Source organism: Cupriavidus sp. GW823-FHT07A04 (assembly GCF_058794615.1).
Map to the genome: position 1 here is coordinate 1 of NZ_JBXAHA010000028.1, position 106,030 is coordinate 106,030.

General features: G+C 64.4%; 118 protein-coding genes and 1 tRNA gene. 96 read left to right on the top strand and 23 right to left on the bottom strand.

Translation table 11 applies throughout. The annotated features are described in order from the left end of the window. Together AC1Q7Q_RS35520 and rpsJ are read left to right on the top strand one after the other, a co-directional pair. Positions 1 to 195, top strand: a 195-nt coding sequence (locus AC1Q7Q_RS35520) for an EF-Tu C-terminal domain-related protein (RefSeq protein WP_492376025.1), incomplete at its 5' end; no start/stop codon positions are given. Positions 196 to 289: 94 nt separating this feature from the next. Further along, positions 290 to 598: a 30S ribosomal protein S10 gene (gene rpsJ / locus AC1Q7Q_RS35525; protein ID WP_006160488.1), complete on the top strand. Its 309-nt coding sequence runs from the start codon at positions 290 to 292 to the stop codon at positions 596 to 598. Between the two features lie 102 nt (positions 599 to 700). On the opposite strand, the gene AC1Q7Q_RS35530 is transcribed toward rpsJ, so the two are convergent. Beyond that, positions 701 to 1,714, bottom strand: coding sequence for an AraC family transcriptional regulator (locus AC1Q7Q_RS35530; RefSeq protein ID WP_492376024.1), 1,014 nt, complete (start codon positions 1,712 to 1,714; stop codon positions 701 to 703). Between the two features lie 239 nt (positions 1,715 to 1,953). Between AC1Q7Q_RS35530 and AC1Q7Q_RS35535 the strand changes: the two genes are divergently transcribed. From AC1Q7Q_RS35535 to dsbD, 34 genes are all read left to right on the top strand, one after another. Beyond that, positions 1,954 to 3,183: a dienelactone hydrolase family protein gene (locus AC1Q7Q_RS35535; RefSeq protein WP_492376023.1), complete on the top strand. Its 1,230-nt coding sequence runs from the start codon at positions 1,954 to 1,956 to the stop codon at positions 3,181 to 3,183. A gap of 112 nt (positions 3,184 to 3,295) precedes the next feature. Beyond that, entirely contained in the window at positions 3,296 to 4,084 is a 789-nt protein-coding gene (locus tag AC1Q7Q_RS35540; RefSeq protein WP_458762293.1) for an SDR family oxidoreductase, read from the top strand. A 69-nt stretch (positions 4,085 to 4,153) separates the two neighbouring features. Next, positions 4,154 to 5,395, top strand: coding sequence for a styrene monooxygenase/indole monooxygenase family protein (locus AC1Q7Q_RS35545; RefSeq protein ID WP_492376022.1), 1,242 nt, complete (start codon positions 4,154 to 4,156; stop codon positions 5,393 to 5,395). Position 5,396: 1 nt separating this feature from the next. Continuing rightward, positions 5,397 to 5,888 carry a flavin reductase family protein gene (locus AC1Q7Q_RS35550; protein WP_492376021.1) on the top strand — a complete coding sequence of 164 codons (492 nt, stop codon included), beginning with the start codon at positions 5,397 to 5,399 and terminating at the stop codon, positions 5,886 to 5,888. Positions 5,889 to 6,124: 236 nt separating this feature from the next. Next, the gene (rplC, locus tag AC1Q7Q_RS35555; protein WP_035870770.1) at positions 6,125 to 6,775 is read left to right on the top strand and encodes a 50S ribosomal protein L3; all 651 of its coding nucleotides are present in this window, start codon (positions 6,125 to 6,127) and stop codon (positions 6,773 to 6,775) included. 11 nt (positions 6,776 to 6,786) lie between these two features. Beyond that, positions 6,787 to 7,407 (top strand): 50S ribosomal protein L4, encoded by a 621-nt coding sequence (gene rplD, locus AC1Q7Q_RS35560; protein ID WP_006160474.1) that lies wholly within the window; start codon positions 6,787 to 6,789, stop codon positions 7,405 to 7,407. Then, positions 7,404 to 7,718: a 50S ribosomal protein L23 gene (gene rplW / locus AC1Q7Q_RS35565; protein ID WP_006160473.1), complete on the top strand. Its 315-nt coding sequence runs from the start codon at positions 7,404 to 7,406 to the stop codon at positions 7,716 to 7,718. The genes rplD and rplW overlap by 4 nt, the downstream gene beginning before the upstream one ends. Before the next feature lie 2 nt (positions 7,719 to 7,720). Continuing rightward, the gene (gene rplB / locus AC1Q7Q_RS35570; protein WP_043350353.1) at positions 7,721 to 8,551 is read left to right on the top strand and encodes a 50S ribosomal protein L2; all 831 of its coding nucleotides are present in this window, start codon (positions 7,721 to 7,723) and stop codon (positions 8,549 to 8,551) included. 21 nt (positions 8,552 to 8,572) lie between these two features. After that, positions 8,573 to 8,848 (top strand): 30S ribosomal protein S19, encoded by a 276-nt coding sequence (gene rpsS / locus AC1Q7Q_RS35575; RefSeq protein ID WP_006160471.1) that lies wholly within the window; start codon positions 8,573 to 8,575, stop codon positions 8,846 to 8,848. A 9-nt stretch (positions 8,849 to 8,857) separates the two neighbouring features. Continuing rightward, the gene (gene rplV, locus AC1Q7Q_RS35580; RefSeq protein WP_006160469.1) at positions 8,858 to 9,187 is read left to right on the top strand and encodes a 50S ribosomal protein L22; all 330 of its coding nucleotides are present in this window, start codon (positions 8,858 to 8,860) and stop codon (positions 9,185 to 9,187) included. A gap of 9 nt (positions 9,188 to 9,196) precedes the next feature. Continuing rightward, entirely contained in the window at positions 9,197 to 10,003 is an 807-nt protein-coding gene (rpsC, locus tag AC1Q7Q_RS35585; protein WP_006160467.1) for a 30S ribosomal protein S3, read from the top strand. Between the two features lie 2 nt (positions 10,004 to 10,005). Continuing rightward, entirely contained in the window at positions 10,006 to 10,422 is a 417-nt protein-coding gene (gene rplP, locus AC1Q7Q_RS35590) for a 50S ribosomal protein L16 (RefSeq protein WP_006160465.1), read from the top strand. Positions 10,423 to 10,433: 11 nt separating this feature from the next. Next, positions 10,434 to 10,628: a 50S ribosomal protein L29 gene (gene rpmC, locus AC1Q7Q_RS35595; protein ID WP_006160464.1), complete on the top strand. Its 195-nt coding sequence runs from the start codon at positions 10,434 to 10,436 to the stop codon at positions 10,626 to 10,628. Beyond that, positions 10,625 to 10,903 (top strand): 30S ribosomal protein S17, encoded by a 279-nt coding sequence (gene rpsQ, locus AC1Q7Q_RS35600; RefSeq protein ID WP_006160462.1) that lies wholly within the window; start codon positions 10,625 to 10,627, stop codon positions 10,901 to 10,903. Before rpmC ends, rpsQ begins: the two co-directional genes overlap by 4 nt. 276 nt (positions 10,904 to 11,179) lie before the next feature. Then, entirely contained in the window at positions 11,180 to 11,548 is a 369-nt protein-coding gene (gene rplN, locus AC1Q7Q_RS35605) for a 50S ribosomal protein L14 (RefSeq protein ID WP_017225233.1), read from the top strand. A 9-nt stretch (positions 11,549 to 11,557) separates the two neighbouring features. After that, a complete protein-coding gene (gene rplX / locus AC1Q7Q_RS35610) occupies positions 11,558 to 11,866 on the top strand; it encodes a 50S ribosomal protein L24 (RefSeq protein WP_043350346.1) in 309 nt (102 codons plus the stop codon). A gap of 25 nt (positions 11,867 to 11,891) precedes the next feature. After that, positions 11,892 to 12,434 (top strand): 50S ribosomal protein L5, encoded by a 543-nt coding sequence (gene rplE, locus AC1Q7Q_RS35615; protein ID WP_006160458.1) that lies wholly within the window; start codon positions 11,892 to 11,894, stop codon positions 12,432 to 12,434. A gap of 9 nt (positions 12,435 to 12,443) precedes the next feature. Then, positions 12,444 to 12,749, top strand: a complete 306-nt coding sequence (rpsN, locus tag AC1Q7Q_RS35620) for a 30S ribosomal protein S14 (protein WP_006160456.1) — start codon at positions 12,444 to 12,446, stop codon at positions 12,747 to 12,749. Positions 12,750 to 12,776: 27 nt separating this feature from the next. After that, positions 12,777 to 13,172, top strand: coding sequence for a 30S ribosomal protein S8 (rpsH, locus tag AC1Q7Q_RS35625; RefSeq protein WP_006160454.1), 396 nt, complete (start codon positions 12,777 to 12,779; stop codon positions 13,170 to 13,172). Between the two features lie 10 nt (positions 13,173 to 13,182). Then, entirely contained in the window at positions 13,183 to 13,716 is a 534-nt protein-coding gene (rplF, locus tag AC1Q7Q_RS35630; protein ID WP_043350342.1) for a 50S ribosomal protein L6, read from the top strand. An 11-nt stretch (positions 13,717 to 13,727) separates the two neighbouring features. Beyond that, positions 13,728 to 14,084 carry a 50S ribosomal protein L18 gene (gene rplR / locus AC1Q7Q_RS35635; RefSeq protein WP_043350338.1) on the top strand — a complete coding sequence of 119 codons (357 nt, stop codon included), beginning with the start codon at positions 13,728 to 13,730 and terminating at the stop codon, positions 14,082 to 14,084. A gap of 21 nt (positions 14,085 to 14,105) precedes the next feature. Beyond that, positions 14,106 to 14,624, top strand: coding sequence for a 30S ribosomal protein S5 (gene rpsE, locus AC1Q7Q_RS35640; RefSeq protein ID WP_006160449.1), 519 nt, complete (start codon positions 14,106 to 14,108; stop codon positions 14,622 to 14,624). Positions 14,625 to 14,637: 13 nt separating this feature from the next. Continuing rightward, the gene (gene rpmD, locus AC1Q7Q_RS35645; RefSeq protein WP_006160440.1) at positions 14,638 to 14,820 is read left to right on the top strand and encodes a 50S ribosomal protein L30; all 183 of its coding nucleotides are present in this window, start codon (positions 14,638 to 14,640) and stop codon (positions 14,818 to 14,820) included. Between the two features lie 22 nt (positions 14,821 to 14,842). Then, on the top strand, positions 14,843 to 15,277 hold the full coding sequence (gene rplO, locus AC1Q7Q_RS35650; protein WP_006160439.1) for a 50S ribosomal protein L15: 435 nt from the start codon (positions 14,843 to 14,845) through the stop codon (positions 15,275 to 15,277). A 48-nt stretch (positions 15,278 to 15,325) separates the two neighbouring features. Next, complete coding sequence (gene secY / locus AC1Q7Q_RS35655; RefSeq protein WP_006160437.1) at positions 15,326 to 16,669, top strand: preprotein translocase subunit SecY; 1,344 nt, start codon at positions 15,326 to 15,328, stop codon at positions 16,667 to 16,669. A gap of 23 nt (positions 16,670 to 16,692) precedes the next feature. After that, positions 16,693 to 16,911, top strand: a complete 219-nt coding sequence (gene infA, locus AC1Q7Q_RS35660) for a translation initiation factor IF-1 (protein ID WP_006160436.1) — start codon at positions 16,693 to 16,695, stop codon at positions 16,909 to 16,911. Positions 16,912 to 16,942: 31 nt separating this feature from the next. Next, entirely contained in the window at positions 16,943 to 17,059 is a 117-nt protein-coding gene (gene rpmJ, locus AC1Q7Q_RS35665; protein WP_006160433.1) for a 50S ribosomal protein L36, read from the top strand. A gap of 19 nt (positions 17,060 to 17,078) precedes the next feature. Then, positions 17,079 to 17,444 (top strand): 30S ribosomal protein S13, encoded by a 366-nt coding sequence (gene rpsM, locus AC1Q7Q_RS35670; protein WP_006160431.1) that lies wholly within the window; start codon positions 17,079 to 17,081, stop codon positions 17,442 to 17,444. 24 nt (positions 17,445 to 17,468) lie between these two features. Then, positions 17,469 to 17,870 carry a 30S ribosomal protein S11 gene (rpsK, locus tag AC1Q7Q_RS35675; protein ID WP_006160430.1) on the top strand — a complete coding sequence of 134 codons (402 nt, stop codon included), beginning with the start codon at positions 17,469 to 17,471 and terminating at the stop codon, positions 17,868 to 17,870. 308 nt (positions 17,871 to 18,178) lie between these two features. Beyond that, a complete protein-coding gene (gene rpsD / locus AC1Q7Q_RS35680; RefSeq protein ID WP_492376020.1) occupies positions 18,179 to 18,802 on the top strand; it encodes a 30S ribosomal protein S4 in 624 nt (207 codons plus the stop codon). Between the two features lie 182 nt (positions 18,803 to 18,984). Beyond that, positions 18,985 to 19,965 carry a DNA-directed RNA polymerase subunit alpha gene (locus AC1Q7Q_RS35685; RefSeq protein WP_006160428.1) on the top strand — a complete coding sequence of 327 codons (981 nt, stop codon included), beginning with the start codon at positions 18,985 to 18,987 and terminating at the stop codon, positions 19,963 to 19,965. Positions 19,966 to 20,126: 161 nt separating this feature from the next. Continuing rightward, on the top strand, positions 20,127 to 20,522 hold the full coding sequence (gene rplQ, locus AC1Q7Q_RS35690) for a 50S ribosomal protein L17 (RefSeq protein WP_006160427.1): 396 nt from the start codon (positions 20,127 to 20,129) through the stop codon (positions 20,520 to 20,522). Positions 20,523 to 20,682: 160 nt separating this feature from the next. Beyond that, complete coding sequence (gene cutA, locus AC1Q7Q_RS35695; RefSeq protein ID WP_441637904.1) at positions 20,683 to 21,027, top strand: divalent-cation tolerance protein CutA; 345 nt, start codon at positions 20,683 to 20,685, stop codon at positions 21,025 to 21,027. A 118-nt stretch (positions 21,028 to 21,145) separates the two neighbouring features. Then, on the top strand, positions 21,146 to 23,089 hold the full coding sequence (dsbD, locus tag AC1Q7Q_RS35700) for a protein-disulfide reductase DsbD (protein WP_492376026.1): 1,944 nt from the start codon (positions 21,146 to 21,148) through the stop codon (positions 23,087 to 23,089). Between the two features lie 44 nt (positions 23,090 to 23,133). Here the strand turns inward: dsbD and AC1Q7Q_RS35705 are convergent, their stop codons facing one another. The 3 genes from AC1Q7Q_RS35705 to yihA form a co-directional block, all read right to left on the bottom strand. Next, positions 23,134 to 24,489, bottom strand: a complete 1,356-nt coding sequence (locus tag AC1Q7Q_RS35705) for a magnesium transporter CorA family protein (RefSeq protein WP_492376019.1) — start codon at positions 24,487 to 24,489, stop codon at positions 23,134 to 23,136. A gap of 10 nt (positions 24,490 to 24,499) precedes the next feature. Beyond that, a complete protein-coding gene (gene hemB, locus AC1Q7Q_RS35710; protein WP_492376018.1) occupies positions 24,500 to 25,492 on the bottom strand; it encodes a porphobilinogen synthase in 993 nt (330 codons plus the stop codon). Positions 25,493 to 25,817: 325 nt separating this feature from the next. Next, positions 25,818 to 26,546: a ribosome biogenesis GTP-binding protein YihA/YsxC gene (gene yihA, locus AC1Q7Q_RS35715; protein ID WP_492387272.1), complete on the bottom strand. Its 729-nt coding sequence runs from the start codon at positions 26,544 to 26,546 to the stop codon at positions 25,818 to 25,820. Between the two features lie 570 nt (positions 26,547 to 27,116). Between yihA and AC1Q7Q_RS35720 the strand changes: the two genes are divergently transcribed. The 8 genes from AC1Q7Q_RS35720 to msrQ all read left to right on the top strand — a co-directional run bounded on the left by AC1Q7Q_RS35720 (position 27,117) and on the right by msrQ (position 35,273). After that, complete coding sequence (locus AC1Q7Q_RS35720; protein ID WP_492373440.1) at positions 27,117 to 27,776, top strand: c-type cytochrome; 660 nt, start codon at positions 27,117 to 27,119, stop codon at positions 27,774 to 27,776. A gap of 158 nt (positions 27,777 to 27,934) precedes the next feature. After that, positions 27,935 to 30,130, top strand: coding sequence for a cytochrome c biogenesis protein ResB (locus AC1Q7Q_RS35725; protein ID WP_492373441.1), 2,196 nt, complete (start codon positions 27,935 to 27,937; stop codon positions 30,128 to 30,130). A gap of 45 nt (positions 30,131 to 30,175) precedes the next feature. Then, positions 30,176 to 31,348, top strand: coding sequence for a c-type cytochrome biogenesis protein CcsB (gene ccsB / locus AC1Q7Q_RS35730; protein ID WP_416050398.1), 1,173 nt, complete (start codon positions 30,176 to 30,178; stop codon positions 31,346 to 31,348). Between the two features lie 149 nt (positions 31,349 to 31,497). Continuing rightward, complete coding sequence (locus AC1Q7Q_RS35735; RefSeq protein ID WP_492373442.1) at positions 31,498 to 31,950, top strand: COG4315 family predicted lipoprotein; 453 nt, start codon at positions 31,498 to 31,500, stop codon at positions 31,948 to 31,950. 24 nt (positions 31,951 to 31,974) lie between these two features. Next, positions 31,975 to 32,532 carry an RNA polymerase sigma factor gene (locus AC1Q7Q_RS35740; protein ID WP_492387273.1) on the top strand — a complete coding sequence of 186 codons (558 nt, stop codon included), beginning with the start codon at positions 31,975 to 31,977 and terminating at the stop codon, positions 32,530 to 32,532. After that, positions 32,529 to 33,353 (top strand): anti-sigma factor family protein, encoded by an 825-nt coding sequence (locus AC1Q7Q_RS35745; protein WP_492387274.1) that lies wholly within the window; start codon positions 32,529 to 32,531, stop codon positions 33,351 to 33,353. The genes AC1Q7Q_RS35740 and AC1Q7Q_RS35745 overlap by 4 nt, the downstream gene beginning before the upstream one ends. 220 nt (positions 33,354 to 33,573) lie before the next feature. Next, on the top strand, positions 33,574 to 34,575 hold the full coding sequence (msrP, locus tag AC1Q7Q_RS35750) for a protein-methionine-sulfoxide reductase catalytic subunit MsrP (RefSeq protein ID WP_492373443.1): 1,002 nt from the start codon (positions 33,574 to 33,576) through the stop codon (positions 34,573 to 34,575). A 14-nt stretch (positions 34,576 to 34,589) separates the two neighbouring features. Continuing rightward, positions 34,590 to 35,273 (top strand): protein-methionine-sulfoxide reductase heme-binding subunit MsrQ, encoded by a 684-nt coding sequence (gene msrQ / locus AC1Q7Q_RS35755; protein ID WP_492373444.1) that lies wholly within the window; start codon positions 34,590 to 34,592, stop codon positions 35,271 to 35,273. Positions 35,274 to 35,276: 3 nt separating this feature from the next. Here the strand turns inward: msrQ and AC1Q7Q_RS35760 are convergent, their stop codons facing one another. From AC1Q7Q_RS35760 to lptM, 5 genes are read right to left on the bottom strand one after another with little or no spacing between them, the layout of a single operon-like run. Beyond that, entirely contained in the window at positions 35,277 to 36,332 is a 1,056-nt protein-coding gene (locus AC1Q7Q_RS35760; RefSeq protein WP_492373445.1) for a Rieske 2Fe-2S domain-containing protein, read from the bottom strand. Beyond that, the gene (locus AC1Q7Q_RS35765) at positions 36,329 to 37,471 is read right to left on the bottom strand and encodes a GNAT family protein (protein WP_492373446.1); all 1,143 of its coding nucleotides are present in this window, start codon (positions 37,469 to 37,471) and stop codon (positions 36,329 to 36,331) included. Before AC1Q7Q_RS35765 ends, AC1Q7Q_RS35760 begins: the two co-directional genes overlap by 4 nt. Further along, positions 37,468 to 38,631 carry an ATP-grasp domain-containing protein gene (locus tag AC1Q7Q_RS35770; RefSeq protein WP_492373447.1) on the bottom strand — a complete coding sequence of 388 codons (1,164 nt, stop codon included), beginning with the start codon at positions 38,629 to 38,631 and terminating at the stop codon, positions 37,468 to 37,470. The genes AC1Q7Q_RS35765 and AC1Q7Q_RS35770 overlap by 4 nt, the downstream gene beginning before the upstream one ends. A gap of 37 nt (positions 38,632 to 38,668) precedes the next feature. Next, positions 38,669 to 39,937 carry a diaminopimelate decarboxylase gene (lysA, locus tag AC1Q7Q_RS35775; RefSeq protein WP_492373448.1) on the bottom strand — a complete coding sequence of 423 codons (1,269 nt, stop codon included), beginning with the start codon at positions 39,935 to 39,937 and terminating at the stop codon, positions 38,669 to 38,671. A gap of 2 nt (positions 39,938 to 39,939) precedes the next feature. Further along, entirely contained in the window at positions 39,940 to 40,191 is a 252-nt protein-coding gene (gene lptM, locus AC1Q7Q_RS35780; RefSeq protein WP_492373449.1) for an LPS translocon maturation chaperone LptM, read from the bottom strand. A 165-nt stretch (positions 40,192 to 40,356) separates the two neighbouring features. On the opposite strand from lptM, the gene cyaY reads away from it, so the two are divergent. Next, positions 40,357 to 40,692, top strand: coding sequence for an iron donor protein CyaY (gene cyaY, locus AC1Q7Q_RS35785; protein ID WP_043350301.1), 336 nt, complete (start codon positions 40,357 to 40,359; stop codon positions 40,690 to 40,692). A 77-nt stretch (positions 40,693 to 40,769) separates the two neighbouring features. Here cyaY and AC1Q7Q_RS35790 read toward each other — a convergent pair whose 3' ends face one another. Further along, on the bottom strand, positions 40,770 to 43,142 hold the full coding sequence (locus AC1Q7Q_RS35790) for a penicillin-binding protein 1A (protein ID WP_492373450.1): 2,373 nt from the start codon (positions 43,140 to 43,142) through the stop codon (positions 40,770 to 40,772). A gap of 371 nt (positions 43,143 to 43,513) precedes the next feature. Between AC1Q7Q_RS35790 and pilM the strand changes: the two genes are divergently transcribed. The 11 genes from pilM (at position 43,514) to AC1Q7Q_RS35845 (ending at position 59,394) form a co-directional block, all read left to right on the top strand. Next, positions 43,514 to 44,584 carry a type IV pilus assembly protein PilM gene (pilM, locus tag AC1Q7Q_RS35795; RefSeq protein ID WP_492373451.1) on the top strand — a complete coding sequence of 357 codons (1,071 nt, stop codon included), beginning with the start codon at positions 43,514 to 43,516 and terminating at the stop codon, positions 44,582 to 44,584. A gap of 18 nt (positions 44,585 to 44,602) precedes the next feature. Continuing rightward, positions 44,603 to 45,247 (top strand): PilN domain-containing protein, encoded by a 645-nt coding sequence (locus AC1Q7Q_RS35800; protein WP_492373452.1) that lies wholly within the window; start codon positions 44,603 to 44,605, stop codon positions 45,245 to 45,247. Between the two features lie 2 nt (positions 45,248 to 45,249). Then, positions 45,250 to 45,930 carry a type IV pilus inner membrane component PilO gene (locus AC1Q7Q_RS35805; protein ID WP_492373453.1) on the top strand — a complete coding sequence of 227 codons (681 nt, stop codon included), beginning with the start codon at positions 45,250 to 45,252 and terminating at the stop codon, positions 45,928 to 45,930. Further along, entirely contained in the window at positions 45,930 to 46,460 is a 531-nt protein-coding gene (locus AC1Q7Q_RS35810; protein WP_236702062.1) for a pilus assembly protein PilP, read from the top strand. The genes AC1Q7Q_RS35805 and AC1Q7Q_RS35810 overlap by 1 nt, the downstream gene beginning before the upstream one ends. Then, positions 46,457 to 48,625 (top strand): type IV pilus secretin PilQ, encoded by a 2,169-nt coding sequence (locus AC1Q7Q_RS35815; RefSeq protein ID WP_492373454.1) that lies wholly within the window; start codon positions 46,457 to 46,459, stop codon positions 48,623 to 48,625. Before AC1Q7Q_RS35810 ends, AC1Q7Q_RS35815 begins: the two co-directional genes overlap by 4 nt. Before the next feature lie 247 nt (positions 48,626 to 48,872). Then, on the top strand, positions 48,873 to 49,487 hold the full coding sequence (locus AC1Q7Q_RS35820) for a shikimate kinase (protein ID WP_043350282.1): 615 nt from the start codon (positions 48,873 to 48,875) through the stop codon (positions 49,485 to 49,487). Further along, positions 49,474 to 50,580, top strand: coding sequence for a 3-dehydroquinate synthase (gene aroB, locus AC1Q7Q_RS35825; RefSeq protein WP_150985724.1), 1,107 nt, complete (start codon positions 49,474 to 49,476; stop codon positions 50,578 to 50,580). The genes AC1Q7Q_RS35820 and aroB overlap by 14 nt, the downstream gene beginning before the upstream one ends. Before the next feature lie 75 nt (positions 50,581 to 50,655). Then, positions 50,656 to 51,792 carry a deoxyguanosinetriphosphate triphosphohydrolase gene (locus AC1Q7Q_RS35830; RefSeq protein ID WP_492373455.1) on the top strand — a complete coding sequence of 379 codons (1,137 nt, stop codon included), beginning with the start codon at positions 50,656 to 50,658 and terminating at the stop codon, positions 51,790 to 51,792. A 121-nt stretch (positions 51,793 to 51,913) separates the two neighbouring features. Continuing rightward, positions 51,914 to 52,636, top strand: a complete 723-nt coding sequence (locus AC1Q7Q_RS35835; RefSeq protein WP_492373456.1) for a transposase — start codon at positions 51,914 to 51,916, stop codon at positions 52,634 to 52,636. Between the two features lie 379 nt (positions 52,637 to 53,015). Continuing rightward, a complete protein-coding gene (locus AC1Q7Q_RS35840) occupies positions 53,016 to 57,797 on the top strand; it encodes a glutamate synthase-related protein (protein ID WP_492373457.1) in 4,782 nt (1,593 codons plus the stop codon). Positions 57,798 to 57,930: 133 nt separating this feature from the next. Next, positions 57,931 to 59,394, top strand: coding sequence for a glutamate synthase subunit beta (locus tag AC1Q7Q_RS35845; protein ID WP_441637855.1), 1,464 nt, complete (start codon positions 57,931 to 57,933; stop codon positions 59,392 to 59,394). 91 nt (positions 59,395 to 59,485) lie between these two features. Here the strand turns inward: AC1Q7Q_RS35845 and AC1Q7Q_RS35850 are convergent, their stop codons facing one another. Next, the gene (locus AC1Q7Q_RS35850) at positions 59,486 to 60,022 is read right to left on the bottom strand and encodes a GNAT family N-acetyltransferase (RefSeq protein ID WP_492373458.1); all 537 of its coding nucleotides are present in this window, start codon (positions 60,020 to 60,022) and stop codon (positions 59,486 to 59,488) included. Between the two features lie 295 nt (positions 60,023 to 60,317). Between AC1Q7Q_RS35850 and AC1Q7Q_RS35855 the strand changes: the two genes are divergently transcribed. From AC1Q7Q_RS35855 to AC1Q7Q_RS35985, 27 genes are all read left to right on the top strand, one after another. Continuing rightward, on the top strand, positions 60,318 to 61,358 hold the full coding sequence (locus AC1Q7Q_RS35855) for a tripartite tricarboxylate transporter substrate binding protein (RefSeq protein ID WP_492373485.1): 1,041 nt from the start codon (positions 60,318 to 60,320) through the stop codon (positions 61,356 to 61,358). Between the two features lie 151 nt (positions 61,359 to 61,509). Further along, a complete protein-coding gene (locus AC1Q7Q_RS35860) occupies positions 61,510 to 62,331 on the top strand; it encodes an ABC transporter ATP-binding protein (RefSeq protein WP_492373459.1) in 822 nt (273 codons plus the stop codon). Then, positions 62,328 to 63,104 carry a lipid asymmetry maintenance ABC transporter permease subunit MlaE gene (gene mlaE, locus AC1Q7Q_RS35865; protein ID WP_492373460.1) on the top strand — a complete coding sequence of 259 codons (777 nt, stop codon included), beginning with the start codon at positions 62,328 to 62,330 and terminating at the stop codon, positions 63,102 to 63,104. The genes AC1Q7Q_RS35860 and mlaE overlap by 4 nt, the downstream gene beginning before the upstream one ends. A gap of 49 nt (positions 63,105 to 63,153) precedes the next feature. Beyond that, on the top strand, positions 63,154 to 63,681 hold the full coding sequence (gene mlaD, locus AC1Q7Q_RS35870) for an outer membrane lipid asymmetry maintenance protein MlaD (RefSeq protein ID WP_043352390.1): 528 nt from the start codon (positions 63,154 to 63,156) through the stop codon (positions 63,679 to 63,681). Next, positions 63,678 to 64,508 carry an MlaA family lipoprotein gene (locus AC1Q7Q_RS35875; RefSeq protein WP_492373461.1) on the top strand — a complete coding sequence of 277 codons (831 nt, stop codon included), beginning with the start codon at positions 63,678 to 63,680 and terminating at the stop codon, positions 64,506 to 64,508. The genes mlaD and AC1Q7Q_RS35875 overlap by 4 nt, the downstream gene beginning before the upstream one ends. 203 nt (positions 64,509 to 64,711) lie before the next feature. Continuing rightward, positions 64,712 to 65,335: an MlaC/ttg2D family ABC transporter substrate-binding protein gene (locus AC1Q7Q_RS35880; protein WP_150985713.1), complete on the top strand. Its 624-nt coding sequence runs from the start codon at positions 64,712 to 64,714 to the stop codon at positions 65,333 to 65,335. Between the two features lie 55 nt (positions 65,336 to 65,390). Further along, complete coding sequence (locus tag AC1Q7Q_RS35885) at positions 65,391 to 65,771, top strand: STAS domain-containing protein (RefSeq protein ID WP_492373462.1); 381 nt, start codon at positions 65,391 to 65,393, stop codon at positions 65,769 to 65,771. A gap of 247 nt (positions 65,772 to 66,018) precedes the next feature. After that, a complete protein-coding gene (locus AC1Q7Q_RS35890; RefSeq protein WP_150985711.1) occupies positions 66,019 to 66,972 on the top strand; it encodes an ABC transporter ATP-binding protein in 954 nt (317 codons plus the stop codon). Between the two features lie 56 nt (positions 66,973 to 67,028). Further along, on the top strand, positions 67,029 to 67,799 hold the full coding sequence (locus AC1Q7Q_RS35895) for an ABC transporter permease (RefSeq protein WP_416050396.1): 771 nt from the start codon (positions 67,029 to 67,031) through the stop codon (positions 67,797 to 67,799). 81 nt (positions 67,800 to 67,880) lie between these two features. After that, positions 67,881 to 68,138, top strand: a complete 258-nt coding sequence (locus tag AC1Q7Q_RS35900; protein ID WP_043352389.1) for a BolA family protein — start codon at positions 67,881 to 67,883, stop codon at positions 68,136 to 68,138. Between the two features lie 210 nt (positions 68,139 to 68,348). Further along, the gene (gene murA, locus AC1Q7Q_RS35905) at positions 68,349 to 69,599 is read left to right on the top strand and encodes a UDP-N-acetylglucosamine 1-carboxyvinyltransferase (protein WP_492373463.1); all 1,251 of its coding nucleotides are present in this window, start codon (positions 68,349 to 68,351) and stop codon (positions 69,597 to 69,599) included. A 26-nt stretch (positions 69,600 to 69,625) separates the two neighbouring features. Next, positions 69,626 to 70,288 carry an ATP phosphoribosyltransferase gene (gene hisG / locus AC1Q7Q_RS35910; RefSeq protein ID WP_150985708.1) on the top strand — a complete coding sequence of 221 codons (663 nt, stop codon included), beginning with the start codon at positions 69,626 to 69,628 and terminating at the stop codon, positions 70,286 to 70,288. Between the two features lie 33 nt (positions 70,289 to 70,321). After that, positions 70,322 to 71,659 carry a histidinol dehydrogenase gene (hisD, locus tag AC1Q7Q_RS35915; protein WP_174424915.1) on the top strand — a complete coding sequence of 446 codons (1,338 nt, stop codon included), beginning with the start codon at positions 70,322 to 70,324 and terminating at the stop codon, positions 71,657 to 71,659. Positions 71,660 to 71,746: 87 nt separating this feature from the next. Next, positions 71,747 to 72,847 (top strand): histidinol-phosphate transaminase, encoded by a 1,101-nt coding sequence (hisC, locus tag AC1Q7Q_RS35920; RefSeq protein WP_492373464.1) that lies wholly within the window; start codon positions 71,747 to 71,749, stop codon positions 72,845 to 72,847. A gap of 4 nt (positions 72,848 to 72,851) precedes the next feature. Continuing rightward, entirely contained in the window at positions 72,852 to 73,445 is a 594-nt protein-coding gene (gene hisB / locus AC1Q7Q_RS35925) for an imidazoleglycerol-phosphate dehydratase HisB (protein WP_006159655.1), read from the top strand. Positions 73,446 to 73,567: 122 nt separating this feature from the next. Beyond that, entirely contained in the window at positions 73,568 to 74,191 is a 624-nt protein-coding gene (locus AC1Q7Q_RS35930) for a YchE family NAAT transporter (protein ID WP_043350221.1), read from the top strand. Further along, positions 74,188 to 74,841: an imidazole glycerol phosphate synthase subunit HisH gene (gene hisH, locus AC1Q7Q_RS35935; RefSeq protein WP_492373465.1), complete on the top strand. Its 654-nt coding sequence runs from the start codon at positions 74,188 to 74,190 to the stop codon at positions 74,839 to 74,841. Before AC1Q7Q_RS35930 ends, hisH begins: the two co-directional genes overlap by 4 nt. Before the next feature lie 89 nt (positions 74,842 to 74,930). Further along, the gene (gene hisA / locus AC1Q7Q_RS35940) at positions 74,931 to 75,677 is read left to right on the top strand and encodes a 1-(5-phosphoribosyl)-5-[(5-phosphoribosylamino)methylideneamino]imidazole-4-carboxamide isomerase (protein WP_006159658.1); all 747 of its coding nucleotides are present in this window, start codon (positions 74,931 to 74,933) and stop codon (positions 75,675 to 75,677) included. A 78-nt stretch (positions 75,678 to 75,755) separates the two neighbouring features. Next, positions 75,756 to 76,526: an imidazole glycerol phosphate synthase subunit HisF gene (gene hisF, locus AC1Q7Q_RS35945; RefSeq protein WP_174424913.1), complete on the top strand. Its 771-nt coding sequence runs from the start codon at positions 75,756 to 75,758 to the stop codon at positions 76,524 to 76,526. Between the two features lie 15 nt (positions 76,527 to 76,541). After that, positions 76,542 to 76,949: a phosphoribosyl-AMP cyclohydrolase gene (gene hisI / locus AC1Q7Q_RS35950; RefSeq protein WP_043350207.1), complete on the top strand. Its 408-nt coding sequence runs from the start codon at positions 76,542 to 76,544 to the stop codon at positions 76,947 to 76,949. Beyond that, positions 76,946 to 77,326: a phosphoribosyl-ATP diphosphatase gene (locus AC1Q7Q_RS35955; RefSeq protein ID WP_492373466.1), complete on the top strand. Its 381-nt coding sequence runs from the start codon at positions 76,946 to 76,948 to the stop codon at positions 77,324 to 77,326. The genes hisI and AC1Q7Q_RS35955 overlap by 4 nt, the downstream gene beginning before the upstream one ends. Positions 77,327 to 77,385: 59 nt before the next feature. Beyond that, the gene (locus tag AC1Q7Q_RS35960; protein WP_174424912.1) at positions 77,386 to 77,760 is read left to right on the top strand and encodes a DUF4870 family protein; all 375 of its coding nucleotides are present in this window, start codon (positions 77,386 to 77,388) and stop codon (positions 77,758 to 77,760) included. 71 nt (positions 77,761 to 77,831) lie between these two features. After that, the gene (locus tag AC1Q7Q_RS35965; protein WP_492373467.1) at positions 77,832 to 78,188 is read left to right on the top strand and encodes a histidine triad nucleotide-binding protein; all 357 of its coding nucleotides are present in this window, start codon (positions 77,832 to 77,834) and stop codon (positions 78,186 to 78,188) included. Positions 78,189 to 78,352: 164 nt separating this feature from the next. Next, entirely contained in the window at positions 78,353 to 78,589 is a 237-nt protein-coding gene (gene tatA, locus AC1Q7Q_RS35970; protein WP_043350196.1) for a Sec-independent protein translocase subunit TatA, read from the top strand. Positions 78,590 to 78,740: 151 nt separating this feature from the next. Next, the gene (gene tatB, locus AC1Q7Q_RS35975) at positions 78,741 to 79,250 is read left to right on the top strand and encodes a Sec-independent protein translocase protein TatB (protein ID WP_253931150.1); all 510 of its coding nucleotides are present in this window, start codon (positions 78,741 to 78,743) and stop codon (positions 79,248 to 79,250) included. Positions 79,251 to 79,380: 130 nt separating this feature from the next. Continuing rightward, positions 79,381 to 80,178 (top strand): twin-arginine translocase subunit TatC, encoded by a 798-nt coding sequence (gene tatC / locus AC1Q7Q_RS35980; RefSeq protein ID WP_492373468.1) that lies wholly within the window; start codon positions 79,381 to 79,383, stop codon positions 80,176 to 80,178. A gap of 246 nt (positions 80,179 to 80,424) precedes the next feature. Beyond that, entirely contained in the window at positions 80,425 to 81,516 is a 1,092-nt protein-coding gene (locus AC1Q7Q_RS35985) for a porin (protein ID WP_492373469.1), read from the top strand. A gap of 495 nt (positions 81,517 to 82,011) precedes the next feature. Here AC1Q7Q_RS35985 and AC1Q7Q_RS35990 read toward each other — a convergent pair whose 3' ends face one another. After that, positions 82,012 to 83,205, bottom strand: a complete 1,194-nt coding sequence (locus AC1Q7Q_RS35990) for a Do family serine endopeptidase (RefSeq protein ID WP_492373470.1) — start codon at positions 83,203 to 83,205, stop codon at positions 82,012 to 82,014. Between the two features lie 19 nt (positions 83,206 to 83,224). On the opposite strand from AC1Q7Q_RS35990, the gene AC1Q7Q_RS35995 reads away from it, so the two are divergent. Next, positions 83,225 to 83,971, top strand: coding sequence for a Nif3-like dinuclear metal center hexameric protein (locus AC1Q7Q_RS35995; RefSeq protein WP_492373471.1), 747 nt, complete (start codon positions 83,225 to 83,227; stop codon positions 83,969 to 83,971). A 54-nt stretch (positions 83,972 to 84,025) separates the two neighbouring features. Here the strand turns inward: AC1Q7Q_RS35995 and mscL are convergent, their stop codons facing one another. Further along, on the bottom strand, positions 84,026 to 84,457 hold the full coding sequence (mscL, locus tag AC1Q7Q_RS36000; protein ID WP_441637936.1) for a large conductance mechanosensitive channel protein MscL: 432 nt from the start codon (positions 84,455 to 84,457) through the stop codon (positions 84,026 to 84,028). A gap of 212 nt (positions 84,458 to 84,669) precedes the next feature. Here mscL and petA point away from each other — a divergent pair, with 212 nt between their 5' ends. From petA to AC1Q7Q_RS36040, 8 genes are all read left to right on the top strand, one after another. Next, a complete protein-coding gene (petA, locus tag AC1Q7Q_RS36005) occupies positions 84,670 to 85,287 on the top strand; it encodes a ubiquinol-cytochrome c reductase iron-sulfur subunit (RefSeq protein WP_267604528.1) in 618 nt (205 codons plus the stop codon). A 2-nt stretch (positions 85,288 to 85,289) separates the two neighbouring features. Next, positions 85,290 to 86,693: a cytochrome b gene (locus tag AC1Q7Q_RS36010; protein WP_441637817.1), complete on the top strand. Its 1,404-nt coding sequence runs from the start codon at positions 85,290 to 85,292 to the stop codon at positions 86,691 to 86,693. Between the two features lie 37 nt (positions 86,694 to 86,730). Beyond that, the gene (locus tag AC1Q7Q_RS36015) at positions 86,731 to 87,474 is read left to right on the top strand and encodes a cytochrome c1 (RefSeq protein WP_492373472.1); all 744 of its coding nucleotides are present in this window, start codon (positions 86,731 to 86,733) and stop codon (positions 87,472 to 87,474) included. 258 nt (positions 87,475 to 87,732) lie between these two features. Further along, the gene (locus AC1Q7Q_RS36020) at positions 87,733 to 88,344 is read left to right on the top strand and encodes a glutathione S-transferase N-terminal domain-containing protein (RefSeq protein WP_006159674.1); all 612 of its coding nucleotides are present in this window, start codon (positions 87,733 to 87,735) and stop codon (positions 88,342 to 88,344) included. Between the two features lie 63 nt (positions 88,345 to 88,407). Next, entirely contained in the window at positions 88,408 to 88,905 is a 498-nt protein-coding gene (locus tag AC1Q7Q_RS36025; RefSeq protein ID WP_150985693.1) for a ClpXP protease specificity-enhancing factor, read from the top strand. A gap of 61 nt (positions 88,906 to 88,966) precedes the next feature. Then, positions 88,967 to 89,042: transfer RNA gene (locus AC1Q7Q_RS36030), tRNA-Thr, on the top strand. 274 nt (positions 89,043 to 89,316) lie between these two features. Beyond that, positions 89,317 to 90,183, top strand: coding sequence for an endo alpha-1,4 polygalactosaminidase (locus AC1Q7Q_RS36035; protein ID WP_492373473.1), 867 nt, complete (start codon positions 89,317 to 89,319; stop codon positions 90,181 to 90,183). 247 nt (positions 90,184 to 90,430) lie between these two features. Beyond that, positions 90,431 to 91,753 carry a PQQ-dependent sugar dehydrogenase gene (locus AC1Q7Q_RS36040; RefSeq protein WP_492373474.1) on the top strand — a complete coding sequence of 441 codons (1,323 nt, stop codon included), beginning with the start codon at positions 90,431 to 90,433 and terminating at the stop codon, positions 91,751 to 91,753. A 35-nt stretch (positions 91,754 to 91,788) separates the two neighbouring features. On the opposite strand, the gene AC1Q7Q_RS36045 is transcribed toward AC1Q7Q_RS36040, so the two are convergent. The 3 genes from AC1Q7Q_RS36045 to AC1Q7Q_RS36055 all read right to left on the bottom strand — a co-directional run bounded on the left by AC1Q7Q_RS36045 (position 91,789) and on the right by AC1Q7Q_RS36055 (position 94,496). Next, the gene (locus tag AC1Q7Q_RS36045) at positions 91,789 to 92,337 is read right to left on the bottom strand and encodes an ester cyclase (RefSeq protein WP_492373475.1); all 549 of its coding nucleotides are present in this window, start codon (positions 92,335 to 92,337) and stop codon (positions 91,789 to 91,791) included. Positions 92,338 to 92,381: 44 nt separating this feature from the next. Beyond that, entirely contained in the window at positions 92,382 to 93,386 is a 1,005-nt protein-coding gene (locus AC1Q7Q_RS36050; RefSeq protein ID WP_492373476.1) for a polysaccharide deacetylase family protein, read from the bottom strand. A gap of 150 nt (positions 93,387 to 93,536) precedes the next feature. Further along, positions 93,537 to 94,496, bottom strand: coding sequence for a LysR substrate-binding domain-containing protein (locus AC1Q7Q_RS36055; RefSeq protein WP_492373477.1), 960 nt, complete (start codon positions 94,494 to 94,496; stop codon positions 93,537 to 93,539). 98 nt (positions 94,497 to 94,594) lie between these two features. On the opposite strand from AC1Q7Q_RS36055, the gene AC1Q7Q_RS36060 reads away from it, so the two are divergent. Then, a complete protein-coding gene (locus AC1Q7Q_RS36060; RefSeq protein WP_492373478.1) occupies positions 94,595 to 95,608 on the top strand; it encodes a tripartite tricarboxylate transporter substrate binding protein in 1,014 nt (337 codons plus the stop codon). 2 nt (positions 95,609 to 95,610) lie between these two features. Continuing rightward, the gene (locus AC1Q7Q_RS36065; protein WP_492373479.1) at positions 95,611 to 95,988 is read left to right on the top strand and encodes a hypothetical protein; all 378 of its coding nucleotides are present in this window, start codon (positions 95,611 to 95,613) and stop codon (positions 95,986 to 95,988) included. 19 nt (positions 95,989 to 96,007) lie between these two features. Here AC1Q7Q_RS36065 and AC1Q7Q_RS36070 read toward each other — a convergent pair whose 3' ends face one another. The 7 genes from AC1Q7Q_RS36070 to AC1Q7Q_RS36100 form a co-directional block, all read right to left on the bottom strand. Then, positions 96,008 to 96,502 carry a M48 metallopeptidase family protein gene (locus AC1Q7Q_RS36070; protein ID WP_150985760.1) on the bottom strand — a complete coding sequence of 165 codons (495 nt, stop codon included), beginning with the start codon at positions 96,500 to 96,502 and terminating at the stop codon, positions 96,008 to 96,010. A 59-nt stretch (positions 96,503 to 96,561) separates the two neighbouring features. Then, positions 96,562 to 96,786 (bottom strand): hypothetical protein, encoded by a 225-nt coding sequence (locus AC1Q7Q_RS36075; RefSeq protein WP_043350086.1) that lies wholly within the window; start codon positions 96,784 to 96,786, stop codon positions 96,562 to 96,564. Positions 96,787 to 96,905: 119 nt separating this feature from the next. After that, positions 96,906 to 97,793 (bottom strand): carbohydrate ABC transporter permease, encoded by an 888-nt coding sequence (locus tag AC1Q7Q_RS36080; RefSeq protein WP_492373480.1) that lies wholly within the window; start codon positions 97,791 to 97,793, stop codon positions 96,906 to 96,908. After that, positions 97,790 to 98,689 (bottom strand): carbohydrate ABC transporter permease, encoded by a 900-nt coding sequence (locus tag AC1Q7Q_RS36085; protein ID WP_043350082.1) that lies wholly within the window; start codon positions 98,687 to 98,689, stop codon positions 97,790 to 97,792. Before AC1Q7Q_RS36085 ends, AC1Q7Q_RS36080 begins: the two co-directional genes overlap by 4 nt. 77 nt (positions 98,690 to 98,766) lie before the next feature. Then, complete coding sequence (locus AC1Q7Q_RS36090) at positions 98,767 to 100,089, bottom strand: ABC transporter substrate-binding protein (protein ID WP_492373481.1); 1,323 nt, start codon at positions 100,087 to 100,089, stop codon at positions 98,767 to 98,769. Beyond that, positions 100,086 to 101,258 (bottom strand): ABC transporter ATP-binding protein, encoded by a 1,173-nt coding sequence (locus AC1Q7Q_RS36095; protein ID WP_492373482.1) that lies wholly within the window; start codon positions 101,256 to 101,258, stop codon positions 100,086 to 100,088. The genes AC1Q7Q_RS36090 and AC1Q7Q_RS36095 overlap by 4 nt, the downstream gene beginning before the upstream one ends. A gap of 98 nt (positions 101,259 to 101,356) precedes the next feature. Continuing rightward, entirely contained in the window at positions 101,357 to 103,090 is a 1,734-nt protein-coding gene (locus AC1Q7Q_RS36100) for an IlvD/Edd family dehydratase (protein WP_492373483.1), read from the bottom strand. Positions 103,091 to 103,414: 324 nt separating this feature from the next. On the opposite strand from AC1Q7Q_RS36100, the gene AC1Q7Q_RS36105 reads away from it, so the two are divergent. Then, positions 103,415 to 104,182, top strand: coding sequence for a FadR/GntR family transcriptional regulator (locus tag AC1Q7Q_RS36105; protein WP_492373484.1), 768 nt, complete (start codon positions 103,415 to 103,417; stop codon positions 104,180 to 104,182). 64 nt (positions 104,183 to 104,246) lie between these two features. After that, positions 104,247 to 105,914, top strand: a complete 1,668-nt coding sequence (ettA, locus tag AC1Q7Q_RS36110) for an energy-dependent translational throttle protein EttA (protein ID WP_006159698.1) — start codon at positions 104,247 to 104,249, stop codon at positions 105,912 to 105,914. The last annotated feature ends 116 nt before the right edge of the window (positions 105,915 to 106,030 follow it).

The window sequence follows — 106,030 nt, forward strand, 5'->3', positions numbered from 1 at the left end:
TTCTACTTCCGTACGACCGACGTGACTGGCTCGATCGAGCTGCCGAAGGACAAGGAAATGGTCATGCCGGGTGACAACGTGTCGATCACGGTCAAGCTGATTGCCCCGATCGCCATGGAAGAAGGCCTGCGTTTCGCCATCCGTGAAGGCGGTCGTACCGTCGGCGCCGGCGTCGTGGCAAAGATCCTCGACTAAGCAAACTTCCTGGAGCAGGCTGGCGGTACAATACCGTCGGCTTGTTCCCATGTTCCAGGGCGCACGCCGCCCATCGCTCTTTTAAGGAAATATCATGCAGAACCAGAAGATCCGTATCCGCCTGAAGGCTTTCGACTATCGCCTGATCGACCAGTCGGCAGCCGAAATCGTGGATACCGCCAAGCGCACCGGCGCGATCGTCAAGGGCCCGGTGCCCCTGCCGACCCGTATCCAGCGCTTCGACATCCTGCGTTCGCCGCACGTCAACAAGACGAGCCGTGATCAGTTCGAGATCCGTACTCACCAGCGCCTGATGGACATCGTCGATCCTACCGACAAGACCGTTGACGCACTGATGAAGCTCGACCTGCCGGCCGGCGTCGACGTCGAAATCAAGGTGTAAGGTATTCGGCGCAAGACCGCCCCAAGCGGTTTTGCGCAAACAAAAACGGCGAACTTCGGTTCGCCGTTTTTGTTTTTGTGTTCCCACCTGAATGAATGCGGCCTAAGCGGGTCCGCGTCGGCGCAGTGTTTGCCCCGGCGGTTCGCCAAAACTTTTGCGGTATTCCACGCTGAAGCGCCCCAGATGGCTGAAGCCCCAGCGCAGGGCCGCAGCCGTGACCGAGTCGATCGCCGGGTCGTTCAGCAGGTCATGGCGAACACGCTCCAGTCGCACCGCGCGCAGGTAGGCCATCGGGCTGATGCCGCGGTGCTCCCGAAAGCCAGCATAGAGCCCGCGCAGGCTCACACCGGCGATTTCCGCCAGCAGGGCGGGGGTCAGCGGCGCCTGCGCGTGGGCATGGATGTACTCCTCAACCTGCTTCACGTGGCGCGGCGCCAGCGGTTTGCCCCGTGCCCGCATTGCCTCCGCCAGGCTGTGGGGCTGCACTGTCAACAACGTGCCGATCACCAACTGCTCCAGCTGGCAGGCGGTCAGCGGATGCCGCGCCGCGTCCGGCGCCAGCGCCAGCAGGTCGGCCACGTAGTGCATCAGCTGGTACCAGGCCGCCAGGCGGCGCCAACCCATCCCAAGCTCAAAGCGCAGCGGTGCCTGTGGCCGATGGCCGAGGTGCGCCGCACATACCCGCTCCAGCGCACCGCGCTCCACGCGCACGATCAACTGGTCGCTGTCGTGGCTCCAGCGCATCCGCACGGGGTCGCTCGGCGTGAGCACCGAGGCCATGTCGCGGTCGGAGAGGATCTGCTGCGGGCCGCAATGGATCTGGGCATGGCCCGCCAGCGGCATCTGCACCAGCAGGAAATCATCGAGCGGTCCCGGCTCGATCTGGGCCTCCGCGCCATAGGCCAGCCGGTTGAAGGACACGGCGCCAAGCGGCGCATGATGCATGCGGGCAGCCAGCGTCGTGCCACCGATGGTGAGCTTGTGCGGCTTGAAAACCGTACCCACCGCTGCGCGCGTCTGGGCCTGGTCGGTCGAGGCGAAGACCAGCCGGGTGGGGTCGGATAGCAGGGTGCGTGCCAGCGGCTCGGTGGCCGTGGCCGCGGGGGGCTGAGGCATTGTCTCGCTCCTCGGCGTCATTGGCGCGCCGCTTAGTACATTGGGCCCGGCCAGCCTGCGGGCGGATTCCTTCACACCACTATAGTGGATCGCTTCCCGGCGCCCCTTGCCCATGCCGGCATTTTCCTGCACTAATCGGATAGCCGCTGCAGCCCGCGGCTAGTTTGCTGCGGTGCGGATCGCCCATGATGGAATCCAGCACGGCAGCCCCAACCCCCAAAGACAAAGGAGCGCAGCCCATGGGCCAGACTATCCAGATCCACGCCGCCGACGGCGCATTCAACGCCTACCTTGCCACGCCCCCATCGGGCAAGGGACCCGGCATCGTGTTGTGCCAGGAAATCTTCGGCGTCAATGCCACCATGCGCGCGGTGGCGGACTACTACGCCGAGGAAGGCTACACGGTGCTGGTGCCGGACTTGTTCTGGCGTATCGCCCCCGGCATCGAACTGGGCGATCGCGGTGAGGACTTTCAGCGCGCCCTGGGCTTGTATCAGCGCTTCGATGAGGCACTCGGCGTCAAGGATGTCGGTGCGGCGCTGGATGCGCTGCGGGCCCGTCCTGAATGCGTGGGCCAGACCGGGGTGCTCGGTTTTTGCCTGGGCGGGAAGCTCGCCTATCTGGCTGCTTGCCGCCTGGATGGCGTGGCCTGCGCCGTGGCGTACTACGGCGTCGGCATCGAGCGCGCGCTGGACGAGGCGGTCAATATCCAGGGGCGGCTGGTGCTGCATGTGGCCGAGCATGACGGCTTCTGCCCACCGGAGGCGCAGGCGAAGATCCGCGCAGGCTTGGGCGGCAAGGACGGCATCGAGTTGTACGTTTATCCAGGTGTGGACCACGCGTTCGCGCGCACCGGCGGCGAGCATTTCGACCACCCATCGGCGCTGATGGCGCATCAGCGCTCGATAGCCGCGCTGCGCGCAGAGATGGGTCCGCACTACGATTTCTCAGCCCTGTGGGACAAGCACTGCGAATACGAGTTCGCCACCCGCGATGTCGACGCCACGATGGCGACGATGGTGTCGGAACCCTACGTGAACCATATCCCGACCATGACAGGCGGCGTCGGCCACCGGCAGCTCAAACGCTTCTACCAGAACCATTTCGTCAACAGCAATCCGCCCGATACCAGCCTGATTCCGCTGTCGCGCACCGTGGGTGCCAGCCAGATCGTCGACGAGATGCTGTTCTGCTTTACGCATACCTGCGAGGTCGACTGGATGCTGCCTGGCGTGGCGCCCACTGGCAAGCGGGTGGAGATTCCCCTCATCGCCATCGTCAAGTTCCGCGGCGATAAGCTCTACCACGAGCATATCTACTGGGACCAGGCGAGCGTGCTGGTGCAGATCGGCATGCTCGATCCGGCCGGCCTGCCCGTGGCAGGTGTGGAGACCGCGCGCAAGCTGCTCGACGAAACGCTGCCCTCCAACACGCTGATGGCGCGCTGGCAGGAGAGCGAAGGCAAGTAAGAGCCCATAAGGGCAAGTACCACGCATCACAGAAAAGCAAAAGGCCGCACCCGGCACGTGCTGTCGCAAGGCGGCAGCCGGGCAGCGTCCAAGACAACCAGGAGACAGCGTCATGAAAGGACTGCGGGACAAAGTGGCCATCATCAGCGGTGGTGCTACGTTGATCGGCGCGGGCGTGGCCAGCGCCTTCGTCGAGGCCGGCACGCGAGTGGCCATTCTCGACATCGATGCCAGCGGCGGCGAGCGGGCAGCTGCCGCGTTGGGCGAGCGGGCGTTGTTCGTCCACACGGACATCACCGACGATGCCCAGGTGGCCGCGGCGGTTGCCCGGGTGAGCCAGCACTTCGGTGGCGTTGACTACCTGGTCAACCTGGCGTGCACCTATCTGGACGACGGCTTCAAATCAGGACGGCGCGACTGGCTTGCGGCGCTGGACGTCAACGTGGTTTCCGGGGTGATGCTGGCGCAGGCCGTGCACCCGGCCATGCGGGCACGCGGCGGTGGCGCCATCGTCAACTTCACCAGTATTTCCGCCAATGTGGGGCAGACGGGCCGCTGGCTCTATCCGGCCTCCAAGGCTGCCATCCGGCAACTTACCCGCAGCATGGCGATGGATCTCGCGCCCGATGGCATCCGGGTCAACGCCGTATCTCCCGGCTGGACCTGGTGCCGGCTGATGGACGAGGTCAGCGGTGGCAACCGCGAGCGCACCGATCGCGTGGCGGCGGACTTCCACCTCCTTGGCCGCGTTGGCGAGCCCGACGAAGTGGCGCAGGTCGTGTTGTTCCTCTGTTCCGACCACGCCAGCTTTGTGACCGGCGCGGACTATGCGGTGGACGGCGGCTACTCGGCGATGGGGCCCGAGCAGAACGTGCCCGCCATTCCCAGGCTGGCCGATTGACGCCGGCATCGAGCATCCCCCAAATCCGGGGCTTCGATTTTCATCCTGAACATCCAGTAGGAGATTGCCATGAGCCAACGCATTGCCATCATCGGGGCAGGCCAGTCAGGCCTGCAGATGGCCCTCGGGCTGCAAGCCAAAGGCTATCAGGTCACACTGCTGACCAATCGAACGCCGGACCAGGTCAGGGCGGGCAAGGTCATGTCCAGCCAATGCATGTTCGATCGCGCGTTGCAGGCCGAGCGCGAGCTTGGGCTGAACTGGTGGGACGATAGCTGCCCCCCCGTAGAAGGCATTGGCCTGGCGATTCCGCATCCGGAGCAGGTTGGTGCCAGGCTGATCGACTGGGCCGCCCGGCTCGAGCGGCCGGCGCAGGCCGTGGACCAACGCGTCAAGATGCCAGCCTGGATGGAGGCCTTCGCAGAGCGTGGCGGCGACCTGCGCATCGCCGATGCCGGCATCGATGAGCTCGAGGCGCTGACACTTGAGCACGATCTGGTCCTGCTCGCCGCCGGCAAGGGCGAAATCGTCAGCCGCTTCGAGCGCGACGCCGCGCGCAGTCCCTTTAGCGCGCCGCAACGCGCGCTGGCCTTGACCTATGTGAACGGCATGACGCCGCGCACGCCGTATTCGCGGGTTTGCTTCAACCTGATTCCCGGCATCGGCGAGTACTTTGTGTTCCCCGCGCTGACCTTGAGCGGACCTTGCGAGATCATGGTGTTCGAGGGCATACCGGGCGGACCCATGGACCAATGGGCTGAGGCGCGTACGCCCGAGCAGCACCTTGCCGAAAGCCTGCGCATCCTTCGCACCTGGTTGCCATGGGAAGCGCAACGCTGTGAAAATGTCACGCTGACCGATGAGCAGGGCATCCTCGCCGGCCGGTTCACGCCAACCGTGCGCCACCCGGTCATGACGCTGCCGTCCGGCCGGCTGGTGTTCGGCATGGCGGACGCAGTGGTAGTCAACGACCCCATCACCGGACAGGGCTCGAACAACGCCGCCAAATGCTGCAAGGTGTATCTGGAGGCGATCGTCGCGCGCGGCGATCGTGCCTTCGACGCCGCCTGGATGACGCAGACCTTCGCCAGCTACTGGCATTACGCCGGTGACGTCGTGAACTGGACCAACTCGCTGCTCACGCCGCCGCCGCCGCACATCCTGGCATTGCTGGGCGCGGCCGGGCAGGCGCCGGCGCTGGCCGCACGCATCGCCAACGGCTTCGACAACCCGCCGGACTTCTTCCCCTGGTGGGCTGACCCTACCGCCTGCCAGCAACTGATCGACCGGCATTTGCCGCAGGCAGCCTGAGATGGACGCCGCCTGTGCTGTGCTCGACCCCAAGGCACTGCGTCAAGCTTGTGGCCGGTACGCCACCGGCGTGGCGGTCATCGGGGCCTGCGGTGCTGATGACCGCCCGATCGGCCTGACCATTAACTCTTTTGCCTCGCTGTCGCTGGCGCCGCCGCTGATCCTGTGGAGCCTCGCCTTGCATTCGCCGAACGCGGCGCGTTTCACGCCGGGGAACCCCTTCGGCGTCAGCATCCTGCGGGCGGGGCACGGCGAGCTCGCCCGGCGCTTTGCCAAGCCCGCAGACGACAAGTTTGCCGGAGTCGCCCATCGGCGATGCCAGCGTGGCGTGCCTTATCTCAATGATGCCCTGGCCACCCTGGCGTGCCGGGTGGAGCGCGCCGATGCCGTCGGGGATCACTTGCTGATCGTGGGCCAGGTGGAGGGGTTTGAGATAGGGGAGGGCGAGCCGCTGGTGTTCTTCGGCGGGGAATTTGTGCAGCTGGGGCGATAGGAGCACGCGAAAACGCTACAAAACAACACCGCCCCGTACGCTCCCGCATACTTGTCAATCCACGCTTGCTCTTTCCAAATCTACGCGATATAGTGTAAGGCTACCCGTTTGTCTATGGGTAGTGGGCTGGCCAGTTTGGCCGCGCGCAGTCTTCTTCAGCGCAAGCCCCGCACTGCAAACACTGTTTTCGTGTATTAATCAGCCCCGGCCAATCGCAGCTGGGAATGGAGCAAACCATGAGCCTTGGCCTTGTAGGTCGCAAGGTTGGCATGACCCGTATTTTCACGGACGACGGCGATTCAATTCCCGTTACCGTGGTCGAGGTCGGCGACAACCGCGTGACACAAATCAAGACGGACGAGACCGACGGTTATACCTCGGTTCAAGTCACTTTCGGCGCACGCCGCGCTAGCCGCGTCACCAAGCCCCTGGCAGGTCACCTTGCCAAAGCTGGTGTTGAAGCTGGTGAAATCATCCGCGAATTCCGCATCGATGCCGCTAAGGCTGGCGAACTGCAACCCGGCGGCACGCTGTCGGTTGACCTGTTCGAAGTCGGTCAAAAGATCGACGTCCAGGGCGTGACCATCGGTAAGGGCTACGCCGGTACCATCAAGCGTCACCATTTCGCATCGGGTCGTGCCACCCACGGTAACTCGCGTTCGCACAACGTGCCGGGTTCCATCGGTATGGCGCAGGATCCGGGCCGTGTGTTCCCCGGCAAGCGCATGACTGGCCATCTGGGTGACGTCACCCGCACCGTCCAGAACCTGGAAATCGCCAAGATCGACGCAGAGCGCAAGCTGCTGCTGGTCAAGGGCGCCATTCCCGGCTCCAAGGGCGGCAAGGTTATCGTTACCCCGGCCGTCAAGGCCAAAGCCAAAGCTTAAGGAGCGAATCAATGGAACTCAAGCTCCTCCAGGACAATGGCCAGATCGGCGCAGGCGTTGACGCCTCGCCCGAAGTCTTCGGCCGTGACTACAACGAAGCCCTCGTTCACCAGGTCGTCGTCGCTTACCAGGCTAACGCTCGCAGCGGTAACCGTAAGCAGAAGGACCGTGAAGAGGTCAAGCACACGACCAAGAAGCCTTGGCGCCAGAAGGGTACGGGTCGCGCCCGTGCCGGTATGTCTTCCTCGCCGCTGTGGCGCGGGGGCGGCCGTATCTTCCCGAATTCGCCGGAAGAGAACTTCACGCAGAAGGTCAACAAGAAGATGTTCCGTGCCGGCATGCGCTCGATTTACTCGCAGCTCGCACGTGAAGGTCGTATCAACGTGGTGGACGGTTTCACCGTCGATGCGCCCAAGACCAAGCTCTTGGCCGACAAGTTCAAGGCCATGGGCCTGGACTCGGTGCTGATCATCACCGACAGCCTCGACGAAAACCTCTACCTGGCTTCGCGCAATCTGCCGCACGTGGCGGTTGTCGAGCCGCGCCAGGCTGACCCGCTGTCGCTCGTGCACTACAAGAAGGTGCTGGTGACCAAGGCAGCCGTCGCGCAGATCGAGGAGTTGCTGAAATGACGCAAGTAGCCAAGAACGATCATCGTTTGATGCAGGTGCTGCTCGCGCCGGTGGTTTCCGAAAAGGCAACCCTGGTCGCCGACAAGAACGAACAAGTCGTGTTCGAAGTCGCTCGCGATGCCAACAAGGCAGACGTGAAGGCGGCAGTCGAACTGCTGTTCAAGGTCGAGGTGCAGTCCGTTCAGATCCTGAACCAAAAGGGCAAGCAAAAGCGTTTTGGCCGTTTCATGGGGCGTCGCAACCACGTGAAGAAGGCTTACGTTTCGCTCAAGCCGGGTCAGGAAATCAATTTTGAAGCGGAGGCCAAGTAATCATGGCACTCGTCAAGACCAAGCCGACGTCCCCGGGCCGTCGCTCCATGGTAAAGGTTGTTAACCACAACCTGCACAAGGGCGCGCCCCACGCTCCGCTGCTGGAAAAGCAATTCCAGAAGTCGGGCCGTAACAACAACGGTCACATCACCACCCGCCACAAGGGCGGTGGTCATAAGCACCATTACCGCGTGGTCGACTTCAAGCGCAACGACAAGGACGGCATCGCCGCCAAGGTCGAGCGCCTGGAATACGATCCGAACCGCAGCGCCAATATCGCGCTGGTGCTGTTCGCCGACGGCGAGCGCCGCTACATCATTGCCACCAAGGGCATGGTAGTTGGCCAAGCGTTGATGAACGGCTCGGAAGCTGCGATCAAGTCGGGTAACAACCTGCCGATCCGCAACATTCCGGTTGGTACCACCATCCACTGCGTGGAAATGCTGCCGGGCAAGGGCGCTCAGATCGCTCGCGCCGCTGGCGGCTCCGCTGTGCTGCTGGCTCGTGAAGGCATCTACGCTCAGGTTCGCCTGCGCTCCGGTGAAGTGCGTCGCGTTCACATCGAATGCCGCGCCACCATCGGTGAAGTCGGTAACGAAGAGCATAGCCTGCGCGTCATCGGCAAGGCCGGTGCAAATCGTTGGCGCGGTATCCGCCCGACGGTTCGCGGCGTTGTGATGAACCCGGTGGACCACCCGCACGGTGGTGGTGAAGGCAAGACCGCTGCTGGTCGTGACCCCGTTTCGCCGTGGGGTACCCCGGCTAAGGGTTACCGTACCCGCAGCAACAAGCGCACTGCCAGCATGATCGTGCAGCGCCGCCACAAGCGTTAATCGGTAGGTAGGAGCCTAGACATGACACGTTCCGCAAAAAAGGGTCCGTTCTGTGACGCCCACCTGCTGAAAAAGGTGGAAGCGGCCTCAGCCGGCAAGGACAAGAAGCCCATCAAGACTTGGTCGCGTCGCTCGACCATTCTGCCGGACTTCATCGGCCTGACGATCGCCGTACATAACGGCCGTCAACACGTGCCGGTGTATGTTTCGGAAAACATGGTTGGCCACAAGCTCGGTGAATTTGCGCTCACGCGTACGTTCAAGGGCCACGCGGCTGACAAGAAAGCGAAGAGGTAAGGTGCCATCATGGAAGTGAAAGCGATTCATCGCGGTGCCCGCATCTCCGCCCAGAAAACGCGCCTGGTCGCTGACCAGATCCGCGGTCTGCCGATTGAACGCGCGCTCAACGTCCTGACGTTCAGCCCGAAAAAGGCGGCCGTCATCGTGAAGAAGGTGGTCGAATCGGCCATCGCCAACGCCGAGCACAACGAAGGCGCCGACATCGACGAACTGAAGGTCAAGACCATCTTCGTCGACAAGGCAACCTCGCTCAAGCGTTTCACGGCACGAGCAAAGGGCCGCGGCAACCGCATCGAGAAACAAACTTGTCACATCACTGTGACGCTCGGCAACTAAGGAGTCACGATGGGACAGAAGATTCATCCGACTGGCTTCCGTCTGGCCGTCAGCCGTAACTGGGCTTCGCGTTGGTACGCCAACAACACGAAGTTCGCCGGCATGCTGAAGGAAGACATCGAAGTTCGCGAGTTTCTGAAGAAGAAGCTCAAGAACGCTTCGGTTGGCCGCGTCGTGATCGAGCGCCCCGCCCGTAATGCACGTCTCACCATTTATAGCTCGCGTCCGGGCGTGGTGATCGGCAAGAAGGGTGAGGACATCGAACTGCTCAAGGCCGAGCTGCAACGCCGCATGGGTGTGCCCGTGCACGTGAACATCGAGGAAATCCGCAAGCCGGAAACCGATGCGCAGCTGATCGCCGACTCGATCACCCAGCAGCTCGAGCGCCGTATCATGTTCCGCCGCGCAATGAAGCGCGCGATGCAGAACGCGATGCGCCTCGGTGCCCAGGGCATCAAGATCATGAGCGCCGGTCGTCTGAACGGCATCGAAATCGCTCGTACCGAGTGGTATCGCGAAGGTCGTGTGCCCCTGCACACCCTGCGCGCCGACATCGACTACGGCTTCTCCGAAGCAGAAACCACCTACGGCATCATCGGTGTCAAGGTGTGGGTCTACAAGGGTGATCACCTCGGCCGCAACGATGCGCCGGTGGTGGAAGAGCCGCAAGACGATCGTCGTCGTCGCCCGGGTGGTCGTCCTGATGGTCGTCGCCGTGAAGGCGAAGGCGGCCGTCCGGGTGGCAACCGCCGCGGTGGCGCGGGTGCCGGTGCAGGTCGCCGCGCTCCTGGCGCAGATGCGAAGAGTGGAGAATAACGATGCTGCAACCTAAGCGCAGAAAATACCGCAAGGAGCAGAAAGGCCGCAACACGGGTAAGGCTACCCGTGGCAACGCCGTGTCTTTCGGCGAATTCGGCCTGAAGGCGATGGGCCGTGGTCGTCTGACGGCTCGTCAGATCGAGTCGGCACGTCGTGCGATGACCCGTCACATCAAGCGTGGCGGCCGCATCTGGATCCGGATTTTCCCGGACAAGCCGATCTCGAAGAAGCCCGCCGAAGTCCGTATGGGTAACGGTAAGGGTAATCCGGAATACTACGTGGCAGAAATCCAGCCGGGCAAGATGCTGTACGAAATGGATGGCGTGACGGAAGAGCTGGCTCGTGAGGCGTTCCGCCTCGCCGCCGCCAAGCTGCCGATCGCTACCAATTTCGTGGTGCGCCAGGTCGGGACGTAAGGAGAGCAGGGATGAAAGCATCCGAACTTCGCGGCAAAGATGCCGCAGGGCTGAACCAGGAGCTCTCCGAGCTGCTGAAGGCCCAATTTAGCCTGCGCATGCAAAAGGCCACCCAACAGCTGCAGAACACCAGCCAGCTGAAGAAGGTGCGCAAGGACATCGCGCGGGTGCAAACCGTGCTGAACGAAAAGGCGACCTCGAAATGACTGAAACTGCACAAACGGAATCGTCGCTTCGCCGCACGCTGGTCGGTCGGGTAGTTAGCGACAAGATGGACAAGACCGTCACGGTCTTGATCGAAAACCGCGTCAAGCATCCTCTGTACGGCAAGTACGTGCTGCGTTCCAAGAAGTACCACGCACACGACGAAGCCAACCAGTACAAGGAAGGCGACAAGGTCGAGATCCAGGAAACGCGTCCGCTGTCGCGGACCAAGTCCTGGGTGGTTTCCCGTCTGGTCGAAGCTGCGCGCGTCATCTAAAAAACCACACGGTTTTCGGTTGACTTGCGAGTCCAGGGTTATGTGCTATAATCCTGGACTTCCGCTTTGTTGCATTCGCCTTAGTTGTATCACCCCGGCGAATCGGTGAAGCGAACCTAGCCGAGCGGCTCCTGATTAACCATGTTCAGGCCGCCTGGTAACTACCGACTTCAAAGTTGATCAACCCAAACGGTTGCTGGCGCAAAGCCAGGGGCTGACGGGACCAAGACTGACCGGCGGGCGTTGCCCGGTGGATTAAGTTGGGAAGATAACACCATGATTCAGACAGAAAGCCGGCTCGAAGTAGCCGATAACACTGGTGCGCGCGAAGTTCTGTGCATCAAAGTGCTGGGTGGGTCCAAGCGCCGCTATGCGAGCGTGGGCGACATCATCAAGGTGACCGTTAAGGACGCAGCGCCGCGCGGTCGCGTGAAGAAGGGCGATATTTACAACGCCGTCGTCGTGCGCACCGCCAAGGGCGTGCGTCGCGCTGATGGTTCGCTCGTCAAGTTCGACAGCAATGCCGCTGTCTTGCTGAACACCAAGCTCGAGCCGATCGGCACCCGTATTTTCGGGCCGGTGACTCGTGAACTCCGTACCGAGCGCTTCATGAAGATTGTGTCGCTCGCGCCGGAAGTGCTGTAAGGAGCCGCCATGAACAAGATTCGTAAAGGCGACGAAGTCATCGTCCTGACCGGAAAAGACAAGGGCAAGCGCGGCACCGTGCAAGCCATGCTCGGCGAGAAGGTTGTGGTGGAAGGCGTCAACGTTGCTAAGAAGCACGCACGTCCGAACCCCATGCTGGGCACCACCGGTGGCGTGGTCGACAAGGTCATGCCGCTGCATATTTCTAACGTTGCGCTCGTGGATGCCAATGGCAAGCCGTCGCGCGTCGGTATCAAGGTGGAAGACGGCAAGCGTGTACGCGTGCTGAAGACCACCGGTGCCGTCGTGGCAGCTTGATTCTGGGCACAGATAGGAGTTGAGCATGACTGCACGTCTGCAAGAGTTTTACAAAGAACAAGTAGTACCGAAGCTGATCGAGCAATTCGGCTTCAAGTCGGTCATGGAAGTGCCGCGCATCACCAAGATCACCCTGAACATGGGCCTTGGCGAAGCCATCAATGACAAGAAGGTCATTGAGCTGGCCGTGGGCGACCTGACCAAGATCGCCGGCCAAAAGCCGGTGGTGACCAAGGCCAAGAAGGCAATCGCCGGCTTCAAGATCCGCCAGGGTTATCCCATCGGCGCGATGGTGACGCTGCGCGGCGAACGCATGTTCGAATTCCTGGATCGTCTCGTGACCGTGGCCCTGCCGCGCGTGCGTGACTTCCGTGGTGTTTCGGGCCGCTCGTTCGATGGTCGTGGCAACTACAACATCGGTGTGAAAGAGCAGATCATTTTCCCCGAAATTGAGTACGACAAGATCGACGCACTGCGTGGTCTGAACATCAGCATCACGACGACGGCGAAGAATGACGAGGAAGCCAAGGCACTCCTCGCAGCATTCAAGTTCCCGTTCCGTAATTAAGGGGTAACCGTGGCTAAATTGGCTCTGATTGAACGTGAGAAGAAGCGCGCTAGGCTCGTGGCAAAGTATGCCGACAAGCGTGCGACCCTCAAGGCCATTATCGACGACCAAGAGAAGTCGGAAGAAGAGCGTTATAGCGCGCGTCTCGAGCTGCAGCAGCTCCCGCGCAACGCGAACCCGACTCGCCAGCGTAACCGCTGCGCGATCACCGGTCGTCCCCGCGGTACCTTCCGCAAGTTTGGCCTGGCGCGTAATAAGATCCGTGAAATCGCCTTCCGTGGCGAAATCCCGGGTCTGACGAAAGCCAGCTGGTAATTACGCACAGGCTACAGGAGAAACAGTATGAGCATGAGCGATCCTATCGCCGATATGCTGACGCGCATCCGCAACGCCCAAGGCGTGCAGAAAGTGTCGGTTGTCATGCCGTCGTCGAAGCTGAAAGTGGCAATCGCCAAGGTCCTTAAGGACGAAGGCTACATCGACGACTACGCCGTGAAAGAAGAAGGCGGCAAGGCACAACTGAGCATCGGTCTGAAGTACTACGCTGGCCGTCCGGTCATCGAGCGCATTGAACGCGTCTCGAAGCCTGGTCTGCGTGTGTACAAGGGCCGCAGCGACATCCCCCAAGTGATGAACGGCCTCGGCGTCGCAATCATCTCGACCCCCCAGGGTCTGATGACCGATCGCAAGGCACGTGCCACTGGCGTGGGCGGCGAAGTTCTTTGCTACGTCGCGTAAGGAGTAGACCATGTCCCGTGTAGGTAAGGCTCCCATCGCGCTGCCCAAAGGCGCAGAAGTCAATGTGGCGGCTGGCGTGCTCTCCGTTAAGGGCCCGCTCGGCACGCTGACGCAGCCGATTCACAGCCTGGTCAAGGTCAATGTCGAAAACGACACGCTGACCTTCGCTCCGGTTGATGAATCGCGCGAAGCAAACGCACTGCAGGGCACCATGCGCGCCCTGGTGGCCAATATGGTCAAGGGTGTAACCGCCGGTTTCGAGCGCAAGCTTAACCTGGTCGGCGTGGGCTATCGTGCCCAGCTGCAAGGTACTGCGCTGAAGCTCCAGCTTGGTTTCTCGCACGACGTGATCCATGCGATGCCGGAAGGCGTGACGGCGGCAACGCCCACGCAGACCGAGATCATCATCAAGGGTGCGGACAAGCAGAAAGTCGGTCAGGTGGCTGCGGAAGTCCGCGCGTACCGTCCGCCTGAGCCCTATAAGGGCAAGGGCGTTCGCTACTCGGACGAGCGCGTCATCCTGAAGGAAACCAAGAAGAAGTAAGGGGTGCAATCATGAACAAGAAAGACGCTCGTTTGCGCCGTGCACGTCAGACCCGCGCCAAAATCGCGGAGTTGAAGATCAACCGTCTGACCGTGTTCCGTACGAATTCGCATATTTACGCCCAGGTCTACTCGCCGTGCGGCACGCAAGTGCTGGCATCGGCTTCGACCGCCGAGGCAGAAGTGCGCAAGGAACTGACCGGCAGCGGTGCTACCGCAGCCGCCGCGACCCTGATTGGCAAGCGCATCGCCGAAAAGGCGAAGGCAGCTGGCGTGGAAACCGTTGCGTTCGATCGCGGCGGCTTCCGCTTCCATGGTCGCGTGAAGGCACTGGCTGACGCAGCACGCGAAGCCGGCCTTAAGTTCTAAGCGCACATAGAGAGATACGTCATGGCAAAAATGCAAGCAAAAGTCCAGCAGGACGAACGCGACGACGGCCTCCGCGAGAAGATGATCTCGGTCAACCGTGTCACCAAGGTGGTGAAGGGTGGCCGGATTCTCGGTTTCGCTGCGCTGACCGTGGTTGGTGACGGCGATGGCCGCATCGGCATGGGCAAGGGCAAGGCTAAGGAAGTGCCGGTTGCAGTTCAGAAGGCAATGGACGAAGCCCGTCGCAAGATGGTCAAGGTCTCGCTGAAGAACGGCACGCTGCAACACGAAGTCGTTGGCAAGCACGGCGCCGCCAAGGTGCTGATGATGCCGGCCAAGGAAGGTACCGGCGTGATCGCTGGTGGCCCGATGCGCGCGATTTTCGAGGTGATGGGCGTGACCAACGTCGTGACCAAGTCGCACGGCTCGACCAATCCGTACAACATGGTTCGCGCCACGCTGGACGGTCTTCAAAAGATGAGCACGCCGGGCGAGATCGCCGCAAAGCGTGGCAAGTCTGTTGAAGACATCCTCGGTTAAGGAGTCGGACGAAATGTCGCAACAAACCGTAAAAGTGCAACTCGTGCGCAGCCTGATCGGCACGCGTGAGGATCATCGCGCCACCGTCCGTGGCCTGGGCCTGCGCCGTATCAATTCGGTGTCGGAGCTGCAGGACACGCCCGCCGTGCGCGGCATGATCAACAAGGTCTCGTACCTGGTCAAGGTTCTGGCCTGAGTCCCGGGACACGGAGAGCAAGATGCAACTCAACAACCTGAAACCGGCTGACGGTTCGAAGCACGCCAAGCGTCGCGTCGGCCGCGGTATCGGCTCCGGCCTGGGCAAGACTGCCGGCCGTGGTCACAAGGGTCAGAAGTCGCGTTCGGGCGGCTTCCACAAGGTCGGCTTCGAAGGCGGTCAAATGCCGCTGTATCGTCGCCTGCCGAAGCGTGGCTTCACGTCGCTGACGAAGGCCTTCAACGCCGAAGTGACCCTGCGTGATATCGAGCGCCTGGAAGCCACCGAGGTGGACCTGCTGGTTCTGAAGCAAGCTGGCCTGGTGGCTGAGCTGGCCAAGAGCGCCAAGGTCATCAAGGCTGGTGAGCTGACCCGCAAGGTTACGATCAAGGGTCTGGGCGCCACCGCTGGTGCCAAGGCTGCGATCGAAGCCGCCGGCGGTCAGATCGCGGCGTAATTTAGCAGCAGATTTCGCAGCATAGGCGAGTCACAGTCGGAGCATCGTTTGGCCACGGCGAAACCCAATGCAAGCACGCAAGCCAAGAACACGGCGAAGTACGGCGACCTAAAGCGCCGGCTGATGTTCCTGGTGCTGGCCTTGATCGTGTACCGCATCGGAGCGCATATTCCGGTGCCGGGAATCGATCCGGAACAGCTTGCGAAGCTTTTCCAGAGTCAGTCAGGTGGCATCCTCGGGATGTTCAACCTGTTCTCGGGCGGTGCGCTGTCGCGCTTTACCGTCTTCGCGCTCGGCATCATGCCGTACATCTCGGCGTCGATCATCATGCAATTGCTGACGATCGTGCTGCCGCAGCTGGAGTCGTTGAAGAAGGAAGGGCAGGCGGGTCAACGCAAGATCACGCAGTACACGCGCTACGGCACGGTGGTTCTGGCCACTTTCCAGGCGCTGTCGATTGCGGTCGCGCTGGAATCTCAGCCTGGTCTGGTGATCGATCCGGGCCTGATGTTCCGGGCTACGGCAGTGATCACGCTGGTGACCGGTACGATGTTCCTGATGTGGCTGGGTGAGCAGATCACCGAGCGGGGTCTGGGCAACGGTATCTCGATCATCATCTTCGGCGGTATCGCAGCGGGCTTGCCCAACGCGATCGGCGGGCTCTTCGAACTGGTTCGCACTGGTTCCATGAGCATCATTGCTTCGATCCTGATCGTGGCAATCATCGCCGGTGTTACCTTCGCCGTGGTGTTTGTCGAGCGTGGCCAGCGCAAGATCCTGGTGAACTATGCCAAGCGTCAGGTCGGCAACAAGGTGTATGGCGGTCAATCGTCGCACCTGCCGCTGAAGCTGAACATGGCAGGGGTGATTCCGCCGATCTTCGCATCGTCGATCATCTTGTTCCCGGCGACCATCGCGGGCTGGTTCACGTCTGACTCGACGAGCGCTGCCGGCCGGTTCATCAAGGACCTGGCTGCGACGCTTTCGCCGGGACAGCCGGTCTACATCCTGCTGTACGCTGCTGCAATTATATTTTTCTGCTTCTTCTATACGGCTCTTGTGTACAACAGCCGGGAAGTCGCGGACAACCTGAAGAAAAGCGGTGCCTTCATTCCGGGCATTCGTCCGGGCGAGCAGACGACGCGCTACATCGACAAGATTCTTGTCCGTCTGACGCTGGCTGGTGCGATCTACATCACACTGGTCTGCCTGTTGCCGGAATTCCTGGTACTGCGCTGGAACGTTCCGTTCTATTTTGGCGGAACCTCGTTGCTGATCATCGTGGTCGTCACGATGGACTTCATGGCCCAGGTCCAGTCCTATGTCATGTCGCAGCAATATGAGTCCCTGCTGAAGAAAGCGAATTTCAAGGGTAATCTGACCTTGCGCTGAAGCCGGGTCGGTACAGGCTAGGTATGGCAAAAGACGACGTCATCCAGATGCAGGGGGAGGTCCTTGAAAACCTCCCCAACGCGACGTTCCGCGTCAAACTGGAAAACGGCCATGTGGTGCTGGGCCATATCTCCGGCAAGATGCGAATGAACTACATCCGGATTCTTCCGGGTGATCGGGTGACGGTTGAACTGACCCCATATGATCTGTCACGCGCGCGCATCGTCTTTCGGACGAAGTGAAGCGAACAGGAATTGAAGGAAGAGGAAAATCATGAAAGTGCTGGCTTCTGTTAAGCGCATTTGCCGCAACTGCAAAGTTATCAAGCGCAACGGTGTCGTGCGCGTGATCTGCTCGTCGGATCCCCGCCACAAGCAACGCCAAGGCTAATCGGAAAGAGGATTGACGAATGGCACGTATCGCAGGGGTTAACATCCCGAACCATAAGCATACCGAGATTGGCCTGACGGCTATTTACGGTATCGGCCGCTCGCGCGCCCGCAAGATTTGCGTGGCCACCGGCGTTCCCTTTGACAAGAAGGTCAAGGACCTGACCGACGGCGACCTGGAAAAGCTTCGTGACGAAGTAGCCAAGGCCACGGTTGAGGGTGACCTGCGTCGTGAAACCACGATGAACATCAAGCGTCTCATGGACCTTGGTTGCTATCGTGGCGTCCGTCACCGCAGGGGTCTCCCGATGCGCGGTCAGCGCACCCGCACCAACGCCCGTACCCGCAAGGGTCCGCGTAAGGCCGGCGTGGCTCTGAAGAAGTAAAGCCGAAGGCAGAGGAAGAAACTAATGGCAAAAGGTCCGAATAACGCCGCCCAGCGCGCGCGTAAGAAGGTCAAGAAGAACGTTGCCGACGGCATTGCGCACGTCCACGCTTCGTTCAACAACACCATCATCACGATCACCGACCGTCAGGGCAATGCCCTGGCATGGGCAACCTCGGGTGGCCAGGGCTTCAAGGGTTCGCGTAAGTCGACGCCCTTCGCAGCTCAGGTTGCTGCAGAGAACGCCGGCCGCGTGGCGCAAGACCAGGGTATCAAGAACCTGGACGTGCGCATCAAGGGCCCCGGCCCTGGCCGTGAATCGGCTGTGCGCGCGTTGAACGCGCTCGGCATCAAGATCTCGATTATCGAAGATGTGACGCCAGTGCCGCACAACGGCTGCCGTCCGCCCAAGCGTCGTCGGATCTAAGCGCCGGTGTGATACCCGGGCTGCGGGTGAGGTCTTCCTCGCCCTCTGCCCGGTGTGGTAGCATCGCACGTTGACCTGCTGCATATGCTTTGCGGCAGGTTTTCGTTTTGCGTTTTTGTGTCTGGTGATTGGCCTGCTGGTCTGTCGCCTGGTGCAAATAGCCAGTCATATGCTTTTGCGCGTGTCCTTTAGGGGAATGCGCTGGATAAGCCCACCGTCTGCCACTCACGCGTCCCTCAAACGGGCGGAGAAGGCGGACTCGCGGCGCGTCAAACAAGGCGCCGCGATCGATCAGGAAGGAAGATAAAGTGGCACGTTATATCGGCCCGAAGGCCAAACTCTCCCGCCGTGAAGGTACCGACCTGTTCCTGAAGAGCGCACGCCGCTCGCTTGCAGACAAGTGCAAGCTGGACAGCAAGCCGGGCCAGCATGGCCGCACCTCGGGTGCACGCACCTCCGACTACGGCAACCAACTGCGCGAAAAGCAGAAGGTCAAGCGTATCTATGGCGTGCTCGAGCGCCAGTTCCGCCGCTACTTCGCTGAAGCCGACCGCCGCAAGGGCAACACCGGCGAGAAGCTGCTGCAACTGCTGGAATCGCGCCTGGACAACGTCGTGTACCGCATGGGCTTTGGCTCGACCCGCGCTGAAGCGCGCCAGCTGGTGTCGCACAAGGCGATCCTGCTGAACGGTCAAGCCCTGAACGTGCCGTCGGCACAAGTCAAGGCTGGTGACATCATCACCATCCGCGAGCAGTCGAAGAAGCAAGTCCGTATCGCCGAAGCGCTGTCGCTGGCTGAGCAATCGGGTTTCCCGGCATGGGTTGCCGTGGACGCGAAGAAGTTCGAAGGCACATTCAAGCAAGTGCCGGATCGCGCCGATATCTCGGGTGACATCAACGAAAGCCTGATCGTCGAGTTGTATTCGCGTTAATCACTCGAATTCTGACCGACACCATCGAACGGCCAGGGGCTTGCGTTTCCCGCCAAGCTTCACATTCAGCCCGACGCGCTGCCGCGCGTCGGGCTTATTGCCCATCGTGCGATGGGATTTTCAGGTTCCAAACGTCAGCCTTATCGGTGTAACGAGCCGAGGGTATTGAAAAGGACAACCTAATGCAAACAGCACTACTCAAGCCTAAAATTATTGCCGTGGAGCCGCTCGGCGACCATCACGCGAAGGTCGTGATGGAGCCGTTCGAGCGTGGCTATGGCCATACGCTCGGTAACGCCCTGCGTCGCGTGCTGCTGTCGTCGATGGTCGGTTATGCCCCGACCGAAGTCACGATCGCTGGGGTGGTCCATGAGTACTCCACCATCGATGGCGTGCAGGAAGACGTAGTCAACCTGCTGCTGAATCTGAAGGGTGTGGTCTTCAAGCTGCACAACCGCGACGAAGTCACGGTCTCGCTGCGCAAGGAAGGCGAAGGCGTTGTGACGGCTGCCGATATCGAGCTGCCCCACGATGTCGAGATCATCAACCCCGGCCACGTGATCGCTCACCTGTCGGCCGGCGGCAAGCTCGATATGCAGATCAAGGTCGAACAAGGCCGTGGTTATGTGCCGGGCAACGTGCGCAAGTTCGGCGACGAAGCGGGCAAGGTCATTGGCCGCATCGTGCTGGACGCTTCGTTCTCGCCGGTGCGCCGCGTTTCGTACGCAGTCGAATCGGCTCGTGTGGAACAGCGTACCGACCTCGACAAGCTGGTGATGAACATCGAAACCGACGGCGTGATTTCGCCCGAAGAAGCGATTCGTCAATCGGCGCGCATCCTGGTCGACCAGTTGTCGGTGTTCGCCGCGCTGGAAGGCACCGAGTCGTCGGCGGAAGCCGCTTCGAGCCGCACGCCGCAGATCGATCCGATCCTGCTGCGCCCGGTCGATGACCTGGAGCTGACCGTGCGTTCGGCCAACTGCCTGAAGGCCGAAAACATCTACTACATCGGCGACCTGATCCAGCGCACCGAGAATGAGCTGCTCAAGACCCCGAACCTGGGTCGCAAGTCGCTCAACGAAATCAAGGAAGTGCTGGCTTCGCGCGGTCTGACCCTCGGCATGAAGCTCGAGAACTGGCCGCCCGCAGGGCTGGAGAAGTAATAGCCAGGCGCGGTGGCGGGCTTGCCCAGCCGCCGCGCCAGGTCATCGCGGCGACCGGCATGTGCCGGCTGCCTTAATAGACTACCGGCCCGCGCCGAACCGGAGATTGCTCCGGCCAAGCGATAGAAGAGCTGGTCAAACATTGCAATAAAGGAATCATCATGCGTCACCGTCATGGTTTGCGGAAACTGAACCGCACCTCGTCGCACCGCCTCGCGATGCTGCGCAACATGTCCAACTCGCTGTTCCAGCACGAGCTGATCAAGACCACCCTGCCCAAGGCCAAGGAACTGCGCAAGGTTGTCGAGCCCCTGATCACGCTGGCCAAGAAGGACACCGTTGCCAACCGCCGCCTGGCTTTCGCCCGTCTGCGCGACCGCGACATGGTCACCAAGCTGTTCAACGAACTCGGCCCGCGTTACAACGCGCGTCCGGGTGGCTACACCCGTATCCTGAAGTTCGGTTTCCGCCAGGGCGACAATGCGCCGATGGCGCTGGTCGAGCTGGTTGACCGCCCGGAAATCACCGAAGCGCCGGCTGAAGAAGCAGGCGAATAAGGTTGATTCCGTCCCGGCCCGCTTGCGACCGTTGGTCGCGGCGAGCCGCGCGGACACCGCTTACAATCGAGCCAGGCTACATGCCTGGCTCTTTTGTTTTCCGGGGCTGGCGCGCCAGGGTCTGGCCGCCGGGCCGGCTGTGGCCTGGGAGGACGATCTGATGAGCGAAGCAATCTTGGTGATGACATCGCTGCCGGACGCCGAGTCCGCGGGGCGTGTTGCAAGGGCCGTGCTGGAGTCGAGGTTGGCGGCATGCGTGAACCGGCTGGCGCCGTGCGAGTCCGAGTACTGGTGGCAAGGTGAGATCGAAAGCGCACGCGAGTGGCCGCTGATGATCAAAACCACCCAGGAGCGTTATGCCGCGCTGGAGGCAGCGATTCGGCTCGCGCACCCCTACGAGGTGCCTGAGATCGTGGCAATGCCGCTGGTCGCGGGATTCGCGCCTTATCTGGCCTGGGTGGCGCACGAGACCCGAACGGCCACAGACGAAGGCGACAGTGCGTAAGGATGGCGGTCGCTGCGCCGACTCACACTGATGCTGGCAATAAAGCACTGCGGCCGGTGACCGGCGCTATGATGCGAGCGCAATGCGGATACGACGAATGACATTTCAAAGGCAGGGCATGAGTTTCGGTGTGAGCGCGAACGCCTCGGGTGGTTCGGGGGCTGGGCAAGCCGTGCGGCATTGTGCCGCAGTGCGGCTGCTGATCATGCTGCTGGCCTCACTCTGGCTGTGCCTCGCCGGCGTGGCGCATGCCGCCGATGACGACTTCTTGCCGCCGGAACAGGCCTTCCGGTTTGCTGCCCATCAGGTCGATGCGAAGACGATCGAGGTTCGCTTCGACGTAGCGGATGGCTATTACCTCTACCGCGATCGCTTTGCCTTTGCGGCGCAGCCTGCATCCGTCAAGCTCGGTGCGCCGGTGTTCCCGCCCGGCAAGGTCAAGTTCGACGAGACATTTGGCAAAGAGATGGAAACCTATCACGGCGGGCTGACCATCCGCGTGCCGGTGGAGTCTGCACCGGCCGACGGCAAATGGTCGCTGGTGGTGACTTCCCAGGGCTGTGCCGACAAAGGCCTGTGCTATCCGCCGCAGGAAAGTGTGTTCAAGGTCGGCGGTGGTGTGCTTGACGGATTGTTCGGCAAACGGGCACCGGCGGATTCCAGCAGCATCGGCAACAACCCGGCCGCCGCAAGCGGCGACGCGGCCGGCCCCTCCCCCGCCCTGCTGGCCCCGACGGCCGACGAGAACGACCGCATCGCCGGCGCCCTGGCCAGCCGCAACCTCGGCGTGATCGCAGCGCTGTTCTTCGGCCTGGGCCTGCTGCTGACCTTCACGCCGTGCGTGTTGCCGATGGTGCCCATCCTGTCGTCGATCGTGGTGGGCGAGCACGTTACGCGCAAGCGTGCCTTGCTGGTATCGCTGTCCTATGTGCTCGGCATGGCAGTGGTCTACACGGGGATCGGCGTGGCGGCGGGCCTGCTGGGTGAGGGCCTCTCCGCGGCGCTGCAGGCGCCGTGGGTGCTGGCTGCCTTTGCGCTGCTGATGGTGGCGCTGTCGCTGTCCATGTTCGGTCTCTATGAGCTGCAGCTGCCGCAGCACTGGCAGACCCGGCTGACGGCATCGTCCAACCGCCGCCAGGGCGGGCAGCTTGCCGGTGCCGCAGCCATGGGCGCAATCTCCGCGCTGATCGTCGGGCCGTGCGTGACGGCGCCACTGGCCGGCGCGCTGGCCTATATCGCGCGCACTGGCGATGCTGTGGTCGGCGGCGGTGCGTTGTTTGCCATGGCGCTCGGCATGGGCGTGCCGCTGGTGCTGGTGGGCGTGGGAGCGGGCAACCTGCTGCCGCGCGCCGGACGCTGGATGGAGACGACCAAGCGCTTCTTTGGCTTCCTGCTGCTGGGTGTGGCGCTCTGGATGGTGAGCCCGGTGCTGCCCGCGTGGGCGCTGATGGCGGGCTGGGCTGCGCTGCTGCTGGTTGGTGCGGTCTTCCTGAGCGCCTTCGATTCACTCGGCCCAGATGCGCATGGCCTGGCCAGGGTAGGCAAGGGCCTGGGCCTGCTGGCGGCGCTGGCAGGCGCCATCCTCCTGGTCGGGCTGGCCTCCGGCGGCCGGGACCCCCTGCAGCCGCTGGCGCACCTGAGCGCCGCGCGCTCGGCGCCGGAAGCGGCGGCCGGCGGCGCGTCCGACGTACGGTTCGAGCGCGTCCGCTCAGTTGCGGAGCTCGATGCACGCGTGGCGCAGGCCGCTGCCGCCGGCAAGCCGGTGCTGCTCGATTTCTATGCGGACTGGTGCGTGAGCTGCAAGGAGATGGAACGCTTCACATTTACCGATGAGCGCGTGCGGGCGCGGCTGTCCGAGGTTGTGATGCTGCAGGCGGATGTCACCCGGAACAACGCCGATGACCGCGCGCTGCTCAAGCGCTTCGGCCTGTTTGGCCCCCCGGGCATCATCCTGTACGGCGCCGACGGGCGCGAGCGGCCGGTCCGCGCGATCGGCTACCAGCCGGCCACACGGTTTCTCGACACGTTGTCGCGCGCGCTCGATACCAAGGCTAGTACCTGAGACATACCTGAAATACCCGAAGCGCCAGCTTCGGCTGGCGTCGGCTAGCTTTGCTCCAGCCGGCGCCCTAGCGCCCATACCGCGGCCAGCACCACCACCACCGCCCCCATCAGCCCCAGCGACCACCAGAAGCCCTGGGGCTCGCGCAGCCACGGCATGCGGTCGAAGTTCATGCCGAAGATGCCGGTGATCAGCGTGAGCGGCATGAACAGCGCGGTGATCAGCGTCAGCGTGCGCATGGTGCGATTGGTGCGGTGCGCCACCGAAGAGAAGTGAATCTGCACCGCGGACTCGATCGAGTCCTCCAGCCGCCGCGCATGGGCGAGCACGCGCGAGACGTGCTCCATCACGTCGTTGATCCGCACCAGCAGCGCATCGTCGCGGCGCGCCGTGCTTGGCGTACCTGGAGTGCCTGTGGCGGGCCCTTCACTCGCGATGCTATAGCTGTTGTCGAGCAGGCTGTCGCGGAACTCTTGCAGCGCGTCGTGCTGCTCCTCGCACAGGTGCTCCAGCCGCCGCAGCTCGATGCGGGCATCGAGCAAGCCTTCCCAGCTGGAAAAGCTGCGCCGCGCGTTAAGCAGCGCGCGCTGCCACCGGTCGAGCTGGCGCGTCAGCGGCGCACGCAGGTCCAGGTAGCGGTCGACCATGGCGTTGAGCAGCCGCAGCATCAGGTCTTCCGGGCGCGTTGGCGGGCGGATGCCATGCACCAGCGCGGCGTGGCCGTTGGCCCGTGTCTTTGACGCCGCTTGCGGCCGCGGCGCCTGGCACAGTTCAAGCAGGCGCTGGCGCACCTGGTCCAGCGTGCGCGATTGCGCGGGCCGTACCGTCAGCAGCACGTTGTCAAAGACGAAGAACGTGACCGGCTGGGTATCGATCTTGGCTAGCGCGGGCAGGAAGCCCGGCGGGTAGCGGCGCGGCTTGGCTGAGGTACTGGGTCTTGCCGCGGATTGCGGGCCGGCTGTCGCGCAGGCCGTGGCCGAAGCCACGGGCTGGCCCGGCATCGTCGGCATGTCCATCGCGGCGGTGGCCGAGGCCGCCGCCGTTGCCGTCGTGCTCGTACTCGTTCCGGATGCCGCCGCCCCCTCTGCGCCAGCCTCGGCGATCAGCCGGCTGGTCTCGAAGGTAAGCTTGCGGAAGATCACCATGTCGTAGGCATGCGTCGTATCGAAATACGACGGATGCGACGGGTTGGTGGCATCGATGAGATGCAGGTCCAGCACCGGGGCGCCCGTCAGCGCCTGGACGCTGTCGCGCCAGGCCGTCGGCGCGGCGCTGATTTCCTCGATCGGCGTGTCGACCCAGACGAAACGGGCCGCTGCATTGCCGGCGAGGAAGTCGCGCGCCGCGTCGAGCGAGGCGAGCGGATGGACCTGGCTGGCGGAAAAGCCTAGCAGCTGCATCCGGGCCGGTTCAGCGCGTGAGCAGGCGAGCGGCGTCGCGTGCGAAATAGGTCAGGATGCCATCGGCGCCGGCGCGCCGGAAGGCCAGCAGCGATTCCATCATGACCTTGTCGTGATCCAGCCAGCCATTCTGGGCTGCGGCCTTGAGCATCGCGTACTCGCCGCTGACCTGGTAGACGTAGGTGGGGAAACGGAACTCGTCCTTCACGCGCCGCAGGATGTCGAGGTAAGGCATGCCGGGCTTGACCATCACCATGTCAGCGCCTTCCATGATGTCCTGCGCCACTTCGCGCAGGGCTTCGTCGGAGTTGGCCGGGTCCATCTGGTAGGTCATCTTGTTGCCCTTGCCCAGGTTGGCCGCCGAGCCCACCGCATCGCGGAACGGGCCGTAGAAGGCCGAGGCGAACTTGGCCGAGTACGCCATGATCCGGGTATGGATATACCCGCCGTCTTCCAGCGCCGCGCGCACGGCGCCGATGCGCCCATCCATCATGTCCGAGGGCGCCACGATATCCACGCCGGCCGCAGCCTGCGTCAGCGCCTGCTTGACCAGGATCTCCACGGTGACGTCGTTGATCACGTAGCCGTCGTCATCCAGCACGCCGTCCTGGCCGTGGCTGGTGTACGGATCCAGCGCCACGTCGGTCAGCACGCCCAGTTCCGGGAATCGGTCCTTGAGCGCGCGCACGGCGCGCGGGATCAGGCCTTCGGCGTTGGTCGCCTCGATGCCGTCGGGCGTTTTCAAGACCGGATCGATCACCGGGAACAGCGCGATGACCGGGATGCCGAGTTTCACGCAGTCTTCCGCCACCGGCAGCAACAGGTCAATCGACAGACGCTCCACGCCGGGCATGGACGCCACGCTCTCACGCTGGTTTTGGCCGTCGACGATGAATACCGGATAGATCAGGTTATCTGGCGACAAGCGGTTCTCGCGCATCAGCCTGCGTGAGAAATCATCACGGCGCATGCGGCGCGGACGGTACTCGGGAAAAGTGGACATGGCTTGAGAGGAGTCGGAAAAGAAGTGCGGGAGTCTGCCGGGCGGCTGGCGCGATGTGGCTGGCGAGTGCCTGACCAGGCCGCTTGCGAAAGAAAAACTAAACTTTTGATCTCGCCCGCTATCATACTCGCGGACACTCTGCGTTGCGCTTGCGTGATGCAGCGTCCCCCGCTACTCCTCCCTGAGCGGGTACCCGCCCTTAACCGGTGGGAAAGTTCGCCCCCGTTGCTTGCAACGGGGTTTTTTTTGCCCGCTCGTGTACCGGTGCAATTGCCGGTTCGGCAGGGGGCAGCGCAGGAGTGGGTACGCGCAGGGGGGCGGAGGATCAGTTCGCGGGCGCTTCGGGGGGGATATCGCCAGCATCCGGTTCGGCTTGCGGCGCTGCCGCGGCCTTGCTGTCCGTGGCCACCGGGGGCAGGGCCTCGGGCAGGGACAGCCAGCCCGCCACCACGCGCTGGGCTTCCTCGATGCCGCGGCGCTTCAGGCTGGAGAACAGCTGCGCGGTCAGGGGGACGGGCGTGTCGAGCTGTTCCGCGTAGCCGGCCAGCACCTTGCGGGTTTCGCGCAGGGCCAGGGCGTTCTCGCTGTTGGTCAGCTTGTCAGCCTTGGTCAGCAACACGTGAATGGGCCGGCCCGTGGGCAGGAACCACTCGACCATCTGGCAATCCAGGTCGGTAAAGGGGCGGCGCGCGTCCATCATCAGCACCAGGCCGGACAGTTGCGAGCGGGTCTGCACGTAGTCGCTTAGCAACGCTTGCCAATGGAACTTGGCCGACCCCGAGACCTGCGCATAGCCGTAGCCGGGCAAGTCGACGAGGAAGGCGAGCGGGTCCGGCGCCTTGACCGGGGCCACGCCGAAGAAGTTGATGTGCTGGGTGCGGCCTGGCGTGCGCGACGAAAAAGCCAGCCGCTTCTGGTTGCACAAGATGTTGATGGCGGTGGATTTGCCGGCGTTGGAGCGGCCGGCGAACGCCACTTCCGGCACAGCCGTGGCAGGCAGGTCGCGCAGATGATTGACGGTAACGAAAAAGCGGGCCTGATGTAGGAGGGACATGCGCTTGGGCGATGGGGCGGGTGGGGGCGGGCTGCCGCCTGGATTCAGGCGGGTTCGCCGGCGTCACCGCGCCGATGTGAGTGAGGTGGGCGGCACATGCGGCCGCCTGGATGGCCGGGGCTGGCGTCTGGCCGCGTCGCGGCGCGCACATCCTCTATCCGGCACACGATTTATTGTACAATAACGCGGTTAACGGCCTCTCGATTAGGTGACGCGCGGCATCCTTGGTCGCGCATTTATCTGGCAGGGAAGTCTTGCGTGTCCGTTCCATCGTGGTAGCAAGCCTGTTGGTCTAGTCCCTGTTATGGCGCCGAAGCCTGGCGCCAGCGCAAGAGGGCCAACCGGGGGTCTGGGCCTGCTACCGGGATATTCGCACGGTCTGCCGCTCTCGTTCGCATGGGGGCGGTGCCATCCGGCTTTCGCCAGGGCGTTTTCTGGCTTCAGGCGAGCCGGCGGTCCGTCGTGATGAATTTCCGATGTCAAAGTGCCTGTCCATCGCGTCCTCACCGCGGGCAGTGTGCTGAACGGCGTGCCCCATGGAATTCAAAACAATTCAGACAAGGTGTGCGAATGAACCGCATTGCGAAACTTCTGGCTGTTGTGGCGCTGGCTCTGCCGGCAACTGCCATGACCGGTCTGGCATCTGCCGCAGAGCAGGCCGCCGCAAAGGCTGATCCGGCCAAGGGCGAAACCCTCTACACGCAAGGTGCCCCTGATCGCAATGTCCCGGCTTGCCTGAGCTGCCATGGCGCCAACGGCAACAGCGGCGGCGCCGCCAACCCGAAGCTGGCCGCCCAGCATCCGGAATACGTGCACAAGCAGCTCGACGACTTCAAAGCCAAGGCTCGCAACAACGCCATCATGTCGCCGTACGCGGCCGCCTTGTCCGAGCAGGAAATGAAGGACGTCGGCGCCTACCTGGCCAAGCAGACCCAGAAGCCTGCCACCGCCAAGAACAAGGACACCATCGAAGCCGGCCAGAAGATCTACCGCGGTGGCATCGCGGCCAAGGGCGTGCCGGCCTGCGCGGCTTGCCACGGCCCCACCGGCGCCGGCATTCCGGCCCAGTACCCGCGCATCGGCGGGCAATGGTCCGAGTACACTGAAGCGCAACTGGTTGCGTTCCGCCAGGGCACCCGCAAGAACAATCCCGTGATGACCACCATCGCCGCCAAGATGTCGGACGCCGAGATCAAGGCTGTGGCCGATTACGTCGCAGGGATTCGCTAAGTCGTTCCGCGCCGGGTAGCCGGAGCACCGCAGCGGGCCTCGTCACTCGCGAGGCACCACGCCCAGGTGCAACCAAGCAGCCCGGCAACAATCGAAGAGGGTGGCCTGCGCGAGCAAGTCCACCCTTTTTCATTTCAAGGCCGAGGGCCCCACTGCACATGTCCACCGCTTCCACGTCAGGACTGCACCTGAAGACTTCTCACCGCCTGCTACGCGACGCGGTTGAGCTGCTGTCCTCGATGCGTTTCGCTATCGCGCTGCTGACGGTGATTGCGATTGCCAGTGTGGTCGGCACCGTCCTCAAGCAGAACGAGCCCTATCCCAACTACGTGAACCAGTTCGGTCCTTTCTGGGCTGACCTGTTCCACGCGCTGTCGTTGCAAAAGGTTTACAGCTCCTGGTGGTTCCTGCTGATCCTGACCTTCCTGGTGATTTCCACCTCGCTGTGCCTGACCCGCAACGCGCCCAAGATGATCAAGGATATGCGCTCGTGGAAGGACCACGTGCGTGAGCGCAGCCTGCGGTCCTTCCACCATCATGCCGAGTTCGATTCGGGCCGCCCCCGCGCCGATGCGGTGACGCGCCTCACCGCGCTGCTGGCCAATCGCGGCTACCGCATCAAGAGCGTTGCGCATGAAGGCGCCACCTTGCTGGCCGCCAAGGCGGGCGCGGCCAACAAGCTCGGCTACATCCTCGCGCACACCGCTATCGTGGTGATCTGCGTCGGCGGCCTGCTCGATGGCGACATGCTGATCCGCGCGCAGATGTGGTTTGGCGGCAAGAGCCCGATCAGCGGCAACGCAGTGATCAACGACATCCCGCCTGAGCACCGTTTGTCGGTCAACAATCCGGGCTTTCGCGGCAACGCCTTCGTGCCGGAAGGCTCGACGGTGTCCACCGCTATCCTGAATATCTCGGACGGCGCGCTGGTGCAGGACCTGCCGTTCAATATCACGCTGAAGAAGTTCACCGTCGAACATTACTCGACCGGCATGCCCAAGCTGTTCGCCTCCGACGTGGTCATCACGGACCGCGCCACCGGCCGCAAGACCGAGGCCACCATCAAGGTCAACGAGCCGCTGGTGGTGGATGGCGTGGCCATCTACCAGTCCAGCTTCGAGGATGGTGGCTCCAAGCTGAAGTTCGTTGGCTACCCGATGCAGGGTATTGGCGACAAGACCTTTGCCTTTGCCGGCACCGTGGGCGCCAACGCGCCACTGACCGGCACGGGCAACGCGGCCGACGCCGAGGGGTTGACGGTCGAGTTCAGCGATTTCCGCCTGATGAATATCGAGAACGTCACCGATGCATCGGGCAAGCCGGACGCGCGTGGCGTTGCGCGCAAGTCGCTCAACGAGAAGCTCGAGTCTCACCTGGGCTCGGCGGTCAATCCTGACCGTGCGAAAGAGTTGCGCAACGTTGGCCCTTCGGTGCAGTACAAGTTGCGCGACCGCAACGGCCAGGCCCGCGAATTCAACAACTACATGGTGCCGGTGCAACTCGACGGCCAGTCGGTCTTCCTTGCCGGCATGCGGGATACGCCTAGCGAGCCGTTCCGCTACCTGCGCATCCCGGCCGACGAGCAAAACAGCGTGGCGGACTGGATGCGCCTGCGTGCCGCGCTCCAGGACCGCGCGATGCGCAGCGAAGCCGCACGCCGCTTCGCACTTGCCTCGATGCCGGGCGATGGCCGCGAAGTTTTGCGCGGCCAGCTGGCCGAGAGCGCCCTGCGTGCGCTCGACCTGTTTGCAGGTGCCTCGCGCAGCAACCCGCAAGCCCCGCCGGGCGGCTTCACCGCGATTGCCGCCTTTCTGGAAAAGTCCGTGCCGCCGGCCGAGCAGCAGAAAGCCGCGGATGTGCTGCTGAAGATCCTCAATGGCTCGATGTGGGAACTCTGGCAGTTGGCGCGCGCGCAAGACAAGCTGCCGGTGGTGCCAAATAGTGCCCAGAGCGGCGCTTTCATGCAGCAAGCCATCAATGCGCTGTCCGACAGTTTCTTCTACACCGCGCCGGTTTTCCTGCAGCTCGACGACTTCACGGAAGTGAAGGCCAGCGTGTTCCAGATGACCCGTGCACCAGGGAAGAACATCGTGTATCTTGGCTGTCTGCTGTTGGTGCTGGGCGTGTTCTCGATGTTCTACATCCGCGAGCGCCGCGTCTGGCTCTGGGTGAAGGATCCCGCGGATCCCGCGGACCCCGCGGGAACCGCCGGCGGGCAGGGCGCCGCCAGCCATGTGCTGATGGCCATGTCCACGCAGCGCCGTACACTGGATTTCGAGAAAGAGTTTGTCGCGCTGCGCGACGATGTAGGCCGCGCCGCCGGCAGCATCGACACGGCCGGCGCCCGCAATTAAGCAGGAACCACTATGTCTTCGAATGTGAATCGGGCCCGGCCGGGCATGCACGAGAGTCCGGCGGGCGTTGCCGCGAGTGACGCCGAGCAGGCCTACCTGGAGCCGTCGTTCCTGCGCCGGCTGGGCTGGGTCGACTGGCTCTTTGCCTTGATGCTGGCAGTGGGCGCGGGCTTCGCGCTGGCGCGCTACGGCGAGTGGATGAATGTCTACGACAAGGGCGTGCTGATCGCCGCGGTGCCTACCTTCGCGCTGCTGGGATGGCACTGGAAGCCGGTGCGGCTGCTGATGGTGACGCTGACCGTGTTGTCGCTGTTCGCGATCCAGCTCTACCAGGGCCAGTTGCCGCGCGCCGAGCAGGCCTTCTTCCTCAAGTACTTCCTGTCGAGCCAGTCCGCCATCTTGTGGATGAGCGCCCTGGTGTTCCTGTCCACCCTGTTCTATTGGGGCGGCTTGCTGGCGCGCTCGGAGACCGGGCTGCAGATCGGCAGCAAGATGGTCTGGGCAGCGGTGGTGCTGGGCTTTACCGGCATGCTGGTGCGCTGGTACGAGTCCTACCTGATCGGCGCCGACATCGGCCACATCCCCATCTCCAATCTGTACGAAGTGTTCGTGCTGTTCACGCTGATCACCTCGTTGTTCCACCTGTATTACGAAGGCCGTTACAAGACCCGTGCGCTGGGGCCGTTCGTGATGCTGGTGGTATCGGCGGCGGTGGGTTTCCTGCTGTGGTATACGGTCAGCCGCGACGCGAGCGAAATCCAGCCGCTGGTGCCAGCGCTGCAGAGCTGGTGGATGAAGATCCACGTGCCGGCCAATTTCATCGGCTACGGCACCTTCGCCCTGGCCGCCATGGTGTCGGTGGCCTACCTGCTCAAGCAGCACGGCATTCTCGCCGAGCGTCTGCCCTCGCTCGAAGTGCTCGACGATGTGATGTACAAGTCGATCGCTGTGGGCTTTGCCTTCTTCACCATCGCCACCATCCTGGGCGCGCTGTGGGCGGCGGAGGCCTGGGGCGGCTACTGGAGCTGGGACCCCAAGGAAACCTGGGCGTTGATCGTCTGGTTGAACTACGCGGCCTGGCTGCATATGCGGCTGATGAAGGGCTTGCGCGGCACCATGGCGGCCTGGTGGGCGCTGGTGGGTTTGCTGGTCACGACCTTCGCCTTCCTGGGCGTCAACATGTTCCTTTCCGGCTTGCATAGCTACGGCGAACTCTGATCTGGGTGTTGCGCCGCAACGAGAAAACCTGCCCATCGCCCCGATGCGGCAGGTTTTTTTTCGCCCGAATGGAATAAAGCCGTCACATCCGGTGTTTACTGAAGGGACGGCGCCGGCTGGCGGTGCCGCATCGCATGGAGATCGACATCATGGCCCTTTCCCGTCCCAACGCAGTAGTCGCTTCCCTCGCATCGTTGTCCCGTCCCGCCGTGCTCGCGCTCGCTTCCGCCGCGGTCCTGCTGTCCGCCTGTTCGGGCATGGGCAGCATGGGTGGCATGGGTAGCAGCGCCGGCAATATGCCGCCCACGGTGAAAGTTGCCGGTGGCACGTTGACCGATCCCCAGGGCCTGACGCTCTACACGTTCGATCGTGACACGGCTGGCAAGAGCGCTTGCAATGGCGGCTGCGCCACCAACTGGCCACCCCTGATGGCCGCGCCCGGCACCAGCGCCACGGGCGACTACAGCGTGATCACGCGCGACGATGGCGGCAAGCAATGGGCCTATCGCGGTAAGCCGCTCTACCGTTTCTCCAAGGATGCCAAGCCGGGCGACCGCGCGGGCGACAACTTCAACAACGCCTGGCACGCGGCAACGCCTTGATACGGGTGAGGGCGGCCTGACGGCATGGACGGCTTCGACCGCCAACTGGTGGCGCTGGGGCCGCGCTTGCGGCGCCACGCCCGGGGCCTGACCGGTGACGCGGCGTCCGCCGACGACCTGGTGCAGGACACGCTCGAGCGCGCGCTGCGCTACCGCTGGCGCTTTCGCCTGCGCGCGGGCGCCTGGTGGGGCGATGGCGCGGATGGACTGCTGTCTTGGCTGCTGACCATGATGCACCGGCTGCGTGTGAACGCGTACCGTCGCGCCGACCTGGTGACTTATACCGATACGCTGCCCGACGTACCCAGTGCTGCGCCTGAGCCCGGCCTGCGGCTGGACTTGGCGCGGGCGCTGGCCCGCTTGCCCGAGGCGCAGCGCGCGGTGATGCTGCTGGTCGGCCTGGAGCAGCTTAGCTACGCCGAGGCGGCGCAGGTGCTGGCGGTGCCGGTGGGCACCGTGATGTCGCGGCTGTCGCGGGCTCGGGAGCAGATGCGCATGCTGATGGACGGCGCGCCAGCCAAGGCGGCCGAGGCGAACCCGCAGGCCGCCGGCCGCGCGGCCGGACTGCAGCGAGTCAAATGATGTCCCCAGTCAACGAAGCCGATCTCCACGCCTATGCCGATGGCCAGCTCGATCCCGCCCGACGCGCCGAGGTGGAGGCGTACCTGGCCGCCCATCCCGAGGCCGGGGAGCGCGTGGGAGGCTGGCGGCGGCAGACGGAAGAATTGCACGCGGCATTCGACGGCGTGCTCAATGAATCCGTGCCGCTGGCGGCACTTCCATCAAGGCTGCGCGGCAGTCGCCGCGATGCGGCGCGGCGACCCAGTGGCTGGAGCATGGCGCTGGCCGGCAGCCTTGCCTCGCTGGCGGTAGGCGGCGCAATCGGGTGGATTGCGCACGATCGCGCGGACACGCTGGCGGCCGGGGCGCCGTCGGTGGAGCGCTTCGCGCGCGAAGCGCTGGCCAGCCATGTCGTCTATGCGCCGGAGGTGCGCCATCCGGTCGAGGTGGCGGCCACCGATGAAGCCCATCTTGTTGCCTGGCTGTCCAAGCGCCTGGGGGCACCGCTGCGGGTGCCGGACCTGCGCGCCCAGGGATTCCACCTGATCGGGGGCCGTCTCGGGGTGGCCGAGGGCGGCCCGTCGGCCATCCTGATGTACGAGGCCGACGACGGCACCCGGCTGTCGCTGCAACTGCGGCACATGGCGCGCGACACGCCCGATACGGGCTTCCGGCTGGAGCGCATGGGCCCGGGGCCAAGCGAGCGTCCCGCCGCTGCGGCGCGTACCATGGCCTTTTACTGGGTAGACCGGGATCTTGGCTTCGCGCTGGCCGGGCCGCTGGAACGTGCACCCTTGCTGGCACTGGCGGAGGCTGTTTACCGGCAGTATCAGGGCGGTTGAGCCTCACACATGCATTGCGCGGGGCACCCTGCATCCGTTTGCCGGCCACAATGCATACGAAGGCCGGGCGAGGCGACGACGACGGGCCTTAAAGAAAGATGTCAGGATTCCCTCGCTCCAACCGACTCAAGCGCAAGTCCAATCGTGCAGGCGGGCCCCGCCCGGGCCAGGCACGAACGGTGAACCGCATTTTGCATATGGCACGCAACGAGGAACAACGATGCTGATCCCCTCTCCGAAATGGCTACGCGGCGACGACATTGCCGCCAGCGAGATCACGCCCCGCGGTGTTTTCGACGCGCGGCGCCGCCTGCTGGCGCTGGCTGCCGCGGGCGCAACGGGGAGCACGCTGGCGCCATGGTTCGCACGTGATGCGCATGCCCAGGCGCCGCGCGGGCAGAGGCTGCCGGCCACGCCCAACAATGCCTACGTGGTGCCCGAGAAGCGCACGCCTTACGAGGATGTCACCACGTACAACAACTACTACGAATTCGGTACCGACAAAGCGGACCCGGCGCACAATGCCGGCACGCTGCGGACCCGGCCGTGGCAGGTCGCGGTCGAAGGCCTGGTGAAGAAGCCCAAGGTCTACGACATCGACGAACTCGTGCGCCTGATGCCGATGGAAGAGCGGGTCTACCGGCTGCGCTGCGTCGAGGGCTGGTCGATGGTGATTCCGTGGAGCGGCTACGCGCTGGCCGAGCTGGTCCGCCGCGTCGAGCCGCAGCCGGGCGCGAAGTACGTGGAGTTCGTCACGCTCAACGACAAGAAGCAGATGCCGGGCGTCAGCGCTCGCGTGCTGGACTGGCCCTACACCGAAGGCCTGCGCATGGATGAGGCGATGCACCCGCTGACCTTGCTGGCCTTTGGCCTGTACGGAGAGGTGCTGCCCAACCAGAACGGCGCGCCCGTGCGTGTGGTGGTGCCTTGGAAGTACGGCTTCAAGAGTGCCAAGTCCATCGTCAAGATCCGCTTCGTCGACAAGCAGCCCGCCACTAGCTGGAACCTGGCCGCGGCGCAGGAGTACGGTTTTTACTCCAACGTGAACCCGGACGTGGATCACCCGCGCTGGAGTCAGGCCACGGAGCGCCGCATCGGCGAGGACAAAGGCAGCGGCTTTGGCGCGCTGTTCGCGCCCAAGCGCAAGACGCTGCCATTCAACGGCTACGCGCAGCAGGTGGCATCGCTGTACCAGGGCATGGACCTGCGGAAGTTCTTCTGATGGCGCCACCGGATATGTCCCCATCGCGCCTGGCAGTGCGCCCGTCGCGGGCGGCCGGGCAGCGCGGGCTCGCGACGCTTGCGCCGGAACGCGTGCGCACGGTGAAGGTGGCGGTGTGGCTGCTTGCCGTGCTGCCTTTCTTGCGGCTGCTTTATCTCGGCTTTGCCGATCAGTTCGGCGCCAATCCGCTGGAGTTCGTCACGCGCTCGACCGGCACCTGGACGCTGGTCATGCTGTGCGTCACGCTGGCGGTGACGCCGCTGCGCCGGCTCACGGGTTGGAACTGGCTGATCCGGCTGCGCCGCATGCTCGGGCTCTTTGCCTTCTTCTACGCGCTGCAGCATTTCCTGTTGTGGCTTGCCGTGGACCGGGGCTTCGATGTGGCCTACATGATCAAGGACATCGCCAAGCGCCCCTTCATCACGGTGGGGTTTGCCGCCTTCGTGCTGATGGTGCCGCTGGCGGCCACCTCGGCCAATGCCATGGTCAAGTGGCTGGGTGGCAAGCGCTGGCAAGGGCTGCACCGGGCGGTGTACGCCATCGCCGTGCTGGCGATCCTGCACTACTGGTGGCATAAGGCAGGCAAGCACGACTTTGGCACGGTATCGATCTATGCCGCCGTGGTGTTCGGCTTGTTGGCGATGCGGGTCTGGTGGTGGTGGCGCAAGCCCGCAACGGGCCTCAACGCACAGCGGTAGAGCTCAAAGGTAGAGCGTGATTTCGCGCTCGGCAGGGCGGGGCGGCTGCCCAGCTTGGGGGAGCCATAGGGATTCAAGATGGCCCCGGACCAGGTCCAGCTCCGTCGAGCAGTGGCGCCGCCCCGGAAAGCGCCGCAGGTTGTCGGATTGCAGCGCCAGCATTGCTTGGTCCTGACGCGCCACGCGCCTCAAGAGGGGCCATGCCAGCAACCGCACCGCCCATGCCGGCGCCCATCGCCCGGCCACGTGCAGGGTGGCAAATACGTGGGTTTGCGTCGTGCTTTCCGGTGTGAAATTCAGCGTGATCCAGAGCCGGCTGCCGTTGGCGTAGCGATAGTCGATCTGGGCCGTGCCCGCGCCGCTGAAATGCGCGCTCTCGCCGGTCCGTGGCGACTCGAACAAGCGATACAGCAGCCCGGACTGCATCGGCTGGTCGAGGTAGTCGACCGTGAACCCCCGTGGCGTATTCGACAAGCGGGCCCGCACCGGCGCGCGTTCGCCATCCTTGCGCACCAGCCCAGGATGCACCGTGTGCGTGTGCAACGGATCCAGGAAGTTCTCGATCGCGTCCAGCACATGGGCTTGCCAGCGGCTTTGCCACAGGAAGCGCCGGGAGCCGGCGGGCAGGGTGGCGACCGGCGCCGGCAGTGAGCGCGAGTCCTGCGCGGCTTGGCTGTCGGCCGCGGGCATCTCCGGGCCCGGCCGCAGCCAGACCAGCCCGTCATGCTCCAGGACCGGCAGGCGGCGCACGCCAACCTGCGGCAGGCAGGCTTCGGGCGCCAATCCGGGCACCGCGCTGCAGCGCCCGTCCGCGCCGAAGGTCCAGCCGTGGTACGGGCAGCTCACGCCAAGCGGGCCGATGCGCCCATGCGACAGCGGCGCTTGCCGGTGCAGGCAGCGGTCCTCGCAGGCCAGGATCTCGCCGGAGGGCAGGCGTGCCAGCATCAGTGGGCGATCCAGCACCGTGACCGCCAGCGGGCGGGTATGCAGCGCACTGCTGCGCGCCACGGCGAACCATTGCGAGAAGACGGATTCTGGCCAGGGTGTGGATAACGTCATAGCTGGAACCGTTGCATGACAGGCACCCCGACGTGCGTGGCCAGCGAGCGCAGCAGCCCGATGCCGGCGCGCAGCGGCAGCGCCAGGTGCGCCGCATACACCGCGCTGTATTCGATTGCCGCCTGGCCGCCGCGCAGGCGCTTGAAGTGGCCCGCGCCAGCGCTCAGGTTGATGCCACAGCCGGTCTCGATGGCGCGCGCGAACACCGTTGCCATCAGCAGCCGGTACAGCCCCAGCGGGGCCGGCAGGGCCGTGTTGTAGCCGACCACCGGCGCGGTGATGATGCCGCCCTGCACGAACAGGCCCACCACGGCCTGCAGTTGCCCTTGCCTGTCGCGCCAGCCATGCAACTCCAGCAGCCCCGCCTCATGCCAGTGGCGCATGAAGGCGGCGGTGTAGTGCGGGTTGAGGCGGGAGTATTTGTCGAGGTACAGCAGCCCGTAGAGGGCGGCGATCCGCTCGTAGTCATCCTCCCGGCCGGCGGCTGCCCCGATGCTTTCGTTGCCGGCTCGTGCCAGCTCGGAGCGCTGCATCTCGCGCAGGTCGCGCTTGAGGTTGGCATGGCGTCCCTTGGCCAGGTCCGCGGCCTCGAAGCACCACACTTGGCGGCTCGGTACCAGGCTGAAACCCTCGGCCGCCAGTGCCGCCAGCCAGTCGGGGTGCTGGCGCGTATTGAGCGAGCGAAACCACAGCGCGTGGCGCGGCCAGCGGGCGCGGGCCTGGGCGATGGTGTGTTGCAGCGCGCTGGTGTCGAGCGCGGGATACAGGTTGGTCGACAGCAGCCAATTGTTGATGGCCACCGCGCGGTCGACGCCGGCAGCGCCCAGCCAGCGACCGTAGCCGCGGCACAGCAGGCGCAGCGGCAACGCCAGCGCGCCGTGCAGATGGCGGTCGATTTCCTCGCCCGCGTAGCGGCAATATGTGGTCAGCGGAGAGCAGACCCAGGCCGCGGTGGCATCGGCTTTGCCACTGTCAACCGTGACCGGCATGGCCCAATCGCCGGCACGGAGCAGGCCGACCTGGCTTTGCAGGTTGCGTACGAGTTGCGGGGTGGGCACCCGGGCATGCAGCGCCGACAGGCTTTGCGCGCAGCGATTGAATCGCGATGCTGCGCCGTTGTCGCCCGAGAGCATCGTCAAGGCGAGAGCTCCTCGCCATCCCATTCGATATCCCGCGTGGTGGCGGCCCGCAGGCTGCAGCGCCGGCTGAGGGCAAGCCGCCCGTAGGCGGCAAGATCGCGCAGGGCGCCCAGCAGCGGCGCGCGGTCGCCGGGCCGGGTGATCACGTCGTCGGCGCCGGCAAAGGCCCGGCGCCATTCTCCCAGCCTGCCGCGCCTCGCCATGTCGTAGAGCCCGGCACTCGCCATGACCGCGGTGATCATGCGCGGGCGCTGCGCCGATGGCGTGATGCAGTCACGCACGGCCGCGTCCCCGGCCAGCGCCGCCGGCACGGCGTCGTCCAGGCCGAACAAGTGCAGGCCGCTGGTAGCGCGCGGGTTGCATTCGAGCACGGTGGGGTGGGCCGGATCGGCCTCGATCCAGTCGAAGGCGATCTGCCCGGTGAAGCCGATCCTGGCCACCAGCGTTTCGACGCAACGCTGGATAGCGGCGGATTCATGGTGCGCAAAGTAGAAGCTGGCGCTTTGGCTGAGCCGGTGGGCGGGGCGGTAGGCAGCGTGCGCGAGCAGCCGGCCTTGATGCGCGATGCTGTAGGAGCAGATTTCCGGCCCAGCCACAAAGTGCTGGGCCACCCAGCGGCCGTGTGCGGGCAGCGGCGGCGCAGCGGTGGGTACGCCTTGCGGGTACAGCCGCAGGTGTGCGCCGAAGCGGGAATACTCGGGTTTGAGCACCAGCGGCGTGGCGCCGGCCCAGGCGCGTGCCTGGCCGAGGCAGTCCACCAGCGCGCTGTCGGCGACGCGAAATCCGCACTCACGCGCCAGCGCCAAGAACTGCCACTTGCTGTGCAGGCCGCGCAGCTTGTCGAAGTCGTCGACGGCCACGGTGAGTGTTGCCGGCAGCTTGGCGCGGTGGCGGGAGAGAAAGAAGACTTCTTCGCAGGTTGGCACCACCAGGTCGATGCGATGCTGGTGCACGGCCTGGCGCAGGTCCTCGACAAAACGGGCCGGCTCGGTCCGCGGCGGCGCGAGCCGCACGGTGGCGCAGACGGCGCGCGATGCGCCGGCCGTATGGCAGGGGATGCTGTCCGCCACCACCGAGCGCCACCCCTGGCAGGCAAAGCGGCGCGCGTGATCGAGCGCCACGGGCGCGCGCCCGCCCAGGATCAGGACGCTGGGGGCCATTGGGGGGGGCGCGAGTGGTGGCGCAGAGGGCGGGAGCTTAGCCTTGCAGCAGGCGTTCGTCGCGGAACAGGTCGGCCACGTGCTCGCGGCCGCGCACCAGGTGCACGTCGTCGCCGTCGACCATGACTTCGGCCGCGCGCGGGCGGGTATTGTAGTTGGAGCTCATGACAAAGCCATAGGCACCGGCCGACATCACGGCCAGCAGGTCGCCCGGCTGCACCGCCAGGGCGCGGTCGCGGCCGAGCCAGTCGCCGGATTCGCACACCGGGCCGACCACGTCGTAGGTCAGGGCGGTGGCCTGCGCAGCCTCGCGCAGCTGCACGGGCTCGATGCGGTGGTAGGCCTCGTACATGGCAGGGCGGGCCAGGTCGTTCATGGCCGCGTCGACGATGCAGAAGTTCTTGGCTGCGCCCGGCTTGAGGAACTCGACCTGGGTCAGCAGCACGCCGGCGTTGCCCACCAGCGAGCGGCCCGGCTCGAACAGCACCTCGCGATGGCCATGGCCGCGCTCGGCCACGCGGTCCAGCAGCGTGCGGGCAAAGCCGGTGATGTCCGGCGGGGTTTCGTCGTCGTAAGTGATGCCGAGCCCACCACCTACGTCGATGTGTTCAAGGTTGATGCCTTCGCGTTCCAGCGCTTCCACCACGTCCAGCACCTTGTCCAGTGCTTCCAGGTAAGGGGCGACCTCGGTGATCTGCGAGCCGATATGGCAGTCGATGCCCGCGATATCCAGGTGCGGCAGCGCGGCGGCGGCGCGGTAGGTCGGCAGCACGTCCTCGAAGGCGACGCCGAACTTGTTGCCCTTCAGGCCAGTGGAGATATACGGGTGGGTCTTGGCGTCCACATCCGGGTTAATGCGCAGCGACACGCGCGCGCGCTTGCCCAGGCGGCCGGCCACGGCATTGAGGCGGTCCAGCTCGGGGATTGACTCCACGTTGAACGACAGCACATCGTGCTGGAGCGCCAGTTCCATCTCGGCGGTGGTCTTGCCCACGCCCGAGAACACTACCTTGCGCGGATCTGCGCCCACCGCCAGCACGCGCTGCAGCTCGCCGCCCGACACGATGTCGAAGCCCGCGCCGAGCCTGGCAAAGACCTGCAGGATCGCCAGGTTCGAATTGGCCTTCATGGCGTACTGCACGCGCGCGCGGCGCCCCTGGCACGCAGCGGCGTAGGCCTGGTAGGCGGCGGTCAGCGCGGCGCGCGAGTAGACGTAGGTAGGGGTGCCGTATTCGGCGGCAATACGCGCGAGCGGCACGTGCTCGACGCTCAGGGCGCCGTCGTGGCGATGGAAGAAGGCGGTCATGGTTATTTGGCGGTGGGAGTGGCGGCCGGCACTGCGTCCGGAGCCGTGGCGGGTGCCGCTGTGGCGGCGGAGCCCTTGGGGGCCGCCGGATTTGGCACGGCCGGGTTGCCCAGGCCTGGATCCGGTACGCCCGGCTGCGCCGGTGCGGGAGGCTGCTTGGGCATCGTCAGCGGGCCGCGGATGCCACATCCCGACAGCAGGGGCATCGCAAGGCTGGCGGCAAACGCCGATACAATCGCAACACGACGCAACATCGGGTCGTCCTTAAAATGTCGTTCAGGGTCGTCCCCGATCGTCCCGGAGTGTCCCTCAAGCGGAGCGCGGCGGGACCACCGGAAATACGAAGTACTTTTCAATACGCTGCCGGCTACGGCGCTACATCGCTATAGCGGCGCTGGCCGGCGGTCTTGGAGTTTAGCATGCCCCCCATGAGTGAAAGTGAGTTCCTGGCGCTGGCCCAGCAAGAGCTGGACCGGCTGGAAAGCGCGGTGGAAACCGCCGCCGACGCGGCCGACGCCGACATCGAAATCAACCGTGCCGGCAATCTCATGGAGCTCGAATTCGAAGACGGCTCCAAGATCATCGTCAACAGCCAGGCGCCCATGCAGGAACTGTGGGTGGCCGCGCGCTCGGGCGGTTTCCATTTTCGCCATGATGGCCAGCGCTGGGTCGATACGCGCGGCGGCGGTGAGCTGTATGCGGCGCTATCGGGCTACGTGAGCCAGCAGGCGGGGGTGACGCTGAAACTGGCCTGAGCGCTCTCGCCCAGGCACGAAAAAGCCGGCGCGAAGCCGGCTTTTTCATTGGCGGGAAGCTGTCCCGGCGGGGCCCCTCAGCCGCCGCCGAACATTTCCAGGATGCGCTTCTTCTCTGCCTCGACGTCGGCGGGCGATTGCGTGCTTTCGTCCGGCTTGCCAGGCCACGGATCGCCCAGGCCAACCGAAGCCACGCCGGCGCCGCCCGCGTTTTCCTCGAAGGTCCAGTCGCCGCCCACCATGACCACGCCTTCCGGAGCCTGGCGTTCGGGGAGCTCTGGTACGCCCTTGAGCATCTTGCCCATGTAGCCCACCCAGATCGGCAGCGCGAGGCCACCGCCGGTCTCACGCACACCCAGGCTCTTGGGCTGGTCGTAGCCCATCCAGGCGATGGCCACCAGCTTGGGCGTGTAGCCGGCGAACCAGGCGTCGACGGCGTCGTTGGTGGTGCCGGTCTTGCCGGCCAGGTCGTTGCGGCCCAGGCGTTGCTTGGCGCTGTTGGCCGTGCCGCTGCGCACTACCTCACGCAGCATGGTGTCGGCGATAAAGGCGGTGCGGGCATCCAGCACGCGTACCGCATCCGCGCCGGCGCGCTGGGGCTTGGTTTCGGAGATCACGTTGCCGCGCGCATCGACCACCTTCTGGATCAGGTAGGGATTGACGCGGTAGCCGCCGTTGGCAAAGACCGAGTAGGCGCCAGCCATCTGCAGCGGCGTGACGCTGCCAGCGCCCAGCGCCATCGGCAGGTAAGCCGGGTGCTTGTCGGCGTCAAAGCCAAAGCGCGTGATGTAGTCCTGGGCGTACTGGGTGCCGATGGCGCGCAGGATGCGCACCGACACCAGGTTCTTGGACTTGGCCAGCGCGCGGCGCATGGTCATCGGGCCTTCGAACTTGCCGTCGTAGTTCTTCGGCTCCCAGACCTGGCCACCGTTATCGCTGATCGACAGCGGCGCGTCATTGATCACCGTGGCAGGGGAGAATCCCTTTTCCAGTGCCGCGGAGTAGATGAACGGCTTGAAGCTGGAGCCGGGCTGGCGCCAGGCCTGCGTCACGTGGTTGAACTTGTTGCGGTTGAAATCGAAACCGCCAACCATCGAGCGGATCTCGCCGTCTTCCGGATTGAGCGAGATAAATGCGGCGGATACTTCCGGCAACTGCGTGACCGTCCACGCGCCTTTCTCGTCCTGTGTCACGCGAATGATCGCGCCCGGCCGGATCTTGGCCTTGGGTTGCGCATTGGCCGCCAGCGACGGCGCGATGAAGCGCAGCGCCTGGCCTTCGATGGTGGCGACTTCGCCGGACAGCAGCGTGGCGGTGACCTGCTTGGCCGTCACGCTGGTGACCACGGCCGAGCGCAGGTCGTCGCTGCCCGGGTGCTCCAGCAGTGCGTCGTCGATGGCCTGCTCGCGCTCGTCCGCGCCGGCGGGCAGGTCGATAAAGGCCTCGGGGCCGCGGTAGCCGTGGCGGCGCTCGTAATTCATGATGCCAGAGCGCACCGCCTCATAGGCGGCGTCCTGGTCGGGCTTGTTCAGCGTGGTGTAGACGGTCAGGCCGCGGGTGTAGGTTTCCTCGCGGTATTGCGCGTACATCAACTGGCGCACGATCTCGGCCACGTACTCGGCGTGGGTGGAGAACTCATTGCCCTCGCCGCGCACCTTCAGTTCCTCGTGGATGGCCTGGTCGTATTGCTCGGGCGTGAGGTAGCGCAGGTCGCGCATGCGCTGCAGGATGTACTCTTGGCGCACCTTGGCGCGCTTGGGGTTGACCACCGGGTTGTAGGCCGACGGCGCTTTGGGCAGGCCGGCCAGCATGGCGGCCTCGGCCGGCGTCACGTCCTTGATCGACTTGCCGAAATACACCCGGGCCGCGCTGGCAAAGCCATAGGCGCGCTGCCCCAGGTAGATCTGGTTCATGTACAGCTCGAGGATCTGGTCCTTGGACAGGTTGGCCTCGATCTTGTACGCCAGCAGCATTTCATACAGCTTGCGGGTGTACGTCTTTTCGCTGGAGAGGAAGAAGTTGCGCGCCACCTGCATGGTGATGGTGGAGGCGCCCTGCGACAGGCCGCCGCGCAGGTTGGCCAGCCCAGCGCGCAGCACGCCGACGAAGTCGACGCCGCCGTGTTCGTAGAAGCGATCGTCCTCGATGGCCAGCACGGCCTTCTTCATCACGTCCGGTATTTCCGTAATCGGCACGAAATTGCGCCGTTCCTCGCCGAACTCACCAATGAGCACGTTATCGGCCGTGTAGATCCGCAATGGGATCTTCGGGCGGTAATCCGTGATGGTGTCGAGCGATGGCAGGTTGGGCGCGGCCACCAGCAGCGCGTATCCCACCAGCAGTGCCACCGCCACGATCCCGGCCACCAGCAGGCCCAGGGCCCAAAAGGTTAGCCGCATCCAGATCGGACGTCGGGCAGGTAGGGACGGCTTCTGTTGTGCTGTGGCCATAAGGGAAATACCTAGTTAGAGGTGCCGGGATTATATCTCCCGGGATACTCCGCTCCCGGCGCGTTGTGGCGCGCAAGCCGCTATCGCGCTGTTACAAGATGTAATGGGATTGAGATCTGCATGAAACGAAAAGATGGGCGAAGTGGGTAGGGCGAGGGGCACCGTGGGATTTTGGCAACGCTTTGTGAGGGGTGTTGATGAAAAGCAATCGTGGTCAAACCGGCACATTGCCAGCGCCCCGTTTTTTGGTGAGAATCCACCAACTAAAAGAGCAAAACGTTTCATCCAAGAAACAATACAGACTCGCCAAATTAGAGCAACCAAGCCAAGGCGAGTTCAACGGTCAGGGGGTCACCTTGCGGCGAGGTATCTTGTCGGGGTTGTTGCGCCGTACGACGGTCGGCGTTGACATCGGGTCGTCCAGCGTTAAGGTAGTCGAGCTGTCCGTGGGCAGTGGCAAGAACGACTATCGGCTGGAAAAATGTGCCAGCGAACTGCTGGACCGTAATGCCGTTGCCGATGGCAACGTGGTCAATATCGAAGCCGTTGGCATCGCTCTCAAGCGCGCCCTCGGCAAAGCCGGCATCCGCACCAAGGAGGTGGTGCTCGGCGTGCCTTCGATGCTGACCGAATCGCAGACCGTCAGCCTGCCGGACAACCTGTCCGAGGACGAGCTTTACGTCCAGGTGGAATCCGAGGCGCATCGCCTCTATCCGCCATCGCAGGCCGTCAATTTCGACTTTGCCGTGATCGGCCCCAGCGAAACCGAGGGCGGCATCGGCGTGCGCGTTACCGCGGCAAACAGCGACCGTGTGCAGGAGCGCGTGACCGCTGCCGAAATGGCCGGACTCAAGCCGCTTGTGATGGACGTTGAGGAATACGCGGTGCAGCGCTCCGTGGTGCAGATGCTGGGCGTGTCCGCCGACATCAGCGCCACCGACGCCAAGGAACTGCCCGTGGTGGCCGTGATCCACCTTGGCGGCAGCCGCTCCAAGGCGATCTTCTACCAAGGCTGGAAAGAGCTCTACGAGCAGCCGCTCAACAGCTACGGCGACCAGCTCACCCAGAGCGCGGCGCGCATGTTTACGCTGGACGCGCTCAAGGCCGAGATCAAGAAGCGCAAGAATACGCTGCCCGAAGCCTGGCGCACCCAGTTGCTCAAGCCCTCCCTGGAGGCGCTGGCGGTGGAGGTGCAAGGCGCCGTGCGCAACTTCCTGTCAGCTTCGAGCATCGGCCGGGTCGACGAGATCCTGCTCTCCGGCGGCCATGCTTCGCTGGTCGGCGTGCAAGCCGCGATCGAGCAGCAAACCGAGATCACCACCACGCTGGCCAACCCCTTTGCCAACATGATGACAGCCGTCAAGGTCAACGAGCGCTATCTGCAGCGCGACCTGCCGGCCTACATCGTGAGCGCCGGGCTTGCGCTGCGCGGCCTGCAGTAAGCCAGCGAGGGAAGCCGCATGTCTATCAATTCGATCCCGACAGTCAATCTGCTGCCTTACCACGAGGCCCGCAGGGCCTCGCGGCGCAAGAAGGTCTACGCCCTGCTGGGCGGCGCGGCCGGCGCCGGCGCGCTGGTGGTGCTGCTGGGCGGCATGTACATCGATCACCGGGTCGATGCCGTGTCCAGCCTGAACCAGGTGCTCCTCGCAGAGAACAACCGCATGGACGGGCAGATCCGCGAGGTCAATACGCTGCGCAAGGATATCGAAGGGCTGCTGCAGCGGCAGAAAGCCATCGAGGGCCTGCAGAACGAGCGCAACCGTCCCGTGCAGCTGCTGGAGGAACTGGTGCGCCAGGTGCCCGAAGGCGTGTACCTGACCACCCTCAAGCAGACCGGCGACGCCTTTACCGTGACCGGCATCGCGCAGTCGAACGAGCGTGTGTCGGAGTTGCTGCGCAACCTTAGCCAGGTGCAGTGGCTGGACAAGGCCGAGCTGGGCGAATCCAAGGCCGTGATGATGACCAACAACCTGCGCGAGCAGCGGCGCCTGTTCGATTTCTCCATGCGCTTCGCCTACCGTGCGCCGGAAGCGCCGGAGGACGGCAAGAAGGGCAAGGCCGGCCTCGCCGGCGCGAGTGCGCCAGCAGGCGGAGGGGGCTGACCATGGCACTCAATAGCGAAATCTCGCTCGCCACGCTGAACGATCTCACCGCGCAGTTCCGTGGCCTGAACCTCAATGAGCCGGAAACCTGGCCGGGGGCCCCGCGCGTGCTGTTCGCGGTGCTGGCTGCGGTGCTGGTGCTGTTGCTGGGCTGGCAGTTCTACTGGAGCGGCAAGCTCGAGGATCTCGATCGCCGGCATGCCCAGCAGGACACCCTGAAGCAGTCCTACCTGAGCAAGGTGGCGCAGGTGGCCAACCTGGATGCGCTGCGCAAGCAAAAGGCGGAAGTGGAGCAGCGCGTGGCGCTTGTCGAGCGCCAGTTGCCCAACAAGACCGAGATGGACGCGCTGCTGGCCGATGTCAATCACGCTGGCGTGGCGCGCGGCCTGCAGTTCGAGTTGTTCAAGCCGCAAGCCGCCGTGATCAAGCCTTACTTTGCCGAGATCCCGGTCAACCTGAAGGTTACCGGCCGCTACCACGACGTGGCCCAGTTCAACGCCGATGTTGCTGCGCTCTCGCGCATCGTCTCGATGCAGGGGCTGCAGTTCACCACCGGCAAGGATGGCGGGCTGACGATGGAAGCCACGGCCATGGCCTACCGCGCGCTGGACCCTGACGAACAGGCGGCGCAGCGCAAGGCGGAAGCCGCGGCGGCCAAGACGGCCGCGGGAGCAAAGAAATGATGCCAGCGATCCAGGCTTCGCGCCTGCGTGCCTGCGCTTGCGCGCTGATCGGCGCCGCGCTGTTGGCAGCCTGCGGGGGCAGCGAGGAAGACGGCCTGCGCCAGTGGATGGCGCAAGCCCAGGCTGCCAAGGCGCCGCCGCCGGCGCCGCTGCCCGAGCCCAAGCCCTACGTGCCGCGCGACTACGCGGGCCGCAGCGCGCCCGAGCCCTTTGCCCAGAACAAGATCGGCGACCTGAACCGGGTCCTGTCCGAGTCGCCGGAATCCGGCCGCCGGCGCGAGCCGCTGGAGGATTTCCCACTGGAGAACTTCAAGATGCTGGGCGCCATGAAGAAGAGCGGCGAGACCTACGGCGTCGTGCAGGTAGATAACAAGATCCACCACGTCAAGGTGGGGCAGTATCTCGGCCAGAACTACGGCCGGGTGGTCCGCATCAACGATCAGGAGATCGTGTTGCGCGAATTGGTCCGGGAAGGGGTAGCCGAGTGGAAAGAGAAAATGACCAGCCTGAAGCTGGAGGGGTCGGCATGATCATGGGTCGCTGGTACCGGGCGCTTGCGGGCGCCGCAATGATAACGCTGGTATTGGCCGCGCCGGCGGCACTGGCGCAACCGACGCCGGGCAACGCCATCAAGCGCGTCGATGCCACCACGGTGGGCGAGCAGACCGTATTCACGGTCGAGATGCAGGGGCCGCCGGCGCAAAAGCCGGCCGACTTCACCACGCAGAATCCGCCCAAGCTCGCCATCGACTTTCTCGATACCGGCTTCGCGGCCGGGCGGGCGCAATATGACTTCGGCGGCAAGCTGCTCAAGAGCGCCAATGTGGTCCAGATCGGCGATCGCACCCGTGTGATCCTCGACCTGACCCGCGTGGCCAGCTACCGCACCGAGGTGCGTGGCAACCTGTTCGTGGTGCTGCTCGACAATGTCGCCCCGACTGCCCGTGCGGCTGTGCCGACGTTCGCCCCCAGCTCGGCGCAGGCGCCGGCAGTGCCCGCGATGCGGCCGACCGTGCGCAATATCGATTTCCGCCGTGGCCAGGATGGCGCTGGCCGCATCGTGGTGGATCTTTCCTCGCGCGACTCCGGCATCAATATTGCGCAGCAGGGCCAGAACGTGGTGGTCGATTTCCTCAATACATCGCTGCCCGACGGCATGCGCAGGCGCTTTGACGTGACGGATTTCGGCACGCCGGTGCAGGGCATGCGCGCGAGCGACAACAACGGCAGCACCCGCCTGACCATCGAGCCGCGCGGCAACTGGGAGTACAGCTCCTACCAGACCGATACGCAGTTCGTGGTGGAGGTGCGCCCGGTCAAGGAAGATCCGGCCAAGCTGATCAGCGGGGCAGGCTTCCGTGGCGAGCGGCTCTCGCTGAACTTCCAGAACATCGACATCCGCTCGCTGCTGCAGGTGTTTGCCGATTTCACCAACCTCAACATCATCACCAGCGAAAGCGTGCAGGGCAACCTGACGCTGCGCCTGAAGGATGTGCCCTGGGACCAGGCGCTGCAGATCGTGCTCGATGCCAAGGGACTGGCCTCGCGCCGCAACGGCAATGTGCTGTGGGTGGCGCCCAAGGCCGAGCTGGCCACCAAGGAAAAGCTCGAGCTCGAATCACAGCAGCAGATCAATGACCTTGAGCCGATCCGCAGCCAGGTGTTCCAGCTCAACTACCAGCGTGCCGAAGACGTGCGGCGCATGCTGCTCGGGCTGGCCGCGGCGGGTACCACCGGCGGCGCGGGCGCGCTGGGCAGTGTCGCTCCGATTGGCGCGGTGGGCGGCCTGGCCGGCACGACGGGCAGCACCCGCATGCTGTCCAAGCGCGGTTCGCTGACGGCCGATCCCCGTACCAACCAGCTGTTCGTGTCCGATATCGCGACCAAGCTGGAAGAGGTGCAGGGCTTCCTCGGCAAGATCGACATCCCGGTGCGCCAGGTCATCATCGAGGCGCGCATCGTCGAGGCCAACGATACCTTCAGCCGCAACCTCGGCGTGAAGCTGGGCTTTGCCTCCAAGACGGCCGGCGCCGGCTACGGCAACACCTACACCAATGTGGTAAGCCCGGTGACTCAGAACGCCACCTGGGACAACGGCCCGGCGCTTAGCCTGCCGGCGGCGGCGATCAACGGGGTCAACCCGGGCTCGGTCGCGGTCAGCCTGTTCAACAACGCGGCCGGCCGTTTCCTGGCGCTCGAACTGTCCGCGCTGGAAGCGGACGGGCGGGGCAAGATCATCTCCAGCCCGCGCGTGGTCACCGCCAACAATATCAAGGCGCTGATCGAGCAAGGCACGGAGTTGCCCTACCAGGCCGCCACCTCCAGTGGCGCCACCTCGGTGCAGTTCCGCAAGGCCAACCTGAAGCTGGAAGTCACGCCGCAGATCACGCCGGAAGGCAATGTGCTGCTGGATGTCGATGTCAACAAGGACAGCGTGGGCATCCAGACTACCTCGGGTTTCGCCATCGACACCAAGCACGTGCAGACGCAGGTGCTGGTGGAGAACGGTGGCACGGTGGTGATTGGCGGCATCTATAGCCAGACCGAGTCCACCAATGTGAACAAGGTGCCACTGCTGGGGGATATCCCGATCCTCGGCAACCTGTTCAAGGACAACGCCAAGGTCAACAACCGGACCGAGCTGCTGGTGTTCCTGACACCGCGCGTGCTCAACGACAGCGTGTCACTGAAATAGCGCCCGCTCGGGCCGGATGCAGTAGACTGACAGGCCGCATCGTTCCGATGCGGCTTTTTTTATTGTCCAGGCGGGCTAGAGAGATTGGGCGAGGGTGCATGTGGCAGGCGCGCAAGGCGTGTCGCGAGGCGGGTTGCCTTGTGCCGATTGCGCCTCGCCACTTGCCCGGATCGTCCCAACATAAGAAGATGATGCAGTTTTCCACCGCGAGGGCCGGCCAGAGACCCGGCTCCCGCCCGACACGCCAGTGACAGTCACCCGCCCGAACCTTTTCTTTGTCGGCCTGATGGGTGCCGGCAAGACCACCGTCGGCCGCACCGTGGCCCGGCGCCTGAATTACCCGTTCTTCGATTCGGATCATGAACTCGAGGCGCGTTGCGGCGTGCGTATCCCGATCATCTTCGAGCACGAGGGCGAAGCGGGCTTTCGCGACCGCGAGGCGCAGGCGATCGACGAGCTGACCCAGCGCCGCGGCATCGTGCTGGCCACCGGCGGCGGCGCCGTGCTGCGCCCGGAGAATCGCGCGCACCTGAAGGCGCGCGGCACCGTGGTCTACCTGCGCGCCAGCCCGCACGACCTGTGGCTGCGCACCCGCCACGACCGCAATCGCCCGCTGCTGCAGACCGAAGACCCCAAGGGACGGCTGGAAACGCTCTATGGCGAGCGTGACCCGCTTTACCGCGAGGTGGCGGATTTCATCATCGAAACCGGCAAGCCTTCGGTAGCGCAGCTTGCTAATATGGTGTTGATGCAACTTGAAATGGCCGGTTTCACCGTTGCCGCCGAAGAGCCCGAAGGGGCCGACGGCGAGTGCGCGGACAACCTCCCGGCGCAGGACCAGAATCACAATGATCACCCTTGAAGTCAGCCTTGGGGAGCGCAGCTACCCCATCCATATCGGCACCGGCCTGCTCGACCAGACTGAGTTGTTCCGCCCCCATGTGCGTGGCCAGCATGCCGTCATCGTCACCAATGAGACCGTAGGGCCGCTGTACGCCGCCCGCGTCCAGGCTAGCCTGGCGGCGCTCGGCAAGACCGTGCGCACCGTGACCTTGCCCGACGGCGAAGCCTTCAAGCAGTGGGAAACACTCAACCTGATCTTCGACGCGCTGCTCAGCGCGGGCGCCGACCGCAAGACCACGCTGATCGCCCTGGGCGGCGGCGTGGTGGGCGACATGACCGGGTTCGCCGCTGCCTGCTACATGCGCGGCGTGCCGTTCGTGCAGGTGCCCACGACCCTGCTCTCGCAGGTGGATTCGTCGGTGGGCGGCAAGACCGGCATCAATCACCCGCTCGGCAAGAACATGATCGGCGCCTTCCACCAGCCCAATGCGGTGATTGCCGACATCGACACCCTGCGCACGCTGCCGGAGCGCGAACTCGCGGCGGGCCTGGCCGAGGTGATCAAGCACGGCGCCATGGCCGACGCCGGGTATTTCGGCTGGATCGAGCGCAATATCCGCGCGCTCAACGCCTGCGACCCGGACATCATGGCGCTGGCGGTCAAGCGCTCCTGCGAGATCAAGGCCGCGGTGGTGGCCCAGGACGAGCGCGAGGGCGGCCTGCGCGCCATGCTTAATTTTGGCCACACCTTCGGCCACGCGATCGAGGCAGGCATGGGCTACGGCGAGTGGCTGCACGGCGAGGCCGTAGGTTGCGGGATGGTGATGGCGGCGGACCTGTCGCACCGGCTCGGCTTCATCGACACCGAAACGCGCGCGCGCGTGGTGCACCTTATCCGCGCCGCCATGCTGCCGGTGGTCGCGCCGGAACTGGGCACCGACCGCTACATTGAACTGATGAAAGTGGACAAGAAGGCAGAAGCCGGCAGCATCAAGTTCATCCTGCTCAGGAAGCTGGGCGAAGCCTTCATCACCACTGTGCCAGACCCTGACCTGCGCGCTACCTTGCAGCACGCGGTGCTCAGGCCGCCTACCGAGGCGCCGGTCGCCTGACGTGATCGGTTGTGCCTTGCAACGCCAGCCGGGCGGCGCACCGCCACCCGGCCGCACGCCTGACCGGATTGCCGCATGACCGACCTCGAAAGCCATCTCGCTCCCTATGCCGCCCGCTCCGCGCAGACACTTGGGCGGGTGCATGCCGAACCGCCCTCGTCCTCGCGCACGGAATTCCAGCGCGACCGCGACCGCGTCATCCACAGCACGGCCTTCCGGCGGCTCGAGTACAAGACCCAGGTCTTCGTCAATCATGAAGGTGACCTGTTCCGCACCCGGCTCACCCATAGCCTGGAAGTGGCGCAGATCGCCCGCTCCATCGCCCGCAACCTGCGCCTGAACGAGGACCTGGTCGAAGCCATTTCGCTGGCGCACGATCTTGGCCACACGCCCTTCGGCCATGCCGGCCAGGATGCGCTGAACAACTGCATGAAGAACCACGGCGGCTTCGAGCACAACCTGCAGAGCCTGCTGGTGGTGGATGAGCTGGAGGAGCGCTATGGCGGCTTCAACGGGCTCAACCTGACGTTCGAGACCCGTGAGGGCGTGCTCAAGCATTGCTCGCGCGTCAATGCCTCTGCGCTTGGCGAACTGGGCCGGCGTTTTCTGGAGGGAACGCAGCCCTCGCTGGAGGCCCAGCTGGCCAACCTGGCCGACGAGATCGCCTACAACAACCACGATATCGACGACGGCCTGCGCTCGGGGCTGCTCACGCTTGAGCAGATGGACGAAGTGCCGATGTGGGGGCGCCACCGCGCCGAGGCGATGGCGGCATTTCCCGGTATCAACGGGCGGCGCGTGATCAACGAAACCGTGCGCCGGATGATCAACACGCTGATCGTCGACCTGATCGAAACCACCAGCCAGAACATTGCCGCCGCCAATCCGCGCAACATCGAGGCCGTGCGGGCTGCAGGCCCGCTGGTGGCCTTCAGCGCGCCGGTGCGCGAGGAAGCGGCGGCGCTCAAGCGTTTCCTGTTCCGCCATCTCTATCGCCATTACCTGGTGATGCGTATGTCCTCCAAGGCCCAGCGCATCATCACCGACCTGTTCGATGTCTTCATGGCGGATCCGCGCCTGCTGCCGCCGCAGTATCAGGCGGGGCAAGGCCGTGACCCGTCCCGGCTGATCTCGCACTACATCGCCGGCATGACCGACCGCTATGCGATCCGGGAGCACCGCCGCATTTTTGCTGTCGACGAAGGCAGTTAGGCCAGCGCGGCCAGCGGGAAAATTGGGGACGGATCAGGCTGCGGCTACGCTATCATCGGGCATCGCTTCCGTTTAAGCCATCCGAGCGGCAAGCACCTATCGCCGATTCCCTTCGCCCATCATGGCCCGACTTCCTCGTTTCTCTCCGGCTTCGCTGCCGGCACTGGTGTTGCAACGCGGCAACAATCGTCAGCCCGTCTTCCTTGGCACCGACGACTACCTCCACTACCTGGACTGCCTGCGCATGGCCGCGCGGGAGCACGACCTGGCGATCCACGCCTACGCCTTGCGGCCGAATCATGTCCACCTCGTGGCAACCCCCAGGCATGCCGATTCGCTCAGCCTCACCATGCAAGCGGTAGGGCGCCGCTACGCGCGCTATTTCAACCGGGTGGCGGACCGTACCGGCACGCTTTGGGATGGCCGCTTTCGCTCGGCGGTGTTCGATCCCGCTGCCTGGATGCTGCCAGCCATGCAGTACGTGGAGGGCAACGCCGTGCGTGCCGGCGAGGTGATTTCGGCTGAAGGGGATCGCTGGAGCAGCTATCGCCATCACGCCGGCATTGAGGCCAGCCCCTTTGTGAGCGATCACTCTGCGTACTGGGCGCTGGGCAATACGCCGTTCGAGCGCCAATCCAATTACCGTGCCGTCACCGCCGAGGGGCTGTCGTCGATGACCCTGGCCACGCTTCGCAGCCACGCGCATAGCGGCTGGCCTCTGGGTGACGCGGCCTTCCTTGCACAGCTGGAGCGACAGGGCGGGCGGCGCGTGCAGCCGTTGCCCAAGGGCCGCCCGGCGGGCCGGTCCGCAATGGACAGGGAGTCCGAGCCGGACGCGGTCTAGCCTCGGGGCGGGCCTGTGAAGCGCTGCGCCCTCGATCGCGGCGAGATCAATAATGCACATCCCGCGATGCACCATTCTTTATCTGTCCCCAAATAAAGACCATCCCCGTTGTGGTGCGAGGCTTATTATGATCTGACCCCATTTAAAAATTTTGCGGGACGCGTACGATTCTTTTATAGTTCCTCCACCCACATTCATTGTGCGGCGCGTCACGCCTGTGTACGCCGCTGCGGCCCCGCTGTCTCTCTGGTTCCCCGTCCCCGGTTTTCAACCGGCCCCGGTGGAAGAGTGCGGTCCCCGTTCCGGTCTGCCTTGCTGGCTCGCAGCCCTCACCGGAATCAAGCCCGTGGACCAATCGCAATCCCAATCAAAGCAAACGATGGCCCAAGCGCAGGCCGCAGAGTCTGCCGCCGCCGCGCACGCGCCTGCCTCGCGTCCGCAAGCCCAGGGCATGTACGACCCCGCCAATGAAAAAGACGCCTGCGGCGTCGGCATGGTTGCTCATATCAAGGGCAAGAAGAGCCACGAGATCGTCCAGCAAGGCCTGAAGATCCTGGAAAACCTGGATCACCGCGGCGCGGTCGGCGCCGATGCGCTGATGGGCGACGGTGCCGGTATCCTGATCCAGATCCCGGACCAGTTCTATCGCGAAGACATGGCCAAGCAGGGCGTGACCCTGCCGCCGTCCGGCGAGTACGGCGTGGGCATGATCTTCCTGCCGAAGGAGCACGCCTCCCGCCTGGCCTGCGAGCAAGAGCTCGAGCGCACCGTGCGCCTGGAAGGCCAGGTCGTGCTGGGCTGGCGCGATGTGCCGGTGGACGCCGCCATGCCGATGTCGCCGACGGTGCGCACCACCGAGCCGGTGATCCGCCAGATCTTCATTGGTCGCGGCCGCGACATCATGACCACGGACGCGCTGGAACGTAAGCTCTACGTGATCCGCAAGACCGCCAGCCACGCCATCCAGGCGCTCAAGCTCAAGCACGGCAAGGAATACTTCGTGCCGTCGATGTCGGCGCGCACGGTCGTGTACAAGGGCCTGCTGCTGGCAACGCAAGTCGGCGAGTACTACCTGGACCTGCAGGACCCGCGCGCCGTCTCGGCCCTGGCCCTGGTGCACCAGCGCTTCTCCACCAACACCTTCCCGGCCTGGGAACTGGCCCACCCGTACCGCATGGTCGCCCACAACGGCGAAATCAACACGGTCAAGGGCAACGTGAACTGGGTCAACGCACGGACCGGCGCGATCTCGTCGCCGGTGCTGGGCGACGACCTGCCCAAGCTGTGGCCGCTGATCTACCCCGGCCAGTCGGATACCGCATCGTTCGACAACTGCCTCGAACTGTTGACGATGGCGGGCTACCCGCTCGTCCACGCGATGATGATGATGATCCCGGAAGCCTGGGAACAGCACACCATGATGGACGACAACCGCCGTGCCTTCTACGAATACCACGCCGCCATGATGGAGCCGTGGGACGGCCCCGCCGCGATCTGCTTCACCGATGGCCGCCAGATCGGCGCCACGCTGGACCGTAACGGCCTGCGCCCGGCACGTTTCTACGTGACCGAGGACGACATCGTGGTGCTGGCTTCGGAAGCCGGCGTGCTGCCGTTCCCCGAGTCGCGCATCGTGCAGAAATGGCGCCTCCAGCCGGGCAAGATGTTCCTGATCGACATGGAGCAAGGCCGCATCATCGACGACAAGGAACTCAAGGACAACCTGGCCAACGCCAAGCCCTACAAGAGCTGGATCGACGCCGTGCGCATCAAGCTCGACGAGCTGGATGCCAAGCCCGAGGACGTGGCTGCCGAGAAGAAGCCGGACGCACGCCTGCTGGATCGCCAGCAAGCCTTCGGCTATACGCAGGAAGACGTCAAGTTCCTGATGGCACCGATGGCGCTGGCCGGCGAGGAAGCCACCGGCTCGATGGGCAATGACAGCCCGCTGGCCGTGCTGTCGTCCAAGAACAAGACGCTGTACCACTACTTCAAGCAGCTGTTCGCCCAGGTCACCAACCCGCCGATCGACCCGATCCGCGAGAACATGGTGATGTCGCTGGTGTCCTTCATCGGACCCAAGCCCAACCTGCTCGAGCTGAACAACATCAACCCGCCGATGCGCCTCGAAGTGTCCCAGCCCGTGCTGGACTTCAAGGACATCGCCAAGATCCGCAATATCGAGCACTACACCGGCGGTAAGTTCCGTTCGTATGAACTGAACATCTGCTACCCGCAGGCATGGGGCAAGGAAGGCATCGAAGCCCGCCTGGCCTCGCTGTGCGCGGAAGCCGTGGATGCCGTGCGCTCGGGCTACAACATCCTGATCGTGTCGGACCGCCGCGTCGATGCGGAGCACGTGGCCATCCCCGCGCTGCTGGCAACGTCCGCCATCCACCACCACCTGGTGGACAAGGGCCTGCGTACCTCGGCCGGCCTGGTGGTGGAAACCGGCACGGCGCGCGAGGTGCATCACTTCGCGCTGCTGGCCGGCTACGGCGCCGAAGCCGTGCACCCGTACCTGGCGATGGAAACGCTGGCCGACATGGCACAAGGCCTGTCCGGCGACCTGTCGCCCGAGAAGGCGGTCAAGAACTTCGTCAAGGCGATCGGCAAGGGCCTGCAGAAGGTGATGTCCAAGATGGGCATCTCCACCTACATGTCGTACACCGGTGCGCAGATCTTTGAAGCCATTGGCTTGTCGCGCGAGCTGGTGCAGAAGTACTTCCATGGCACCGCAACGAATGTCGAAGGCATCGGCATCTTCGAGGTGGCCGAGGAAGCGCTGCGCCTGCACCAGGACGCCTTCGGCGACAACCCGGTGCTGGACAACATGCTGGATACTGGCGGCGAGTACGCTTACCGCGTTCGCGGCGAAGCGCATATGTGGACCCCGGACTCGGTGGCCAAGCTGCAGCACGCCGTGCGCGCCGACGACGGCAAGGGCGCGTACCAGACGTACAAGGAATACGCCAACATCATCAACGACCAGAGCCGCCGTCACATGACGCTGCGCGGCCTGTTCGAGTTCAAGGTCGATCCGACCCGCGCCATTGCGCTGGAAGAAGTGGAACCGGCCAAGGAGATCGTCAAGCGCTTTGCCACCGGCGCCATGTCGCTGGGCTCGATTTCCACCGAAGCCCACGCCACGCTGGCCGTCGCGATGAACCGCATCGGCGGCAAGTCCAACACCGGTGAAGGCGGCGAGGACGCGAACCGCTACCGCAACGAGCTGCGCGGCATCCCCATCAAGCAAGGCGACACGCTGCAGGGCCTGCTGGGCACCGAAGCCGTGGTGCGCGACCAGGAACTGCAGGCTGGCGACTCGCTGCGCTCGAAGATCAAGCAGGTGGCCTCGGGCCGTTTCGGCGTGACCGCCGAATACCTGGCGTCCGCCGACCAGATCCAGATCAAGATGGCACAGGGCGCCAAGCCCGGCGAAGGTGGCCAGCTGCCCGGCCACAAGGTCTCGGACTACATCGGCAAGCTGCGTTACTCGGTGCCGGGTGTGGGCCTGATCTCGCCGCCTCCACACCATGACATCTACTCGATCGAAGATCTGGCGCAGCTGATCCACGACCTGAAGAACGTCAATCCGGCCTCCGATATCTCGGTCAAGCTCGTGTCCGAAGTGGGCGTGGGCACTGTGGCCGCGGGCGTGGCCAAGGCCAAGGCCGATCACGTGGTGATCGCCGGCCATGACGGCGGCACCGGCGCATCGCCGCTGTCGTCGATCAAGCACGCCGGCACGCCGTGGGAGCTGGGCCTGGCCGAGACGCAGCAGACGCTGATGCTCAACGGCTTGCGCAACCGTATCCGCGTGCAGGCCGACGGCCAGATGAAGACCGGCCGCGACGTCGTCATCGGCGCGCTGCTGGGCGCCGACGAGTTCGGCTTCGCTACCGCACCGCTGGTGGCCGAAGGCTGCATCATGATGCGCAAGTGCCACCTGAACACCTGCCCGGTGGGCGTGGCGACGCAGGATCCGGCGCTGCGCGCGAAATTCCAGGGCAAGCCAGAGCACGTGGTGAACTTCTTCTTCTTCATCGCCGAAGAAGCCCGCGAGATCATGGCGCAACTGGGCATCCGCACGTTCGACGAGCTGATCGGCCGCGCCGATCTGCTCGACACCAAGCCCGGCATCGAGCACTGGAAGGCGCGCGGCCTTGATTTCACCCGCGTGTTCTACCAGGCACCGTTCCCCGCCGAGGTGCCGCGCTTCCATACCGACGTGCAGGACCACGGCCTGTCGCTGGAAGCCGGCAAGGCGCTGGACCACGTGCTGATCGCCAAGGCTCGCCTGGCCATCGACAAGGGTGAGCGCGTGTCGTTCATCCAGCCGGTGAAGAACGTCAACCGTACCGTCGGTGCGATGCTCTCGGGCGTGGTGGCCAAGCAGTACGGCCATGAAGGCCTGCCTGACGACACCATCCACATCCAGTTGCAAGGCACCGCCGGCCAGTCCTTCGGCGCGTTCCTGGCGCACGGCGTCACGCTGGACCTGGTGGGCGACGGCAACGACTACGTGGGTAAGGGCCTGTCCGGCGGCCGCGTGATCGTGCGCGCTCCGCATGAGTTCCGCGGCGACCCGACACGCAACATCATCGTGGGCAACACCGTGCTGTACGGCGCGATTGCCGGCGAGGCCTTCTTCAATGGCGTGGCGGGTGAGCGCTTCGCGGTGCGCAACTCCGGCGCGGCCGCGGTGGTGGAAGGCACGGGCGACCATGGCTGCGAGTACATGACCGGCGGCACCGTGGTGGTGCTGGGCGGCACCGGGCGCAACTTCGCGGCCGGCATGTCGGGCGGCATGGCCTATGTCTATGACGAGGACGGCCTGTTCGACAAGCGCTGCAACACCTCGATGGTGGCACTGGAAACGGTGCTGGCCGCGGCCGACCAGGAGAAGGGCCAGTCGCCCGCTTCCTGGCACAAGATGGGCGGGCAGCGCCAGCTTGACGAAATCATCCTCAAGGGCTTGATCGAGCAGCATTTCCGCTTCACGGGCTCAGAGCGCGCCAAAGCATTGCTGGCCGACTGGACCACGGCACGCCGCAAGTTCGTCAAGGTCTTCCCGACCGAGTACAAGCGCGCACTGGGCGAGATGTACGCCAAGGAGCAGGAAGCGAAAGACAGCGACCGGGAAGCCATCGCCGCCTGAGCCCCAAGGGCAGGGCAGCGAGCCCGACCAAGCATGAGCGCTGTCGCGGATTCGCGCCGGCCTCACAAGATACTGACCTCACAGCGGGGCCGGCGCATGCGCCGGTGCCGCTCAGCATGACCAAGGACGCAACATGGGTAAGGCGACTGGCTTTCTCGAATTTCCGCGCCAGAACGAAGGTTACGAGCCCGTAACCAAGCGCGTGAAGCACTATAAGGAATTCGTATTCGCGCTGTCCGACAGCGAAGCGAAGATCCAGGGCGCGCGCTGCATGGACTGCGGCATCCCGTTCTGCAACAACGGCTGCCCGGTCAACAACATCATCCCCGACTTCAACGACCTGGTGTATCGCCAGGACTGGAAGTCGGCGATCGAGGTGCTGCACCAGACCAACAACTTTCCCGAGTTCACGGGCCGCATCTGCCCGGCACCGTGCGAAGCTGCCTGCACGCTGGGCATCAACGAAGCACCGGTCGGCATCAAGTCGATCGAGCACGCCATCATCGACAAGGCCTGGGAAGAAGGCTGGGTTGCCCCGCAGCCGCCCAAGCACAAGACCGGCAAGACCGTTGCCGTGGTTGGCTCCGGCCCTGCCGGCATGGCCGTCGCCCAGCAACTGGCGCGCGCCGGCCATGATGTGACCGTGTTCGAGAAGAACGACCGCATCGGTGGCCTGCTGCGCTATGGCATCCCCGACTTCAAGCTTGAGAAGTGGCTGATCGACCGCCGCATGGAACAGATGCAGGCCGAAGGCGTGACCTTCCGTGCCGGCGTGATGGTGACCGACGGCGAACTGCCGGCCGGCATCAAGAACTATGCGCGTGAGACCATCTCGGCGCAGGCCCTGCAGGACCAGTTCGACGCCGTGGTGCTGGCGGGTGGCTCGGAAGTGCCGCGCGACCTGCCGGTCCCGGGGCGCGATCTCGACGGTATCCATTACGCGCTGGAATTCCTGATCCCGCAGAACAAGGAAGTGGCCGGCGACGAGCCCAACGCGCTGCGCGCCGATGGCAAGCACGTGATCGTGATCGGTGGCGGCGATACCGGCTCCGACTGCGTGGGTACGTCGAACCGCCACGGCGCGGAATCGATCATTCAGTTCGAGCTGCTGCCGCAGCCGCCGGAAGAAGAGAACAAGGCGCTGGTGTGGCCGTACTGGCCGATCAAGCTGCGCACCTCGTCCTCGCACGACGAAGGTTGCAACCGCGACTGGTCGGTCGCCACCAAGGAGTTCATTGGCGAGAACGGCAAAATCACCGCGCTCAAGGCCTGCCGCGTCGAATGGAAGGACGGCAAGATGCAGGAAGTGCCGGACAGCGAGTTCATCCTCAAGGCGGATCTCGTGCTGCTGGCCATGGGCTTCACCAACCCGGTGGGCTCGCTGCTCTCCGCTTTTGGCGTGGATACCGATGCGCGCAAGAACGCCCGTGCCAGCACCGAAGGCGATCGTGCGTATCACACCAACGTGCCCAAGGTGTTCGCCGCTGGCGACGTGCGCCGCGGCCAGTCGCTGGTGGTGTGGGCGATCCGCGAAGGCCGCCAGGCCGCGCGTTCGGTCGATGCCTTCCTGATGGGGCATTCCGAGCTGCCGCGCTGATCTGCGCCATGGCTTTGCTGATGCCGTGACGCGTTGCTCGCGCCACAAGACCCGCCCCGCGCAAGCCGGGCGGGTTTTTTCATGGGTGCGCTCAGCCTGGCTGCAGCGTACGGCCCATCAGCACGGCATCGTCGCCGTAAGCCGACAGTTTGGCGGACACGGCAGCGCTGGGAGGCGTCAGATTCTCGTACCCGAGTCTGCGCCACCATGCCGCAGCCGATTGCACGGCGACCAGCCGCGACGAGCGCAATCCGGCAGCGAGCGCGGCCGCGCGGGCCGCGGCGTAGAGCGTTGGCGCCAGGCCGCGGCCCTGGCCCGCGGGTGCTACCGCCATATCGTGCACGAACCAGGTCAGGGTGCTGGCCGGCTTACCATCGCGTTCCCAATGCCGCTCCAGTACCTCGTCGAGTGCCGGCAGGCTGTCCTGGGGCCACATGTGGGTAAACAGATAGGCTGCCAGCTCGCCGTCCCGGCCGGCGGCCACCCAGCAAGTGGCGGGCGACAGCGCCAGGCGGCTGCCGAGGGCTGCGGCGGACTCGAGCAGCATGCCGCGATAGCACTGGGCCTGAATTTCCAGCACGGCGGGCAGGTCGGTGGCCAGCATGGGCCGAGGAGTGTATTCACGCATGACGGGCGATTATAGGCGGCGTCGAAGCACAGGCGCCGTGGATGCCCGGAGATCCGCGCCCAGCCATGCTCACAGGGTTGTCCCGGCTATGGTTAACGTGGTCTGTGCGGTTTTGGGCATTCTTCGTAGAATGACCTGACAATTAAAACAAAGAAAATAAAGACTGCCTCGCTAATCCCTTTTCAGCCGATCAAGACGCCACGGCGATGCCAGTGGCCCGGAGGAATTGATGTCCGAAGTGCGCATTGTTTCGCGGCTTTGGCGAGGTAAGGCGAAGTTGCTTCACCCCGCTGCCATGCCGGCTTGTCTGCAGTTGTTTCTGCACGCCTGGCATCCGCTGTTCCTTGCTGCCCTGCTGCTTGCCGCGAGCGGGCCCGGCCTGGCCCGGCCGGCCTCCGTGCCGGCTACCCCGGCGCCGGCAGCGTTTGCGCGCCCGATATCGTTTCCCGTCCGCCCCATTCGCCTGATCGTGCCTTTTCCGGCCGGCAGCGTGCCGGATGCCGTGGCGCGCCTGCTGGCCGAGCGCCTGACGGTACGCCTCGGCGTGCCGGTCGACGTCGACAACCGGCCCGGTGCGGGCGGCACCACGGCGGGAGACGTGGTGGCCAAGGCCAGTTCCGACGGGCATACCCTGCTGTTCCACCAGGCCACCATGCTGATCCAGCCGGGCCTGGAGCCGGTGCCTTATGACGTAGTGCGCGACTTCACGCCTGTAGCGCGGGTCGCGACCATGCCGCTGTTCCTGGTGATCGATGCGCGCCTGCCGATGCGCACGCCGCAGCAATGGCTCGCTGCGGTTAATGCCAGTCCGGGATCCTACAGCTACGGTTCCGGCCAGGCCGGCAGCCCCTCGCACCTTTATGCCCAATACGCTGTGCATGGTGTGCCGAACGGGGTGCCGCTGGTTACGGCCAAGGGCGAGGCGGCGGTGGTGCAGGAGATGCTGGCCGGGCGCGTCAGCGCTTGCTTCTGCGCGTTTGCTTCCGTGCAGGCCCAGGTCAAGAGCGGCAATTTGCGCCTGCTCGGCGTGACTGGTGTGGCGCGTTCGCAACTGGCGCCCACGGTGCCCACGCTGCAGGAGTCGGGGGTGGATGGCTATGGCGCGGGAGCCTGGTACGGCGTCATTGCCCCGGCCAAGACCCCGCATGCCATCGTGGCGCGGATCGCCAGCGAGCTGGATGGCGTCATGGGTGAGCGCGAGGTGCGGGATCGCCTGCTGGCGGCGGGCCTGACGCCGTTGCGCGATTCGCCGGAAGCCTTTGCGACGGCGATCCGGTCGGAGTCGATCCAGTGGCAGGTCATCTTGCGGCAAACTGGCGGGCCCACTGAACCCTAAGCTTCGCCTTTTGGCAGAGATGACCGAAGTCCGCAACTCAAATGTGATGAAACAATTATTTGCGTTGAGTGGATGTGGATTGCGCCACACTGCCTCGGGCAGCGCTAGGTAGTAGCCCTTATAATGGCGGACTGCCTAACACGGTGCCAACGTGACCGATTCCGCCTCAAACCTCGTCGAGCTCAAATCTGTCGATTTCGCCTATGCGGCGGGCGGCAAGCCAATCCTGTCGGGCCTTAGCATGCGCTTCCCGCGTGGCAAGGTGGTGGCCGTCATGGGCGGCTCCGGCTGCGGAAAGACCACCGTGATGCGCCTGATCGGCGGCCAGGTCAGGCCGCAGAGCGGCCAGGTGCTCTTCAACGGCGCCAATATCCCGACCCTGGACCGCAATGACCTGTACGCAGTGCGGCGGCAGATGGGCATGCTGTTCCAGTTTGGTGCTTTGTTCACCGATCTCTCCGTGTTCGACAACGTTGCCTTCCCGTTGCGCGAACATACCGACTTGCCCGAGTCGATGATCCGCGACCTGGTGCTGATGAAGCTCAACGCCGTCGGCCTGCGCGGCGCGCGCGAGCTGATGCCGTCGGAGATCTCCGGCGGCATGGCGCGCCGGGTGGCACTGGCCCGTGCGATCGCGCTCGATCCAGCCCTGCTGATGTACGACGAGCCTTTTGCCGGCCTCGACCCGATCTCGCTGGGCCTGACCGCGCGACTGATCCGCAGCCTGAACGACGCGCTGGGGGCCACTACCATCATCGTGTCGCATGACGTCAACGAGACCTTTCTCATCGCCGACTACGTCTATTTCATTGCCAATGGCCGCATTGCCGCCGAAGGCGAGCCCGAGGCCCTGCGTGCCTCGACGGATCCCTTCGTGCACCAGTTCGTCCATGCCGAGCCTGACGGCCCGGTCCCGTTCCATTATCCGGGGCCGTCGCTGGCCGAGGACTTCGTGAGCGGGGCGGGACGATGATGGGATTTTTCACGAGCATCGGCTCCGCGGTGCGGCAGTCGGTCAGCGGCCTGGGTCATGCCACGCGCATGTTTTTCACGGTACTGGCGATGTCTCCGGCGCTGCTGCGCCGCTTCCGGCTGGTGAGCGACCAGATTTTCTTTGTCGGCAACCTGTCGCTGGTGATCATTGCGGTCTCAGGCCTGTTTGTCGGCTTCGTGCTGGGTTTGCAGGGTTATTACACGCTAAATCGCTACGGCTCCGAGCAGGCGCTAGGGCTGCTGGTGGCGCTGTCGCTGGTGCGCGAGCTGGGCCCGGTGGTGACGGCGCTGCTGTTCGCCGGCCGCGCCGGCACGTCACTGACCGCCGAGATCGGCCTGATGAAGGCGGGTGAGCAACTCACCGCCATGGAAATGATGGCGGTCAATCCGCTACAGCGCGTGATCGCGCCGCGCTTCTGGGCTGGCGTGGTTGCCATGCCGGTGCTGGCGGCAATTTTCAGCGCCGTTGGCATCCTTGGTGGCTATGTGGTCGGGGTGCAGATGATCGGCGTGGACGCGGGCGCGTTCTGGTCGCAGATGCAAAACGGGGTGGATGTTCGCAATGACGTGCTCAATGGCGTCATAAAGAGCTTCATTTTTGGCGTCGCGGTGACGTTTATAGCGTTGTACCAGGGCTATCAGGCCAAGCCGACGCCGGAAGGCGTATCGCATGCCACCACGCGCACCGTGGTGATTGCCTCGCTGGCGGTGCTGGCGCTGGATTTCCTGCTGACTGCGCTGATGTTCAGCTGACTTGGCCGGTGCGGTCGGCGGAGCCGGAGTACTTGAAGAAGAGACGCAGATGAAAAGAAATACACTCGATTTCTGGGTTGGGCTGTTTGTTGTGGCGGGTTTCGTGGCGCTGCTGTTCCTGGCGCTCAAGGCCGGCAACATGAGTGCCCTGTCGTTCCAGGACACCTACTCGGTGCAGGCGCGCTTCGATAATATCGGCGGCCTGAAGCCGCGCGCCCCGGTCAAGAGCGCCGGCGTGGTGGTGGGCCGCGTGGCGGATATCCGCTTCGACGACAAGACCTACCAGGCGACCGTGACGCTCAACCTGGAAAAGCGCTACCAGTTTCCCAAGGACACCTCGGCCAAGATCCTGACCTCGGGCTTGCTCGGGGAGCAGTACCTGGGCCTTGAGGCGGGCGGCGACACCGCCATGCTGGCTGAAGGCTCGCGCATCACCATGACGCAGTCGGCCGTGGTGCTGGAAAACCTGATCGGGCAGTTCCTGTATAACAAGGCCGCCGATGCCGGGGCGGGTGGCAACAATGCCGGCGGCGCTGCCGCTGGAGCCGCCAGCGGCGCGGCGGGGGTGGTGAAATGACCGGCAGGCGTGCTGCCGCGCGCTGGCGCGTGGGACGAAACTGCTTGCTGGCAGCATCGGTTGCATGGCTGGCGGCAGGTTGCGCCACTGGCCCGACCGCCAACCCGAAGGATCCTATCGAGCCCTTCAACCGGGAAGTCTTCAAGGTCAACGACGCCGTCGACAGGACCGTGCTGCGCCCGGTTGCCCAGGTGTACGCAGATTACGTTCCATCGCCGATCCGCACCGCGATCGACAACGCTTTCTCCAACGTCAGCGATGTCTACTCGGCCGTCAACAACCTGCTCCAGGGCAAGCCCACCCGCGCCGCGGAAGACACCATGCGCGTGGCCATCAACAGCGTGCTGGGCATCGGCGGGCTGATCGACATCGCCACGCCGGCGGGCTTGCCGAAGTACAAGGAAGACTTCGGCCAGACCTTGGGCGTATGGGGCGTGCCGGCCGGCCCGTACCTGGTGCTGCCGCTGTTCGGGCCGAGCACGGTGCGCGATACCGCTGGCATGCTGGTCGACCGCCAGATTGATCCGTCGGCGTATATCGATCCCGTGTGGCTGCGCAACTCGCTGTTCGGGGTGCGTGTCGTCAACACCCGGGCTTCGCTGCTTGGCGCCACGGGCCTGATCGAGATGGCGGCGCTCGACAAGTACGCCTTCATGCGCGATGCGTACCTGCAGCGCCGCGAGTACCAGATCTATGACGGCAACCCGCCGGAGAGCGACGATACCGTGCCGACCACCCCGCCGCCGGATGCCACGCAGGAAAACCAGGCGCTACCCACGCCGCCAGTGCAGATGCCCGGCAATATCGGCAATTTCCGTCTGCGCTGAGTGGGTTTTGCCGCGGCTCGTGTCGCCGCTGTGAGTGGTGCAACAAAGTATGAAAAAGTGGTGTCGGAAGCTCCGGCACCGCGAACTCCCAGGCCTTGCCCGAACTCCAACTCGGCGCATGACCATTGCCGGCCTTGGTGCCGGGACGCGCTAGGATGCCGTACCTCGGTGTCCCTGCGTTATCGAATTGATAAGGACGAAATATGCTGAAGCGACTGTTGCTGCCTTTTCTTACCGTGGTTGCCTTTTCCGGCGCCGCCCACGCCCAATCGCAGGATGCCAGCACGCCCGACGGGCTGGTCAAGGCCGTGGTCAGCGACGTGATGACTTCGGTCAAGGCGGACAAGGACATGCAGGCCGGGAACATCGGCAAGATCTCGGCGCTGGTGGAGCAGAAGATCCTGCCCAACGCGAATTTCCAGAAGACCACGCAGATCGCCATGGGCCGCAACTGGTCCAAGGCCACGCCCGAGCAGCAAAAGCAGATCACCGACGAGTTCAAGACCCTGCTGATCCGCACCTATTCGGGCGCCATCGCGCAGATTCGCGACCAGAGCGTGCAGTTCCGTCCGTACCGCGGCAGCCCGGACGATACCGATGCCACCATTCGCACCCAGGTCATCAACAAGGGCGAGCCGATCCAGCTCGATTACCGCCTCGAGAAGACCCCGCAAGGCTGGAAGGTCTACGACATCAACGTGCTGGGCGCCTGGCTGACCGAGGCCTACAAGGGTAGCTTCAACACCATCGTGGGCCAGCAGGGCGTGGACGGTGTGATCAAGACGCTGCAGGACCGCAACCGCCAGCTCGCCAACGCCAAGAACTGAGCCTGCGAGCCTGCCTGAGCGGCAGGCTCAGCATGGCTGGCCGAAGTGTTCTACAATGAGCACTCCCGCACCCGCGGGAGTGCTTTTTTCCAGACCCGCATCCCCGGACCGCTGCCAGATGCTTTCGCTCGACACCTCGCTGACCAACCGCAACGCCGCCGCCGTGCTGCGTGACGGGCTGGCACGCCTGGCCCAGGGCGAAGCCCAGGTGGACTGCGGCAAGCTGACCCAGGTCGACTCCGCTGCCGTCGCGGTGCTGCTGGCCTGGCAGCGCGATGCCGCCAGCCGCGGCCAGTCGCTCGTGTTCGTCGGCGTACCGGCCCAGCTGGCTGAGCTGGCCATGCTGTACGGCGTCGATTCCCTGCTGCAACTCGGCGCCCAGGCGCGCGCCACGGGCGCGCGGCGCGCGCAAGACACCGTTTCCCACCGACATTGAACCGGCATCCGTGGCAAGCTGCTGATCTGCGCTTGCTACCGCGATGCCCGGGCGATGGCTCGCGCCACGCCTCGCGCTCAAAGCGGGACTGCTCCCGCATCCCCTATAATTCCGGGTTGTTCGACCGTTCCGGCATATAAGGCACGGACAAGACACGGTCGAAGCACCCAGGCGGTCCCCGCCATTTCAAGGAGGCCGGCGTGCGAGCCCACAAGAGCCCGACGCGCCTGCCAAACAGTATCCGGCCATGAAAGCCATCGAACTCAAAGACGTTCGCAAGCGCTACCGCAACCTGCAAGCGCTCAAGGGCGTCAGCTTCACCGTCGAGCGGGGCGAATTCTTCGGCCTGCTCGGCCCCAACGGTGCAGGCAAGACCACGCTGATCTCCATCCTGGCGGGCCTGAACCGTGCCGATTCCGGCAGCGTCAGCGTGCTCGGCCACGACGTGGTGTCCGATTACCGGCTGGCGCGGCGCATGTTGGGTGTGGTGCCGCAGGAACTGGTCTTCGATCCCTTCTTCACGGTGCGCGAGACGCTGCGCCTGCAGTCCGGCTACTTCGGCCTGACCCGCAATGACGACTGGATCGACGAGATCATGGCCAACCTCGATCTCACCAACAAGGCCGACGCCAACATGCGCCAGCTCTCCGGCGGCATGAAGCGCCGCGTGCTGGTGGCCCAGGCGCTGGTGCACCGGCCGCCGGTCATCGTGCTCGACGAGCCCACCGCCGGGGTTGACGTGGAGTTGCGCCAAACGCTGTGGAAGTTCATTTCACGCCTGAATCGCGAGGGCCACACCATCATCCTGACCACGCACTACCTGGAAGAGGCGGAGGCGCTGTGTGATCGCATCGCCATGCTCAAGTTCGGCGAGGTGGTGGCGCTGGACCGCACCAGCAACCTGCTGAGCCAGTTCGCCGGGCTGCAGCTGGCGCTGACATTTTCCCGTGGTACCTTGCCGGCCACGCTTGAGCCGCTGCGCATGCCTTCCTCCAATCCGGGCGAACGCGCGGTGCGGCTGCGGCTGTCGGGCTACCCGGCGGTGGAGCCGATCCTGGCCGCCTGCCGCGAGGCCGGCTGCGAAATCGAAGACATGGAAATCAACAAGGCAGACCTGGAGGACGTGTTCGTGCAGATCATGCGGCGCGAAGGTCACATGCCGGGCGCGTTGCCGGATACGGCGGTGGAGGCTGCAGCATGAAGATGCCAACCGAATTCGACGGCACGCAGGACGCCATCAACACCCACCTTGCGCCGATGGCGGTGGGAGGGCTGGTAGGCTTTCGCACGCTGCTCTACAAGGAAGTGCTGCGTTTCTGGAAGGTCAGCTTCCAGACCGTGGCGGCGCCGGTGCTCACCGCGATCCTGTACCTGTTGATCTTCGGCCACGTGCTTGAGAACCGCGTGAAGGTGTACGACCAGATCAGCTATACCGCTTTCCTGGTGCCGGGGCTGGTGATGATGAGCGTGCTGCAGAACGCCTTTGCCAATAGTTCGTCGTCGCTGATCCAGTCCAAAATCACCGGCAACCTGGTGTTCATCATGCTGCCGCCGCTGTCGCACTGGGAAATGTTCGGCGCCTATGTGGTGGCGTCCATCGTGCGCGGCCTGGCCGTGGGCCTGGGCGTGTTGCTGGTGACGGCCTGGTTCGCCAACCTGCATTTCGCCAACATCGCGTGGATCCTGGTGTTTGCCGTGCTGGGCGCGGCGATCCTTGGCACGCTGGGGCTGATCGCCGGGATCTGGGCCGAGAAATTCGACCAGCTTGCGGCCTTCCAGAACTTCCTGATCATGCCGGCCACCTTCTTGTCCGGCGTGTTTTATTCGATCCACTCGCTGCCTCCCTTCTGGCAAGCGGTGTCGCACGCCAATCCGTTCTTCTACATGATCGACGGCTTCCGCTATGGCTTCTTTGGCGTCTCCGACGTGGCGCCGGCCTTCAGCCTCGCAGTCGTGGGTACGGCTTTCGTGGTGCTTGCCACGGTCGCGCTGCAGCTGCTCAAGAGCGGCTACAAGCTGCGCCACTGAACGCTACCCACAAGAGCAGAACGCCAAGAGCCCATCTATCCAGATCCGGAACCGTAAGCGAATCAACGCGAAAAGACCATCATGCTGCCTACACCCCAACAAGTCAGTGACTACATCGCCCAAGGGCTGTCCTGCGAACACCTGGAAGTGGAGGGCGACGGCCAGCACTTCTTTGCCACCATCGTCAGCGCCCAGTTTGACGGCAAGCGCCTGATCCAGCGGCACCAGCAGGTCTATGCCGCGCTGGGCGACCGCATGCGCGCCGAGATCCACGCACTGTCGATGAAGACGCTGACGCCGGCCGAATGGCAGGCGCAGGCGGGCGAGGGAAAGCAGTAAGCTAAGCGCCGGAACAAGGCGGACTCGCACGAATAAATACGGACCAACAAGCTGGCCGCCCGACAGGCCGGACATGACAATCAGGGTCCGCGCCACTCGCGCGGCGGCCCACGGGTATCAGATGCTGCGGCGGCGCGCCTTGACGCACCGCCACGGACCGTAATGAAACATGCCGGACGCCAGCGGGCGGCCGGCCGGAATTGAAAGAACATGGACAAACTCGAGATCCAGGGCAATGGCCCGCTGCGAGGCGAGATCCGCGTATCCGGCGCCAAGAACGCCGCGCTGCCGATCCTGTGCGCGGGACTGCTTAGCGCCGACACCCTCTCGCTCGACAACGTTCCCAGGCTGCAGGACGTGGGTACCACGCTCAAGCTGCTGCGCCAGATGGGCATGAAGGCCGAGCAGGACGGCACGCGCGTGACGCTCAACGGCGCCGACGTCAACTCGCCCGAGGCTCCCTACGAGCTGGTCAAGACCATGCGCGCATCGATCCTGGTGCTGGGCCCGCTGGTGGCGCGCTTTGGCGAAGCGCGCGTGTCGTTGCCTGGCGGCTGCGCCATTGGCGCGCGCCCGGTCGACCAGCACATCAAGGGCCTGCAGGCCATGGGGGCCGAGATCAGCATCGAGCACGGCTTTATCCATGCCCGCGCCAAGCGCCTGAAGGGCGCGCGCGTGGTGACCGACATGATCACCGTGACCGGTACCGAAAACCTGCTGATGGCCGCCACGCTGGCCGACGGCGAGACCGTGCTCGAAAACGCCGCGCGTGAGCCCGAAGTGACCGACCTGGCCAACCTGCTGGTCAAGATGGGGGCCCGTATCGAGGGCATCGGCACTGACCGCCTGGTGATCCAGGGCGTGGATCGCCTGCATGGCGCCAGCCACGCCGTGATCGCCGACCGTATCGAGGCCGGCACCTTCCTGTGCGCGGCCGCCGCCACGCTGGGCGATGTGGTGCTGCGCGGCGTGTCGCCGCACATCCTGGACACGGTGCTCGACAAGCTGCGCGAAGCCGGCGCCGCCATCGAGGCCGGTGAAGACTGGATCCGCCTGACGATGGCCCAGCGCCCGCAGTCGGTGAGCTTCCGTACCTCCGAATACCCGGCCTTCCCGACCGACATGCAGGCGCAGTTCATGGCGCTGAACAGCGTGGCCGGCGGCGTGGCTCGCATTACCGAAACCATCTTCGAGAACCGCTTCATGCACGTGCAGGAGCTGAGCCGGCTGGGTGCCGACATCGCGGTCGAAGGCAATACCGCGGTGGTCACCGGCGTGCCCCGGCTGTCGGGCGCCAAGGTGATGGCGACCGACCTGCGCGCCTCCGCCAGCCTGGTGATCGCCGGCCTGGTGGCCGAGGGCGAGACCGTGATCGACCGCATCTATCACCTTGACCGTGGCTATGACCGCATGGAAGACAAGCTGTCGGCCGTGGGCGCCAAGATCCGCCGCATCGCCTGAGCGCACGAAAAGATAAAAGGACGCAGATGAGCCCCTCCCCGACCCAGTTGACGCTGGCCCTCTCCAAGGGCCGGATCTTCACCGAAACCATGCCGCTGCTCGAGGCGGCCGGCATCCATGTCACCGAGGATCCGGAAACCTCGCGCAAGCTGATCCTGCCCACCTCCGATCCGGACGTGCGCGTCATCATCGTGCGCGCCTCCGATGTGCCGACCTACGTGCAATACGGCGCGGCCGACTTCGGCGTGGCTGGCAAGGACGTGCTGATGGAACACGGCATGGCCGGGCTCTACGCACCGATCGACCTGAATATCGCCAAGTGCCGCATGTCGGTTGCAACCTCGGCCGGCTTCGACTACGCCAGCGCGGTGCGCCAGGGCGCGCGGCTGGCCGTGGCCACCAAATATGTGCAGACCGCGCGCGAGCACTTCGCCAAGAAGGGCGTGCACGTGGACCTGATCAAGCTGTATGGCTCGATGGAACTCGGGCCGCTGGTGGGACTGGCCGACGCCATTGTCGACCTGGTCAGCACCGGCGGGACCTTGCGCGCCAACAACCTGGTCGAAGTGGAAGAGATCGTGCAGATATCGTCGCGCCTGGTGGTCAACCAGGCTGCCCTCAAACTCAAGCGTGAGCGGCTTGCCCCGATTCTCGACGCGTTTGAACGGGCCTCCGCCGCGCTGGCCTGACGCCGCGCGAGAGAGAGCCTGGGGAATGGAGTCATGAACGAAAATTCTATGGAAAACCTCGCAATCCGCCGGCTGGATTCAACCGAGCAGGGCTTTGCCGCCGAGTTGCGCAAGGTACTGGCGTTCGAAGCCGGAGAAGACGACGCCATCGATCGCGCCGTGGCGCAGATCCTTGCCGATGTGAAGGCGCGCGGCGACGCCGCGGTACTGGAGTACACGCAGCGCTTCGATCGTGTGGAAGCCAGCTCCATGGCCGCGCTGGAGATCTCGCCGGCCAAGCTCGAAGCCGCGCTCGACGAGCTCGAGCCCAAGCGCCGCGCCGCGCTGGAAACCGCGGCGGCGCGCGTGCGCGCCTACCACGAGAAGCAGAAGATCGAGTGCGGCAGCCACAGCTGGGAATACACCGAGTCCGACGGCACCGTGCTGGGACAAAAGGTGACCCCGCTGGACCGCGTCGGCATCTATGTGCCGGGCGGCAAGGCGGCGTATCCGTCGTCCGTGCTGATGAACGCCATCCCAGCACGCGTGGCCGGCGTCAAGGAAGTCATCATGGTCGTGCCCACGCCGGGCGGTGTGCGCAACGAGCTGGTGCTGGCCGCGGCGCAGATCGCCGGCGTGGACCGCGTGTTTACCATCGGCGGCGCGCAGGCGGTTGGCGCGCTGGCTTACGGCACGGGCTCGCTGCCCCAGGTCGACAAGATCGTCGGCCCGGGAAACGCCTACGTGGCGGCGGCCAAGCGCCGCGTGTTCGGCACCGTCGGCATCGACATGATCGCCGGCCCGTCCGAGATCCTGGTGATCTGCGACGGCACCACCGATCCGGACTGGGTGGCGATGGACCTGTTCTCGCAGGCCGAGCACGATGAGCTCGCGCAATCCATCCTGCTGTGCCCCGACTCGAACTACCTGGCCCAGGTGGAAGAAAGCATCCACCGCCAGCTTGACTCCATGCCGCGCCGCGACGTCATCCGTGCCTCGCTGTCCGGGCGCGGCGCGCTGATCCGGGTACGCGACATGGACGAGGCCTGCGAGATCGCCAACGCGATCGCGCCGGAGCACCTGGAGATTTCCGCCGAGAACCCGCGCCACTGGGCCGAGAAGATCCGCCACGCCGGCGCCATCTTCCTGGGCCGCTATACCAGCGAGTCGCTGGGCGACTATTGTGCGGGGCCCAACCACGTGCTGCCGACCTCGCGCACCGCGCGTTTCTCGTCGCCGCTGGGCGTGTACGACTTCCAGAAACGCTCCAGCCTGATCGAAGTGAGCGAGCAGGGCGCCCAGATGCTGGGCCAGATCGCCGCCGAGCTGGCCTATGGCGAGGGATTGCAGGCCCACGCCCGCAGCGCCGAGTATCGCCTCAGGCGTAACTGAGGCACAGCGGCCGGGTTCCGGTTTTTTCGGCGCCCGGCCGGATTGCAGCAATCAGCACCGACAACCACCGACCAAAGAGGTAATCCAATGTCCGTAGTGCAGCCTTCCCTGATCGAACGCATCATCCGTGACGACGTACGCGCCATGGGCGCCTACCATGTGCCGGATTCGCACGGTCTGGTGAAGCTGGACGCGATGGAGAATCCCTATCAGCTGCCCGACGCGCTGCGCGCAGAGCTGGCCGCGCGGCTGGCCGAGGTGGCGCTGAACCGTTATCCGGTGCCAAGCAGCGAAGTGCTGCGCGCGCGCCTGAAAACGGTCATGGACGTGCCCGCGGGCATGGACGTGCTGCTGGGCAACGGCTCGGACGAGATCATCAGCATGTTGTCGCTGGCCGCCGCCAGGCCGGGCGCCAAGGTGCTGGCACCGGTACCGGGCTTCGTCATGTACGCCATGTCCGCCCAGTTTGCCGGGCTGGAATTCGTCGGCGTGCCGCTCAAGGCGGATTTCACGCTCGACCGGGCGGCCATGCTCGCGGCCATGGCCGAGCACCAGCCTGCCATCATTTACCTGGCCTACCCCAACAATCCCACCGGCAACCTGTTCGATGCGGATGACATGGAAGCCATCGTGCGCGCCGCCCAGGGCGAGACCTGCCAGAGCCTGGTGGTGGTCGACGAGGCCTACCAGCCATTCGCCCAGGACACCTGGATGCCGCGCCTGGCCGAGTTCGGCAACCTGCTGGTGATGCGCACCGTGTCCAAGCTGGGCCTGGCCGGCATCCGGCTGGGTTACCTGGCCGGTGCGCCGGCCTGGCTCGCGCAGATCGACAAGGTGCGCCCGCCGTACAACGTCAATGTGCTGACCGAGGCCACCGCGCTGTTCGTGCTGGAGCATGTCGACGTGCTGGACCAGCAGGCTGCGCAACTGCGCGCCGAGCGCGCCACCGTGGCCAGCGCCCTGGCCGCCTTGCCGGGCGTGACGGTCTACCCGAGCGCCGCCAATTTCCTGCTGGTGCGCGTCGACGATTCCGCCCGTGTGTTCGACGGGGTGCTCGCGCGCAAGGTTTTGATCAAGAACGTGGGTAAAATGCACCCATTGCTGGCCAACTGTCTGCGCGTCACGGTCAGCACTCCCGAAGAGAACGCGCAATTTCTCGCTGCCTTCCAGGCGGCGTTGCAGGATTAACACCATGCGTGTTGCAGAGGTCACCCGCAATACTTCGGAAACGCAAATTCGCGTTTCGCTGAATCTCGATGGCACCGGCCGCCAGAAACTGGCGTCGGGCGTGCCGTTCCTCGACCACATGCTGGACCAGATCGCGCGCCATGGCATGTTCGACCTGGAGGTCGAAGCCAGCGGCGACACCCATATCGATGACCACCACACGGTGGAAGACGTCGGCATCGCGCTCGGCCAGGCCGTTGCCAAGGCCATTGGCGACAAGAAGGGCATCACCCGCTACGGCCACAGCTATGTGCCGCTGGACGAATGCCTGTCGCGCGTCGTGATCGACTTCTCCGGCCGCCCGGGCCTGGAGTTCCATGTGCCGTTTACCCGCGCGCGGGTGGGCAGCTTCGATGTGGACCTGACCATTGAGTTCTTCCGCGGGTTCGTCAATCATGCCGCGGTGACGCTGCATATCGACAACCTGCGCGGCATCAATGCCCATCATCAATGCGAAACCGTGTTCAAGGCCTTCGGCCGCGCGCTGCGCATGGCGGTGGAAATGGATCCGCGCGCTGGCAACACGATTCCGTCGACCAAAGGCACCCTCGTCGGCTGAGCCTTAGCGGCGTCCACCAGCCTCGCATGGCGGCGCATTCTGCGCCGCCGGCGGCAAATTTCCGATCAATGTGGTGCCGATGCGGCACCAACGCGGCATTAGCGCGACATTAGCCCAACCCGATGGATACGCTTAAGTCGTTCATCTCGCTGCTGGCGCTGATCAACCCGATCGGGGCCATTCCGTTCTTCATCAGCCTGACCACCCAGCAGACCGAGGAAGAAAAGCGGCATACCATCAAGATTGCGTCGATCTCGGTGGCGACGGTAGTGGGTATTTCCGCCTTGCTGGGCCAGCAGATCATTGAGTTCTTCAATATCTCGGTGGCTTCGCTCCAGGTGGGCGGTGGCCTCATCATGATCATGATGGCGATGAACATGCTGAACGCCCAGACCAGCCGCACCAAGGCGACGCCCGAGGAAGAGGACGAGGCGGAAGCCAAGGCCAGCATCGCGGTGGTGCCGCTGGCGCTGCCCTTGCTGACCGGGCCCGGCTCGATCAGCACGGTGATCGTCTATGCCGGCAAGACCCAGCACTGGTACCAGTTGCTGATTCTGGTCGGAATCGGGATCGCGCTGGGCGCAGTGGTATATATAGTATTCCGCGCCGCGGACCCGATCGCGCGCGTGATCGGCCGCACTGGCATCAATATCGGTACGCGCCTGATGGGACTGATCCTATCGGCGCTGGCCGTGGAATTCATTGTGGACGGGCTTAAGACATTGTTGCCTGTTTTGAAATCATGACTACCATAGCAATTGTGGATTACGGCATGGGCAACCTGCGCTCGGTGGCGCAGGCCCTGCGTGCGGCGGCGCCCGAGGCGGACGTACAGGTGGTGGACCAGCCCGAGGCGATCCGCGCGGCGGACCGCGTGGTGCTGCCCGGCCAGGGGGCGATGCCAGACTGCATGGGCGCGCTGGGCGCGTCCGGCTTGCAGCAGGCGGTGATCGAGGCCGCCGCCAGCAAGCCGATGCTGGGCGTGTGCGTTGGCGAACAGATGCTGTTCGACTTCAGCAAGGAAAGTAGGACGCAGGACGGCAGCACGCCTTGCCTGGGGCTGTTGCCCGGCGAGGTGATCCGCTTCGAGCTGGAAGGCATGACCCAGCCGGACGGCTCACGCTACAAGGTGCCGCAGATGGGCTGGAACCGGGTGCGGCAGGCACGCTCCCATCCGCTGTGGGCTGGCATCCCCGATGAAAGCTGGTTCTATTTCGTGCATAGTTACTACGTGCATGCGCAGGATCCGGCGCATATTGCCGGCGAAACCGACTACGGTGTCTTATTTACGAGCGCGGTAGCGCGCGATAATATTTTTGCCACGCAGTTCCACCCGGAAAAGAGCGCCGCCATGGGCTTGCAGCTGTACCGGAACTTCGTGCATTGGAATCCCTGAACCTCGATAGCGGCTTTTTCGGGACCGAGTTGGCCGGCCACGGTGGCTAGCTCAATTTTCTCTTTCACTCAATCACGCTCGTCACACTTATGTTGCTCATTCCGGCCATCGACCTGAAGGACGGTCAATGTGTACGCCTTAAACAAGGCGACATGGACCAGGCCACCGTCTTTTCCGAAGATCCCGCCGCCATGGCACGTCACTGGGTGGAGCAGGGCGCACGGCGCCTGCACCTGGTCGACCTCAATGGTGCGTTCGTGGGCAAGCCCCGCAATGAAGCTGCCATCAAGGCCATCATCGCCGAGGTGGGCGATGAGATCCCGATCCAGCTCGGCGGCGGCATCCGCGACCTGAACACCATCGAGCGCTGGCTCGACGGCGGCCTGTCGTACGTGATCATCGGCACGGCCGCGGTCAAGAATCCCGGGTTCCTCAAGGATGCCTGCACGGCGTTCGGCGGCCATATCATCGTCGGCCTGGACGCCCGCGAAGGCAAGGTTGCCACCGACGGCTGGAGCAAGCTGACCGGCCACGAAGTCGCCGACCTCGCGCGCAAGTACGAGGACTACGGCGTGGAAGCCATCATCTACACCGACATCGGCCGCGACGGCATGTTGCAGGGCATCAATATCGATGCCACCGTCAAGCTGGCGCAGTCGGCGACGATTCCGGTGATCGCCAGCGGCGGGCTGTCCAACCTGGCCGATATCGAACGCCTGTGCAGCGTGCAAAAGGATGGTGTCGAAGGCGTCATCTGCGGCCGCGCGATCTATTCGGGCGACCTCAATTTCGCCGAAGCCCAGGCGCTTGCCGACAAGCTCGGCGCCGAGCAGTAAGACAACGCGCCTCGCGCGCGACAATTGCAGCCACCGGCGCCACGCATGCGCGCAGCGCCGTGGCGGGCAAGGAATCTCATGCTAGCCAAACGTATCATCCCCTGCCTCGACGTGACCAACGGGCGGGTGGTCAAGGGTGTCAACTTCGTCGAATTGCGCGACGCGGGCGACCCGGTCGAGATCGCCCGCCGTTACGACGAGCAGGGTGCCGATGAAATCACTTTTCTTGATATCACCGCGACCAGCGACGGCCGCGACCTGATCCTGCACATCATCGAGGCGGTGGCCTCCCAGGTCTTCATCCCGCTGACGGTAGGTGGCGGCGTGCGGGCCGTGGAAGACGTGCGGCGCCTGCTCAATGCCGGCGCTGACAAGATCAGCGTCAACTCCTCGGCCATCGCCAACCCGCAGCTGGTGTCGGACGCCACCGCGCGCTACGGGTCGCAGTGCATCGTGGTCGCGATCGACGCCAAGCGCAGCTCCGCGCCCGGCGAGCCGGCGCGCTGGGAAGTCTTCACCCACGGCGGGCGCAAGGCCACCGGCCTGGACGCCGTGGCCTGGGCGCGCGAGATGGCCGCGCGCGGCGCCGGCGAGCTGCTGCTCACCAGCATGGACCGCGACGGCACCAAGAGCGGGTTCGACCTTGAACTCACGCGGGCTGTCAGCGACGCGGTGTCCGTGCCGGTCATCGCCTCGGGTGGCGTGGGCGGCCTGAAGGACCTGGCCGACGGCATCAAGCTGGGGCACGCCGACGCGGTGCTGGCCGCCAGCATCTTCCACTACGGCGAGCACACCGTTGGCGAAGCAAAGGCATTCATGGCCCGCGAGGGCATTCCGGTGCGAATCTGAACACGGCGAACCGACATGGCAAAGAAGTGGCTCAACAAGGTTAAGTGGGACGACAACGGCCTGGTGCCGGTGATTGTCCAGGAAGTCGGCTCGAACGACGTGCTGATGTTCGCGTTCATGAACCGCGAAGCGCTGCAGCGCACCGCGGAGATCGGCGAGGCCGTGTTCTGGTCGCGCTCGCGCAAGCGCCTGTGGCACAAGGGCGAGGAATCCGGCCACGTACAGAAGGTGCACGAGATGCGCCTGGATTGCGATGAAGACGTGGTCCTGCTCAAGGTCACCCAGAACGACGGCATCGCTTGCCACACCGGGCGCCACTCCTGCTTTTTCCAGAAGTTCGAGGGCGACGCCGAGAGCGGTGACTGGCAGACCGTCGAGCCTGTGCTCAAGGATCCGTCCACTATCTACGCGGCCAAGCCATGAGCGAACAACATTTGAGCAGCGCGGACGTGCTGGCCCGCCTGGCCACCGTGCTGGAGTCGCGCAAGCCGGAGAACGGCGGAGACCCTGACAAGTCTTACGTGGCACGCCTGTTCCACAAGGGTGACGACGCCATCCTGAAGAAGATCGGCGAGGAAGCCACCGAGACCGTGATGGCCGCCAAGGATGCGCGCGCTGCCGGCCTGGGTCCGGAGGCGGTCGGCAAGGTGGTGTACGAGGTGGCCGATCTCTGGTTCCACAGCATGGTGCTGCTCGCCCGTTTCGGCCTGAAGCCGGCCGACGTGGTTAACGAGCTGGCTCGCCGCGAAGGCCTGTCCGGCCTTGAGGAAAAAGCCCAGCGCAAGGCCGACGGCAGTTGAATAGCCACGCCGGCCCGCCGGCAACCCGCAACTACGAGCCGCTTTGAGGAGCAACGACGATGGGGGATGTGATCACCGCTGACAACGACCGGCTCGCTAGCCTGCGCAAGCTGACGCACATTCTTTATGCCCTGTACGCCATTTTCTGGCTGACCGGCGGCATCACCGCGCTGATCGCCATCGTGGTCGGGTACGTCAAGCGCGACGACACCCGGGGCACCCTCTACGCCTCCCACTTTGCCTGGCAGATCCGCTCCTTCTGGTGGTCGGTGGCGTGGGCCATTCTGGGCGGCGTGCTGTTTGCCACGGTGTTCCTGATACCGCTGGCCTTTGCGGCATGGGGCGTGCTGTCCCTGTGGATGTTGTATCGTATCGTCAAGGGCTGGCTCTACCTGAATGACAGCAAGCCGATGTACCCGGATCAGCGTTTCTGATGCTTCTGACGGGATCCCGGCGGGTTCCCGGCGAAATCGCAGCCTGATTTGCTGCGCGCAATGAAATTTTCATGAATTCACCGCACAATTGCCTCTTCTGCAGGATCGTGGCCGGCCAGCTACCGTCGCGCAAGGTGTATGAAGATGACGAAATGCTGGCTTTCCATGATATCCACCCGAAAGCCCCGGTACACTTCCTGCTCATTCCCAAGGTGCATGTCGATTCGCTGGCCGATTGCGGACCCGGCGAAGGCGCGGTGCTTGCTAAAATGATGTTGAAAGTGCCGGAGATGGCGCGCGCGGCAGGCTGTGGCAATGGTTTCCGGACGGTGATCAATACCGGCCCGGATGGCGGACAGGAGGTGTACCACCTCCATCTGCACGTGCTTGGCGGCCCGCGCAACCAGTGGAAGGTGCCGCTGCCTTAAAAGCTGGCCTCAAGCCAGCCTGGCAGCCAGCCCATGCAGGACCGCGGGCCGCGTGGCCTTCGGTCAGATGCCGTGCCGGCAACCGTCGCCCGGCATGGCCTTCAGTGACGGAACAACAAGCCGGGGTGGCAAGGCGCCGCCCCAGGCTTCATCAGGAGCAGAAAATGGGTTCGTTTAGCATTTGGCACTGGCTCATCGTGCTGGTGATCGTCATGCTGGTCTTTGGCACCAAGAAGCTGCGCAATATCGGCCAGGATCTCGGTGGCGCCGTGAAGGGCTTCAAGGACGGCATGAAGGATGCCAACGGGAACCCCGCTGACGCGCCGGACGCGCCGGCCAAGGAACTGCGTGACACCACCACCATCGACGTCGAAGCCAAGGAAAAGTCGCGCCAGCAGTAAGCGCGATCCCACCCTTGTCAGCACGCCCGATGTCTCTCCTCCTGGCAGCAATGCCTTGCCGGCCACGTTCGCTTCGCCACGCTTGCCTGCGTGACGATCTGCGCGCTGGCCGGGGCGGCCATTGTTACGGCCTCATCCTCCCGAACCTCGCATGATCGATCTCGGCATTTCCAAGCTTGCACTGATCGGCGCCGTGGCGCTGGTGGTGATCGGTCCCGAGCGGCTGCCGAAGGTGGCGCGCACGGTCGGCGCACTGGTCGGCCGCGCGCAGCGCTATATCAATGATGTGAAGGCAGAAGTCAGCCGCGAGGTCGAGCTCGACGAACTGCGCAAGATGCGCACGGAGTTCGAGGATGCCGCGCGCGATGTCGAGCGCACCATCCACAAGGAAGTGCACGAGCACGGCCAGGCCCTGAACGATGCACTGACCGGCACTGACTCAAGCACGCAGGCAGGGGCAAGCCCGGCCAGTGGCTATGTGCCTTCCTGGGACACGGCGCACAAGCCCCACAACGGCCGCAAGAGCTGGCGCGTCAAGCAAGGCGCGCAGCCCCTGTGGTACAAGCGCCAGCACAATGTACGCGTGTGGGCGCAGTCCGGCGCCGCGCGCGTCAAGCGCCACCGTCCCGCCACCGGTCCCGCTCGCTCTTTCTTCGAGTGAGCATGAAGGGGCTTGTCCACACGCCGGTAACCGGCCGGCCACCGCTGTCGTGCGTTCCGACTTGCGCGCCGTGCCGTTGTATCGCCACCGATTCCTCGATGCCAGCCATCCCGGCTGAGCGGTCCACGCCATGAGCGACTCTCGTTCCCAAGATCCCCAAGACCCGCAAGACGATGGTCCGCAGGAAACCTTCATCTCTCACCTGGTGGAGTTGCGCTCGCGTATCGTCAAGGCCGCGTCAGGCGTGATCCTGGTGTTCGTCAGCCTGGTCTACTGGGCGCCGAACATTTACAACCTGTTTGCCAGGCCGTTGATGGAGTCGCTGCCCAAGGGCGGCAGGATGATCGTCACCGACGTCACCGGCTCCTTTTTTGTGCCGATGAAGGTGACGCTGCTGGTCGCCTTCCTGATAGCGCTGCCCTGGGTGCTCTACCAGATATGGCAGTTCGTCGCGCCCGGCTTGTACCAGCATGAGAAGCGATTGATCGTGCCGCTGGTGAGCAGCAGCTACATCCTGTTTATCTGCGGCGTGGCGTTTGCCTATTTCCTCGTGTTTCCCACGGTGTTCCATTTCATGGCGCACTACAACGCGCCGCTGGGGGCCGAGATGTCGACCGACATCGACAAATACCTCAGCTTCGCCATGACCATGTTCCTGGCCTTTGGCATTACCTTCGAGGTGCCGGTGGTCGTGATCGTGCTAGTGCGTTTCGGTGTGGTCGAACTGGAGAAGCTCAAGCAGATTCGCCCCTATGTGATCGTCGGCGCCTTCGTGATTGCCGCCGTGGTGACGCCGCCCGATGTACTGTCCCAGCTGTTGCTGGCGGTGCCTTTGATTGCGCTCTATGAACTGGGGCTGATCATGGCGCGATTCACCACAAAGCCCGTTGCGACCGACGCTGCAGCCAGCGAAGCCCAGCCAGATTGACGGCCGGGCAGAATGGCGAGAACAAGGCTTGGTGCCGTAACTTTTGCACCAAAATGGTGAAAAACATCGTCCATGCTGTTGCGACATCACAACAAAATGTGTCCGTAACCATGGTTAACGATGAAAAAGCCTTCTAGCGGCCGGGGGCGCTGACCCATAATACGCAACAGACGTGAAGGTAAATGCGTCGCCCAAGCACTTGGGCAAGCCAAGATTTCCCAATCAGTTGACAAGGAAAGTGTCGATATGAAGATGAAACTGTTTGCAGCCGCTGTAGCTGCCCTGGCCGCTGGTGGTGCGTATGCCCAATCGAGCGTGACCCTGTACGGCGTGGTTGACGCTGGTCTGTCGTTCAACAACAAGGCAAATGATGCCGGCGACAAGCTGTACCGCATGACCTCGGGCAACCAATCGGGTTCGCGTTGGGGCCTGCGTGGCGTTGAAGATCTGGGCGGTGGCCTGAAGGGCATTTTCGTCCTGGAAAGCGGCTTCAACACCGACACCGGCGGTCAATCTGACAGCAACCGTCTGTTCAATCGCGGTGCCTATGTTGGCCTGCAGAACCAGTACGGCACCCTGACCCTGGGCCGTCAACAGACCCTGATGTATGACTTCGGTCTGATCTATGATCCGATGGCGATTTCGACCCGCTACTCGATCACCTCGACCGCTGCTGAATTCGCTACGCGCGCCGACAACGCGGCCAAGTACGTTGGCACGTTCGGTGGCCTGACCGTCGCTGGTCTGTACAGCTTCACCAACAACGGCCAAGAAGTTGCTGGTCAGTTCCGCAGCGGCCGCGAATACAGCGTGAGCGCAAGCTACGCAGCAGGCCCGTTCTCGGTCGGCGCTTTCTATGACCAGACGAACAGCACTGGCGTTGGCGCTGCAAACGCGGCTCTGATCCGCCGCGCCAGCGTTGCTGGTACCTACGCCTTCGGCCCGGCCAAGGTGTACGCTGGTTACCGTTATGCTAAGGCTGCCAACGGTGCTGGCCTGACGGGCGCAACCATCAACAACGGTGCGACCCCTCTGCTCAACACGGGCTCGAACGTGTACTGGGCTGGTCTGGGCTATCAGCTGACCCCGGCGTTCTCGCTGACCGGCGCTGTGTACTATCAAGACTTCCGTCAAACCAGCGCAGATCCGTGGCAATTCGTCGCTACGGCTGACTACGCTCTGTCGAAGCGTACCGACCTGTACACCTCGCTGTCGTACGTGAAGAACAAGAACGGCTCGTCGCTGGGCGTGGACGGTTTCAACACCTCCACCACGACCAACGTGCAGCAAGGCGCGAACCAGTTCGGCGCTACCGTTGGTATCCGCCACAAGTTCTAATTTAACGCGGGCGTAAGCTCGCTTTAGATTGGCTTGAATGCAAAATGCCGGCATCCGCAAGGATGCCGGCATTTTGTTTTGTGCCGCAGTATCGAGGCGGCGTGCAATGCGGGATCTCGGATCACACCCGGCGCTGGGTAGTCACCGCGCACTGCCTCGATGTCACCTGAGCGGTGCGCATCGAACCTCCCGTAAATTCCCCCGCATCCCCGCGCACGGCGAGGCCTGGAGTGTTCAGATTCGCCAATGTCACAGCCTTCCCGGCTCGTGGTGTCGCGCCCTCTGGGCGTTCTCCCACATGCCCGGCGACTTCGCAGTCGCAGTGGCAGGACGTCCTTTCCGGGCGTTCGTAGCGCAACGCCAGGTTCGTTCACCCGGCTCGATACGCGTCACCGTCCGGCCCTAAAACAAAAACCCCGCCACAATGGGCGGGGTTGGATGGAGCGGCTTGCGGCGATGGCAGGGTATGATCTGAAAGCTGGACCCGCTGCCGGCTTACTCTTCCTCATCCAGTGGCAGCGCCCGGCGCGGCGGCGGTGGCCGCTTGCCGATCATCACCGTCAGTTCGGTTGGCTTGCCACGACGCACGACCTTCATCTTGGCCTCGGCGCCTGGCTTGAGCTGGGCGATGGCGTTGAGCAGGGCGGTGGTGTCGGTAATGCTCAGTCCATCCACCGAGACCAGCACGTCGCCCGGCTTCACGCCGGCCTTGTCAGCCGGCCCGCCCTGGACCACGGCCGCGATCAGTGCGCCCTCCTTGGCTTCGAGCCCAAAGGACTCCGCGATCTCCGGCGTCATGTCCTGCGGCTCCACGCCGATCCATCCGCGTGTCACTGAGCCGGTGGAGATGATCGACTCCATCACTTGCTTGGCCGTGGACACCGGAATGGCGAAGCCGATACCCAGCGAGCCGCCGGAGCGCGAATAGATAGCCGTGTTGACGCCCAGCAGGTTGCCCTGCGCGTCGACCAGCGCGCCGCCGGAGTTGCCCGGGTTGATCGCTGCGTCGGTCTGGATGAAGTTCTCGAAGGTATTGATGCCCAGGTGGCTGCGGCCCAGCGCCGAGACAATGCCCATGGTGACGGTCTGGCCGACGCCGAAGGGGTTGCCGATGGCCAGCACCACGTCGCCTACCTTGACGTTCTCGATACGCCCCAGCGTGATCGCCGGCAGGTCCTTGAGCGTGATCTTGAGCACGGCCAGGTCGGTTTCTGGGTCCGAGCCCACGACCTTGGCGTTGGCCTTGCGGCCATCGGTCAGGGCGACCTCGATTTCGTCGGCGCCGTCCACCACGTGGTGGTTGGTTAGAATGTAGCCTTCCGCGCTGACGATGACGCCCGAGCCAAGGCTGGAGACCGGCTCCTGGCGCTCCGGCAGGCGATCGCCAAAGAAGAAGCGGAACCAGGGGTCTTCTGCCTGCGGATTGGGCGTTTGCTTATTACCGTTCTTGCTGGTGAAGATGTTGACCACCGCCGGCATCGCCTGTTGGGCCGCCTCGCTGTAGGAGCCCGGCGCGGAGGAGCCGGCCACATTGGGGACGACTTCCTTCAGCGCAACGATGGGCGAACCGGATTGCACGGCCACCCGGCCGCGCTGCAGCCATTCGGGTTTGAGCGTGGCCACGACGAACCACACTGCCAGCACAACGGTGACAGCCTGAGCAAAGAACAGCCAAAAGCGGCGCAACATATTGGATTTTGGGCAGGATATGAAAACAAAAGATCTTGAATTGTACTTGAACGACCTGCTTCAAGTACCTCGATACAAAGACTATTGCCCGAACGGATGGCAAGTGCAAGGCCGCCCCGAGGTAGAGCACATCGCTACCGGCGTGACCGCGAGCCTGGCCCTGGTCGAAGCCGCCATCGAGGCCGGCGCCGATGCCATCCTGGTCCATCACGGCTACTTCTGGAAAAACGAAGATGCCCGCGTGATCGGGCAGAAGCACGCGCGCTTGAAGCGGTTGCTGGGCGCCGACGTGAACCTGCTGGCCTATCACCTGCCGCTCGACGACCATCCCGAGTTCGGCAACAACGCCCAGCTGGGCTTGCAGCTCGGCTTCACCCCAACCGGGCGCTTTGGCGACGGCCAGCTTGGCTGGACCGGCACCTTGCCACAATCCATGCCGCTCGCCGCGCTGGCCGCCCATGTGGGTGGCGTGCTCAACCGCGAGCCGCTTGCCATCGGCGACCCTGGGCAGATGATCCGCACCGTGGGCTGGTGCACCGGCGGCGCCCAGGGCTACTTCGACGCGGCGGTGGCAGCCGGCGTGGATGCCTACCTGAGCGGCGAGGTCTCGGAGCAGACCACCCATCTGGCGCGCGAGAGCGGCGTGGCCTACCTGGCGGCGGGGCATCACGCCACCGAGCGCTATGGCATCCAGTCGCTAGGCGAACACCTGGCGCAGCAATTCGGCCTGCGCCATACCTTTATCGATATTCCCAACCCGGTTTGATTCCGGGCCGATGCCGCGAGGCGGGTGTGGTGGCTGGCCGCGCCCGGCATTGCCTCAGGGCTGGCGTGCCTTCAGGCTGTCGCGGATCTCGCGCAGCAGCACCACGTCCTCGGGCGTGGCGGCCGGTGCTGGCGCCGGTTCGGCGGCACGCATCTTCATGATGGCGCGCACCATCATGAAGATGATGAAAGCCAGAATGATGAAATTGACCAGAATAGTCAGGAAATTCCCATAGGCAAATACGGGAACGCCGGCTTTCTTTAGGGCGTCTAGCGTGTGCGGCACGCCCGCCGGCGGCTCGGATAGCACCACGAAAAGGTTAGAGAAGTCGAGTTTGCCAATAATGCGGCCCACCACCGGCATGATCAGGTCATTCACCACGGAATCGACAATCTTGCCAAACGCGGCGCCGATAATCACACCGACTGCCAGGTCGACCACATTGCCCCGCATTGCGAAGGCCTTGAACTCCGACATCATCCCCATGCTTTTCTCCCAGTGTTGCTTTCGTTGAACGGTCGTCAGGATAAAAGCCTGCCCCATCACCGCCTGTAACGCAAGCGTACAGGCCACATCGCCCTTTTTGTGGCCGATTATCGTACGTCGCGCAATCACCGTGCGCCTTTCAATGCCACATGTGCCTAAGGTACAATTTACGGTTGACGCAAAATCTAATTTGACATCCCCTGGGGTTTGGAATGAGTGACCAGCAAAACGTGAAGAACGTGGATAAGGGTCGCCGCAATTGGTTGATTGCGACGTCAGTCGCTGGCGGCATCGGAGGCGTGGCGGTAGCGGTTCCGTTCGTCAGTACGTTTGCGCCGTCAGAGAAGGCAAAGGCCGCCGGAGCCCCGGTAGAAGCCGACATCAGCGCCCTCAAATCGGGCGAGATGATGACCGTTGAATGGCGCGGCAAACCAGTCTGGATCCTGAAGCGCACCGAGGAAATGCTCGCGTCGCTGAAGAAAACCGATGCCGAAGTCGCCGACCCCAACTCGGACGTTCCCTTCACCATGAAGACGCCTGAGTACTGCAAGAACGAAACCCGTTCCCGCGCAGAACACAAAGATCTGCTGGTCGTGGTGGGCATCTGCTCCCACCTGGGCTGCTCGCCCTCCGGCCCCTTTGGCTCCGGCTCCAATCCCCAGCTCGGCTCCGATCCCGGTTTCCTCTGCCCCTGCCACGGCTCGACGTTCGACCTCGCTGGCCGCGTGTTCAAGAACAAGCCGGCTCCGCAAAACCTCGACGTACCCCCGTACCAGTTCCTGTCCGACACCAAGATCGTGATCGGCAAGGATGAAAAAGGAGACGCTTGACCATGGCGGCCGAAAAACAAGTAAAGACGACCGGCCTGCTTGGCTGGATCGACGCACGCTTCCCCGCAACCCAACTTTGGGAAGATCATCTTTCCAAGTACTACGCACCGAAGAACTTCAACTTCTGGTACTTCTTCGGCTCGCTCGCCCTGCTGGTGCTAGTCATCCAGATCGTCACCGGCATCTTCCTGGTGATGAACTACAAGCCGGACGGCACGCTCAACGCCGCCGGCATTCCCGTGGCTTACGCCAGCGTGGAGTACATCATGCGCGAGGTGCCCTGGGGCTGGCTGGTGCGCTACATGCACTCCACCGGCGCCTCGGCCTTCTTCGTGGTGGTGTACCTGCATATGTTCCGTGGCCTGCTGTACGGTTCGTACCGCAAGCCGCGTGAGCTGGTCTGGGTCTTCGGCTGCCTGATCTTCCTGTGCCTGATGGCAGAGGCCTTCATGGGCTACCTGTTGCCCTGGGGCCAGATGTCGTACTGGGGCGCCCAGGTGATCGTGAACCTGTTCTCGGCCATCCCCGTGATCGGCGGCGACCTGTCGCTGTTCATCCGCGGCGACTACGTCGTGAGCGACGCGACCCTGAACCGCTTCTTCTCCTTCCACGTCATCGCCGTGCCGCTGGTGCTGCTGGGCCTGGTGGTCGCGCACATCATCGCGCTGCACGAAGTGGGCTCGAACAACCCGGACGGCGTCGAGATCAAGGCCAAGAAGGACGAGAACGGCGTGCCGCTGGACGGCATCCCCTTCCATCCGTACTACTCGGTGCACGACCTGATGGGCGTGGGCGGCTTCCTGATGATCTTCTCCGCTGTGATCTTCTTCTTCCCGGAGATGGGCGGTTATTTCCTGGAGTCGAACAACTTCGTCCCGGCCGATCCGCTCAAGACCCCGCCGCACATCGCGCCGGTCTGGTACTTCACGCCGTTCTACTCGATGCTGCGTGCCACCACCTCGAACTTCCTGCCGATCCTGTGGGTGTTCTTCGCGGTGCTGCTTGGCCTGGTGTTCCTGCGTAGCAAGGACGCGCGCATCAAGGTTGGCGCGCTTGCCATCGCCGTGATCCTGGCCGTGGGCTTCTACTTCATCGACGCCAAGTTCTGGGGCGTGCTGGTGATGGGCGGCTCGGTCGTGATCCTGTTCTTCCTGCCGTGGCTGGACCACTCGCCGGTGAAATCGATCCGCTATCGCCCGTCCTTCCACAAGAGCATTCTCGTCGTGTTCGTGGTGGTGTTTATCGTGCTGGGCTACCTTGGCGTACAGCCTCCGTCGCCGGTGGGTGAAAAGGTGTCGCAGCTGGGAACCCTGCTGTACTTCGCCTTCTTCCTGACCATGCCGCTGTGGAGCCGAGTCGGCCAGTTCAAGCAAGTGCCGGAACGTGTCACGTTCCACCCGCACTGAGCCCGGACTTACCCCGACAAGAGCACAAGGACAAAAGATGAAAAAGCTGCTTTCGATTCTCGCGCTGGCCGGCGCCTGCTTTGCCGCCGCGCCCGCCATGGCCAACGAAGGGGGCTACCCCCTCGAGCCGGCGCCCGTGCAAACGAGCGATCTTTCCTCGCTGCAGCGCGGCGCCAAGCTGTTCGTCAACTACTGCCTGAACTGCCACGGCGCATCCATGATGCGGTACAACCGCCTCAAGGATATCGGCCTGACCGACGACCAAATCCGCCAGAACCTGCTGTTCTCCGGCGAGAAGGTGGGCGACATGATGACCATCGCCATGCCGCCGAAGGATGCCAAGGCTTTCTTTGGCGCCACGCCGCCGGACCTGTCGGTGATCGCCCGCGCCCGCGGCGACGACTGGCTGTACACCTACCTGCGTACCTTCTACCGTGACGACAACCGCGCCACGGGCTGGAACAACCTGGTGTTCCCGAGCGTCGGCATGCCGCACGTGCTGTGGGAGCTGCAAGGCCAGCGCGCCGCCAAGTTCGTCGAGGTGGAAGAGCACGGCGAGAAGGTGCACAAGTTCGCCGGCTTCGAGCAGATCACCCCGGGCAAGATGAGCACGCTCGAGTACGACCAGGCCACGAGCGACCTGGTTGGCTTCCTGGACTGGATGGCGGAACCCGCGCAGAACCAGCGCAAGCGCCTGGGCGTCTGGGTGCTGATGTTCCTCGGTGTGTTCACCGTCTTCGCCTGGCGCCTGAACGCTTCGTACTGGAAAGACATCAAGTAAAGCGCGATAAAACCCCGGAAGGCCCGCGGGTCTGATGGGGAGGAGGGCTGGGGCGGGTGTTGTGCAGAGCAACCCCGCGCCAGCCCTTTTGCTTTCTAGGCTGCAGGCGCAATGCCAGATAAATGTGCGTCAATGCCGACTTTAATGCGCATCGAATGCACTTGGATGTGCTTCATGAATCTCTAATTTGCTTTCTCTATATCGGTTCTGCCAGAATACCGATCCAGTCAATCGACCCCGCATCAAAGGAATCCAACCATGATGGTGTTGTATTCGGGCACCACCTGCCCGTTCTCCCAACGTTGCCGCCTCGTCCTGTTCGAAAAGGGCATGGATTTCGAGATCCGTGACGTCGACCTGTTCAACAAGCCGGAAGACATTTCGGTGATGAACCCCTACGGCCAGGTGCCCATCCTGGTCGAGCGCGACCTGATCCTGTACGAGTCGAACATCATCAACGAGTACATCGACGAGCGCTTCCCGCACCCGCAGCTGATGCCGGCTGACCCGGTGCAGCGCGCCCGCGCTCGCCTGTTCCTGTTCAACTTCGAAAAGGAACTCTTCACGCACGTCTACGCCCTCGAAAATGAAAAGGGCAAGGCCGCCGAGAAGAACCACGAGCGCGCCCGCTCCGCCATCCGCGACCGCCTGACCCAGCTCGCGCCGATTTTCGTCAAGAACAAGTACATGCTTGGCGAAGAGTTCTCGATGCTCGACGTTGCCATCGCCCCGCTGCTGTGGCGCCTGGACCACTACGGCATCGAACTGTCGAAGAACGCTGCGCCGCTGCTCAAGTACGCCGAACGCATCTTCAGCCGCCCGGCCTACATCGAAGCGCTCACCCCGTCTGAAAAGGTGATGCGCCGCTAAACCGGCTTTGGTCCGACGCGGCAAGCTCGCGTCGGACCGCCGGACTGCGCCACTGGAAGCACAATGCCTGAAACCTCCACCAAGCCCTACCTGATCCGCGCCATCTACGAGTGGTGCACGGATAACGGCTTCACGCCGTACATCGCCGTCTTCGTCGACGCCAACACCAGCGTGCCGCGCGAGTTCGTCAAGAACAACGAAATCGTGCTCAACGTCAGCTTCGACGCCACCAGCGGCCTGGACATGGGCAACGAGTGGATCGGCTTCAGCGCCCGCTTTGGCGGCATCTCGCGCAAGATCGACGTGCCCATCGAGAATGTGCTCGCCATCTACGCGCGCGAAAACGGCCAGGGCATGGCCTTTCCGGTGGAACGCAGCGTGCCCGAGACCCAGGCAGCAACCGAGCGCGAGAACAACCCGCCACCCAAGCTGTCCTCGGTCGAAAGCGAGCCGCTGGTCACCGCGGAAGCCAACGAAGACCACAACGGCGACGACGAACCCACGCCGCCGCCCGTGTCCCGCATTGGCGCCAAGAAACCTTCGCTGAAGGTCGTGAAGTAAGCACAGGAAGGCATCGTCAATTTGCGCCGCATGCAGTAGAATCGCGGTCTGCACCAAACATGCCGGCTTAGCTCATCAGGTAGAGCAGTTGATTTGTAATCATCAGGTGGCGGGTTCGAGTCCTGCAGCCGGCACCAGAATTTAAGAACGGGCTACGCGAATTGCGTAGCCCGTTTTGTTTTTTGGGCTGGACACCTTTCGCGCTGCCTCGAATGCAACGGTTCCTGCGCCCGTCTTGCGCCCGTCATCCAACCCGAATACCTTACCCCTGTCGTGAAACCCTTCAAGGTCTACCCACGCCAGCCGACAACCTTACAGAGTTCTGGCTTTCCCAGTCTCATCACCCCAAGCTCATCACCCCGACCGCAGCAAACCAAAAGGAACACATCCGTGAATCGGAAACTTGCACGTATGGCATGGGTGGCCTCGTTCGCCTGTCTGTCGGCCTGCGGAGGCGATGGCTCGTCGGCGGAGTCGGATGCTTCCGTCAAGTCCGTGTCGGCGGTGAATGCGTCGGCCGCGACCCTGGCGCCGTCGGCGCAAACGCTGGCGGCCTCGCACTGGATGCCGACGGCAGCCGATACATGGCAATTGCAGCTGACGGGTACGCTCAACACGAGCTACCCGGCGCAGGTTTTCGACATCGACCTGGTGGATACGCCGCAGGCGACCATCAATGCTCTGAAGGCGCAGGGCAAGCGTGTGGTCTGCTATTTCTCGGCGGGTAGCTCGGAGAACTGGCGGCCGGATTTCAAACAGTTTGCCGCGGCGGATATGGGCAAGGCGTTGTCGGGATGGGCGGGCGAGCGTTGGCTCGATACGCGCTCGGCCAACGTGCGCCAGATCATGCAGGCGCGCATGGATCTGGCGAAGTCCAAGGGCTGCGATGGCGTGGACCCGGACAACGTGGATGGCTATACCAATAGGCCGGGCTTTGCGCTGACGGCGGCCACGCAGCTGGACTACAACCGTTTCCTGGCGGCGCAGGCACATGCGCGCGGCCTGGCCGTGGGCTTGAAGAATGATGTGGACCAGGTCTCGCAGCTGGCGACTGACTTCGATTTCGCGGTGAACGAGCAGTGCTTCCAATACAACGAGTGCGCGAGCTACAAGCCGTTCACGGCGCAGGGCAAGGCGGTATTCAACGTGGAGTACGCATCGAAGTACAAGACAGCATCGACGCGCGCCGCGCTGTGCGCTTCGGCCCAGGCAGCGCACCTTCGCACACTGGTGCTCCCGTTGAACCTGGATGACGCGTTCCGCTACGCTTGCGATTGAGCTGAGCGGCCACGACGAATAGACGGCGCTGGCCACAGGCCGGCGCCGGTCCCTCCCGGGCGGGGTTCCGCGCCTTAAGCCTTTCCTCCCCCCTTCCTGGCTTGTCCCTGCTGCGCATCGCCTCTGTCCTACAGCGCGATTCCAGTATGCTGACAGCGGTTGCCGGGCGCGCGTCCTATAGTGGACGCAGTGGGGCGCGGCGACGCCATTATCAAGCGATCAAGCGTGTTACCGCGGAGAGCCGATCATGCCTGTGCAGCGTCTAACTGTCCTGTCACTTTGCCTGCTGATGGCGGCCGGCCTCACGGCATGCGGCGACACCGCAACCTTGCCAGTGTCCGCCGGTACGGGTTTCAACCCGGCCTTGCCGGCGCCAATCAAGACCTTGCTGCCGACGGTGCGCGTTGCGCCTGCCATTGGCTGGGCCGACGGCGCGAAGCCAATGGCAGCGGATGGCCTCGTCGCCGTGGCTTTCGCGGACAAGCTGGACCATCCGCGCTGGCTCTACGTACTGCCCAATGGCGACGTGCTCGTGGCTGAAACCAATGCGCCGGCCAAGGCGGATGACGGCAAGGGCATCCGGGGCTGGGTCATGACGCAGATGATGAAACGCGCGGGCGCCGGCGTGCCAAGCGCCAATCGCGTCACGCTGCTGCGCGACACCAATGGCGATGGCGTCGCGGATGCGCGCTCCGTATTTCTCAAGGACTTGCATTCGCCCTTCGGCATGGTGCTGGTGGGAAATGATCTCTACGTGGCGGATACGGATGCCGTGCTGCGCTTCCCATATCAACCGGGGCAGGCCGAGATCACCGCGCCCGGCGTGAAGGTGGTGGACCTGCCGGCCGGCGCCATCAATCACCACTGGACCAAGAACATCATCGCCAGCAAGGACGGCAGCAAGCTCTATGTCACCGTCGGCTCCAACAGCAACGTTGGCGAGAATGGCCTCGACAAGGAAGAAGGGCGGGCCGCCATCTGGGAGGTCGATCCCAAGACCGGCGCGCACCGTGTGTTTGCCAGCGGCCTGCGCAATCCCAACGGCATGGCCTGGGAGCCCGACAGTGGCGCGCTATGGACTGCGGTGAACGAGCGCGACGAGATCGGCAGCGACCTCGTGCCGGATTACATCACCTCGGTCAAAGACGGCGCCTTCTACGGCTGGCCCTTCAGCTACTACGGCCAGCATGTGGACGCACGCGTGAAGCCGCAACAGCCGGAGATGGTGGCCAAGGCCATTGCGCCCGATTACGCCGTCGGCCCGCATACCGCGTCGCTCGGCCTGGCATCGGCGCAAGGCAACGCGCTGCCTTCCCGCTTCCGCAACGGCATGTTCGTCGGCCAGCACGGCTCGTGGAACCGCAATCCGCGCAGCGGCTACAAGGTGATCTTCGTGCCGTTCGCCAACGGCAAGCCGGCTGGCGAGCCGCTCGACGTGCTGACCGGTTTCCTGACGCAGGACGGCGACGCGCAAGGCCGCCCGGTGGGCGTTGCCATCGACAAGCGCGGGGCGCTGCTGGTTGCCGACGATGTCGGCAATGTGGTTTGGCGGGTGACGGCGGCGAAGTAGTGCCGCCACGCACCGCGCATGTTGCGGCCCAATACCTACTTGCTCACCCCCATCTGCCTGAGCAGGCCCAGGTTGTCCTCCAGATGCCAGTTCTCCACGATCTTGCCGTTTGCCACCCGGTACAGGTCGAAGGCCTGGAAGTCGATCTGCTGGCCCTGGCCCTTGCTGTCGCCGAACTGCCCGGTGAAGTGGCCGCGAAAGCGCAGGTGGACCGCGACCCGGTCGCCGGCGATGACTACGTCTTCCATTTCCGCGCTGAGATCCGGTACCGCGGCGCGGAATCCCCTGGAGGCCTGCAACGGGCCGCGCAGGCCTTGCTCGCGGTCGGGCGGCAGCGTTCGGTCGGTGAAGTCCGGGGCGAGTGCGAGCGTGGCGTAGCGTTCGTCGCCGGTGTGCCAGAAGGTGGCGTAGCGGCGGGCGGCGAGAAGCGCGGCTGCGGCGGATGGCTGGTCCGCGCCCTGGGCCAGGTGCTGCGGGTGGACCAGTTCGTCGCCGGCAGCGGCGGCGCTTTGCGATAGCGGCAACAGGGCGATGCCGAGGGCGGCGACGAATGCGCGTACTGGCGTGAGGCTTGCGTTGTTCATGTCGGCTTGTAACTCGTTCTGTATGTTCGTGGTTTTGCCCTGGCTTATGCCGCCGGCACGCCGCTCGCGCCGAGCGCGAAGCGGGCGATGTCGTCCTTGCGCATGAAGGTCACGCCGGCATGGCCCTGGGCGTAGCGGATAAATGCGTCGAGCGCCCGCACGCGTGCCGGGGAACCTGAGATGCGGTCGTGCGTGCTGATGGACATCATGCGGCGGCGGTGGGCGCCTTCCGCGTAGAGCACATCGAACTCCGCTTTCAGCTCGCCGAGCAGGTCTTCGGCCGTGGTCGATGGCGAGTCGAAGCGCACGATGTCGTTGTTGCGCACGGTGTAGGGCACCACGGCGAACGGCTTGCCGCCTACCTGCAGCACGGATGGCTCGTCGCGGCTGAGGTCGTCGATGTGATAGAGGAAACCGAGCGACTGCAGGATCGGCAGCGTATTGGGCGAGCCGCGCATCCAGAAGGCGTTGAAGCCGAGGGGGCGCGTGCCGGTGGCGCGCTGGATGGTGTCGATGCTCTGCACGTAACTGGCGCGTTCCGCTTCGGCACTCATGCTGTATTGCGGCTCCCAGGTCTGGCCATGGCCCGAGGCTTCGTGCCCGCGCGCGACGATTTCACGCGCCAGTTCCGGATGGCGCTCGACCGCCTGCCCCACCATATGCGAGGTCACCTTGATACCGGTGCGGTCCCACAGGTCCAGCAGACGTGGAATGCCTTCGCGCACGCCGTAGGTGTACCAGGACTGCAGCGGGTAGTCGGGATACTTGGGGTCGAGCGCAGGGAAGGGGCCGCTGGCGCCGCGCTCGGGCTGGGCGCCGGCTTCGAACTGCATCGAGATGGAGATGACGAGTTGCGCGCCATCCGGCCAGAACCGGGTGCGGCCGGTGCGGGCTTGCGGGTGCGCCTGGCTGGGTGGCGTGGTGGCGGCGCCGGCTGTAGCCGCGGCCAGGGGCAGCGCGGCGGTGAGTACAGCTGCGCTGCCCAGGAAGTCGCGGCGCGGATTCCGCGGCGCGCGCGCCGTCGGTCTGATGGGGTGGTTTGTACTCATGTTCGGTTTCCTTGCCTTGCGGCGGTTGCATGAGTACAGACTTTATGATTCAAACAAAGATTGATAAATATCTATTCGGATCTATCAATTTCAAATGCTGTTTGTTAATTGGCGTGCGACGCGAAACGGTGGGCGATGGCATCAGGCGTGTCAGCCAGGTATGAGATACCCGCTGCCGGCGGCGTCCCGGATCACCTTTCCCAGCGTATCCATGAAGGCTGTGGCGGCGGGGCTATCCGGCCGGCCGCGGCGCCGGTGCAGTGCGGCCGTGCGGCGGAAGCCAGGATGCGCGACCGGTGCGTAGGCTAGCCCGGCGAAGCTGCCGCTGCGCCGCGCGCCGGCGATATGCAGTGCCAGCGGGCTGGCGATGGTGTACAGGCGCCCGCCGAGCACGGCGCGCAGCAAGGCTTCCACGCTGGGGCCTTCCAGCCGGGGCCGCAGCACGATGCCGGCGGCCTGCGTGGCCGCGTCGATCTGCCGGCGCATGGCGAAGCGCTCGGGCAGCAGTGCCAGGGGCAGCGTTCCCAGTTGCGCCAGGGTCACGGTTTCCTGCTCGCGCGGCAGCTTGTGTCCGGGTGCGATCAAGGCAAGCGTTTCCGAGAACAGCGGCACCTGTTCGATGCGTTTTGGCGCATCCTTCGCGAACGCCAGGCCAAGGTCGATCTGTCCGTCGAGCAGGGAACGGTCGACCTCGGCGGCGGCAAACTCAAACACCTGGATATCCAGCCCCGGATGCGCATCGACCAGCGCTTGCACGGCCGGCATCACCAGCGCGGAAAGATAGGTATGGGTGGCGCCGATGCGCAGCGTGCCTTCCACCGCGCCGTGCTGGGAGGCCGCAGATACGATGACCCGTTCGAGTTGATCGAGCACGGGTTCGAGCGCGAGCACCAGTTGCCTGCCCGCATCGGTCAGTTCCAGCTTGCGGCCCACGCGCCCGAACAGCGGCACCCCCAGGCTCTGCGCGAAGATGCGCAGGTGCTGTGACAACGCCGGCTGCGTCAGGCCCAGCGAACCGGCCGCGGCGGTCACGCTGCCATGGCGGGCGACGGCCATGAAGCTGCGAACCAGGCGAAGGTCCATGGCTTCGGGCGTGGCCGTTGATCTCATAATTTGCTGTGATGAATTGAAAATCGATTCATCATTTTACAGAGCATGTCGTAACTGCTGGAATGCACGCACAACATGGAAAACACCAGGAGACCCCCATGTCATGCCATTCCAGTGCCAATTGGCGCAACCGCCGGCTGCCCGCCTTTTTATCGCCCGTGCTCGCGGCCGCAGCGCTCTGCCTGGCATTCGCGCCAGCCGCCAGCGCTGCCTATCCGGATCGCCCGATCCGCCTGGTGGTGCCGTATGCGCCCGGCGCCACCACCGACTCGCTCGCCCGCCTGATCGGGAAAGAACTGCAGGTCCGCCTGAAGCAATCCGTGGTGGTGGAGAACCGGCCCGGCGCGGGCGGCACCATCGGCAGCGACTATGTCAGCAAGGCGCCGGCCGATGGCTATACCTTGTTGCTCGGCGCGGTCGGGCCGGTCTCGGTCGGCAAGGCGCTATATCCGGCGCTGCCCTACGACCCGGCGAAGGACCTGGCCGGCGTAGGCCTGATCGGCGCGGTGCCATTCATCCTGGTGGCCGGCACCCGCGGGCAGCGCTTCGATACCGTGCCCGCGCTGGTGCGCGCGTCCGTCGCGGCGCCCGACACCATCGCCTACGGCTCGGCGGGCAACGGCACGCCCCAGCACATCATCGGGGCGATGTTCTCGCAGGCGACCGGTGCGCGCCTGCTGCACTCTCCCTACAAGGGGTCGGGCCCGGCCATCAACGATTTGCTGGGCGGGCAGATTGCACTGATGTTCGACAGCCCCGTGCTGCTGATGCCGCATATCAAGGCCGGCACGGTGGTGCCATTGGCACAGACCGGCGCGCGGCGCTCCGCCTTGCTGCCCGGCGTGCCCACCATGCGCGAGCAGGGCGTACGCGATTTCGATGCGGCGCCGTGGTACGGAATCATGGCGCCGGGCAAGCTGCCGGGCGATATCCTCAACCGGCTCAATCGCGAGCTGAATGCGGTGCTTGCCGACAAGCAGATGCAGGAACGCCTGCTGGCGCTTGGCGTGGAAGCCCGGCCGCTCGATCCTGCCGGCTTCCGCCAGTTCCTGTCGCAGGCGCAAACGAGCTGGACCCGCGCCGTATCCTCCGCCTCGGTGAAACCGGACTGATCATGCCGCACCTGATTACGGAAACCACACGGCAACTCGCCGACAGGATCGATTTCGCGCAGGTGTTCGCCGGCGTGCACCGCGAGCTCGCCGGCCACGGTTACGCGCAACTGGCCGATCTCAAGAGCCGCTTGCTGGTGGCGGAAGTGGCGCTGACAGGTGACGACCCCGAAGCCGGCTTCGTCGTGACGCACCTCGTGATGACCAACGCGCGTCCGGAGCCAGAGCAGGCTGCCATGGCCGCAGTTGTGCTGGCGCATACGGCGGCAGCCGTCAGGCAGGCCGCTTTCGCTGGCAACGTGCAGGTGTGCGTGCTGCATCGCCTGGCGGCACCGGGGACGTATGGGAAGACAGTGGTGGTGAGCCCCGGTGCTGATTGAGGATTGAGAGGAGAGGGGCTTAGCCCTGCGCAGCCTCCAGCTCGCGCCACGCCAAAAACAGGCGCGTATCGAACTCCAGCTGGTGGTACGCCGGCTCCATGTATTCGCACAGGCGGTAGAACGCCTTGTTGTGATCGCTCTCCTTCAGGTGCGCAAGCTCGTGCACCACGATCATGCGCAGGAACTCGGGCGGTGCTTCCTTGAACAGCGACGCCACGCGGATTTCCTTCTTGGCCTTGAGCTTGCCGCCTTGCACGCGCGAGATGGCGGTGTGCAGCCCGAGGGCGCGATGGACCACGTCGATCTTGGCGTCGAACGCGACCTTATGGATTGGCGGCGCGGTGCGCAGGAATTCCTGCTTCAGCTCGGCGGTGAAGTCGTACAGCGCGCGGTCGGTCTGCACGGTGTGCCGCGCGGGATATTTCTTCGCCAGGTGTTCGCCCAGGCGATTGGCGGCCACCATCTGGCGCACCTGGTCGAGCACGCCGTCGGGATACGCGGCGAGGAAGCGCAGCGGATCCTTGACGCCGGGGCGCCAGGTCTCGCTGGTGGGGGCGGGGGTGCTACGGGTGCTCAATGGTGATGGTGGTGATGGTGGGCCCAGCTGCCGTCGACCGAGCTGACGAAGGACTCCACGGCGTCCTTGTCGCCCGTGGCGTGGCGCACCATTTCACCGCACTTGCAAAAGCCCTGGTACGGCGTGATGTGCGAGCAGGCGGACACTTTCTGCAGGAATAGCGTGACGGGCTTGGTGCACTTCTTGCACTTGAAGGTGAGGGTGCGGGCGGGTTTGCTCATGGGATCGGGCTTGGAGGCGGAGTGATTCGAATGCGACATTGCCGGGCGCAGGCTCACGGCAGGATAACTGCGCATTTTAGCCTGCCATGGCCCCACGCGTCCTGGCTGCCGCCATGCGCTTATTCCTTGACCGCGCCCGTCATGCCCGACACGTAGTACTCCACAAAGAACGAGTACACCAGCGCCACCGGCAGCGAGCCCAGCAAGGCGCCCGCCATCAGCGCGCCCCAGTGGTAGACGTCGCCTTCGATCAGTTCGGTGACGATCCCTACCGGCACCGTCTTCACCTCCGACGAGGAGATGAAGGTCAGCGCGTAGATGAACTCGTTCCACGACAGCGTGAAGGCAAAGATGCCAGCCGAGATCAGCCCCGGCACGGCCAGCGGCAGGATGATCTTGACCAGGATTTCCCAGCGCGTGGCGCCGTCGATCAGCGCGCACTCTTCCAGCTCGTAAGGGATGGAGCGGAAGTAGCCCATCAGCAGCCAGGTGCAGAACGGGATCAGGAAGGTGGGGTAGGTGAGGATCAGCGCCCAGCGTGTATCGAACAGGCCGAGCTGGAACACGATCGATGCCAGCGGGATGAACAGGATCGAGGGCGGGATCAGGTAGGCCAGGAAGATGGCCAGGCCTACCTGCTTCGCGCCCTGGAAGCGCAGCCGCTCGATGGCGTACGCGGCCAGCACGCTGGCGGCCAGCGAGGCAAAGGTGGAGATCGTGGAGACGATCACGGTATTGAGCAGCCACTCCGGGTAGGGGGTGTCGAACAGCAGCTTCTTGAAGTGGGCGAACGTGGGTGCCATCACCCAGAACGGGTTGGCGCTGCGCATCAGGAGTTCGCCGTCCGGCTTGAAGGCAGTGATCGCCATCCAGTAGAAGGGGAACAGCAGCACGAAGACGAAGATGCCTAGCGGGATGTAGATGGTCACCCAGCGCCGTGGCATCGATTGCAGGTAATCCATTCCCTGCGCGGTGTCCTGCTGCTGCGCTGCGGCCGTCGCTTTCATTTGTCGCCTCCCTGTTGCCAGCCGCGCCGCTGCAGGCCGAAGTATGAAAACAGGATGGCGGCCAGCAGGAAGGGCACCATCATCGTGGCGATCGCCGCGCCTTCGCCCAGCGAGCCGCCGGGAATCGCGCGCTGGAACGACAGCGTGGCCATCAGGTGCGTGGCGTTGAGCGGGCCGCCGCGCGTGAGCACATAGATCAGCTGGAAGTCGGTGAACGTGAACAGCACCGAGAAGGTCATCACTACTGCGATGATCGGCGTCAGCAGCGGCAGCGTGACATAGCGGAACTGCTGCCATGGCGTGACGCCGTCGATGGACGCGGCCTCGTACAACGTGGGCGAGATCGTCTGCAAGCCAGCCAGCAGCGAGATGGCGACAAAGGGAATGCCGCGCCAGACGTTGGCCGCGATGGTAGAGAAGCGCGCCAGCCATGGGTCGCCCAGGAAGTCGATATAGCGATCGATCAGCCCTAGCTTGACCAGCGTCCAGCTGATGATGGAGAACTGCGCGTCGTAGATCCACCAGAATGCCAGTGCCGACAGCGCGGTCGGCACGATCCATGGCAGCAGCACGATGGCGCGGAAGAAGGACTTGAACGGCAGGTTCTTGTTGAGCAGCAGCGCCAGCCACAGGCCTAGCGCGAATTTCACCACGCTGGCCACCACCGTGTAGAAGATCGTATTGAACAGCGCCAGTTGCGTCAGCGAGTCGCCTGCCAGGTAGCTGTAGTTGGACAGACCGATCCATTCTCCGGTGCCGCCGATCTTGGTGTTGGTGAAGCCGAGCCATACGCCAAGGCCGAGCGGGTACGTCAGGAAAACCAGCAGCAACAGCGCGGTGGGCAGCATGAACAGCAGCCCAAGCGCATGGCGGTTGTTCAACAGGCGGGAAATCATGGTTCACCTCGCATGGCTCACCTCGCAGGGTTCGGCTCGGCGGGCGCGGCGGTGCTGCCGCGCCCTTGTCTTTCTAGCTACGCCTTGTAGTACCGCTGCGCCCGCTCCGCCGCGCGCGCCGCCGCTTCCTTGGGTGTCTTGGAGCCGCTGGCCGCTTCGGCCACCATGTCGACCACGATGTAGTCGGCCATGGCCGCGGCCGAGGCCGTGCCCAGCGGCCCGGCGTGGCCGTTGTCGAGCATCAGCGCAGCGGAGTCGCGATACACGGTGTGCTTGGGGTCGGCCGTCCAGATCGGGTTGGCCTCATACGCCTTGAGCGGCTGGCTGACGTAACCGATGGCGGCTTCCATCCACGGGTTGTACTGCTCGGGCTCCATCATGAACTGCAGGTAGGCCTTGGCTGCGTTCGGGAACTTGGAATACCTGAACAGCATCATCTGCGTGATCTGCATCAGCTCGGTGGGCCTGCCGGGTGTGCCGATGGGGAAGTGCGCGTGCTGGATGTCGCGCGCCATTTCCTGCAGCTTGGGTTCCTTCGAATTCTTGGCCGCATAGTAGACCGAGATGCCATTGGCGGTCAGGCTGATCTGGCCGTCGAGGAAGGCCTTGTTGTTGGAAGGGTCCTGCCACGACAGCGTGCCGGGCACGAAGGTGGCGTAGAGCTGTTTGGCATATTCCAGTGCGGCCCACGTCTCGGGCGAGTTGACCACCACCTTGCCCTTGGTGTCGACCAGCATGCCGCCGTGCGACCACAGCAGCCAGTGTGCCCAGTTGTTGCCGTCGCCCACGGCCTTGCCGAGCGCGAATCCGCACGGCGTGTTCTTGGCCTTGAGGCCCTGGCACAGCTTGAGGAAGCCGGGAAGGTCCTTGGGGATGGTGTCGAAGCCAGCGGCTTTGACGTGGCTTTCGCGATAGACCAGCGCATTGCCGACCACGCCAAGCGGCAGGCCGATCCACTTGCCGTTGTGCGTGCCGTACTTGCGGCACACGTCGTACCAGCCGCCGTACTTGCCGCCCAGGTAGGTGGCCAGGTCGGTCAGGTCGACCAGCTTGTCCGGGTACTGCTGCGGGTCATCGAACCAGCCCACGATGACGTCCGGCCCGCTGCCGACGCTGGCCGCGACGGCGGCCTTGGGGCGCACGTCTTCCCAGCCTTCGTTGTCGACGCGTACCTCGACGCCGGTCAGCTCGGTGAACTTCTTCGTGTTGGCGTTCCACAGGTCTTCGTCGCCCTGCACGAAACGCTTCCAGCGCAGCACACGCAGCTTGGCGCCGGCCTCCGGCTTGTATTGCAGTGCAGCCGGCGCGGCGAAGGCATGGCCGCCGATCGCCGTGGTGGCGGCAACGGCCGCCGTGGACACCAGGAAATCGCGCCTCGTGAAGTTGCTCGGTGTGCTCATCGCTTTGTCTCCTCCGTGGTCAGGGGCTCCGCCCCGTGCTGGTCATGCCTGCTTCCCGGATTGTCCGCCGGTGTCGCCGGGCCGCGCTGCAATAGCGTCTGGCCCGAGTCGGCATCGAACAGATGCGTGTGCTGGTGGTCGGGTACCAGGTTCAGGATGTCGCCCGCGGCGAAGTCATGGCGCTCGCGGAAGATCGAGATGAACTCCGCCTCGCAGAAGCGGGAGTAGATCTCGGTGTTGGCGCCGGTGGGCTCGACCACCGACACGCGCGTTTGCAGGCCCTGGCCCGGCATGCCCAGGATCAGGTGCTCGGGCCGCACGCCGTAGATCACGCGCTGGCCGTCGGTGCCGGCGGCGGCATCGAAGCGCGCAGGTGCCGGCAGGCGCGTGCCATCGGGAAACTCGACTGCGGCATCGCCGCCACTGCGGCGCAGCACGCCAGGCACGAAGTTCATCGCCGGGGAGCCGATAAAGCCGGCCACGAAGAGGTTGTCGGGATGATCGTAAAGCTCCAGCGGCTTGCCGCGCTGCTCCACGCGGCCGTCGCGCATCACCACGATCAGGTCGCCCATGGTCATGGCCTCGATCTGGTCGTGCGTGACATAGACCGAGGTGGTGCGCAGGCGCTGGTGCAGCTCCTTGATCTCCGCGCGCATCTGCACGCGCAGCTTGGCGTCCAGGTTGGAGAGCGGCTCGTCGAACAGGAACACCTGCGGATCGCGCACGATGGCGCGGCCCATGGCCACGCGCTGGCGCTGGCCGCCTGAGAGCTGGCGCGGGTAGCGTTCCAGCAAACTGTCCAGGCCGAGGATGGCGGATGCCTTGGCCACTTTCTGCCGGATCTCTTCCTTGTCGCCCTTGGCGAGCTTGAGCGAGAAGGCCATGTTGTCGTAGACCGTCATATGCGGGTAGAGCGCATAGTTCTGGAACACCATGGCGATATCGCGCTCCTTTGGCGGCAGGCGGTTGACCACGCGGTTACCGATGGCGATCTCGCCGGTGGTGATCTCCTCCAGCCCGGCGATCATGCGCAGCAGCGTGGATTTGCCGCAGCCCGATGGCCCCACCAGCACGGTGAACTGGCCATCGGCAATATCGATGTCCACGCCGCGGATCACCTGCGTGCTGCCGAAGTATTTCTGGATGCCGCGAATCTGGACCGATGCCATGCGTGGTGTCTCCGTGAGCCGCTGATGCTCGTTCGTGCCGGGGGCGGCAGTTCGCCGCGATTGGATTGCCGTGGTGATTCGTGGCGCGACAGCGTGCCTCAGTGGTTGTCCTTGGGCACCGCGGCGCCGCTCTTGCCCACCAGGAAATCCATGTCGGCGCCCAGGTTGGCCTGCTGCACATGCTCGATATACAGGCGCGTCCAGCCGCGCTCCATCGGCAGCGCGGGCGCCTGCCACGCGGCGCGGCGGCGCTGCAGCTCCGCCTCATCGACATGCAGGTGCAGCTTGCGCATGGGCACATCGAGCTCCACCATGTCGCCGTCCTTCACCAGCGCCAGCGGGCCGCCGGCCGCGGCCTCGGGCGCCACGTGCAGCACCACCGTCCCGTAAGCCGTGCCGCTCATGCGCGCATCCGATACGCGGACCATGTCGGTGATGCCCTTGCGCAGCACCTTGGGCGGCAGTGGCATGTTGCCGGCTTCGGCCATGCCTGGGTAGCCGCGCGGGCCGCAGTTCTTCAGCACCAGCACGCAGGTCTCGTCGACGTCGAGCGATTCATCGTCGAGCCGCTGGTGCATGTGCTCGCTGTTCTCGAATACCACCGCGCGGCCGGTGTGCTTGAGCAGCGCCGGCGTGGCGGCCGACGGCTTGATCACCGCGCCATCGGGGCACAGGTTGCCGCGCAGCACAGCAATGCCGGCGTTGGCCTTGAAGGGCGCGCCGAAGGCGTGGATGACTTCGCGGTTCCAGTTGGGCGCGTCCTTGCAGTTGTCCCACAACGTCTTGCCGTTGACGGTGAGCGCGTCGCGCGCAAGCAGCGATTCCAGTTCGCGGATCACCGCGGGCAGGCCGCCCGCGTAGTAGAAATCCTCCATCAGGTGGCGCCCGGATGGTTGCAGGTCGAGCAGGCACGGCAGCTCGTGGCCCAGCGCATCCCAGTCTTCCAGTTTCAGCTCGACACCGATGCGCCCGGCGATGGCTAGCAGGTGGATCACGGCGTTGGTCGAGCCGCCAATGGCCGCGTTGACGCGGATCGCATTCTCGAACGCGTCCCGGGTCAGGATCTTCGACATCACCAGGTTGTCCTTCACCATCTCCACGATGCGGCGCCCCGACGCGCGCGCCAGCACATTGCGGCGGCCATCCACGGCGGGAATCGCCGCGTTGCCGGGCAGGCTCATGCCCAGCGCTTCCACCATGCTGGCCATGGTCGACGCGGTGCCCATCGTCATGCAGTGGCCGTGCGAGCGGTGCATGCAGCTCTCGGCCTCGAAGAAGTCCTCCTGCGACATCTGGCCGGCCCGCACTTCCTCCGACATCTTCCACACATCGGTGCCGGAGCCCAGCTCGCCGCCGCGGAACTTGCCGCTCAGCATGGGGCCGCCGGAGACGCCGATGGTGGGCAGGTCGCACGAGGCCGCGCCCATCATCAGCGCGGGCGTGGTCTTGTCGCAGCCCATCAGCAGCACCACGCCATCGATCGGGTTGCCGCGAATCGATTCTTCCACGTCCATGCTGGCCAGGTTGCGGAACAGCATGGCGGTGGGGCGCAGCATGGTCTCGCCCAGCGACATCACCGGGAATTCAAGCGGAAAGCCGCCGGCTTCCCACACGCCGATCTTGACCTGTTCGGCCAGTGTGCGGAAATGCGAGTTGCAGGGCGTGAGCTCGGAGTAGGTGTTGCAGATGCCGATGACCGGACGGCCATCGAACTGGTCGTGAGGAATGCCGCGGTTCTTGAGCCACGAGCGATAGATGAAGCCATCGCGGTCGAGGCGGCCAAACCAGGCCTGGCTGCGGCGCTTGGGGGGCGTCGGCTTGTCGTCGTTCACTCGGGTCTCCTGCGTTCTTGCGGGGCCGCGTAGCGACGGCTGGCGCGTAGGCGCCACGTGTGCTGATGCCCGCTTTCTTGTGCGCTGCAGATACGGATGCCCACGACCGATTGCACTGCCTTGCCGCATGCATGCCGAGTGAGCGGAGTCTAGTTCACGAGTCTGGACAGGTAAACTGGTATTACCAATTAGTGGTCTTTACCGATGCCGCTGCGCATGCTGCGGCGCGCGATGAATCCGCCTGGACATTCGCTGGCGCGCTGCCTAGACTCCAGCCGGCTGGACAAATGGTCAAACCAATTTCGCCAGACGCTCGGGCTGCACATGCCTATCCATTCGATCGAACCGCAACGCCTGTACCGCCAGATCAGCGCGCAGTTGCGCACGCTGATCCGGGCCGGCGAGTTTCCGGTGGGCTCGCGCCTGCCGGCGGAGCGGGATTTGTCGGTGCAGCTCGGCGTGAGCCGCCCATCGCTGCGCGAGGCGTTGATCGCGCTCGAGGTTGAGGGCTATATCGAAGTGCGGATGGGCTCCGGCATCTATGTGTGCGAGCCGCCGTCATCCGTCGACGCCGGCTTCGACCTGTCCGGCGAGGAAGGCCCGCTCGAGCTGATCCGCGCACGTGCCCTGGTGGAAGGCGAGGTCGCCGCGCTGGCGGCCCGGAGCGGGCGCAAGGCCCAGTTCGATGCGATCGAGGAGGCCATCGCGCAGATGGCCGCCGAAGCCGCCGCCGGCATCAAGCCGCTCGATGCGGATCGCTTGTTCCATGTGCGGGTGGCGCAAGCCACCGGCAACAGCGTGCTGGTGGGCGTGGTGCGCCGGCTCTTCGACTTGCGCCTCGGGCCGCTGTTCGATCAACTGAACAGCCACTTCGAGACGCCCGAGGTCTGGGCCCAGGCCATCGCCGAGCATCGCGAAGTGCTGGCGGCGCTACGCCGCAAGGATCCGGAGCTGGCGCGCGCGGTCATGCAGCGGCATATGGACATCGCTTACCGCCGCCTGACCTCCAGCCTGACCCGTGCGCGCAAGCGCGCAGCCGGCACGCCGGGTGCCGCGCCACGTGCCAGGAAGGCGTCCTCAGGGGCGTCATGAAGGGCCTTGTGCGGACCGGCTTTGCTACACTTGGCCGATTCCCCCCAATTTCACCCGGATCCGCATGGCACAGTACGTTTTCACCATGAACCGCGTGGGCAAGATCGTCCCGCCCAAGCGTCACATTCTCAAGGACATTTCCCTGTCCTTCTTCCCGGGCGCCAAGATCGGCGTGCTGGGCCTGAACGGCTCGGGCAAGTCGACCGTCCTGAAGATCATGGCGGGCCTCGACAAGGAAATCGAGGGTGAAGCCACGCCCATGCCCAACCTGAACATTGGCTACCTGCCGCAGGAGCCGCAGCTCGATCCCGAGCAAACCGTGCGCGAGTCGGTGGAGGCCGCGCTGGGCGGTGTGTTCGAAGCCCGCAAGAAGCTCGACGAGATCTATGCGGCCTATGCCGAGCCGGACGCGGATTTCGACGCGCTGGCAGCGGACCAGGCCAAGTACGAAGCCATCCTGGCGGCAAGCGACGGCAACAACGCCGAGCTGCAGCTGGAGATCGCGGCGGATGCGCTGCGCCTGCCGCCGTGGGAAGCCAAGGTCGGCAACTTGTCCGGCGGCGAGAAGCGCCGCGTGGCGCTGTGCCGCCTGCTGCTGTCGCGCCCCGACATGCTGCTGCTCGACGAACCTACCAACCACCTGGATGCGGAATCGGTGGAATGGCTGGAGCAGTTCCTGACGCGCTTCCCCGGCACCGTGGTGGCGGTGACCCACGATCGCTACTTCCTCGACAACGCCGCCGAGTGGATTCTGGAACTGGACCGTGGCCACGGCATTCCCTGGAAGGGCAACTACAGCTCCTGGCTGGACCAGAAGGAAGCCCGCCTGAAGCAGGAAGAATCGAGCGAGTCGGCCCGCCAGAAGGCGCTGCACAAGGAACTGGAATGGGTGCGGCAGAACCCCAAGGGCCGCCAGGCCAAGTCCAAGGCACGTCTCGCGCGCTTTGACGAACTGAACAGCCAGGAATACCAGAAGCGCAACGAAACCCAGGAAATCTTCATCCCCGCGGGTGAGCGCCTGGGCAACGAGGTGATCGAGTTCAACGGCGTGAGCAAGGCCTACGGCGACCGCCTGCTGATCGACGACCTCAGCTTCAAGGTGCCGCCCGGCGCCATCGTCGGCATCATCGGCCCCAACGGCGCCGGCAAGTCGACCTTCTTTCGCATGCTCACCGGCAAGGAAACCCCGGACAGCGGCGAGATCAAGGTCGGCCCGACCGTGAAGATGGCCTACGTGGACCAGAGCCGCGATGCGCTCGACGGCAGCAAGACCGTGTTCGAAGAGATCTCCGGCGGTGCCGACGTGCTGACGGTTGGCCGCTACGAAACGCCGTCGCGCGCGTACATCGGCCGCTTCAACTTCAAGGGCTCGGACCAGCAGAAGCACGTGGGCACGCTCTCGGGCGGCGAGCGCGGACGCCTGCACCTGGCCAAGACGCTGATCTCCGGCGGCAATGTGCTGCTGCTCGATGAACCGTCCAACGACCTCGACGTGGAAACGCTGCGCGCGCTGGAAGACGCGCTGCTGGAGTTCGCCGGTTGCGTGATGGTGATCTCCCACGATCGCTGGTTCCTGGACCGGATCGCCACCCACATCCTGGCCTTCGAGGGCGAGTCGCATGTGGAATTCTTCCCGGGCAACTATCAGGAGTACGAGGCGGACAAGAAGCGACGTCTGGGTGAGGAGGGGGCTAAGCCTAAGCGGATTCGGTATAAGCCTATTGTTCGGTAAGGGGATTTTGGGGGGCTCTGAACTGCAACTGCTTAACGTCAAGGGCAACTGCAGTTTCACCTCCCCTGCGGGGAGGCGACCTACTTTCTTGTCTCGCCAAGAAAGTAGGCAAAGAA

Bases quoted from the DNA above. Each gene is read 5' to 3' on its own strand.
- rplQ (WP_006160427.1), top strand. From the start codon at position 20,127: ATGCGTCACCGTCATGGTTTGCGGAAACTGAACCGCACCTCGTCGCAC.
- AC1Q7Q_RS35850 (WP_492373458.1), bottom strand. From the start codon at position 60,022: ATGCGTGAATACACTCCTCGGCCCATGCTGGCCACCGACCTGCCCGCC.
- AC1Q7Q_RS35900 (WP_043352389.1), top strand. From the start codon at position 67,881: ATGCTGCCTACACCCCAACAAGTCAGTGACTACATCGCCCAAGGGCTG.
- rplX (WP_043350346.1), top strand. From the start codon at position 11,558: ATGAACAAGATTCGTAAAGGCGACGAAGTCATCGTCCTGACCGGAAAA.
- rpmJ (WP_006160433.1), top strand. From the start codon at position 16,943: ATGAAAGTGCTGGCTTCTGTTAAGCGCATTTGCCGCAACTGCAAAGTT.
- AC1Q7Q_RS35985 (WP_492373469.1), top strand. From the start codon at position 80,425: ATGAAGATGAAACTGTTTGCAGCCGCTGTAGCTGCCCTGGCCGCTGGT.
- AC1Q7Q_RS36040 (WP_492373474.1), top strand. From the start codon at position 90,431: ATGCCTGTGCAGCGTCTAACTGTCCTGTCACTTTGCCTGCTGATGGCG.
- dsbD (WP_492376026.1), top strand. From the start codon at position 21,146: ATGAGTTTCGGTGTGAGCGCGAACGCCTCGGGTGGTTCGGGGGCTGGG.
- rplO (WP_006160439.1), top strand. From the start codon at position 14,843: ATGCAACTCAACAACCTGAAACCGGCTGACGGTTCGAAGCACGCCAAG.
- hisB (WP_006159655.1), top strand. From the start codon at position 72,852: ATGCGTGTTGCAGAGGTCACCCGCAATACTTCGGAAACGCAAATTCGC.
- AC1Q7Q_RS36060 (WP_492373478.1), top strand. From the start codon at position 94,595: ATGTCATGCCATTCCAGTGCCAATTGGCGCAACCGCCGGCTGCCCGCC.
- aroB (WP_150985724.1), top strand. From the start codon at position 49,474: ATGATCACCCTTGAAGTCAGCCTTGGGGAGCGCAGCTACCCCATCCAT.
- AC1Q7Q_RS35880 (WP_150985713.1), top strand. From the start codon at position 64,712: ATGCTGAAGCGACTGTTGCTGCCTTTTCTTACCGTGGTTGCCTTTTCC.
- rplP (WP_006160465.1), top strand. From the start codon at position 10,006: ATGCTGCAACCTAAGCGCAGAAAATACCGCAAGGAGCAGAAAGGCCGC.
- AC1Q7Q_RS36085 (WP_043350082.1), bottom strand. From the start codon at position 98,689: ATGATTTCCCGCCTGTTGAACAACCGCCATGCGCTTGGGCTGCTGTTC.
- AC1Q7Q_RS35740 (WP_492387273.1), top strand. From the start codon at position 31,975: ATGGACGGCTTCGACCGCCAACTGGTGGCGCTGGGGCCGCGCTTGCGG.
- AC1Q7Q_RS35890 (WP_150985711.1), top strand. From the start codon at position 66,019: ATGAAAGCCATCGAACTCAAAGACGTTCGCAAGCGCTACCGCAACCTG.
- rplR (WP_043350338.1), top strand. From the start codon at position 13,728: ATGAACAAGAAAGACGCTCGTTTGCGCCGTGCACGTCAGACCCGCGCC.
- AC1Q7Q_RS36095 (WP_492373482.1), bottom strand. From the start codon at position 101,258: ATGGCATCGGTCCAGATTCGCGGCATCCAGAAATACTTCGGCAGCACG.
- AC1Q7Q_RS35535 (WP_492376023.1), top strand. From the start codon at position 1,954: ATGGGCCAGACTATCCAGATCCACGCCGCCGACGGCGCATTCAACGCC.
- hisF (WP_174424913.1), top strand. From the start codon at position 75,756: ATGCTAGCCAAACGTATCATCCCCTGCCTCGACGTGACCAACGGGCGG.
- rplE (WP_006160458.1), top strand. From the start codon at position 11,892: ATGACTGCACGTCTGCAAGAGTTTTACAAAGAACAAGTAGTACCGAAG.
- ettA (WP_006159698.1), top strand. From the start codon at position 104,247: ATGGCACAGTACGTTTTCACCATGAACCGCGTGGGCAAGATCGTCCCG.
- AC1Q7Q_RS35830 (WP_492373455.1), top strand. From the start codon at position 50,656: ATGACCGACCTCGAAAGCCATCTCGCTCCCTATGCCGCCCGCTCCGCG.
- mscL (WP_441637936.1), bottom strand. From the start codon at position 84,457: ATGGGGATGATGTCGGAGTTCAAGGCCTTCGCAATGCGGGGCAATGTG.
- rplN (WP_017225233.1), top strand. From the start codon at position 11,180: ATGATTCAGACAGAAAGCCGGCTCGAAGTAGCCGATAACACTGGTGCG.
- hemB (WP_492376018.1), bottom strand. From the start codon at position 25,492: ATGTCCACTTTTCCCGAGTACCGTCCGCGCCGCATGCGCCGTGATGAT.
- AC1Q7Q_RS36090 (WP_492373481.1), bottom strand. From the start codon at position 100,089: ATGAGCACACCGAGCAACTTCACGAGGCGCGATTTCCTGGTGTCCACG.
- tatC (WP_492373468.1), top strand. From the start codon at position 79,381: ATGAGCGACTCTCGTTCCCAAGATCCCCAAGACCCGCAAGACGATGGT.
- AC1Q7Q_RS36025 (WP_150985693.1), top strand. From the start codon at position 88,408: ATGCCTGAAACCTCCACCAAGCCCTACCTGATCCGCGCCATCTACGAG.
- AC1Q7Q_RS35990 (WP_492373470.1), bottom strand. From the start codon at position 83,205: ATGTTGCGCCGCTTTTGGCTGTTCTTTGCTCAGGCTGTCACCGTTGTG.
- AC1Q7Q_RS35955 (WP_492373466.1), top strand. From the start codon at position 76,946: ATGAGCGAACAACATTTGAGCAGCGCGGACGTGCTGGCCCGCCTGGCC.
- hisD (WP_174424915.1), top strand. From the start codon at position 70,322: ATGAACGAAAATTCTATGGAAAACCTCGCAATCCGCCGGCTGGATTCA.
- AC1Q7Q_RS35720 (WP_492373440.1), top strand. From the start codon at position 27,117: ATGAACCGCATTGCGAAACTTCTGGCTGTTGTGGCGCTGGCTCTGCCG.
- AC1Q7Q_RS35550 (WP_492376021.1), top strand. From the start codon at position 5,397: ATGGACGCCGCCTGTGCTGTGCTCGACCCCAAGGCACTGCGTCAAGCT.
- AC1Q7Q_RS35855 (WP_492373485.1), top strand. From the start codon at position 60,318: ATGCCGGCTTGTCTGCAGTTGTTTCTGCACGCCTGGCATCCGCTGTTC.
- AC1Q7Q_RS35540 (WP_458762293.1), top strand. From the start codon at position 3,296: ATGAAAGGACTGCGGGACAAAGTGGCCATCATCAGCGGTGGTGCTACG.
- AC1Q7Q_RS35800 (WP_492373452.1), top strand. From the start codon at position 44,603: ATGTCTATCAATTCGATCCCGACAGTCAATCTGCTGCCTTACCACGAG.
- rpsJ (WP_006160488.1), top strand. From the start codon at position 290: ATGCAGAACCAGAAGATCCGTATCCGCCTGAAGGCTTTCGACTATCGC.
- AC1Q7Q_RS35875 (WP_492373461.1), top strand. From the start codon at position 63,678: ATGACCGGCAGGCGTGCTGCCGCGCGCTGGCGCGTGGGACGAAACTGC.
- rplV (WP_006160469.1), top strand. From the start codon at position 8,858: ATGGAAGTGAAAGCGATTCATCGCGGTGCCCGCATCTCCGCCCAGAAA.
- AC1Q7Q_RS35845 (WP_441637855.1), top strand. From the start codon at position 57,931: ATGGGTAAGGCGACTGGCTTTCTCGAATTTCCGCGCCAGAACGAAGGT.
- AC1Q7Q_RS35685 (WP_006160428.1), top strand. From the start codon at position 18,985: ATGCAAACAGCACTACTCAAGCCTAAAATTATTGCCGTGGAGCCGCTC.
- infA (WP_006160436.1), top strand. From the start codon at position 16,693: ATGGCAAAAGACGACGTCATCCAGATGCAGGGGGAGGTCCTTGAAAAC.
- rpsM (WP_006160431.1), top strand. From the start codon at position 17,079: ATGGCACGTATCGCAGGGGTTAACATCCCGAACCATAAGCATACCGAG.
- AC1Q7Q_RS36075 (WP_043350086.1), bottom strand. From the start codon at position 96,786: ATGAGCAAACCCGCCCGCACCCTCACCTTCAAGTGCAAGAAGTGCACC.
- msrP (WP_492373443.1), top strand. From the start codon at position 33,574: ATGCTGATCCCCTCTCCGAAATGGCTACGCGGCGACGACATTGCCGCC.
- tatB (WP_253931150.1), top strand. From the start codon at position 78,741: ATGATCGATCTCGGCATTTCCAAGCTTGCACTGATCGGCGCCGTGGCG.
- AC1Q7Q_RS35790 (WP_492373450.1), bottom strand. From the start codon at position 43,142: ATGGCCACAGCACAACAGAAGCCGTCCCTACCTGCCCGACGTCCGATC.
- tatA (WP_043350196.1), top strand. From the start codon at position 78,353: ATGGGTTCGTTTAGCATTTGGCACTGGCTCATCGTGCTGGTGATCGTC.
- AC1Q7Q_RS35705 (WP_492376019.1), bottom strand. From the start codon at position 24,489: ATGCAGCTGCTAGGCTTTTCCGCCAGCCAGGTCCATCCGCTCGCCTCG.
- mlaD (WP_043352390.1), top strand. From the start codon at position 63,154: ATGAAAAGAAATACACTCGATTTCTGGGTTGGGCTGTTTGTTGTGGCG.
- AC1Q7Q_RS35725 (WP_492373441.1), top strand. From the start codon at position 27,935: ATGTCCACCGCTTCCACGTCAGGACTGCACCTGAAGACTTCTCACCGC.
- AC1Q7Q_RS35745 (WP_492387274.1), top strand. From the start codon at position 32,529: ATGATGTCCCCAGTCAACGAAGCCGATCTCCACGCCTATGCCGATGGC.
- hisC (WP_492373464.1), top strand. From the start codon at position 71,747: ATGTCCGTAGTGCAGCCTTCCCTGATCGAACGCATCATCCGTGACGAC.
- AC1Q7Q_RS35815 (WP_492373454.1), top strand. From the start codon at position 46,457: ATGATCATGGGTCGCTGGTACCGGGCGCTTGCGGGCGCCGCAATGATA.
- lysA (WP_492373448.1), bottom strand. From the start codon at position 39,937: ATGACCGCCTTCTTCCATCGCCACGACGGCGCCCTGAGCGTCGAGCAC.
- AC1Q7Q_RS35930 (WP_043350221.1), top strand. From the start codon at position 73,568: ATGGATACGCTTAAGTCGTTCATCTCGCTGCTGGCGCTGATCAACCCG.
- rpsH (WP_006160454.1), top strand. From the start codon at position 12,777: ATGAGCATGAGCGATCCTATCGCCGATATGCTGACGCGCATCCGCAAC.
- AC1Q7Q_RS35770 (WP_492373447.1), bottom strand. From the start codon at position 38,631: ATGGCCCCCAGCGTCCTGATCCTGGGCGGGCGCGCGCCCGTGGCGCTC.
- AC1Q7Q_RS35530 (WP_492376024.1), bottom strand. From the start codon at position 1,714: ATGCCTCAGCCCCCCGCGGCCACGGCCACCGAGCCGCTGGCACGCACC.
- AC1Q7Q_RS35895 (WP_416050396.1), top strand. From the start codon at position 67,029: ATGGCGGTGGGAGGGCTGGTAGGCTTTCGCACGCTGCTCTACAAGGAA.
- msrQ (WP_492373444.1), top strand. From the start codon at position 34,590: ATGTCCCCATCGCGCCTGGCAGTGCGCCCGTCGCGGGCGGCCGGGCAG.
- AC1Q7Q_RS36020 (WP_006159674.1), top strand. From the start codon at position 87,733: ATGATGGTGTTGTATTCGGGCACCACCTGCCCGTTCTCCCAACGTTGC.
- rpsK (WP_006160430.1), top strand. From the start codon at position 17,469: ATGGCAAAAGGTCCGAATAACGCCGCCCAGCGCGCGCGTAAGAAGGTC.
- lptM (WP_492373449.1), bottom strand. From the start codon at position 40,191: ATGTTGCGTCGTGTTGCGATTGTATCGGCGTTTGCCGCCAGCCTTGCG.
- hisA (WP_006159658.1), top strand. From the start codon at position 74,931: ATGTTGCTCATTCCGGCCATCGACCTGAAGGACGGTCAATGTGTACGC.
- AC1Q7Q_RS35960 (WP_174424912.1), top strand. From the start codon at position 77,386: ATGGGGGATGTGATCACCGCTGACAACGACCGGCTCGCTAGCCTGCGC.
- rpmC (WP_006160464.1), top strand. From the start codon at position 10,434: ATGAAAGCATCCGAACTTCGCGGCAAAGATGCCGCAGGGCTGAACCAG.
- rpsC (WP_006160467.1), top strand. From the start codon at position 9,197: ATGGGACAGAAGATTCATCCGACTGGCTTCCGTCTGGCCGTCAGCCGT.
- hisH (WP_492373465.1), top strand. From the start codon at position 74,188: ATGACTACCATAGCAATTGTGGATTACGGCATGGGCAACCTGCGCTCG.
- AC1Q7Q_RS35995 (WP_492373471.1), top strand. From the start codon at position 83,225: ATGAAAACAAAAGATCTTGAATTGTACTTGAACGACCTGCTTCAAGTA.
- AC1Q7Q_RS35810 (WP_236702062.1), top strand. From the start codon at position 45,930: ATGCCAGCGATCCAGGCTTCGCGCCTGCGTGCCTGCGCTTGCGCGCTG.
- cyaY (WP_043350301.1), top strand. From the start codon at position 40,357: ATGCCCCCCATGAGTGAAAGTGAGTTCCTGGCGCTGGCCCAGCAAGAG.
- AC1Q7Q_RS36065 (WP_492373479.1), top strand. From the start codon at position 95,611: ATGCCGCACCTGATTACGGAAACCACACGGCAACTCGCCGACAGGATC.
- AC1Q7Q_RS35835 (WP_492373456.1), top strand. From the start codon at position 51,914: ATGGCCCGACTTCCTCGTTTCTCTCCGGCTTCGCTGCCGGCACTGGTG.
- ccsB (WP_416050398.1), top strand. From the start codon at position 30,176: ATGCACGAGAGTCCGGCGGGCGTTGCCGCGAGTGACGCCGAGCAGGCC.
- AC1Q7Q_RS35545 (WP_492376022.1), top strand. From the start codon at position 4,154: ATGAGCCAACGCATTGCCATCATCGGGGCAGGCCAGTCAGGCCTGCAG.
- rplD (WP_006160474.1), top strand. From the start codon at position 6,787: ATGGAACTCAAGCTCCTCCAGGACAATGGCCAGATCGGCGCAGGCGTT.
- rplB (WP_043350353.1), top strand. From the start codon at position 7,721: ATGGCACTCGTCAAGACCAAGCCGACGTCCCCGGGCCGTCGCTCCATG.
- AC1Q7Q_RS36080 (WP_492373480.1), bottom strand. From the start codon at position 97,793: ATGAAAGCGACGGCCGCAGCGCAGCAGCAGGACACCGCGCAGGGAATG.
- rpsS (WP_006160471.1), top strand. From the start codon at position 8,573: ATGACACGTTCCGCAAAAAAGGGTCCGTTCTGTGACGCCCACCTGCTG.
- AC1Q7Q_RS35885 (WP_492373462.1), top strand. From the start codon at position 65,391: ATGAGCACTCCCGCACCCGCGGGAGTGCTTTTTTCCAGACCCGCATCC.
- AC1Q7Q_RS35735 (WP_492373442.1), top strand. From the start codon at position 31,498: ATGGCCCTTTCCCGTCCCAACGCAGTAGTCGCTTCCCTCGCATCGTTG.
- mlaE (WP_492373460.1), top strand. From the start codon at position 62,328: ATGATGGGATTTTTCACGAGCATCGGCTCCGCGGTGCGGCAGTCGGTC.
- rpsE (WP_006160449.1), top strand. From the start codon at position 14,106: ATGGCAAAAATGCAAGCAAAAGTCCAGCAGGACGAACGCGACGACGGC.
- AC1Q7Q_RS36050 (WP_492373476.1), bottom strand. From the start codon at position 93,386: ATGAGTACAAACCACCCCATCAGACCGACGGCGCGCGCGCCGCGGAAT.
- rpsQ (WP_006160462.1), top strand. From the start codon at position 10,625: ATGACTGAAACTGCACAAACGGAATCGTCGCTTCGCCGCACGCTGGTC.
- rplC (WP_035870770.1), top strand. From the start codon at position 6,125: ATGAGCCTTGGCCTTGTAGGTCGCAAGGTTGGCATGACCCGTATTTTC.
- petA (WP_267604528.1), top strand. From the start codon at position 84,670: ATGAGTGACCAGCAAAACGTGAAGAACGTGGATAAGGGTCGCCGCAAT.
- rpmD (WP_006160440.1), top strand. From the start codon at position 14,638: ATGTCGCAACAAACCGTAAAAGTGCAACTCGTGCGCAGCCTGATCGGC.
- yihA (WP_492387272.1), bottom strand. From the start codon at position 26,546: ATGTCCCTCCTACATCAGGCCCGCTTTTTCGTTACCGTCAATCATCTG.
- AC1Q7Q_RS36055 (WP_492373477.1), bottom strand. From the start codon at position 94,496: ATGAGATCAACGGCCACGCCCGAAGCCATGGACCTTCGCCTGGTTCGC.
- hisI (WP_043350207.1), top strand. From the start codon at position 76,542: ATGGCAAAGAAGTGGCTCAACAAGGTTAAGTGGGACGACAACGGCCTG.
- rplW (WP_006160473.1), top strand. From the start codon at position 7,404: ATGACGCAAGTAGCCAAGAACGATCATCGTTTGATGCAGGTGCTGCTC.
- AC1Q7Q_RS35840 (WP_492373457.1), top strand. From the start codon at position 53,016: ATGGCCCAAGCGCAGGCCGCAGAGTCTGCCGCCGCCGCGCACGCGCCT.
- AC1Q7Q_RS35805 (WP_492373453.1), top strand. From the start codon at position 45,250: ATGGCACTCAATAGCGAAATCTCGCTCGCCACGCTGAACGATCTCACC.
- AC1Q7Q_RS36035 (WP_492373473.1), top strand. From the start codon at position 89,317: ATGGCATGGGTGGCCTCGTTCGCCTGTCTGTCGGCCTGCGGAGGCGAT.
- AC1Q7Q_RS36015 (WP_492373472.1), top strand. From the start codon at position 86,731: ATGAAAAAGCTGCTTTCGATTCTCGCGCTGGCCGGCGCCTGCTTTGCC.
- AC1Q7Q_RS35965 (WP_492373467.1), top strand. From the start codon at position 77,832: ATGAATTCACCGCACAATTGCCTCTTCTGCAGGATCGTGGCCGGCCAG.
- AC1Q7Q_RS36105 (WP_492373484.1), top strand. From the start codon at position 103,415: ATGCCTATCCATTCGATCGAACCGCAACGCCTGTACCGCCAGATCAGC.
- AC1Q7Q_RS36045 (WP_492373475.1), bottom strand. From the start codon at position 92,337: ATGAACAACGCAAGCCTCACGCCAGTACGCGCATTCGTCGCCGCCCTC.
- cutA (WP_441637904.1), top strand. From the start codon at position 20,683: ATGAGCGAAGCAATCTTGGTGATGACATCGCTGCCGGACGCCGAGTCC.
- hisG (WP_150985708.1), top strand. From the start codon at position 69,626: ATGAGCCCCTCCCCGACCCAGTTGACGCTGGCCCTCTCCAAGGGCCGG.
- murA (WP_492373463.1), top strand. From the start codon at position 68,349: ATGGACAAACTCGAGATCCAGGGCAATGGCCCGCTGCGAGGCGAGATC.
- AC1Q7Q_RS36010 (WP_441637817.1), top strand. From the start codon at position 85,290: ATGGCGGCCGAAAAACAAGTAAAGACGACCGGCCTGCTTGGCTGGATC.
- rplF (WP_043350342.1), top strand. From the start codon at position 13,183: ATGTCCCGTGTAGGTAAGGCTCCCATCGCGCTGCCCAAAGGCGCAGAA.
- AC1Q7Q_RS35760 (WP_492373445.1), bottom strand. From the start codon at position 36,332: ATGACGTTATCCACACCCTGGCCAGAATCCGTCTTCTCGCAATGGTTC.